This window comes from Ruegeria sp. BHSB196 (assembly GCF_059613135.1).
Genome location: NZ_JBXWRY010000004.1, coordinates 1 through 110,668 on the forward strand (window position 1 = coordinate 1; position 110,668 = coordinate 110,668).

A 110,668-nucleotide genomic window follows, 5' to 3' on the forward strand; every position below is an offset into this window, starting at 1 on the left:
TTCTGGGCGAGGTCGATGGCGGGTTCGAGGTGATGAACACCTGGCTCTACGCCACCCGCATCACCGTGGCGGCCATGTCGGTCGGCCGTGCGCGCCGCTGTTTCGACTATGCGCTCGATTATGCCGCGACACGCGAGCAGTTCGGCCAGAAGATCGGCAAGTTCCAGGGCGTGTCCTTCCAGATCGCCGACATGATCACGGAAATCGACGCCGCCGACCTGCTGACGCTTGCGGCCGCCGACCGGCTGGACCAGGGGCTGCCCGCCAACCGCGAAATCGCCTCGGCCAAGCTTTATGCTTCGGAAATGCTGGCGCGCGTAACCGATGCCACGATCCAGATCCACGGCGGCATGGGGCTGATGGACGACTATCCGATCGAACGGTTCTGGCGCGATGCGCGGGTCGAACGGATCTGGGACGGCACGTCCGAAATTCAGCGCCACATCATCAGCCGCGATCTGCTGCGGGCTTTGGGCGCATGACCGCGACCTTTGAGTTGCCGGGTTCCGTATGGGGCGAAACAGGCTCTGAACCGCCGAAAACCGCGCGATTGCAGCGCCTGCTGCGCTTCCGGTCGCTTGCGGTGATCGGAGGTGGCGCGTGGTGCGCCGAGGTCGTGCGGCAGGTCAGGAAGATAGGGTTCTCGGGTCCGGTCTGGCCCGTGCATCCCAAGGCACGGGAAGTCGGCGGCGAGGCCGCGTTTGCGCGGATCGAGGATTTGCCCGAAGCGCCGGATGCGGCGTTCATCGGCATCAACCGTCGCGCGACGATCGAGGCGGTGGCCGCCCTGTCACGCATAGGCGCGGGCGGCGCGGTCTGCTTCGCGTCGGGCTTCACCGAAGCGGTTGCCGAAGACCAAGGCGCCGCGGACCTGCAGACGCAGCTGGTCGCCGCCGCCAAGGACATGCCGATCCTCGGGCCCAACTGCTATGGGTTTGTCAATGCGCTGGACCGGGCGGCGATCTGGCCGGATCAGCACGGGATGTCGCCGGTCGAACGCGGCGTTGCCATCCTGACGCAAAGTTCGAACATCGCCATCAACATGACGATGCAGCGCCGCGCCCTGCCGCTGGCCTTCATGCTGACCTGTGGCAATCAGGCCCAGACCCACCAGGCAGAGATCGCGCGCGCCCTGCTGGACGACCCGCGCGTGACGGCCATCGGCGTTCACATCGAAGGGTTCGGCGATCTGCGGAAATGGGAGGCGCTGGCGGCCCGCGCGCGCGACAGGAACGTTCCCATCGTGGCGCTCAAGATGGGAAAATCGGCCCATGCGCAGGCAGCGACCGTCTCGCATACCGCGTCCCTGGCGGGCGAGGATGCCGGGGCGCAGGCATTTCTGGATCGCCTGGGCATTGCGCGGTTGCAGGACACTCCAAGCTTCCTGGAAACTCTCAAGCTGCTGCACGTTTCGGGGCGCCTGTCGGGCAACGGCATCAGCGCGATCAGCTGCTCGGGTGGCGAGGCCAGCCTGGTGGCGGATATGTCGGTGGACCGTGATCTGCGTTTTCCGTCTTTGACCGACGCGCAACGCTCGGAATTGCGGGCCGCGCTCGGGCCGATGGTGGCGCTGGCCAACCCGCTCGACTACCACACCTACATCTGGCGGGACACGCAGGCGATGACCCGCGCCTGGTCCGGCATGATGGGGCCGGATTCGGCTCTGACCATGGCGATTGTCGATTACCCGCATACCGATGCGACCGACTGGACCTGCGCGACGCAGGCCGCGCTCAACTGCGCGCGGGCGACCGGCATGCCTTTTGCGGTCGCGGCAACTTTGCCGGAACTGATGCCCGAGGACGTGGCCCGGACCCTGATGGCGGGCGGGGTCGTTCCTTTCGCCGGGCTCCACGAGGCGCTGGCCGCGATCGAGGCCGCCGCGCGTCCGGTGCCCGAGCCGGCGGACCCGGTCCTGAGGGTGCAGCCGCCCGCGGCGGTCAGCGTTCTCAGCGAGGCAGAGGCCAAGGCGGAACTGGCCGCGTTCGGGCTGTCGGTGCCGCGCGGCGTGGTGGCCAGCGTGGACATGGCTGCGGAAGCCGCGCGCCGATTGCGGCCACCCTTTGCCGTCAAGGGGCTTGGACTGGCCCACAAATCCGAGGCCGGCGCGGTTCTGCTCGGTGTCGGCGCCGAGGAAGTCGAAGCGGCCGCGCGACAGGTCGGAACAGCCGAACTGCTCGTCGAGGAAATGGCGACCGGCGGCAGCGCCGAACTGTTGGTCGGTATCACGCACGATCCGGCGCACGGATTCGTGCTGACCCTAGGTGCCGGCGGCGTCCTGACCGAGATCCTGAGGGACACCGTATCGCTGCTCGTGCCGTCCAGACGCCCGGCGATCCGCGATGCGCTGACCCGATTGGCCTGCGCACCGCTGCTCGCAGGGTATCGCGGCAAGCCGGCGGTCAGGATGGACGCAGTGCTGGACGCAATAGAAGCCCTGCAAGCCTACGTCATTGCCAACGCAGAAACTGTCAGCGAAGTTGAAATCAATCCACTCATCTGCTCCGCGACCGGTGCCGTCGCGGCGGATGCCCTGATCCGAAAGGCAAGCTCATGAACCCAGTCAAGACCGAGCGCGACGGCGCGATCCTGCAAGTCACTCTGGACCGCCCCAAAGCCAATGCGATCGACCTCAAGACCAGCCGGATCATGGGCGAAGTGTTCCGGGACTTTCGCGACGACCCGGATCTGCGGGTCGCCATTCTGACCGGCGGTGGAGAAAAGTTCTTTTGTCCCGGCTGGGATCTCAAGGCGGCCGCGGATGGGGATGCCGTGGATGGCGACTATGGCGTTGGCGGTTTCGGCGGGCTGCAGGAACTCAGGGACATGAACAAGCCCGTCATCGCCGCGGTCAACGGGATCGCCTGCGGCGGCGGGCTGGAACTGGCGCTGAGCGCGGACATGATCCTGTCCGCCGATCACGCGACCTTTGCGCTGCCCGAAATCCGCTCGGGCACCGTGGCCGATGCGGCCAGCGTGAAACTGCCCAAACGCATCCCCTATCACATCGCCATGGAACTCCTGCTCACCGGGCGCTGGTTCGATGCCGAGGAGGCGCATCGCTGGGGCCTGATCAACGAGATCGTGCCGGCGGATCGGCTGATGGACCGGGCCTGGGATCTTGCGCGTCTGCTGGCCAGCGGTCCGCCGCTTGTCTACGCGGCGATCAAGGAGATCGTGCGCGAGGCGGAGGATTCCAGGTTTCAGGACATCATGAACAGGATCACCAAGCGGCAGTTGCGAACGGTGGACGTCCTGTACGGTTCCGAGGACAATCTGGAAGGCGCGCGCGCCTTTGCCGAAAAGCGCGATCCGGTTTGGAAAGGGCGTTAGTCTGGGTCAACTCTTCTCGAAAAGAGCGATGTAGGCCGTATCATCCTTGTTGGGACCGGCGGCGAGGTCGCCATAGATGCGCACCTCGTGAAGCTTCAGATTCTCGATCCGGGACTTGGCGAGGTCAAGAAGGGTACCGGCGAACCCCATGGAGTCGTAGTGCTTGGCGTTGATCGACAAGGCGAACTGCGCGCCGTGGCGGGCGATGCGGAGCAAGGCGGGCAGCGCCTCGGGGCCAAGATGGCCATGCGTGAAGGTGCCCGAGGACACGATGCCGGAATAGCTGTCCCGCGGAACCGGGATGCCGACGTTCAGATCGGCCTCGATCGCGTCGCGATAGATGTCTTTGCGCATCGCTTCGGCCAGCATCTCGGGGCTGATATCGGTGGCGTCGATCGGCCCGACACCAAGCCCGGACAGAACCGCGCCACACAGGCCGGTGCCCGCGCCCACGTCCAGCACGGGCCCCTGTCCGCCGGCGGCGACAAAGGCGCGGGCGGTGTGGATGTGCAGCTGATAATCCTCGAGCGCCGCGAAGCCCTCGTCATAGTCCCCGGCCCATTCCGCATAGAGACGTTTGTGATCTTCCGGGCTTTGCAGCGCATAGGCCGCGTGCAGGTTCGGTGTCTTGTCGGTCATCCCACAATCAAACGCGCAACAAGGGATTCGAATCAAGTGCGTCCATCCGGCGCTTGCATCCCCGGGCGGGGCGTCCCATCAAGTGCGTATGACAGGCACCTTGCTTTCCTTCGGACACGGCTACTCTGCCCGCGCGTTGTCACGGCTCATCGCCCCGCAGGGGTGGCGGATCATCGGCACCACCCGAAACCCGGATCAGATCGGAGCCATTCGGGATTCCGGGGCCGAACCGGTGATCTGGCCCGGTTCCGAACCGTCTTTGGACGGCGTGACCCACTTGCTTGTTTCGACGGCCCCCGATGCCGACGGCGACCCGGTTCTGGCGGCGCTGGGCACTGAGATCGCCGGACGGGCGGGCCAGTTCGCATGGGTGGGGTATCTCTCGACCACCGCCGTCTACGGCGATCATGACGGTGGCTGGGTTGACGAGACCACGCCGCCCGCGCCCACTGCCGAGCGTGGCCGCTGGCGGGTCAGGGCCGAGGAACAATGGTCGGCCATACCGGATCTGCCGCTGCACATTTTTCGTCTGGCCGGCATCTACGGGCCGGGGCGGGGGCCGTTCTCGAAACTGCGCCGTGGCGGGCTGCGGAGAATTGTCAAGCCCGGTCAAGTATTTAGCCGAATTCACGTGGATGACATCGCGCAGGTTCTGGCGGCTTCGATGGCGCGGCCGGATCCGGGGGCGGTTTACAATGTCTGTGATGACGAGCCGGTGCCGCCGCAGGACGTGATCGCCTATGCGGCCGAATTGCAGGGCCTGCCCCTGCCGCCGGCCGTGCCGTTCGACGAGGCCGACATGACGCCGATGGCGCGCAGTTTCTACATGGAAAACAAGCGGGTACGGAATGACCGCATCAAGGAGGAACTCGGCGTCAAGTTGATCTATCCGAACTACCGGGTGGGTCTGGAGGCACTGGCGGGCCGGATCTGACCGCTTGAATCCGGGATGTCGAAGGGGAGCCGCCGGCCACTGATCCCCGGCGCATTGTCCGCTTTGTACAGGATGCCAGAGGGGGATGTGCTGTTTTGTACATGTCCCGGAGGGCCGAATTTCGGCCTTTCACGCCGACCTGCCCGCTCGCACGAAAGCAAGCTGGTGTCGGGCGGCAACACGGTCGGGCAAGCCTGCCGGATGATCACGAATTGGGCGGAACTCCCGAACCCGGACCTTTTCCTGCGCCTCGGCCTCAAGGTCACTGTTCAATCCAGGCTGGACTCCGACTACCATGCTTATCGATACGCAGACGTCTGACCGAAAAAATTTTGAAAGGAACCGCCATGCGAGCACGAAGCAAGATCGCCGCGAGCCTCCTCTTTTTCGCCTTCGCCACACCCAGCCTCGCGCAGGAGGCCACCCTTATCACCGGCGCCCGCATTTTCGATGGGGTCAACGCCGAGTTGATCGAGGGGCAGGACGTGCTGGTTCAGGACGGCATGATCGCGGCTGTGGGCGCCGATCTCGACGCGCCCGAAGGCGCCACGGTGATCGATGCCGATGGCCGTTTCCTGATGCCCGGCTTTGCGGACATGCACGCGCACCTGATGTTCCAGATGCCTTTCGGAATCGCCTTCACCGCCGACCGCGAATACTGGGCTTACGTGGCGTCGGTCACTGCCGAACAATACCTGATGCAGGGGTTCACGACCGTGCGCGATGTCGGCGGCAACTCGTTCTCGCTGAAACGCGCCATCGACGAGGGTATCCTTGTCGGGCCCCGCGTCTATCCGTCCGGCCCTATGATTTCGCAAAGTTCCGGCCATTCGGACCACCGCACCGATGCCGAAGCGCCCGGGTCGCTGGCATTCGAGCCCAGCACGCCGATGAAATACTTCCATGCCGCGGTGGCCGACGGGCGCGACGAGGTGTTGCGCACGGTGCGCGAGATCCTGCGCCGGCGGGCGTCGCAGATCAAGATATCGGTCGGCGGCGGCACCGGGTCGTACGCCGATCCGCTGGATACCATGCAATACACCGATGACGAGATCCGCGCGGCTGTCGAGGCGGCCGAGGACTGGAACACATATGTCACCGCCCATGTCTACAATTCGGACGGCATCATCCGTGCGATCGAGAACGGGGTCAGGTCGATCGAACATGGCAACCTGATGAGCGAGGAGGCCATGCGCCTGATGATGGAGAAGGACGCCTGGCTGTCGCCGCAGGTGATCGTCTACACCTTCCACCCGGCAGGCTACAACGACGAGCAGAAGGCCAGGCACGACGAAGCCTTTGACGGAATCGACCAGATGTTCACCATGGCCAAGGAACTGGGCTTCGAGAACATCGTCTTCGGCACCGACGTCATCACCTCGCCGGCGATGCTCGCGCGCGCGAACGAGGAATTCGTGCTGCGCACCAAGTGGTTCGACAATGCCGAGATCCTCCGGCAAGCCACTTCGAAATCGGCCGAACTGCTGGCGCTTTCCGGGCCGCGCAACCCCTATCCCGGCGCGCTGGGCGTGATCGCCGAAGGCGCCCATGCGGATATCCTGCTGATCGACGGCAATCCGCTGGAGGACATGTCGGTGATGACCGAATACGAAGAGCGGTTCGACCTGATCATGAAGGGTGGCGAGATCTACAAGAACGAGTTGTGACGGGTGGCCAATGATCCGGCCCCGCCCCTCTACGCCCGCTTCTCCCCGATCCGCGCCACGCCCAGAACGTCGAGCACCCTGGTTTCGATCTGTTCGGCGTTCATGCCGGCGACCGCGTACATGTCGGCGGGGCTGGCCTGGTCGATGAAGGTGTCGGGCAGGACCATCGCGCGGTATTTCAGGCCGGTGTCGAAAAAGCCCTCTTCGGCGAGGAACTGCGCCACGTGGCTGCCGAAGCCGCCGATGGCGCCCTCTTCGATGGTGATCAGGGCCTCGTGCCCGGTCGCCAGATCGCGGATCAGGTCGTGGTCGAGCGGCTTGGCGAAGCGCGCATCGGCGATCGTCGGCGTGATCCCTCTGGCGGCGAGCGACTCGGCGGCCTTTTGCACTTCGGCCAGGCGGGTGCCGAGCGACAGCAGGGCCACGCGGGCGCCCGGCTGGATGATCCGGCCCTTGCCGATCTCCAGAACCTCGCCGCGTTCGGGCAAATCGACGCCCACCCCTTCGCCGCGCGGATAGCGGAAGGCGATGGGGCCGTCGTCATGGGCGGCGGCGGTGGCGACCATGTGCACCAGCTCGGCCTCGTCCGCGGCGGCCATGACGACCATGCCGGGCAGGTTGGCAAGATAGGCGATGTCGAACGATCCGGCATGGGTCGCGCCGTCGGCCCCCACCAGGCCGGCCCGGTCGATGGCGAAGCGCACCGGCAGGCGCTGGATCGCCACGTCGTGCACGACCTGATCGTAGCCGCGCTGCAGGAAGGTCGAATAGATCGCGCAGAACGGCTTGAGCCCCCCGGCCGCGAGCGCCGCGGAAAACGTCACCCCGTGCTGTTCGGCGATGCCGACATCGAAACAGCGCGACGGGTAGCGTTCGGCAAACAGGTTCAGGCCGGTGCCGTCGGGCATGGCGGCGGTGACGGCGACGATCTTGTCGTCGCGCGCCGCCTCGGCCACCAGCGTCTTGCCGAAGACCGAGGTATAGGTCGGCGCGTTCGATGGCGCCTTGAACTGCTTGCCGGTCACGACGTCGAATTTCGCGGTCGCATGGCCGCGGTCGCGGGCGGCCTCGGCCGGGGCATAGCCCTTGCCCTTGCGGGTCAGGGCGTGGATCAGGATCGGTCCGGTCGCCCGCGCCTTGACGGTGCGCAGGATCGGCAGCAGCTGGTTGAGGTCATGCCCGTCGATCGGGCCGAGATAGCTGAAGCCCAGCTCTTCGAACAGGGTGCCGCCGATGGCCATGCCCTTGAGCATCTCCTTGGCGCGCTTGGCGCCTTCGCGGAACGGTTCGGGCAGCAGCGATACCGCGCCTTTCGCGGCGGCCTTGAGCTCCTGAAACGGTTCCTCGGCATAGAGGCGCGAGAGATAGTTCGACAGCGCGCCGACCGGCGGGGCGATGCTCATCTCGTTGTCGTTCAGGATCACGATCAGGCGCTTTTTCAGGTGGCCGGCGTTGTTCATCGCCTCGAACGCCATGCCGGCCGACATCGACCCGTCGCCGATCACGGCGATGGCATCGCCCAGACCCTCGGGCGTCACCCCGCCCAGGTCGCGGGCCACGGCAAAGCCCAGCGCGGCGCTGATCGAGGTCGAGCTGTGGGCCGCGCCGAACGGGTCATAGGGGCTTTCGCTGCGTTTGGTGAAGCCGCTCAGCCCGTCCTTTTGGCGCAGGGTGCGGATACGGTCGCGGCGCCCGGTCAGGATCTTGTGGGGATAGCTCTGATGGCCCACGTCCCAGATGATCTTGTCGCGCGGGGCGTCGAACACCGCGTGCAGGGCCACGGTGAGTTCGACGACGCCCAGCCCGGCCCCCAGATGCCCGCCGGTGACGGAGACCGCGGAAACCGTTTCCGCCCGCAGCTCGTCCGCCAACTGGACTAGTTGCGCGTCCGAAAACTGCTTGAGGTCCGCAGGGCGGTTCACGAGATCCAGCAGCGGTGTGTTCGGGCGGTCTGACATGGCGTCCTTTTCGGTTCAGCTGTCTCGGGCAATAACGAAGCGGGCGGCCTCCTTCAAGGTGTCGGCCCGCGGACCGTAGCCGTCCAGCGCCGCGCAGGCCGCATCCACCAGCTCGGCCGCGCGGGCCTTGGCCGCGTCGAGACCGAGCAGCGAGACGAATGTGGCCTTGCCCGCGCCGGCGTCCTTTTGCAGCCGCTTGCCGGCCTTTTCGGCATCGCCCTCGACATCCAAGATGTCGTCGGCGATCTGAAAAGCAAGGCCGAGCGCCCGGGCATATCGGCGCAGCGCCCCGGTCTCCTGCCGCGCCAGCCGCGCGCCCGCACAGGCCGACCATTCGATCAGGGCGCCGGTCTTGCCCGCCTGCAGCCGGGTGATCTGGTCGAGCGTCAGCGGTTCGGGCGCGGTTTCGGCCGCGATGTCCAGAGCCTGCCCCAGAACCATGCCGCGCGCGCCGCCGGCCTGTGCAAGGGTCAGCGCCAGGTCGGCCCTTGTTTCCGGATCGCCGCAGTCGGGATGCGCGCAGAGTTCGAAGGCCAGGCTCTGCAGGGCGTCCCCGGCCAGGACGGCGGTGCCTTCGTCCCATTCGACATGCACCGTCGGGCGGCCGCGCCGCAGGTCGTCGTCGTCCATGCAGGGCAGGTCGTCATGGACAAGGGAATAGGCGTGCAGGGCCTCGATCGCGGTGGCGGGCCAGATCGCCCGCGCCTCGGCCACGTCATGCAGCCGGGCGCTTTCCAGAACCAGAAACCCGCGCAGGCGCTTGCCGCCGCGGGTGGCGTAGGCCATCGCGCGGGTGACATCCAGATCGTCCAGCGCGCCAAGCACCAGATCGAACTGGCGCTGGATGCGCGCCGCGTCCTGCGCCAGCCGTTCGCGAAACATCAGAGATCGTCTGCTGGCGTCGTCCCGGTCGGCTGGCCGTTTGCGTCCAGCGTGATGGCCGCGACCTTTTCCTCGGCCCGCTTCAACTCATCCTCGCAGCGTTTCTTGAGCGCCGCGCCGCGTTCGTACAGGTCGATGGACTTGTCCAGCGCCACGTCCCCGCGCTCAAGCTGCGCCACCACGGCCTCAAGCTCTTTCATCGCCTGTTCAAAGGTCATCTCTTCAACGGGTGTCTCGGTCATCCTGCGGCCTTCATCAGTTCTTCCACATGGGCTTTGGTCGCCTCGCTCAGCGCGTTCAGATCATACCCGCCTTCGAGAGTCGAGACGATACGGCCCGCGCAGGTTTCGCCGGCGATCCCGCAGAGTTCCGAGGTCAGCCAGGCGAAATCCGCGGTGGACCAGTTCAGGTTGGCAAGCGGGTCGTCCCGATGCGCGTCAAAACCGGCCGAAATGATGATCAGCTCCGGCTCGAAGGCGCGCAGCCGCGGAAAGGCTTGCGTTTCGTAGGCCGCGCGCATCTCCGCGCCGCCGGTTCCCGGCGCCAGCGGCATGTTCAGGATCTGACCATGCGCGCCGTTTTCATCCGGGCGCCCGGTGCCGGGCCAGAGCGGCATCTGCTGGCTGGTGATGACCAGCGCGCGCGCCTCGTCCCACAGCAGATCCTGGGTGCCGTTGCCGTGGTGAACGTCGAAATCGACCACCGCCACGCGGCTCAGCCCGTGATGGTCCAACGCATGTTTGGCGGCCAGGGCGGCATTGCCGAACAGGCAGAACCCCATGGCCGTTTCACGTTCCGCATGATGCCCCGGAGGACGGACGGCGCAGAAGGCGTTCGGGGCGTCGCCGGACAGCACCATGTCCACGGCCCGCACCGCCGCCCCCGCCGCCCGGTAGGCCGCATCGACCGATCCGGGCGACATGAAGGTGTCGCCGTCGATCTGCGTGAAGCCGTCGGCGGGCCGGGCGTCGCGGATGTCGCGGATGTAGCTCTCGGGGTGGATCCGCAGCAGATCGTCATCCGCCGCCAGCGGCGCCGTCACCCGCTGCAGGTCCAGCGGCTCCAGCGCATGCAGGACATGCTCCAGTCGGGCCACCCGCTCGGGGTGCCCCTCGGGGGTGACATGACCCAGACAGTCGGCATGCGTCAAAACGGCGGTCTTCATGAAACTCCCCCACTTCATCTGGCCAAAAATATCCTCGCCGAAGGCAAGAAAACGCCGCGCAGCGGCAAAATCAATCCGGGGCCAGCATGTACCCCGCGCCCCGCACGGTCTGCAGGTATCGTGGCTGTTTCGGGTCGGCTTCGATCTTGCGCCGCAGGCGGGTGATCTGCACGTCCACGGCGCGTTCCTGCGCCTGACCCTTGTCGCGCCCCAGGTCTTCGACAAGCTTGGCGCGGCTGACCGGTTCGCCCGGCTGCGAAGAGAAGATCCGCATCAGCTGGCTTTCGGTGGCGGTCAGGCGGACGGGGGTTTCCCCCTGCCACATCTCGCCGCGCTCGATGTCGTAGCGGATCGCACCCAGATGCAGGATCTTGGGCGCGGCCTCTTGCTGGGATGTGTCGGGCATCCGGCGCAGGATGGCATTGATGCGCAGCAAAAGCTCCTTGGGTTCGAAGGGCTTGGCCAGATAGTCGTCCGCCCCCGCCTCGAGCCCCGCGATCCGGTGTTCGGTCTCGCCGCGCGCGGTCAGCAGCAGGATCGGGGTGGAATGGGTCTCGCGCAGCGCGCGGGTCAGGCTGACGCCATCCTCGCCCGGCATCATCACGTCGAGAACGACCAGGTCGAAATCCAGCCCCGACAGGACGCGGCGGGCATGGGCGGCATCGCGGGCGGCCGTGACCAGAAACCCGCTGCGCATCAGGAACTTCTTGAGCAGATCGCGAATGCGTTCGTCGTCATCCACGATCAGCAGATGGGCATCCATGTCGCTCATCAGGCCGTATCCCGCAGTTTCGTGTAGGCCCCACGCATATCAGCATCCATCATCGCTTCAAGTACCCTGCGGAACCCGGCCACGGCCTCGGGGCCGGCATCCTTGTAGGCCGCGCGCATCCGGGCGCGCTGGGCATCCGACAGCTTGGCCTCCAGCGCCCGGCCCGCATCGGTCAGGAACAGGTGCCGTTCGCGTTTGTCCGCGGTGCCCACGCGGCTTTCGACCAGGCCGTCGGCGATGAGAGTCCGCAGCACGCGGTTCAGCGACTGTTTGGTGACGCCCAGGATGGCCAGAAGGTTGTTCACGGTCGTGCCCGGCGCCCGGTTGATGAAGTGGATGGCGCGGTGGTGCGCCCGGCCATAGGCCATCTCGGCCAGGATCCGGTCGGGGTCGGCGGTGAACCCGCGATAGGCAAAGAACATCGCTTCGATCCCCTGCCGCAGCTGCTCGTCCGTGAGGAACAGAAGGTTCTCGCCGCCAAAGGCTTGAACGGGGCGGGTTTCGGACATGGCGTGCCTCTTTTGTTGCTCGGCCCGACATTACGTCAGTCTTGTTGACATTCCAAGAGCGAACAGGTATCGAATCGCAGCATTTGCGCAACAAAATGTCCGATCCGGACCAATTCAGCGCAACTTTTGGAAATTCGCTCGTTCAGGAGGTCTCGGCATGGCGGGTTACGACGATCGTGAGGGTGTCATCTGGTTGAATGGCGAACTGGTGCCCTGGCGCGACGCCAAGGTGCATGTTCTCACCCATGCGATGCACTATGCCTCGTCGGTGTTCGAGGGCGAACGGGCCTATGGCGGCAAGATCTTCAAGAGCCGGGAACATTCGGAACGCCTGATCGCCTCGGCCGAGGCGCTGGACATGCCGATGCCCTATTCGGTCGATCAGGTCGAGGCCGCCAAGGAAGAGACCCTGAAGGCCAGCGGGCTGCAGGACGCCTATGTGCGGGTCGTGGTCTGGCGCGGTTCGGGAGAGGACATGGGGGTTGCCTCGGCCAGGAATCCGGTGTGCATGGCCGTCGCGGTCTGGCCCTGGGGCGCGTATTACGGCGACGCCAAGATGCAGGGCGCCAAGCTCGACATCGCCGAGTGGAAACGCCCCAGCCCCGAGACCATTCCGGTCCACGCCAAAGCGGCGGGTCTGTACATGATCTGCACCATTTCCAAGCACAAGGCCGAATCCAAGGGATGCTCGGACGCCCTGTTCATGGACTATCGCGGCTATGTGGCCGAGGCGACCGGCGCGAATGTCTTTTTCGTCAAGAACGGCGAGGTGCATACGCCGCTGCCCGATTGCTTTCTGAACGGCATCACCCGTCAGACCGTGATCGGGATGCTCAAGGACAAGGGCATCGCCGTGCATGAGCGCCACATCCTGCCCGAGGAAATGGCCGGTTTCGAACAGTGCTGGCTGACCGGCACCGCGGCCGAGGTCACGCCGGTGGGCCAGATCGGGGAATACAAGTTCGAAGTGGGCGATCTGACGCGGGACATCGCCGAATCCTACGAAAGGCTGGTCCGCGCCTGAGCCGCCTTTCGCGGCCGGACACCCGGTTCGGTCGCGCGGGATAGTCCATGGGTCTTGTCCACGGACTTCATGGTATCATCGCGATATCTTCAAGAATCTGAGCCACGCGTTTTACAAACGCGCGGTTCGCTGAGGCTCGCCATCGCGCCGTTCGCGCGTTGACCACCAGACAGGAGAGCCAAGATGCCCAAGTTCCTTCGCCCGTCCCGCCGCAACTTTCTGGCCGGAAGCTCGGCCCTGGCCGCGACTCTGGCCATGCCGGCGATCAGCCGCGCCGCGTCTCGCCCGGTCTTTACCCATGGGGTGCAATCCGGCGATGTCGATACGGCCTCGGGCATGATCTGGACCCGGACCGACCGGCCGGCGCGGGTCATGATGGAGGTTTCCACGACCGAAAGCTTCGCCGAGGCCCGCAGGCTGCCGCCCATGGATGCGATCCCGTCCGGCGATTTCGCCGTCAAGCGCCTGGTCGAGGGTCTGCCGTCGGACCAGGACATCTTCTATCGTTTCGTGGCCGCCGATCTGAGCGACATCAACGCGGTGTCCGAACCCGTGACCGGGCAGTTCCGCACCGCTCCGAGCTCGCGCCGCAACCTGCGGTTCGCGTGGTCCGGCGACACGGCCGGCCAGGGCTGGGGCATCGACGACGAGGGCATGCGCACCTATGCCACCATGGCCCGGCACAGGCCGGACTTTTTCATCCATTCCGGCGACACCGTCTATGCCGACGGTCCGATGACGGACGAGGTCGAACGGGACGGACAGGTGATCTGGAAGAACACCACGCTGATCGACGAGAAACGCAAGGTGGCCGAGACGCTCGACGAATTCCGCGCACAGTGGAAATACAACATGATGGACGCGCATGTGCGCGCCATGAACGCGGTCTGCCCGACCTTCTTCCAGTGGGATGACCATGAGGTGGTCAACAACTGGTCGGACGCCAAGGATCTGATCTCGGACGACCGATATGCCGAGAAGTCCGTGCATGTGCTGAAGGCCCGCGCCGCCCGCGCGTTCCACGAGATGACACCGTTGCGGATCACCCCTGCCGAGCCGGGCCGCGTGTATCGCAAGATCTCGTATGGGCCGATGCTGGACGTGTTCTTTCTCGACCTGCGGTCCTATCGCGGCCCCAACGGCCCGTCGATGGAGACCGAGATCACCGACCAGTCGCGCATTCTGGGCGCCGAACAATTGGCCTGGCTCAAGCGCGAACTGGCGGCGTCAGACGCGACGTGGAAGGTGATCGCCTCGGACATGCCGATCGGGCTGATCGTCTGGGACAATTGGCGCGAAAAGGCGGGGGCCGAGGCGATTGCCAACGGCGACGGCGGCCCGGCCAGGGGGCGCGAGTTGGAAATCGCCGACCTGCTGCGGTTCATCAAGACCGCGAAGATCACCAATACCGTCTGGTTCACGGCGGATGTCCACTATACCGCGGCCCACTACTACAACCCCGACAAGGCGCAGTTCCAGGAATTCGATCCGTTCTGGGAGTTCGTGTCGGGGCCGCTGCATGCCGGCACCTTTGGCCCGAACGATCTGGACGGCACATTTGGTCCCGAAGTGAAGTTCGTGAAGGCACCCGCCGAAGGGCAGGGCGTCAATCTGCCGCCGAGCGAAGGGCTGCAATTCTTCGGGCTGGTGGACATCGACGGCGCGACCCAGCAGATGACCGTGCGCTTGATGGACCGCGCCGATACGGAACTGTGGTCGGTCACGCTCGACCCGGTTCTGACTGCGTTGTAAGCCGCAGAGGGGTGGCCCCGGACGGGGCCGCCCGTGTACTCAGAAATCCACGCCGCGCTGCGCCTTGATGCCGGCCTGGAACGGATGCTTTTCCTCGGTCATTTCAGTGACCAGATCGGCATAGTCGCGCAGCGCCTGCGGGGCGTCACGCCCGGTCAAAAACACGCTGGTCCGGTCCGAGCGCGCGTTCAGCCCGTCGATCACCGCATCCACCGACAGGTATTCATAGCGCAGGGCGATGTTGATTTCGTCCAGCACCACAAGGTCATAGTCGCCGCTGGCCATCAGGGCGCGCGCCTTGTCGAAGGCGGCGGTGGCGGCGGCGATGTCGCGGTCACGGTCCTGGGTGTCCCAGGTGAAGCCCTCGCCCATCGTGTGCCAGGTCACGAGGTCGCGTTCCTCGAAGAACCGCCGCTCGCCGGTCTTCCACTTGCCCTTGATGAACTGGACCACGGCGACCTTCTGGCCCCAGCCCAATGCGCGGATCACCACGCCGAACGCGGCCGAGGACTTGCCCTTGCCCTTGCCGGTGTTGATCAGCACGAGGCCGCGGCCGGGATCGACGGCCTCGGACACTTTCTTGCGGTGCCTGGCCTGCACCTCCTTCATCTTTTGCTTGTGATCCTGCGCGTCGCTCATCGGGAACCCTCTTTGATTGCCCGGCCCAACCTAGGCGAGTTTTGCGAAAGGTAAAGATCAGGCTTTCGGGTCGGTCACGGCCCGCGCCTTGCCGCGTTCGAGGCCCAGCTGGCGTTCGCGCCAGATCACCACGACATTGCCGGCGATGACCAGCGCGGCGCCGGCCAGCATCACCAGGGTGGGCAGTTCGTCGAACCAGACATAGCCGATGACGATGGCGAACAGCATGGTGGTGTAATCGTAGGGGGCCAGCATCGACGCCTGCCCGAACCGGTAGGAGGACGTGACGAGGATCTGCGCCACGCCGCCGATCAGGCCCATGCCGATGAGAATGGCGGCCTGCTCCCAGGTGGGCATGGTCCATCCGAAGAATGCCGTCAGGCCCGACAGGACCGTGGCGGTGGCGGAGAAATAGAAGACGATGGCGGCGGGGTGATCGACCTGCACCAGTTGGCGGATGTGGATCTGCACGAAGGCGCGGGCGATGGTGGCGCCCAGAACGCAGAGCGCGCCGATGGTCGCGGCGACCTCCATGCCGCCGCTGCCGAGGCGCGGCCACAGCATGATCAGCACCCCCAACAGCCCCACGGCGACCGCGCCGATCCGGATCATGCGGATGCGTTCGCCCAGCATGAGCGCCGCCAGAATGAGCGTGAAGATCGGGGTGGCGTAGCCGATGGCCGTGACCTCGGGCAGGGGCAGCAGGCTGAGCCCGGTGAAGGTCAGGCCCATGGCGGCGGTGCCCAGAACGCCGCGCCAGAAATGCCCCATCGGCTTCTTGACCACGAACCCCTGCGCCAGTTCCCCGCGCGAGATCAGCCAGGCGAGGATGACCGGAATGGCGAAGAGCGAGCGGAAGAACACCATCTCTCCGGGCGGAAAGTCATCGGACAGCGCCTTGACCAGCGCCGACATCGCGGTGAACAGGAACAGGGCGCTCAGCTTGAGCACCACGGCCAGGACCGGTCGATGCGATGTTAAGGATTCCGCCATGGCCGCGACCCTGCGCCTTTGCGCGGGAAAGATCAACGCCCAGTGACCGGCGGCTCAGTCCGCCGTCCAGTCCGGCGGCAAGGTGCAGCCGATCTCCTCGGCAAACGCATCGAGGAAACGCAGCATCCGCTGCACCCGCGCCTGCGCCATCGCCTTGCCGCCGTCGGTCAGCATGTCGGCCGGCAGGCCCAGCAGCTTGACCTTCCAGTGGTCGATGGAGAATTGCAGGTCATCCAGCGCACGGGACTCGGCAAACGGGTCCGACGGGTCGTAGAGCGCCCGGCCCAGCGAGCCGGCCACCGAGAAGTTGCGGGCAATGCCGATGGCGCCCAGCGCATCCAGCCGGTCGGCGTCGCGCAGGATGCGCGCCTCGGCCGTTTCGGGCGGAATCCGCGCGGAAAAGCTGTGGGCGGCGATGGCGTGCTGGGCCGCCCGGATCCCGGCCGGGTCATAGCCAAGCGCGGCAAGGATCGGCCCGGCCTGCTCGGCCGACCGGCGCGAGGCCAGATGGCGGTCGGGCGCGTTCTTGGGCAGGTTGACCAGATCGTGCAGATAGCAGGCCGCGATCAGAACGCGCAGGTCGGTGCGGTCGTCGGCGATGGCCTGCGCATTGACCCAGACCCGGTCCAGATGCGCCAGATCATGCGCCGGGTCCGGGGTCATGCGGGTGTCGGCGATGTCGCGCAGGCGGGCGTGCAGATCAGCCAATTCGGCCACGGTTTTCCCCGATCTGGCCGCGGTGCAGCAGCAGGTGGTCCAGGATCACGCAGGCCATCATCGCCTCGCCCACCGGCACCGCGCGGATGCCGACGCAGGGGTCGTGCCGGCCCTTGGTGACGATTTCGGTCGCCTCGCCGGATTTGGTGATGGTCTTGCGCGGCGTGAGGATCGACGAGGTGGGCTTGACCGCGAAGCGCACCACGATGTCCTGCCCGGTCGAGATGCCGCCCAGAATCCCGCCCGCGTGGTTCGAGCTGTATTGCGGGCCGTCCTGGCCCATGAAGATCTCGTCGGCATTGTCGCGGCCGGTCAGTTCCGCCGCCGCCATGCCCTCGCCGATCTCGACGCCCTTGACCGCGTTGATCGACATCATCGCCGCGGCCAGGTCGGTGTCCAGCTTGGCGTAGACCGGGGCACCCAGCCCGGCCGGAACGCCGCGCGCCACCACCTCCACCACGGCGCCGACCGAGTTGCCGGACTTGCGCAGGTCATCGAGGTAGTGCGCCCAGTCTTCGGCCGCCTGCGCATCCGGGGTCCAGAACGGGTTCCGTTCGATCTGGGACCAGTCGAACCGGTCCCGGTCGATGCGGTGCGGACCCATCTGCACCATGTAGCCGGTGATCGCGACGTTCGGCGCCAGCGCCTTGATCGCCTCGCGCGCCAGGCCGCCCGCCGCCACGCGCGCGGCGGTTTCCCGCGCCGAGCTGCGCCCGCCGCCGCGATAGTCGCGGATGCCGTATTTCTGCCAATAGGTGATGTCGGCATGGCCCGGACGGAACTTGTCCATGATGTCGGAATAGTCCTTGGACCGCTGATCGGTGTTTTCGATCATCAGCTGCACCGGCGTGCCGGTGGTCTGGCCCTCGAACACGCCGGACAGGATCTTGACCTCATCCGCCTCGCGCCGCTGGGTGGTGAACTTGCTTTGCCCCGGCTTGCGGCGGTCCAGCCAGTGCTGGATCATCGCCGCCTCGATCGGAACGCCCGGCGGGCAGCCATCGACGGTTGCGCCCAGCGCCGGTCCGTGGCTTTCGCCCCAGGTCGTGACGCGGAAGAGATGGCCAAAACTGTTCATCGACATGCGGCGTGCTCCTTTGACGGACGTGCTTAGCGAGGAGTGCCGAAGTCCTCAAGCGGATTTGCGGTTTCGTCGCCGGTGGCACGACCCTTGCCAACCGCCGATCCGGCCTGCAAGAGGGTGGGGTGGTTTCCGGAGGCTCATGATGCACCCAAATCCCGCCTTTCGTGCCGAGGACCGGACGCGCAACATCGGGTTCGCGCGTGACCGGGCGTTCGGCGTTCTGGCCGTGCCGGGCGACGGCGCCCCGTGGATGAGCCATGTGCCGTTCCTGCTGGACCGGGACGGAGAAACCGCCGAATTGCACCTGGTGCGGTCCAACCCGATCGTGCGGGCGCTGGCGCATCCACGGCAGGTGCGGATCGCCGTGAGCGGGCCGGACAGCTATGTCTCGCCGGACTGGTACGGCGTGGCGGACCAGGTGCCGACCTGGAACTATGTCGCGGTGCATCTGATCGGCGTTCTGGAATTGCGGCCGGTTTCCGAGTTGCCTGACCTTCTGGACCGGCAGTCGGCCTTTTCCGAGGACCGCCTGCTGCCCAAGCCGCCGTGGACCACCGGCAAGATGAACCCGGAAGCCCTGGGGCGGCTGATGCGGATGATCGTGCCCTGCCGGATGCGGATCACTGACATCCAGGGCACGTGGAAGCTGAACCAGAACAAGGAGGCCGCGGCCCGCCTTGAAGCCGCGGACGAGGTCGCGCGGGCGGCGTTCGGGAGCGAGACCGATGCGCTGGCGGCGCTGATGCGCCGGGTTTGAGCCGCGTCCTACGCGCCGCCGAAGGTGGCGAGGTAGGCGGCGATGTCGGCCGCCCCTGTCTTGAGCTTGACGCTCATGTTGGGACGCGCGGTGTCGTCCTTGAGAAACGCGCGGATGAAGCCGATCGGATCTTCGGAATAGGCGGCGATGTTCTCTTCGGTCCAGACCAGACCTTCTTGCCCGGCGCGGATCATGTCGTCGGTGAACATGCCGATGGGCAGACGCGCGCTGCCGTTCAGATAGTCGTTTTCCGTGCCGGCCACCCGGCCCACGACGCCGTAGAGATTGGGGCCGGTGATCCCGCCCTTCACCAGCACTTGGCCATCCTTGATGATGGCGTGGCAGGACGAACAGCGATTGTAGAGCAGTTTCCCCCTTTCGGGATCGCCCTCGGCCAGCGCCGGGAACGATTGGATCGCGAACACGAGCAGGGTCGCCAGGGTGCGGGTCTTCATGAGTGGTCTCCATCAGGCAGTCGCGCGGCGCAGCCAATAGGGGCATTCGTGCATAAGCTGCAAGGCAGGCGCCCAGATCTACCTGAAAAGGAAAACATCTTTGCGGGGTGCGTGTTTTCCGGACAACGCCCGACCGGTGGGCCGGTCGCGGCGATCCGGTGCCGGTCCGGTGCATGGCGATGACATGGGCGCGCTGGCGCGGGCCGGTTCCGGTACGTGGCGAATCAGTTTTCGCAGCCGGGCCGTCACCGCCGATTCGCCTTGGAATCGCCGGCAACTTTCGGTTTCGGCAGGCCCTCTTCGGGAATTTTCTGTGTGCCCGGCGACATGAAATGCCACATGCGGCGTAGTGCGCGCCTATGACCGCTGGACGAACCGTATTCTCCCGGCTAGATACCCGCGATGAGATGCCGCTTTGATGCGGTGCTGATGCATGTTTGCCCGAATGCCCGGGCTTTGGAATTCGGAGAAAACCTCGTGTCCCACGCAGAAGACCACGAAGGCACCCGCAGAGATTTCCTCTACTACGCCACGGCTGGCGCAGGTGTCGTAGCCACAGGAGCCGCTGTCTGGCCGCTGATCAACCAGATGAATCCTTCGGCGGACGTGCAGGCGCTGTCCTCGATCCGGGTTGACGTCGGCGGCGTCGAACTCGGCACGCAGATCACCGTCAAGTGGCTGGGCAAACCCGTCTTCATCCGCCGCCGTACGCCGGAAGACATCGAAATGGCCCGTGCGGTGGACATCTCGGAACTGCCGGACCCGATCGACCGGAACGCCAACAAGCCGGGCCTGCCGGCGACCGACGAGAACCGCACGCTGGACGAGGCCGGCGAGTGGCTGGTGATGATGGGGGTCTGCACCCATCTGGGCTGCGTGCCGCTGGGCGATGGCGCAGGCGAGTTCAACGGCTGGTTCTGCCCGTGCCACGGGTCGCACTATGATACCTCCGGGCGCATCCGCAAGGGCCCCGCGCCCGAGAACCTGCACATTCCGGTCGCCGAGTTCGTCGAACCGACCGTCATCAAGCTGGGATAAGGAAACGCGCTCATGTCCGGAATTCCGCACGATCATTACGAACCGAAGACTGGCGCGGAAAAGTGGCTGCACAGCCGCCTGCCCATCCTCGGTCTCTTGTACGACACGCTGATGATCCCCACCCCGAAGAACCTGAACTGGTGGTGGATCTGGGGCATCGTCCTGGCGTTCTGCCTGGTGCTACAGATCGTCACCGGCATCGTTCTGGTGATGCATTACACGCCGCAGGTCGACATGGCCTTTGCCAGCATCGAACACATCATGCGCAACGTGAACGGCGGTCACATGCTGCGCTATCTGCACATGAACGGCGCGTCGCTGTTCTTCGTCGCGGTCTACATCCACATGTTCCGGGGCCTGTACTATGGCTCGTACAAGTCGCCGCGCGAGGTGACATGGATCATCGGCATGCTGATCTACATCTGCATGATGGCCACCGCCTTCATGGGCTACGTGCTGCCCTGGGGGCAGATGTCGTTCTGGGGCGCGACCGTGATCACCGGCCTGTTCGGCGCGATCCCGTTCGTCGGCGAAGCGATCCAGACCTGGCTGCTGGGCGGACCGGCGGTGGACAACGCCACCCTGAACCGCTTCTTCTCGCTGCACTACCTGCTGCCCTTCGTCATCGCGGCGCTGGTGGTCGTGCATATCTGGGCCTTCCACACCACCGGCAACAACAACCCCACCGGGGTTGAGGTGCGCCGCGGCTCCAAGGCCGAGGCCGAGAAGGACACCCTGCCGTTCTGGCCCTATTTCGTGATCAAGGATCTGTTCGCGCTGGCCGTCGTTCTGGTCATCTTCTGGGCCATCGTCGGCTTCATGCCGAACTATCTGGGCCACCCGGACAACTACATCGAGGCCAACCCGCTGGTCACGCCGGCGCATATCGTGCCCGAATGGTACTTCCTGCCGTTCTACGCGATCCTGCGCGCCTTTACCGGCGACGTGTGGGTGGTGCAGTTCGCGAGCTTCATCACCGGCGGCATCATCGACGCCAAGTTCTTCGGGGTTCTGGCGATGTTCGGTGCGATCCTGGCCATGGCGCTGGCGCCCTGGCTGGACACGTCGAGCGTGCGGTCGGGCAAGTACCGTCCGATGTTCAAATGGTGGTTCTACCTGCTGATCATCGACTTCTTTGCCCTGATGTGGCTGGGCGCGATGCCCGCCGAGGAACCCTATGCGACCTTCTCGCTGATCGCCTCGGCCTACTGGTTCGCCTATTTCTTCGTGATCCTGCCGATCCTCGGCGTGATCGAGAAGCCCGAGGCGCAGCCGGAGACCATCGAAGAAGACTTCAACGCGCATTATGCCAAGGCTGACGCCGAAGCCGCGCCTGCCGAGTAAGAAGAGGGACGGGAAACCATGTTCAAGAAACTTGCAATCGGCGCCGCTGTTGCCCTGGCCCTTGCCCCTGCCGCATCCTTCGCGGCAGGCGGCGGCGATCAGCACATCGAAGACTTCCACTTCTCGTTCGAAGGTCCGTTCGGCCGGTACGACCAGAACCAGCTGCAACGCGGGCTGCAGATCTACACCGAGGTCTGCGCGGCCTGTCACGGCCTGCAATACGTTCCGCTGCGGACGCTGGCCGATCCCGGCGGCGTCGGCCTGAGCGAAGCGCAGGTGCGCGCCTATGCGGCGCAGAACTTCGAAGTGTTCGACCCCGAGCTGGACGATTTCCGCCCGGCCGTCCCGACCGACCACTTTCCGGCCAACGACGCCGCGGGCGCGCCGGACCTGAGCCTGATGGCCAAGGCCCGCGCCGGGTTCCACGGCCCCGCCGGGCTGGGCATCAACCAGTTGTTCAAGGGCATGGGCGGCGCGGAATACATCGCGTCGCTGCTGGACGGCTATACCGGCGAGGAAAAGGAAGAGGCCGGCACGATCCTGTACGAGAACACCGCCTTTCCGGGCGGCTGGATCTCGATGGGGCCGCCGCTGTTCGACGACCAGATCGAGTTTGCCGACGGCCATGAGAGCACGGTGGAATCCATGTCGCAGGATGTCGCCGCATTCCTGATGTGGAGCGCCGAACCCAAGATGATGGCGCGCAAGCAGGCGGGCTTTGTCGGGGTGATCTTCCTGACCATCCTTTCGGTTCTTCTGTATCTGACCAACAAGCGCCTGTGGGCGCCGGTCAAGGGCAAGAAGCACTGAGCCGCGTCTGACAGACCGTTCCTGACCCCCCCGCGCCGCACGGTTGCGGGGGGTTCTTCTTGGACGGGCGGCAGAGGGGCCAGCCCCTCTTGGCCTGCGGCCAATTCACCCCGGGATATTTGGGGCCAGATGAAGGGGCAGTCGGGCCTGCAAACGGGTTCGGGATGTCCCGGTGATTTCGGCCGTCACGATCTGCCCCTCGGGCTGGGGGGCGGCGAAGGTGACTTCGGTGAACTGCTCGGTCCGGCCCATAAGCGGGCTCTCCATCAGGACGCGATGGGTCTTGCCCAGCTGGGCCGCCAGGTGTCTGGCCACCTGGGCATCGCCGGCGGCGCGCAGGCGGGCGGCGCGCTCCTTGATGACGGCGCCGTTGACCTGCTGCGGGATGCGGGCGGCCGGGGTGCCCTTGCGTCTGGAATAGGGAAAGACATGCAGCCAGGTGAGGTCGCACTCGGCCACCAGTTTCAGCGAATTCTCGAAATGCGACTCGGTTTCGGTGGGAAAGCCCGCGATGATGTCGGCGCCGAAGGTCATGTCGGGGCGCAGCCTGCGGGCTTCTTCGGTGAAGCGGATCGCGTCGTCGCGCAGGTGGCGGCGCTTCATCCGTTTCAGGATCAGGTCATCGCCATGTTGCAGCGACAGGTGCAGATGCGGCATCAGGCGCGGCTCGGTGGCGATGGCCTGCATCAGGTTCTCGTCCGCCTCGATCGAATCGATCGAACTGATGCGCAGCCGCGGCAGGTCGGGGACCAGTTTCAGGATGCGCATGACCAGATCGCCCAGCCTGGGGCTTGCAGGCAGGTCGGCGCCCCAGGAAGTCAGATCGACCCCGGTCAGCACCACCTCGTTGTAGCCGCGGTCCACCAGCCGCTTGATCTGGTCCACCACCACGCCTGCGGGGACGCTGCGCGAGTTGCCGCGGCCATAGGGGATGATGCAGAAGGTGCAGCGGTGGTCGCAGCCGTTCTGGACCTGCACATAGGCGCGCGAGCGGGTGCCGAACCCGTCGATCAGGTGGCTTGCGGTTTCGGTGACCGACATGATGTCATCGACCTGAACCGCCTCGGTCTCGCCGATGAAATCGGCGGCCATGGTCTTCCAGGTTTCGGGCCGCATCTTTTCCGCGTTGCCGATCACGGCATCGACCTCGGCCATGCGCGCGAAGGTTTCGGGCTCGGTCTGGGCGGCGCAGCCGGTCACGATCAGCCGCGCGCCCGGGTTGCCCCGGCGCAGCCTGCGGATCTCCTGCCGGGCCTTGCGCACGGCCTCGGCGGTGACGGCGCAGGTGTTGACGATCACCGCATCCGTCAGTCCGGCCTGTTGCGACAACTCTTTCATCGCCTCGGTTTCATAGGCGTTGAGCCGGCAGCCGAGCGTCGTGAAGCGCGGCGCGCTCATCCGAACGACTCCAGGAATTCGCGGGTCAGCGTGCCCGAAAACACGTGGCAGGTCGGGCCGGTCATCCAGACCCCGTCCTCGCTCCAGTCGATCCACAGCGTTCCGCCATCGAGATCGATCCGCACGTTGCGCCCGGTCAATCCGCGCCGCGCGGCCGCCACGGCGGTGGCGCAGGAGGACGACCCCGAGGCCAGGGTGATGCCGACGCCGCGTTCCCAGACCCGTATCCGGACGTGGTCCGGTCCGACGATCTGCGCGACCTGGACATTGGTGCGCTGCGGATAGAGCGGATGGTGTTCGTACCGGGCGCCGAATTCGGACAGGGGAATCGCCTCGGCATCCTCGACGAAGAACGTGCAGTGCGGATTGCCCATTCCGGTGGCGGTCGGCCCGCCTTCGATCGGCAGTTCCAGCGTATCCACGTCTTCGGCCAGCGGAATGTCCTGCCAGTCGAGCTGCGGCCGCCCCATGTTGACCGCCGTCAGGCCGTCGCCGGCATCCCTGGCCGTCAGCGGGCCGCGCTCGGTCGTCAGGGTCAGCTCGGTCTTGCCGGTCTGCGCCATGAGGTGGCGCGCCACGCACCGGGTCGCATTCCCGCAGGTCGCCGACCCGGTCCCGTCGGAATTGAAGAAGTCGAGACGGGCGTCGGCCGTGCCGCTCCGGATGATGGCCAGCTGGTCGAACCCGACGCCGAAATGCCGGTCGGCGATGCCCCGGACCAGTTCGGGCGAGATCGCGACATCCCGCGCGCGCGCATCGACGATGACGAAGTCATTGCCGAGCCCGTGCATCTTCATGAAGGGCAGATCGATTGGCGCCGCGCGTTGCATGGCGGGCATATAACGCCGCTTGGATCGCGAATCCAGCCCGCGCCGGAGATTCGTCAAAAAAGGGGTTGACCCCTTGCCGCGGTCTCCCTAATTAGGCCGCCTATCGGGTCGCCGGACACACCGGAAACGAAAGCGACACGCGGCGCGAAATGGGCCTTGAACCCGGTCGGGGAAATGACCTAGAGAGCGTCACGGATCGGCACGATCCGAGAGAGAGTGGGCCGTTAGCTCAGTTGGTAGAGCAACTGACTTTTAATCAGTGGGTCGCAGGTTCGAATCCTGCACGGCTCACCACTTTTGCAAAGTCCAAGTGTCCCTGCATCGCGAAGCCTTCTCGCGGTTTCCCTTTTGTCGAGAGCCGTCTGGGTGAAATGCGTTGAGTATTGATGCCAACTTTGTGTGAGGCTGATGATCCATCAGTCATCTGTGTTTCCCACAAGGTTGCGACGATTCAATTCACGTGTTCTTTGGCTGCCGGCTGCATGCAGCGACTTCCATGTCTTTTTCTTCTGCGCATTTCGGTGCCACCTCCCAAGTGGTTCTTGCCCTTCGGCTTCCAGGACACTTCTGATGTTTCGGCGTTCAGTGTCCCTTTCGCGGCGTTTCCTTGGAATACTAGCGAAGCGGGGCGATTTGGATTCGGCCAAACCTTTGAAGAAGCTCCGAATTGAACCGACAAGCGAAGCGAACAGGATTACTCCAACCAAAAATGCAACCCAGAATGTTGCAGACATGTCTTCCTCTTGAGTCAGAACGAAACAGGTTTTGCTGGGTTCTATTTGGGTTGAAATTGGTTTTCACCACCAGTTTGAATTGCGATTACAAGCCAGTTTTGTGCGCAGAGGTGCCAAAACACGAAAAGTGTTACGCGGCAGGTAATTGGCCCAAGGCTTTTCTGCCTTCTTTGAAAATCCCGAATCCTGGGAGTGCGCAGGCTTACCAAATGTCGTGATGGAACGCCGTCCTGCTGGTTCAAAGGAGCGGCAGGAGGCGACCCAAGGGGTGTGATCTAGAAGCACCTGACGCGCCCGTTCAAGTCCAGTCCAGCACCACCTTGCCCGAGGCGCCGGATTTCATGGCGGCGAAGCCTTTGTGGAACTCGTCGGCCTTGAAGCGGTGGGTGATCACGCGGCTCACGTCCAGGCCGTTCTGAAGCATGGCGATCATCTTGTACCAGGTCTCGAACATCTCGCGGCCATAGACGCCCTTGAGGGTGATCGCCTTGAAGACGATGCGGCTCCAGTCCACGGGTGACTTGCCGGGCGGAATGCCCAGCAGCGCGATCTTGCCGCCCATGACCAATGCCTCGACCATCTGGTCCAGCGCCGCCTGCGAGCCTGACATTTCCAGCCCGACATCGAAGCCCTGGCTCATGCCCAGCTCGGCGATGATGTCCGGCAGGGTTTCCCGCGTCACGTCCACGGCGCGCACGGTCGGCACCACATGCGTGGCCAGTTTCAGGCGGTCTGGGTTGATGTCGGTGATGACCACGTGGCGCGCCCCGGCATGGCGGGCGACGGCGGCGGCCATGATGCCGATGGGGCCGGCGCCGGTGATGAGCACATCCTCGCCCAGCAGGTCGAAACTGAGTGCGGTGTGCACGGCGTTGCCCAGGGGATCCAGGATCGCGCCGATCTCATCGGGAATGTCGTCGGGCAGGGGCACGACGTTGAAGGCGGGGAGCTTGAGGTATTCCGCAAAGGCCCCCTGTTCGTTCACGCCGATCCCGCGCGTACCGGGATCGAGGTGGAACTTGCCCGCGCGGCTCTGCCGGCTTTCGGTGCCGATCAGGTGACCCTCGCCCGAGCAGCGCTGGCCGATCTTCAGGCCAGTCACGTTGCGGCCGATCTCGACGATCTCACCGGCAAATTCGTGGCCGGTGATCAACGGAACCGGCACCGTGTGCGAGGCCCAGTCGTCCCAGTTCCAGATGTGGATGTCGGTGCCGCAGATGCCGGTTTTCCTGACGTGGATCAGAACCTCGTCGGGGCCGATCTCGGGGACCGGGGCCTGCACCATCCAAAGCCCCTCTTCGGGCCGGGACTTTTCAAGCGCCTTCATGGTGTTCGCTCGCATCGGATCACTCCCACAAATCGGTCGAAAGATATTTGAGCCCGCTGTCGCACATGACGATGGCCAGGCATCCACCGCGTTCCGGCCCGCGCAGCAATTGGGCGGCGGCGGCAAGGTTGGCGCCCGACGAATACCCGGCAAAGATGCCTTCGGTACGGGCCAGCAAGCGGGCATGGTCGCGGGCCTGCTGTCCGGTCACGGCGACGTGGCCGGCGATCGGCGCATCGCGCAGGTGGGCAAGGTCGGGCATCGCATAGCCGCCTCCCTGGATCGGATGGTCCGGGCACCGCACCGCTTCCTGCGCCAAGGCCCGCGCGCCCTCGGGCTCGACCGCGTAGCAGCGCACGCCGTGACGGGCAAAGTATCGTGCGGCCCCGCCCAGCGTTCCGCCCGAACCCGCAAAATCGCAGAACGCGGTGACATCGCCGCCGGACTGGTCCCAGATCTCGGGGGCGGTGCCGGTCTCGTGCGCGTCCGGGTTGCCGGGATGGGCGAACTGATCGGCCCGAAAGGCGTCGCGTTCCTCGGTCAACCGGCGCGCGGCGTCCTCGACCAGCGCCAGGTCCGCGCCCGAGACTTCGCCCGGCCGGCTGCCCGGTGCCTGTTCGACAAGGACCACCTCGGCGCCGAGCGCGCGCATCATCCGGGCCCGTTCGACGGAATTCCCGGTGCTCATCACGGCGACGAAGGGATGACCCAGAATGCCGCAGACGATGGCCAGCCCGGTCCCCATGTTGCCCGAGGTCAGTTCGACCACGGTCTGTCCGGGCCGGAGCGAGCCGTCGGCACGGGCCGCCTCGATGATGGATCTGGCCGCACGGTCCTTTTTTGAGAAGCCCGGCAGCAGATAGTCCAGCTTGGCCAGAATGCGCCCCTCCAGTTCGAGCGCCGCGCAGGCCCGCGACAGTTCGACCAGGGGGGAACCGGCCATGGCGCCGATTGCCGAGGCGTGGATCATCCGAGCACTCCCAGCTCCTTGCCGACCTTGTCGAACGCGGCGAGCGCCCGGTCGAGTTCATCGCGCGTCAGCGCGGCGTTCATCTGGGTGCGGATCCGGGCCTGGCCGCGTGGAACCACCGGGAAGAAGAAGCCCGAGACATAAACGCCCTCGTCGAACAGCCGCGACGCCATCTCCTGCGCCAAGGTGGCCTCGCCCAGCATCACGGGGATGATCGGGTGTTCGCCCGGCAGCAGGTCAAAGCCCAGCTTCTCCAGACCCGCGCGCCAGTATTTGGCATTTCCGAACAGTTGGGCGCGCAGCATGTCGCCCTCTTCGACCAGGCGGATCGCCTCGAGTCCGGCGGCGACGATGGCGGGCGGCAGCGAATTCGAGAACAGATAGGGCCGCGCCCGCTGCCGCAGCAGGTCGATCACTGGCTGCGGCCCGGCTATGTAACCGCCGATAGCCCCCCCCAGTGCCTTGCCCAATGTCCCTGTCAGAATGTCCACGTCCACGCCGAAATGATCCGGCGTGCCCGCGCCGCGCGGCCCCATGAAGCCGGTGGCGTGACAGTCATCGACCATCACGATGGCGTCGTACCTGTCGGCAAGTTCCCGGATTGCGGGCAGGTTGGCCAGATAGCCGTCCATCGAAAACACGCCGTCGGTGGCGATCATGACATGCCGCGCCCCGTCGGCGCGCGCCTGTTTCAACCAGGCTTCGAGGTCGTTCATGTCGTTGTTCATGTAGCGGTACCGCTTGGCCTTGCACAGCCGCACGCCGTCGATGATCGAAGCGTGGTTCAGGCTGTCCGAGATGATCGCGTCCTCGGGGCCGAGCAGCGGTTCGAACAACCCGCCATTGGCATCGAAACAGGCGGCGAACAGGATCGAGTCGTCCTTGTTCAGAAATCCGGCCAGCCGCTGCTCCAACTCGCGGTGGATGTCCTGCGTGCCGCAGATGAACCGGACCGAGGCCATGCCGAAACCGCGGGGTTCCATCGCGTCCCTGGCCGCCTGGATCAGGGCCGGGTGATCCGCAAGGCCCAGATAGTTGTTGGCGCAGAGGTTGATGACCTGCCGGCCCCCCACCATGATTTCGCCGCCCTGGGGCGACGTGATCATGCGTTCCCGTTTGTACAGCCCTTCGGCCTCGATCTGCGCAAGCGTGTCGGTGACGTGGGACAGGAAATTTTCAGACATCGATTCCTCCTCGTTCACCGCGTATCTACCATAACGGAAGTGATTCCGAAATAAGAGAATTCGACATCGCGGAATCATTTCCTTGATAGCGGATATTCGTGGCGCGCCGGCACTGCGCCCGCCCACAGTCTAACCGGATTTCACGATCAGAAAGACCCGCGCCGGACCATCCACCGAATTGATGGCGTGCACCACGTCCGCAGCGTAACGCGCCGTGTCGCCGGCGGCGAGTTTTTCCGCGGCCTCTCCGGATTCGACGGTGACGATCCCGTCGAGGACGGTCAGCTGTTCGCGGGAGCCGCGTGCGTGGGGCTGGCTGCGCAGACTGCCGCCCTGTTCGAAGGAAATGTCGTACACCTCGTGCCCGCCGGCCTCTTCGGGCGGCGAGAGAATCCGGATGCGGCAGCCGTGCCCCATGTTGTCGATGCTGGGCACTTCGGAACTGCGCAGCACTTCGATCCGGTCGGCGGTGTCCGCGTCTTCCAGCAGGCCCGCGAAATCCACCTGCAGGGCGCGCGTCAGGTTCCACAGGGTCGCGATCGTCGGGCTGCTTTCGCCGCGCTCGATCTGGCTGACCATGGAGCGGGACACGCCGCTGAGATTGGCCACCGCCTCCAGCGACAGGCCCTGCGCGCGCCGCGCCGCTTTCAGGCGGGCGGGCAGGCGTGTCAGGATATCGTCCACGTTTTCCGTCATCACGGAATCTGTGCGCCCTGAGCGGGGATTTGTCAATTCCGCCTGTGACGGTACGTCCCATGAGACAGGTCAATGCTGCAAATGCATAATGGCGCGGATTCGTGAGGAGTGAGACATGACCGACATTGTGATACTGGACGGTGCGCGCACCGCCATCGGAACCTTTGGCGGGGCGCTGGCCTCGACCGCGCCCATCGACCTGGCGACCGTCGCCACCGAGGCTGCGCTTGAGAGGTCCGGGGTCGAGGGCGAACAAATCGGTCATGTCGTGTTCGGACATGTGATCAACACCGAACCGCGCGACATGTACCTGTCGCGCGTCGCCGCGATTCAGGCCGGCATCCCAAGCGGCACCCCGGCGATGAACGTGAACCGGCTGTGCGGATCGGGCGCTCAGGCCATCGTGTCGGCGGTGCAGTCGCTGATGCTGGGCGATGCCGAATTCGCGGTGGCGGGCGGCGCCGAAAGCATGTCGCGCAGCCCCTTCATCATGACCCAGGCGCGCTGGGGCGCCAAGATGGGCGACGTGAAGTCGCTCGACATGATGCTGGGCGCGCTGAACTGCCCGTTCGGAACCGGCCACATGGGCGTGACCGCCGAAAACGTGGCGGACGAGCACCAGATCACCCGCGAACAGATGGACGAGTTTGCGCTGACCAGCCAGACGCGGGCCGCCGCCGCGATCGAGGCAGGCTATTTCGACAGCCAGATCGCGCCGGTCCAGGTCAAGGTCAAGCGGGACATGGTGGATTTCAAGGTCGATGAGCATCCCAAGGCCACCACGGCCGAGGCGCTGGCCGGGTTGAGACCGGTCTTCAGGAAGGACGGTCGCGTGACGGCGGGCAATGCCTCGGGCATCAATGACGGCGCGGCGGCCATCGTTCTGGCGACGGCGGATGCGGCCGAAAAGGCCGGCCTCAAACCCAAGGCGCGCGTTCTGGGCTATGCCCATGCCGGCGTGCGGCCCGAGGTCATGGGAATCGGTCCGATCCCGGCGGTTCAGAACCTGATGGCCAGAACCGGATTGTCGGTGGACGATTTCGACGTGATCGAAAGCAACGAGGCGTTTGCCGCACAGGCGCTGGCCGTGAACAAGGAACTCGGGCTGAACACCGCCAGGGTCAATCCGAACGGCGGGGCCATTGCGCTGGGTCATCCCGTGGGCGCAACCGGGGCCATCATCACCGTCAAGGCGCTGTATGAACTGGAGCGTATCGGCGGGTCGAAAGGGCTGATCACCATGTGCATCGGCGGCGGTCAGGGGATCGCCATCGCCATCGAGCGCCTTTGATCCCCTTGGGGGCAGGGGGCGCCGCCCCCTGACGCACCACCTCAGATCAGGGCGTTCATCGCCATGACCGCGCCACCGCCGATCACCGCGCCGACCAGGGCGGGCCACAGCCTGGCCCAGAGGCGCGGCCGCTCTTCCTCTTCGGTGTGGGTCTGCGCGATCAGGGCGTCTTCGACCAGTCCCGGCAGGCGCGGTCCGAACCGGGCCAGCACCAGAGCGGTCTTGCCCAGATCGCGCAGCATCGCGCGCGGTCCGATCGACTGCTTGATATAGTCCTCGACCACGGGGCGCGCGACCTGCCAGATGTTGATATGCGGGTCGAGCGAGCGGGCCACGCCCTCGACCACGACCATGGTGCGCTGCAAAAGGATCAGTTCGGTGCGGGTTTCCATGCCGAACCGCTCCGTCACCTCGAACAGATAGTTCAGCAGCCGGCCCATCGAGATGTGCGATGCATCCATGCCGAAGATCGGCTCGCCCACCGCGCGCAGGGCGCGGGCGAATTCGTCCACGTCCTGATCGGCGGGCACGTATCCGGCCTCGAAATGCACTTCGGCAACCCGCTTGTAGTCGCGGCGGATGAAGCCATAGAGGATTTCCGCATAGACCCGGCGCGTGTACTCGTCGATATGGCCCATGATGCCGTAGTCATAGGCGATGATGTCGCCGTTCGCCGCGACCTTGAGGTTGCCCTGGTGCATGTCGGCATGAAAGTACCCGTCGCGCAAAGCGTGCAGCAGGAACATCCGCAGCACCCGCTCGGCCAGATCGCTCCGGTCGTGATTGGCCGCGTCCAGCGCGTCGTTGTCGCCCAACGGGATGCCGTCGGCCCAACTCAGCGTCATCACGCGGCGGGCGGAGAGCGGCCAGATGACCGGCGGCAGCCAGAACCCCTTGTCGTCCTTGGTGTTGGCCGCGTATTCGGATGCCGCCGAGCTTTCCAGACGCAGGTCCAGCTCGCCCCGAACCACGCCGTCGAAATGCTTGATCACGTCCAGCGGCCGCAGCCGCCGCGCGCCGGGCGCGAATACCTCGACGATGCCGGCGGCAAAATAGAAGGCGTCGATATCCTTGCGAAAGGCCCGTTCGATGCGGGGGCGCAGCACCTTGACGGCGACCTCCTCGCCCGTATCGGCCAGCCTGGCCTTGTGGACCTGGGCGATCGAGGCGGCGGCGATGGGTTCGCTGAACTCGGAAAACATCGTGTCGATCGGGCGGCCCAGCTCCTTTTCGACTTCCTTCATCGCCACGGCGCGCGGAAAGGGCGGCAGCTTGTCCTGCAGGACGCGCAACTGTTCGGCAAGCTCGTCGCCCACGACATCGGGGCGCGTGGATAGAACCTGGCCGAACTTGATATAGGCCGGTCCCAGCGCCGTCAGCGCCCGAGTCGCCGGCGGCATCGCGGGGTCGCCCTTGTACCCAAGCCACTGGAACGGTTTGCCCAGGGTGTGCGCCAGGATCCGCACCGGCCGCGGCGCCTCGAACGCGTCCAGCACCACGTTCATGGCGCCGGTGCGTTCGAGCGTGGCGCCCGTCCGGATCAGGCGTATGATGTTGTGGGGTCCGCGCATGCGTCAGATCTTCCAGCCGGAGTGCAGCGCGGCGACGCCCATGCTCAGATTGCGGTATTTGGCGTTCTCGAACCCGGCCGCGCGGATCATGCCCAGGAAGGTCTCCTGATCCGGAAACTTTCGGATCGATTCCACCAGATACTGATAGCTGTCGCGGTCGCGCGCGATCAGCTGACCCATGCGCGGGATCACGTTGAAGCTGTAGAGGTCATAGAGTTTCTGCAACCCGTCATTGGGCAACTGGCTGAATTCCAGAACCATCAGCCGACCGCCGGGTTTGAGCACGCGGAAAGCCTCGGCCAGCGCGTCCTGCGGGCGGGTCACGTTCCGGATGCCGAACGAGATCGTGTAGACGTCAAAGCTGTTGTCGCCGAACGGCAGCGCCATCGCATCGCCCACTACCCAGTCCAGACTGCCGTCCATCTGCGCCGCCTCGGCGCGTTTGCGGCCCTCGACCAGCATCGGCTCGGTCAGGTCCAGAACCGTGGCGTGCCCGTGGCCCGCGCGCCTGAGAAACCGAAAGGCGATGTCGCCGGTGCCGCCCGCAACATCCAGCAGGCGCTGGCCGGGCCGCGGGGCCAGCCAGTCCATCATGGCATCTTTCCACAGCCGGTGAATGCCCATCGACATCACGTCGTTCATCACGTCGTATTTGGACGCCACCGAGTTGAACACGCCCTGCACCCGGCTCGCCTTGTCGGCCTCGCGGACGGTTTCGAACCCGAAATGGGTGGTTCTATCGCTGGTCTCGGACATAGGTCTTGCCGTTTCTCGTTTTTCGCCCCTGTTATAGGGCGCTGGAACCGGGGCACAATGCGGCCCGTTGGAATAGGAGCGTCCTAATGCCTGAATTGCCCGAGGTCGAGACAGTAAGACGCGGCCTGACACCGGCGATGGAGGGCGTCGTTATCGAACGGGCCGAGGTGAACCGCCCCGATCTGCGCTGGCCGTTCCCCGTGGGCATGGCCGACCGCCTGACCGGGCAGAGGGTGGACCGGCTGCGGCGACGGTCGAAATACATCCTCGCCGATCTGAGCGGCGGCGAGACGTTGCTGATCCATCTCGGCATGTCGGGTCGGATGACGGTCTCGGGCGATCCGCTGGGGCAGTTCCTGCACCACCACCCGGCGCCCGAGAAGCACGACCACGTGGTGTTTCACATGGCCAACGGCGCGCGCGTCACCTTCAACGATCCGCGCCGGTTCGGGGTCATGGACCTTATGCCCACGGCGCGGGCGGATGAACACCGGCTGCTTGCAAAGCTCGGCCCGGAACCGCTGGGCAACGATTTTCACGAACGGCACCTGATCGAGTCGTTCCGCGGCCGGAACACGCCGGTCAAATCGGCGCTTCTGGATCAGGGAATCGTCGCGGGTCTGGGCAATATCTATGTCTGCGAGGCATTGTTTCGCGCCCGGGTGTCGCCACGTCGCAAGGCGGGGCAGATTTCGGAAAGACGTGTCGCGTCGCTGGTGCCGATCATCCGGCAGGTCTTGCAGGATGCCATCGCGGCGGGCGGTTCGTCGCTGCGCGATTTTCGCCAAGCCGATGGCGAGCTTGGATATTTCCAGCACCGGTTCGATGTCTACGGGCGCGAAGGCGCGCCCTGCCGGACGCCGGACTGCACGGGCCTGGTCCGGAGAATCACCCAGTCCGGCCGCTCGACCTTTTACTGCGCGCAATGCCAAAGATAGCTTGAACCATCTTTCTCGCGTGGTAAGGAATCGTCCCTGAACGGAACAACCGAAAGCAGACGCCCGATGGCTTTTGAGACGATCATCGTCGAAATTGATGAGCACGTCGCTCTGATCAAACTGAACCGTCCCGACGCCCTGAATGCACTCAACACCCAGCTTCTGGGCGAGCTGTGCACGGCCCTCGAAGAAGCGGACGGGAACGACAAGGTGCGCTGCATCGTCATCACCGGCTCGGACAAGGCCTTCGCGGCCGGGGCGGACATCAAGGAAATGTCCGAGATGAGTTTCGTGGACGTGTACACCACGAATCTGTTTGCCGATGCGAACGACCGGATCACCGCGATCCGCAAGCCGATCATCGCGGCGGTGGCGGGCTATGCGCTGGGCGGCGGCTGCGAGCTGGCGATGATGTGCGATTTCATCATTGCCGCCGACACCGCCAAGTTCGGCCAGCCGGAAATCAACCTGGGCGTCATCGCCGGCATGGGCGGCAGCCAGCGCCTGACCCGGTTCGTGGGCAAGTCCAAGTCGATGGACATGAACCTCACGGGGCGTTTCATGGATGCCGAAGAGGCCGAGCGTGCGGGGCTGGTCAGCCGCGTCGTGCCGGCCAAGAAGCTGATCGAAGAGGCGGTGGGCGCGGCGCAGAAGATCGCCGAGAAATCGCTGCTGACCGCGATGGCGGCCAAGGAGGCGGTGAACCGCAGCTACGAGGTGCCGCTGAGCGAGGGGATGCTGTTCGAACGCCGGGTGTTCCACTCGATGTTCGCGACCGAGGACCAGAAAGAGGGCATGGCGGCCTTCCTCGAAAAACGCGCCGCGCAGTTCCGCGACAAATAGGCGATCCCGCTTGCGCCGATCGAGGCTGGCCCGGCCCCGGCGGTCGGGTTCAAGATTCGGCTTGGCAAACCCGGCAAACTTGGATAAGCAGCGCCGCTATACATGCGCGTGCGGCCCGCTCTGGCCAGAATCACACCCGTGATCCCTGACTCGGTGCGGAGATGTCCGTAGCGCGCACCCAAGACAACCGAACCGAACAAAGGTCAGAGACACACATGGCAAATTCGCCCCAAGCCAAGAAGCGCGCGCGTCAGAACGAAAAGCGCTTCGCCATCAACAAGGCGCGTCGTTCGCGCATCCGCACCTTCCTGCGTAAGGTCGAAGAAGCAATCGCCTCGGGCGACAAGGACGCGGCCGCTGCCGCCCTGCGCGCGGCCCAGCCGGAACTGATGCGCGGCGTCACCAAGGGCGTCTTTCACAAGAACACCGCGGCCCGGAAGATGTCGCGCCTGTCGGCCCGGGTGAAGGCGCTGGGTTGACCTCGCGTCAACCGAGCATTTCAAAACCAAAACCAGGCGCCGCGTCCCGCGGCGCCTTTTTTCGTGCTGTTGCCGGAATGCCGCGCCTTCACGGAACCGAGAGATTCTTTCCCCCAAAACGCCGAGTCAATATCAGAGTTTCGTTGCCGCTTCGCACCCGCTCTTGCTACCACTGATTCAGCGATTCACTCGCTTGGGGGGACAGGCTGTTTTCGGGCGAACCTGACGGGCATCAGGCAAGCACGGGAGCGAATGTCGGCAAGCGGCCCTTGTGCCGGTTCGTCGGTCTGCTTCGGGCATCGGGTTTTCCGGTGCTCAAGCCCTGTCTAAGAAACTGGAATGTGGCACGTGGCCTGGCATCAGGGCGCTCGTCTTGCGGGCGATGCGGTGTGGTTTGGGTTTTCTGCTGCACATACCCGACGGGTATCCTCGCCGAATGCAATTTCGGCGACGTGGTGTCCTGCGCTTGTGAATCCGTCCCGGTCACTCGGGGAAAAGACATGAATAAGGCAAGAAGCCAACAACGGGATGCGTGAGGCGCTGGATGACACAAGAGAAATGGGGACAACTTCGCAACAAGTTGCTGAAGACGGTCGGCAAGAACAATTACACGACCTGGATCGAGCCGCTGGAATTCGAAGAGCTGCAGGATGGCGTCGCGGTGTTTTCGGTGCCGACCAACTTCATGGGCAACTATGTCAGCCAGAACTTCGCGGACCTCATTCTCTATGAGCTGAACACCTCGGGCGAGTCGGTGCAGCGCCTGGCATTCCGCGTCGCCGCGAACTCGCCCGCGCGTCCGGTCAATCACACCGAATTGCCGAACGGTCCCACCCGCCAGCAGCCGGATGTCGAGCCGATCGAAGTGGCCAATACGGCCATGGAATCGCTGCAGGCCGCGCCCCTGGACACGCGGTTCACCTTCGAGACATTCGTGGTCGGCAAGCCGAACGAACTGGCCCATGCGGCCGCGCGCCGTGTGTCCGAAGGCGGACCGGTGACGTTCAATCCGCTGGTTCTCTATGGCGGCGTCGGGCTCGGCAAGACGCACCTGATGCACGCCATCGCCTGGGAGCTGAAATCGAAGCGCCCCGATCTGAACGTGCTCTACCTGTCGGCGGAGCAGTTCATGTACCGCTTCGTCCAGGCCCTGCGCGAGCGTCGGATGATGGACTTCAAGCACCTGTTCCGCTCGGTCGATGTGCTGATGGTGGATGACGTGCAGTTCATCGCCGGCAAGGACTCCACGCAGGAAGAGTTCTTTCACACCTTCAACGCGCTGGTGGACCAGAACAAGCAGATCATCATCTCGGCCGACCGCGCGCCTGGCGAGATCAAGGATCTGGAAGACCGGGTGAAGTCGCGCCTGCAATGCGGGCTGGTGGTCGATCTGCATCCGACCGACTACGAACTGCGCCTCGGCATCCTGCAGACCAAGGTGCAGCAGCATCGGGCCACCTATCCCGATCTGCAGATCGCCGACGGGGTGCTGGAATTCCTGGCCCATCGCATCTCGACCAACGTGCGGGTGCTGGAAGGGGCGCTGACCCGGCTGTTCGCCTTTGCCTCGCTGGTCGGGCGCGAGATCGACATGGAGCTGACCCAGGACTGTCTGGCCGACGTGCTGCGCGCCTCGGAGCGCAAGATCACGGTCGAGGAAATCCAGCGCAAGGTCTCGGAATACTACAACATCCGCATGAGCGACATCATAGGTCCCAAGCGCCTGCGCTCCTACGCGCGGCCGCGCCAGGTGGCGATGTATCTGTGCAAGCAGCTGACCAGCCGCTCGCTGCCGGAAATCGGCCGCCGCTTTGGCGGGCGCGACCACACCACCGTCATGCACGGGGTGAAACGGATCGAGGAACTGAAGCTTACCGACGGGCAGATCGCCGAGGATGTGGAAATCCTGCGCCGGGCGCTGGAAGCCTGAGCCCGCCGCCGTCAACGCGGTTTCCGCCCCGGATGGTTCATCCGGGGCGTTCGCTTGTGCGCGCGGGCGCACGAACTGTGGTCAACCGGTCACGCGCCCCTTGACGACCCGGGCTTTCCATTCGAGAAATCCATAAAAAACCTTGTGCCGCAGGGGCAAACCGCTAGTTTGCCAGTCCCGGCCTAAGTCAGAGGAATTGAGGGTATGAAGATCAGCATCGAACGCGGCGCGTTGCTCAAGGCCGTGGCGCAGGCTCAGTCGGTCGTGGAACGGCGCAACACGATCCCGATCCTTGCAAATGTTCTGATCGAGGCCGAGGGCGACCAGGTGCAGTTCCGCGCGACCGATCTGGATATCGAGGTCGTGGACAAGGCCCCCGCCCAGGTGGAGCGCGCCGGCGCCACCACGGTGGCGGCGACGACCCTGCATGAAATCGTGCGCAAGCTGCCCGACGGCGCGCTGGTGACGCTGACCGCCGATGCCGCGGCCGGCCGCCTGACGGTCGATGCCGGGCGTTCGAACTTTTCGCTGGCGACGCTGCCCAAGGAGGATTTTCCGGTCATGGCGTCGTCGGAATACCAGTCCAATTTCTCGGCCCCGGCGGCGTTGCTGCGGCGGCTGTTCGACAAGTCGAAATTCGCCATTTCCACCGAGGAAACGCGGTATTACCTCAACGGCGTGTACATGCATGTGGCCGATGGCGCCGACGGCGGCAAGGTGCTGCGCTGCGTGGCGACGGATGGGCACCGGCTGGCGCGGATCGATGCCGACCTGCCCGCCGGCGCCGAGGACATGCCCGGCGTGATCGTGCCGCGCAAGACCGTGGGCGAGCTGCGCAAGCTGCTGGAGGACGACGAGATGGACATCGCGGTGTCGGTCAGCGAGACCAAGGTGCGCTTCGCGACGCCCGACATCACGCTGACCTCGAAGGTGATCGACGGCACCTTCCCCGACTACACCCGCGTGATTCCGCAGGCCAACAACCGGAAGCTGGAAGTCGATGCCGCCGAATTCGCGCAGGCGGTGGATCGCGTGGCCACGGTGTCGTCGGAACGGTCGCGCGCGGTCAAGCTGCAACTGGAGAACGACAGGCTGATCCTGTCGGTCAATGCCCCCGACAGCGGCGCGGCCGAAGAGGAGCTGGCCGTGGCCTATGGCGACGAGCGCCTGGAGATCGGGTTCAACGCGAAATACCTGCTGGAAATCGCGTCCCAGGTGGACCGCGAAAATGCCGTGTTCCTGTTCAACTCGGCCGGCGATCCGACGCTGATGCGCGAGGGCGGCGACCAGAGCGCGGTCTATGTCGTCATGCCGATGCGCGTCTGATCGCGCTGACGCGCGACGCCTCCGGCGGGAGTATTTTGGGCAAGATGAAGGGAGGGGTCATGGGATTGGCCCTGACCGAGCTTACGGTCTCGCATTTCCGGTCGCACAAGCTGGCGCGGCTGTCCCTGGACGGGCGTCCCGTCGCGATCCATGGGCCGAACGGCGCGGGCAAGACCAACATTCTGGAGGCCGTGTCGCTGTTTTCGCCGGGCCGCGGGCTGCGCCGGGCGAGCGCGGCGGAGATGGCCAGGCGGCCCGAGGCCCTCGGCTGGAAACTGTCCGGTGTTCTGGAGCGGAACGGGCAGCGCCATGAGATCGAGACCTGGTCCGAAGACGGCGCCCCGCGTCAGGTGCGGATCGACGGCAAGCCGGCCAGCCAGGTCGATCTGGGCCGCCTGGCGCGCATCGTCTGGCTGATCCCGTCGATGGACCGGCTGTGGATCGAAGGCGCCGAAGGGCGGCGGCGGTTTCTGGACCGGTTGACGCTGAGTTTCGATCCGGGCCATGCCGAGGCGGTGCTGGCCTATGACAAGGCCATGCGCGAGCGCAATCGGCTGCTCAAGGACAATGTGCGGGACGCGCATTGGTACGGCGCATTGGAGGCGCAGATGGCCGAAGCGGGCCACCGCATCCATCAGGCGCGGGTTGCGGCGCTCGACCACATCCGCGCGGCGCAGGAGCGGGCCGAAACCGCGTTTCCCTCGGCGGAGCTGGAGCTGGTGCAGACCGAAGGCGCGATGCCGGCGACGGCCGCGGATCTGCGCGGGGCGCTGGAAGAAAGCCGGTTTCGCGATCTTGCCGCCGGCCGCACGCTGGTCGGGCCGCATCGGACCGACCTCCACGGCGTCTTTGCGGCCAAGGGCGTTGCGGCAAGGGAGTGTTCGACCGGCGAGCAGAAGGCGTTGCTGGTCTCGCTGATCCTGTCCAATGCCCGCGCCCTGTCCGGGCTGGTCGGGGCGCCGCCCATCGTGCTTCTGGACGAGATCGCGGCGCATCTCGATGCGGCCCGCCGGGCGGCGCTGTTCGACGAGATCTGCGCGCTGGGCGCGCAGGCGTGGATGACCGGCACCGGACCCGAGCTGTTCGCCGAGCTTGGCGACCGGGCGCAGGTGCTGGACGTGACCGAACGCGACGGTGCATCGGCGGTGACGGGCCCGTGACCCTGTCGCCTGCCGATCTGCTGCTGTATGCGGGTGCGGTTTTCGTGCTGTTCCTGACGCCCGGCCCGGTCTGGCTGGCCCTGACGGCGCGCACCCTGTCGGGCGGGTTTCAGGCCGCCTGGCCGCTGACGCTGGGTGTGGTGGTCGGCGACATGCTGTGGCCGGTTCTGGCCATTCTGGGGGTTGGCTGGGTCACGTCGGCCTCGGTGCAGCTTGCCCTGGTGCTCAAGGGGGTGGCGGTGCTGGTCTTCGTCTGGCTTGGCGTCACGACCATCCGCAGGGCGGATCGGGCGGTGCATCTGGACAGCCGCCTGACGCGGCCCGGTAAATGGGCGGGGTTTCTGGCGGGGCTCGTGGTAATCCTCGGGAACCCGAAGGCGGTGCTGTTTTACATGGGCATCCTGCCGGGTTTCTTCGATCTGTCGGCGGTGACGCTGCCGGATGTGGCGGCCATCGTCGCGGTTTCGCAGATCGTGCCGCTGATCGGCAACCTGGCCCTGGCGGCCTTTGTCGATCGGGTGCGCCGGATCCTCGGTTCGCCCACCGCCTTGCGGCGCATGAATCTGGTCGCCGGAACCCTGCTGATCGCGGTCGGCGCGATCCTTCCCTTCACCTAGGATCCGCCCCCGAAACGGCGGCGGCGGAAAACGGTGCAAGCCCACAAAATCTGGTGGGATCGCGTGACATTCCCCACCAGAAAACGTATAAAGTAGCAAAATAAAATAGGTACAGACGGAATGTCCGACGACACACAGGCGCAAACGGAATACGGCGCGGATTCCATCAAGGTTCTCAAAGGGTTGGAGGCGGTTCGCAAGCGCCCGGGGATGTATATCGGGGATACCGATGACGGCTCGGGTCTGCATCACATGGTCTATGAGGTCGTGGACAACGGGATCGACGAGGCGCTGGCCGGTCATGCCGACCATGTGACCGTCAAGATCCATGCCGATTCCAGCGTTTCCGTGACCGACAACGGGCGCGGGATTCCGGTCGATATCCACCCCGAGGAAGGCGTGAGCGCCGCCGAGGTCATCATGACCCAGCTTCATGCGGGCGGCAAGTTCGACAGCAACTCCTACAAGGTGTCGGGCGGTCTTCACGGCGTCGGCGTTTCGGTGGTGAACGCGCTGTCGGACTGGCTGGAACTGCGCATCTGGCGCAACGGGAAAGAGCATTTCGCCCGCTTCGAGGGCGGCGAGACCACCGAACACCTGAAGGTCGTGGGCGATTGCGGCGACCGCACCGGGACCGAGGTGCGGTTTCTCGCCTCGACCGACACGTTCTCGAATCTCGACTACGTGTTCGAGACCCTGGAAAAACGCCTGCGGGAACTGGCCTTTCTGAACTCGGGCGTCCGCATCATCCTGATCGACGAGCGACCGGCCGAGCGGCTGGAGACCGAGCTGTTCTACGAAGGCGGGGTCAAGGAATTCGTCAAATACCTCGACCGCCACAAGACGCCGATGATGCCGGCGCCGATCTACATCAAGGGCGAGCGCGACGAGATCGGCGTCGAGATCGCGATGTGGTGGAACGACAGCTATCACGAGACGGTGCTGCCCTTTACCAACAACATCCCGCAGCGCGACGGAGGCACCCATGTGGCGGGCTTCCGCGGCGCGCTGACCCGCACGATCAACAACTATGCCCAGACGAGCGGCATCGCGAAGAAGGAAAAGGTGAGTTTCACCGGCGATGACGCGCGCGAGGGGCTGACCTGCGTCCTGTCGGTCAAGGTGCCGGACCCGAAATTCTCGTCCCAGACCAAGGACAAGCTGGTGTCGTCCGAAGTGCGCCCGGCGGTCGAGGGGCTGGTGAACGAGAAGCTGGCCGAATGGTTCGAGGAGAACCCGAACGAGGCCAAGCTGGTCGTGGGCAAGATCATCGAGGCGGCGCTGGCGCGCGAGGCGGCGCGCAAGGCCCGCGAACTGACCCGGCGCAAGACGGCGATGGACGTGAACTATCTGGCCGGCAAGCTGAAGGACTGTTCCGAAAAAGACCCGGCCAAGACCGAGGTTTTCCTGGTCGAGGGGGATTCGGCCGGTGGCTCGGCCCAGACCGGCCGCGACCGGCGCACGCAGGCGGTGCTGCCCCTGCGCGGCAAGATCCTGAACGTGGAACGCGCCCGGTTCGACCGGATGCTGTCCAGTCAGGAAATCGGCAATCTGGTGATGGCGCTGGGCACCGGCATCGGGCGGGACGAATTCGACATCTCCAAGCTGCGCTACCACAAGATCGTCATCATGACGGATGCCGACGTGGACGGCGCGCATATCCGCACGCTGCTGCTGACCTTCTTCTACCGGCAGATGCCGGAGCTGATCGAAGGCGGATACCTGTATATCGCGCAGCCGCCGCTCTACAAGGTGGCGCGCGGCAAGTCCGAGGTCTACCTGAAGGATCAGGCGGCGCTGGATGATTACCTGATCAACCAGGGCGTCGAAGGCGCGGTGCTGAAGCTGGGAACGGGCGAAGAGATCGTCGGGCAGGATCTGGCCCGTGTCGTGGACGAGGCGCGGCAGCTCAAGCGAGTGCTGGACGCCTTCCCGACCCACTATCCCCGCCACATCCTGGAACAGGCGGCGGTGGCCGGGGCCTTCGTGCCCGGCGCGGTGGATGCCGACCTGCAGGGCGTGGCCGACAAGGTGGCGGCGCGTCTGGACCTGATCGCGCTGGAATACGAGCGCGGCTGGCAGGGCCGGATCACGCAGGATCACGGCATCCGCCTGTCGCGCATCCTGCGTGGCGTCGAGGAAATCCGCACTCTCGACGGCCCGATGCTGCGTTCCGGCGAGGCTCGCAAGACCGGCAGCTTCACCAAAAGCCTGCAAGAGGTCTACAACACGCCCGCGACCCTTGTGCGTCGCGACCGCATGCAGGCGATCCACGGCCCCCTGTCGCTGCTCAAGGCGATCCTCGAAGAGGGTGAAAAGGGCCTGACGCTGCAACGCTACAAGGGGTTGGGCGAGATGAACCCGGATCAGCTGTGGGAAACCACGCTCGACCCGGATGCGCGCACGCTGTTGCAGGTGCGGGTGGATGACATGGTCGAAGCCGACGATCTGTTCACCAAGCTGATGGGCGACGTGGTCGAACCGCGCCGCGAGTTCATCCAGCAAAACGCGCTGAGCGTCGAGAACCTGGATTTCTAGGTCCGCCGGACCGCTGAGCCGCCGCCGTATGCAGCATGACCTTGCCTTTTTCGAACGGATCGCCCGCGAAACCGTCGCCACCTTGCCCGAGGCGTTCCGCCCCGCCGCGCAGGCCGTCATCCTGCGCATCGCGGAATGGCCCGCGCAGGACATGCTGGACGAGCTTGGGATCACCGATCCGTACGAGCTGACCGGGCTCTACGAAGGCATTCCCATGACCCAGAAGTCGGTTGACGACATGGCCCCGCCGCCGGATGTCGTGTGGCTTTTCCGGCAACCGATCCTGGCCGAGTGGCGCGACCGGGGCGATGTGGCGCTGCGCGACCTGATCGCCCATGTGGTCGTTCACGAATTCGCCCACCACTTCGGCTGGAGCGACGATGACATCGCCACGATCGATCAGTGGTGGACCTGAGCGGCGGCGCGATCCGGGCGTGTTCGGGAAACAGCCGTCAGGCGGCGGCGGATGACCGCCGCTGCCGTCCCGGTCATCCCAGGATGCCGGGCAGGCGCAGCCCGTGTTCGCGGGCGCAGTCCCGTGCGATCTCGTAGCCCGCATCCGCGTGCCGCCAAACGCCCGAAGCCGGGTCGTTCCACAGAACCCGCTCCAGCCGCCGCGCGGCATCCTCGGTGCCGTCGGCGCAGATCACCACGCCCGCGTGCTGGCTGAACCCCATGCCGACCCCGCCGCCATGATGGATCGACACCCAGGTGGCGCCGCTGGCGGTGTTGATCAGCGCGTTCAGAAGCGGCCAGTCCGACACCGCGTCGGACCCGTCCAGCATCGCCTCGGTCTCGCGGTTCGGCGAGGCGACCGAACCCGAATCCAGATGGTCGCGGCCAATGACGACCGGCGCCTTCAACTCGCCCCTGGCGACCATCTCGTTGAAGGCCAGACCGGCGCGGTGCCGGTCGCCCAGCCCGATCCAGCAGATCCGCGCGGGCAGGCCCTGGAACGCGATCCGCTCGCGCGCCATGTCCAGCCAGCGGTGCAGATGCTCATTCTCGGGGAACAGCTCTTTCATCTTGGCGTCGGTCTTGTAGATGTCCTCGGGATCGCCCGACAGGGCGCACCAGCGGAACGGGCCGATGCCGCGGCAGAACAGCGGGCGGATATAGGCGGGCACGAAGCCGGGGAAGGCAAAGGCGTTCTCCAGCCCCTCGTCCAGCGCCACCTGCCGGATGTTGTTGCCATAGTCCAGCGTCGGTACCCCGGCGTTCCAGAAATCCACCATCGCCGCAACGTGCTGCTTCATCGAGGCGCAGGCGGCCTTTTCCACCGCCTTAGGGTCTGATTCCCGCATTTCACGCCACTGCGCCATGGTCCAGCCCAGCGGCAGATACCCGTTGATCGGGTCGTGCGCGCTGGTCTGGTCGGTCACGATGTCGGGGCGCATCCCGCCTGCGGCCATGCGGCGGTAGATCTCGGGGAAGATCTCGGCGGCGTTGCCCAGCAGGCCCACGGATTTCGCCTCGCCCGCCTTGGTCCAGCGGTCGATCATCGCCAGCGCCTCGTCCAGAGTCTCGGCCTTTTCGTCCAGGTATTTGGTGCGCAGGCGGAAATCGATCCGGTCCGGGTCGCATTCCACCGCCAGGCAGCAGGCCCCGGCGAACACCGCCGCAAGAGGTTGCGCGCCGCCCATCCCGCCAAGGCCCCCGGTCAGGATCCACCGGCCGGTCAGGTCGCCGTCATAGTGCTGGCGCCCGGCCTCGGCAAAGGTCTCGTACGTGCCCTGCACGATCCCCTGCGTGCCGATGTAGATCCACGATCCGGCCGTCATCTGGCCGTACATCATCAGACCCTTCCGATCGAGCGCGTTGAAATGGTCCCAGGTCGCCCAATGCGGCACCAGGTTGGAATTGGCGATCAGAACGCGGGGCGCATCCTTGTGGGTGCGGATGATCGCCACCGGCTTGCCGGATTGCACGATCAGGGTTTCATCCTCGTCCAGATCCTTCAGGCTGGCGACGATGGTATCGAAATCGTTCCAGGTGCGCGCCGCGCGCCCGATGCCGCCATAGACCACCAGTTCGTGCGGATTTTCGGCCACGTCGGGGTGCAGGTTGTTCATCAGCATCCGCAAGGGCGCTTCGGTCAGCCAGCTTTTGGCGTTCAACTCGGGGCCGGTGGGCGGATAGACGTCACGGGTGTTCTTGCGCGGATCAGTCATGAAGTAAGCTCCAATGCAGTGTCTTGGATGGCGTCCAGCGTGTCCCGCAGCCTGCGGCGCAGCCGGTCGGCCTTTTCGGTGTCATAGCGCCAGGGCGGGGCTTCGGTTGTCAGATAGGTGGACTGAGCCAGTTCCATCTGGATGGCGTGCAGGCCCTCGGCCGGGCGGCCGTAATGGCGTGTGGTCCATCCGCCCCGGAACCGCCCGTTGAGCACGGTGCTGTAGGGGGACGAGGCGGAAAACTCATGCGCAACGGCCTCGATCTCGGGCGCGCAGGTCGCCCCGCCGTCGGTACCGATATTCATGTCCGGAAGCGTTCCATCGAACAGGAACGGGATGCGGCTGCGGATCGAGTGGCAGTCGAACAGAACCGCAAACCCGTATCTCGCCTTGACGCGCTGCAATTCCTGCTCGAGCGCGGCGTGGTAGGGGGCGTGGTATTTCAGCCGCCGCTCCTCGATCTCGTCCGCCGACGGCTCCTGACCCTCGGTCCAGATCGGCCTTCCGTCGAAATCGGTCAGCGGCACCAGCGTTGTGGTGTTCTGGCCGGGATAGAGCGACGCGCCGGTAGGATCGCGGTTAGCGTCGATGACGTAGCGGTGGACATGCGACTGCACCACCGTCGCATCGGCCAAAAGCCCTTGATAGAGCCTGTTTATGTGCCAATCCGTGTCCGCCAGCCCGCGCCCGATCTCGTTCAGCCGCGCGGCGATGGCGTCCGGCACGAAGGTGCCGCCATGCGGCTGACCCAGAACCACCGGCCCGTCGCCGCGATGCACGTCACAGACCTGCATCAGTCCAGCTCCGGCATCGCGACACCGACCGCCCGCAGGATCGCGCCCTGGGCGACGAGGCGTTTCGCGGTTTCCAGTTCCGGCGCCAGAAACCGGTCTTCGGCCAGCGGTGGGATTTCGTCGCGCAACCGGGCGATGACCCGCTGCAGCGGCGCGCTGGTGGCGAGCGGCGCGCGGAACTCGACGCCCTGCGCGGCGCAGATCAGCTCGATCCCGAGGATGTGGTTGAGGTTCTCCACCATCCGGCCCAGGCGCCGCGCCCCATGCGCGGCCATCGAGACGTGATCCTCCTGATTGGCCGAGGTCGGCGTGCTGTCGGTGACGCAGGGATTGGCCAGATGCTTGTTCTCGCTCATCAGCGCCGCGGTCGTCACTTCGGCGATCATCAGGCCCGAGTTCAGCCCCGGTTCGGGGGTCAGGAACGGCGGCAGGTCGAAACTCAGCGTCGGGTCCACCATGAGCGCGATGCGGCGCTGGGCGATGGCGCCGATCTCGGACACGGCCAGCGCGATCATGTCGGCGGCGAAACCCACCGGTTCGGCGTGGAAATTGCCGCCCGACACGATGGCGTCGGGATCGGTCATCACCAGCGGATTGTCGGTGGCGGCATTGGCCTCGATGGTCAGTGTCGTCGAGGCCTGACGCAGCACGTCCATGGCCGCACCGGTCACCTGAGGCTGGCAGCGGATGCAATAGGGATCCTGCACCCGCGTGTCGCCTTCGCGGTGGCTTTCCCGAATTTCCGATCCTTCCAGCGCCATGCGCATCGCCTGCGCCGCCTCGATCTGGCCGCGATGGCCGCGCAGGGTGTGGATTTCCGGCTGCAAGGGCGCGGTCGAACCCATGATCGCGTCGGTGGACGCGGCCGCGATCACCAGTGCGTTCTGCGCCGCGCGCCAGGCCTCGAACAGGCCCGCCAGGGCGAAAGCGGTGGAAAACTGGGTGCCGTTGATATAGGCCAGCCCCTCCTTGGGACCAAGCTGAATCGGCTCTAACCCGACGGTTCTCAGCGCTTCGGCGCCGGGCAGAACGGTCCCGTTCACTTCGGCCTCGCCGGCTCCGATCACCACGGCCGTCATATGCGCCAGCGGCGCCAGATCGCCCGACGCGCCGACCGAGCCCTGGGCCGGGATCACCGGCGTCACGCCGCGCGCCAGCATCTGCTGCAGCAGATCGACCAGTTCCCAGCGCACGCCGGAGGCGCCGCGCCCGAAGGACAGCAGCTTGAGCGACATCATCAGCCGCGCCATCCGGCGCGGCACCGCCTCGCCCACGCCGCAGCAATGGCTGAGGATCAGGTTGCGCTGCAGCGCCGAGGTGTCCTTGGCCGCGATCTTGTGGCTGGCCAGCTTGCCGAAGCCGGTGTTGACGCCATAGACCGCCGCGTCCCCTGCCGCCGCCTCGGCGATCCGCGCGGCTGCGGCCTGCACGCGGGGCTTGCAGCCGTCGTCCAGCACCACCGGCGTTTCGTTCCAATAGATGTCCGCCAATTCGGACAGCGACACGCTGCCCGGAGCAAGCGTGAGCACGCTCATTCACCGCCTCCGAAAATTCGCCTGTGCAGGGGGTTGAAGCCGATGCGATAGGACAGCTCGGCCGGATGTTCGACATTCCACACGGCCAGATCCGCCCGCTGGCCCGCGGCGACGGTCCCGGTATCGGTCAGGCCCAGCGCGCGCGCCGCCTCGCGCGTGACGCCTGCCAGCGCCTCTTCCGGGGTCAGCCGGAACAGGGTGCAGGCCATGTTGAGGGTCAGCAGCAGCGAGGTCAGCGGCGACGACCCCGGATTGCAGTCGGTCGCCAGGGCCATCGGCACCTGGTATCGGCGCAACAGGTCGATGGGCGGCACCTGCGTTTCCCGCAGGGTATAGAACGCGCCGGGCAGCAGGACCGCGACGGTGCCCGCCTCGGCCATCGCCCTGACGCCTGCCTCGTCCAGATATTCGATGTGATCCGCGGACAGCGCGCCATAGGATGCGGCCAGCTTCGCGCCGCCGAGGTTCGAAAGCTGCTCGGCATGCAGCTTGACGGGCAGGCCAAGGTCGCGGGCGGCGTCGAAAACCCGCGCGATCTGACCGGGGTCAAAGGCGATGCCCTCGCAGAACCCGTCCACCGCGTCGGCCAGACCTTCGGCATGGGCCGCCTGCAGGGTGGGAATGCAGACCTCGTCGATATAGGTGTCGGCCCGATCCTTGTACTCCGGCGGCACCGCATGCGCGCCCAGAAAGCTGGTCACGACCCGAACCGGGCGTTCCAGGGCGATCCGCCTGGCGGCGCGCAACATGCGCAGCTCGGTTTCGTGGTCCAGGCCATAGCCGGACTTGACCTCGATGCAACTCACGCCCTCGGCGATCAGCGCATCGACGCGGGGCAGCGCATCGGCCAGCAACTCATCTTCGGACGCCGCCCGCGTTCCATTCACCGTGGACAGAATGCCGCCGCCCGCGCGGGCGATTTCTTCATAGCTTGCGCCTTTCAGGCGCATCTCGAATTCGACGGCGCGGTTGCCGCCAAAGACAACATGGGTATGCGCGTCGATGAGCGCCGGGGTGATCAGGCGTCCGCCGAAGTCTTCGCGCGGCCAGTCGGCAAACCCCTCGGGCAGGGCGTTCCGGGCGCCGACCCAGGCAATCCGGCCATCCGCGATCGCCACGGCGCCCTCCGGGATCATCCCGTAGGGCGTCCCGGGGTCATCGAATGTGGCGATCCGGGCACCGTGCAGGACTGTTTTTTCGGTCATGGCGGATCTTTTTTGTTCCCCTCTTGATGGATTTTTACGTATACGGGTATAAAATTAAAGTCTACACAAAATGAGTGCGCCATGGGACTCCACGCCAAAACGGCCTTGTTAGGCTCTGATTGGGCCTCCGACGTACGGATCGAGATTGCCGATGGCCGGATCGACTCCATCGAGGCGGGCGTTGCGCCCACCCCCGGTGACACGCGGGTGGACACGCTTCTGCCGGCGCTGGCCAATCTGCACAGCCACGCATTCCAGCGCGCCATGGCCGGCATGACCGAACAGCGCATGGCGGGAAAGGAAAGCTTCTGGACCTGGCGGACGCTGATGTACCGGTTTCTGGACCGTCTGACGCCTGAACAGGTCGAGGCCATCGCCGCCCTGGTCTTCATGGAGATGCAGGAGGCCGGTTACGCCTCGGTGGGCGAGTTTCACTACGTCCACCATCAGCCGGGCGGTCAGACCTATGAAACGCTGTCGGAACTCAGCCAGCGGATCTTTGCGGCGGCGGCGCAGACCGGCATCGGGCTTACGCATTTGCCGGTGCTGTACACCTATGGCGGCGTCCGGCAGGAACCGCTGTCGGGCGGTCAACTGCGGTTCGGCAATGGCGTGGAGCGGTTCCTGCGCCTGGTCGCGGACTGCCGCGCGGTGCCGGGGCTGAATGCCGACACCCGGATCGGCATCGCGCCGCATTCCCTGCGTGCGACCTCTCCGTCGGATCTGGCCACGGTGCTGGCGCAGACGCCGGACGGCCCGGTTCACATCCACATCTCGGAACAGCTCAGGGAAGTGGCGGATGTCGAAACCGTGCTGGGGCAGCGGCCGGTCGCTTGGCTTTTGGACAATGCGGATGTCGATGCCCGCTGGTGCCTGATCCATGCCACTCACATGACCGATGCCGAAACCGTCGGGCTGGCGCAAAGCGGTGCCGTCGCCGGGCTGTGCCCGATCACCGAGGCCAATCTGGGCGACGGCATCTTCAACGGCGCGGTCTATGTCGAAAGCGGCGGGGCCTTTGGCGTCGGGTCGGATTCGAATGTCCGGATCTCGCTGACCGAGGAACTGCGGACGCTGGAATACTCGCAACGCCTGCGCGACATGGCGCGCACGGTTCTGGTGCCGGGCGAAGGCTCGGTGGGCCACACCCTCTATACCGGGGCGGCGCGCGGCGGGGCGCAGGCCCTTGGGCGCGATGCGGGCGAGATCGCGACCGGCCGGCTGGCCGATCTGATGGCGATCGACCGGACCCATCCCGCGCTCTGCGCGCTGCGGGACGACCAGCTGCTCGACGGGCTCTGCTTTGCAGCGCCTGATACGGTCGTCACCGACCTGTGGTCGGCCGGGCGCCACATGGTCCGCGGCGGCCGCCACGTCGAACGCGATGCCATCATCGCGCGGTACCGCAGCGCGATGGCGCGGCTTCTGGCCGACGCCTGAACAGAAAACACTTGATCGGAGTCCGCAACAGACCACAGAACCAGCCGATGACCCAACCCACCGAAAACACCAGCTATCGCGACATCAAGCGCATCGTCCTGGAGCGCATCCGCTCCGGCGAGTGGCGGCCCGAGTCGCTCTTGCCGAACGAACAGGAACTGGCGGTCGAGTTTTCGTGCACCCGCACCACCGTGAACCGCGCCCTGCGGGAACTGGCCGAGGAAGGGTTCCTGGAACGGCGCCGCAAGGCCGGAACCCGGGTTCTCAGCTCGCCGCAACGGCAGGCCCGCTTCACCATCCCGCTGGTCCGGGATGAGATCGAGGCCGCCGGCGGCACCTACAGATACGCGTTGGTGTCGGCCGAGGTGCAGACCGCGCCGGAATGGCTCAGCGCGCGGCTGCGGTTGCAGGCGGGACAAGAGGTGATGCATGTGCGCTGCATGCATTACGCCAACAACACGCCGTTCCAGTACGAGGACCGCTGGATCGTGGTGCAAAGCGTGCCCGAGGTCGAACAGGCGGATTTCTCGACCATCGGACCCAATGACTGGCTGGTGCAGACGGTGCCCTTCACCAATGTCGAACTGACCTTTCTGGCCAGCCGGGCCGACACGACGCTGGCCGGATTTCTGGACGTGCCCGAGGGCGAGCCCATATTCACCGCCGAGCGGATCACCTGGCTTCAGGGCAGCCCCGTCACCTTCGCCAAGCTGTATTTCGCCGCCGGGTACCGGATGACCACGCAGATCTGACCGGCGCGGGCGGCAAACATGCAGGCGCGGATGTCACCGGACGGTCGCGCCCGGATTGCGGGCCAGTGGAACCCGGCCTTTCTCGGTCAATTGCCAGCACGCCCCGTCCTCGAATACGGCGGTTGCCAGCGGGCGGCCATATCCCGCACCGGCGTCCAGATTGACGCGGTTGCCGAAATGCTCGGCGCGTCGGCCCGGCGTGTGGCCGTGGACGACCAGCCAGGGATGTGGGCGTGGATCGTTCAGAAACTCGTGCCGGATCCAGAGCAGATCGTCCTCGGCCTGCTGCGCCAGCGGCAGGCCGGGGCGGATGCCGGCATGCACGAACAGCAGGTCGCCTTCCTGGTGATAGTTCACCAACCCCTCCAGGAACGCCACATGCTCTTGCGGCACGGCCGCGCGGGCGCGTTCGTGAACCTCGAATATGCGATCGCCCTCGCGCACATGCACGTCATACGAGGCCAGGGTTTCGACCCCGCCCAGACGTTCATGCAACCAGTTGTAGCCGATCAGCAGACGGTCGTCGTTGGCGGGATAGTCCTGCATGAACAGCGCGAACATGCGGTCGTGATTGCCCCTCAGCGTGATCCAGTCGCGCCCGGCGCGCTGGCCCGAGATCAGCATGTCCAGCACGCCCCGGCTGTCAGGGCCGCGGTCGGTGTAGTCGCCCAGGAACACGACCCGCGCCTGCGGCCCGCCATCCGCCTCGATCCGGGCCAGGGCCGCCTGCAACATGCCCCTTTGGCCATGCACGTCACCGATGGCGTAGATTGGGCGTGTCATGGGCTTCCTCCGCGCAGGTGCGGTGTTTCTGGACCACTTGATGCCGGGATGGAAGGGCCGGATCCAAATCCGCCATCAGCAGCGAAATCTGATCCCGCAACCACCGGTGCGCGGGCGTGTTGGTGGCGCGTTTGTGCCAGATCATCATCAGGTCCACCGGTCCGACATCGAACGGCGCCGCGTAGATGTCCAGCCCGACGCGCGGCGCGACCTTTTCCGCCAGCTGGTTCGGAATCAGCGCGATCAGGTCGCTTTGCGAAACCGCGTTGTAGACGCCCGAAAACACCGGCATCGTCATGGCGACCCGGCGCGTGCGTCCCAGCCTGTCCAGTGCCGCATCGCCAAGCCCTTTCAGCTTGCCCTCGGGCGAAAACAGCACGTGCTGCAGCGCGCAGAACAGGTCCAGCGGCAGCGTGTCACCGGGTTTCAGACCGTGCCGGGCGATCTCGGGGTGGTCGCGCCGCGCGATGACCACGAATTGCGAACGATGCAGCAGCCGGCTGTCGATCCAGTCGGGAAACCCGGTTCGCGGCAGGATCGCGATATCGACGCCGAACTGATCCAGCGAGCTGACATAGTTGTCGGGCACCAGATCCACCAGTTGAACCCGCATGCCCGGCGCCCGTTGCGACAGGTGATCCGCCAGGCGCGGCAACAGCAGCTCGGCGTAGAAGTCGCTCCCCGACAGCTTGAAACTGGCCTTGGACGTGGCCGGATCGAACCCGCCCGGCCCGGCCAGCAGGATTTCGGCATTCTCCAGCAGCTCGCGCAGCGGCGCCTTCAGGCTCTGCGCATAGTCGGTTGGAACCAGGCGCCGTCCTTTCCGGACGAAGATCGGATCGCCCAGCGAATGCCGTAGCCGGCCCAGGGCGGCGGAAATCGCGGGCTGCGACAGGCCGATCCGCTTGCCGGCCAGGGTGGTCGAGCCGGTTTCCAGCAAGGCGTCCAGCACCCGCAGCAGGTTCAGGTCGAAGTTTCTGAAATTCATCTGGTTAATTTCTGTAATGCCAAAAATAGATTTTTCATATCGAAAAAATCGCGGCAGCATCCTCCGAAACTGTTTGCATGACAATGGAGGGGGTCATGAGAGGACTTGCATTCTGGTTTTTCGCGATTGCGGTGGCGTCCGCGCTGTGCGGGATGATCTGGGGCATCCAGATGGCCGCCAGTCAGGATCATACCCTGTCACCCGCGCACGGGCACCTGAACCTGCTGGGCTGGGTCAGCTGCGCGATTTTCGCCTTCTACTACCATCTGGTTCCCGAAGCCGGCGAAGGCTGGCTGCCGCGGCTTCACTTCGTCCTGGCGGTCGTGTCGCTGGCGATCCTGACGCCGGGCATCGCGCTGGCCCTCGAAGGCAGGGGCGATGCGCTGGCCAAATTCGGATCGCTCTTGGCGCTGGGCTCCATGGGCGTGTTCGGGCTGGTGGTGATGCGGGCCGCCCGAGGTATGCAGGCGGCCCGGGTCTGAACTCCGGAATGCCTTGTCTCCGTGCCAGCGGATCAGGCCGGATCGCCGCCCCGCGGGGCGGCGGTCCGGTTCGGCAAATCACGCCACGTCGAATTCCAGCGGCTTGATCTGGGTGAACAGCCCGGTTTCCGCCAGCTTGGCGCGCGCTTCCGCCGGCACCGGCTCGTCCACGTAGAGCAGCGCGATGGCCTCGCCGCCGGCCGCGGACCGGCCCAGGGTGAAGTTGGCGATGTTCACCCCGTGGCTGCCCATGGTCTGGCCCAGCGCACCGATGATGCCGGGCACATCCTCGTTGGTGGTATACAGCATATGCGCGCCGATCTCGGCGTCGATGTTGATGCCCTTGATCTGGATGAAGCGCGGCTTGCCGTCCGAAAACACGGTTCCCGCGATCGAGCGCTCGCGCTTTTCGGTCACGACCGTCACCTTGATGTAGCCTTCGAACGCGCCGGATTTGTCCTGGTTCGTGGTGGAAATCTTGATCCCGCGATCCTTGGCCACGACCGGGGCCGAGACCATGTTCACCTCGGGGTTGAAACGCTTCATGATCCCCGCCACCAGCGCGCAGTTGAGCGCGGGCAGGTTCATGGTCGAGGCAACGCCGTCATAGAGAATGTTGATGGCCTTGAGCGGCTCGTCGGTCATCTGGCCGACGAAACTGCCGAGATGCCCGGCCAGCCGGATCCACGGCCCCATGATCTTGGCCTCTTCGGCGGTGACGCTGGGCATGTTCAGCGCGTTCTCGACCGCGCCGGTCAGCAGATAGTTCGAGATCTGCTCGGCCACCTGCAGCGCCACGTTCTCCTGCGCCTCGGTCGTCGCCGCGCCCAGATGCGGGGTGCAGACCACGTTGGGCAGGCCGAACAGCGGGTTTTCCCGCGCCGGTTCCTCGCTGAACACGTCAAAGGCCGCGCCCGCCACATGGCCGGATTTCAGAAGCTCGGCCAAGGCTTCCTCATCGACCAGACCGCCCCGCGCGCAGTTGATGATGCGCACGCCCTTTTTGGTCTTGGCAAGGTTCTCGCGGCTCAGGATGTTGCGGGTCTGATCGGTTAGCGGCACGTGCAGGGTGATGAAATCGGCGCGCTTGAGAAGCTCGTCAAGCTCGACCTTTTCGACCCCGATCTTGTCGGCCTTCCCTTCGCTCAGATACGGGTCATAGGCGATGACCTTCATCTTGAGGCCCTGCGCCCGGTCGCAGACGATGCCGCCGATATTGCCCGCGCCGATCACGCCCAGCGTCTTGTTGGTCAGCTCGATCCCCATGAACTTGGACTTTTCCCATTTGCCCGCGTGGGTGCTGGCACTGGCCTCGGGGATCTGCCGCGCCACGGCGAACATCATCGCGATGGCATGTTCGGCGGTGGTGATCATGTTGCCGAACGGCGTGTTCATCACGATCACGCCCTTTTTCGACGCGGCTTCCTTGTCGATATTGTCGGTGCCGATGCCGGCGCGGCCGATCACCTTCAGCCTGTCGGCCTTTTCCAGGATCTTTTCCGTCACTTTCGTGGCCGAGCGGATTGCCAGACCGTCATAGTCGCCAATGATCTCGGCCAGCTTTTCCTTGTCCTTGCCCACGTCGGGCATGAAATCCACATCGATGCCGCGGTCGCGGAAGATCTGGACGGCGGTTTCGCTCAGCTTGTCGGATACCAGTACTTTGGGGGCCATGTGCGTGGTCCTTGAATGGGTCAGAAAGGCCGGGCCGGTGGCGGCCCGGATCGTGTCAGGGGAAAGGGGTCAGGCGGCTTCGGCCTGGGCCGCGATCTCGGCCTCGAACGCCCATTTCAGCCAGGGCAGCATCGCCTGGATGTCGGACGTCTCGACCGTGCCGCCGCACCAGATGCGCAGCCCGGCCGGCGCGTCGCGATACGCGCCGATGTCGAGCGCCACGTTCTCGGCCTCCAGCCGCTTGGCCACGGCCTTGGCAAAGCTGGCGCCGTCCCGAATGCGCGGGTCGGTGAATTTCAGACAGACGCTGGTGTTCGACCGCGTGGCCGGGTCCTCGGCCAGATTGTCGATCCAGTCGTTCTGGTCGCAGAACTCAAAGATGGCCTGCGCGTTGGCATCGGCGCGGGTGATCAGGCCCTGCAGCCCGCCGACCGAGCGCGCCCAGTCCAGCGCGAACAGGTAATCCTCGACCGCCAGCATCGACGGCGTGTTGATCGTGGCGCCGGAAAAGATGCCCTCGATCAGCTTGCCGCCCTTGGTCAGGCGGAAGATCTTCGGCAGCGGCCATGCGGGGGTATGGCTTTCCAGCCGCTCGACCGCGCGGGGGCTGAGAATCAGCATGCCATGCGCGGCCTCGCCGCCCAGAACCTTCTGCCAGCTGAAGGTGGTGACATCCAGCTTGTCCCAGGGCAGGTCCATAGCAAAGGCGGCGCTGGTGGCATCGCAGATGGTCAGGCCGGCGCGGTCATCGGCGATCCAGTCGCCGTTCGGAACCCGCACGCCCGAGGTGGTGCCGTTCCACGTGAACACCACATCATTGTTGAAATCGACCGAGGCCAGATCGACGATCTGTCCATAGTCGGCGGTTTTCACCTCTGCGTCGATCTTCAATTGCTTGACCACATCCGTGACCCAGCCCGCGCCAAAGCTTTCCCAGGCCAGCATCTCGACCTTGCGTTCGCCCAGCAGCGACCACAGCGCCATTTCCACCGCGCCCGTATCCGAGGCCGGAACGATGCCGATGCGATAGTCGGCCGGAATGCCCAGCACCTCGCGCGTGCCTTCGATGGCGGCCTTCAGCTTGTCCTTGCCGATGGCGGCGCGGTGCGACCGGCCCAGCGCGGCACCGGCCAGCTTGTTCAGCGCGAATGTGGGGGGTTTGGCGCAGGGGCCCGAGGAAAAACGCGGATTGGCCGGCCGCGTTGCCGGTCGTTTGATGGTCATTGGTGTTACCCTTCCAGATATACGCCCCTCGTTGGGGAGGGGTGTCCCACCGACAGAGCTATTCCGCTGCGTTGCGGCACGCAAGCGCGAAATCGCCAAAACCCGCCGCTTCGGCGTTCAAATGCGACGCCGGCGTCCACGATCGGAAACTCGCCCGTCCGGGCGGCGGGGGCGAAACGGCTGGACTCTCCTGTCGCGCCCGGGCGAGGCGCCGTCCGGATTCACCGGCTGGCGGATTTGCTGCGCCTGCGGTATGCGCAGGAAACCAAACCGGAGTTGCCCATGTTTGTCGCCACCTTGCTGACCGATCCCGCCGCGCCATCGCTGGACCCGGCCCTGGTCGATTCGCTGCGCAATGCCTGGGGCGGCGGCGAGGCGGTCTGGCTGAGCGTGGACGAGGCGGCGGAATTCACGCTGAGCGAAATCCCCGAAAACCGCTGGACGGTCTGGGCCGACCTTCAGGCTCTGGGCGTCGATCTGGTGGTGCAGCCGGCCTCGGGACGCCGCAAGAAGATGCTGCTGGCCGACATGGACAGCACCATGATCCGGCAGGAATGCATCGACGAACTCGCGGACGAGGCCGGGGTGGGCGCCTATGTCAGGGACATCACCGCGCGGGCCATGAACGGCGAGCTGGATTTCGAGGGCGCGCTGATCGAACGGGTCGGGCTGCTGAAGGGTCTGGATGTCGCGATGATCGGCAAGGTGCTCGACGAACGCATCACGCTGATGCCGGGCGGGCGCGAACTGGTGGCGACCATGCGCGCGGCGGGCGCTTATGCGGCGCTGGTCTCGGGCGGGTTCACGGCCTTTACCGCGCGGGTGGCCGAAACCCTTGGCTTCGACGAAAACCGGGCCAATACGCTGCTGGCCGAAAACGGCGTGCTTGTCGGCGATGTTCAGCGCCCGATCCTCGGCAAGCAGGCCAAGGTCGAGGCGCTGGAACAGATCACGGCCAGGCTGGGCATCGCCGAGGCCGACGTGATCGCCGTGGGCGACGGCGCGAACGATCTGGGCATGTTGGCGCGGGCGGGCACCGGCGTGGCGCTGCACGCGAAACCTTCGGTCGCGGCGCAATGCGACGTGCGGATCAATCACGGGGATCTGACCGCGCTTTTGTACGTGCAGGGCTATTCCCGCGACGACTTCGCCGAATCCTGACCCGACCGGCGCCGTCGGAGAAGTTTCTGTTTCCATAATTTAACATCTGTGTTAAATATTGGCCATGACGAATCTTCTGGCCACCTTTTCGGCGCTTTCCGATCCGACGCGATTTTCCATCGTCGAACAGTTGATGGAGGATGGCGAACTGCCGGCCGGCGATCTGGTCGAGGGCAAGGGCATGTCGGGCGCCGCGATCTCGCGCCATCTGAAAGTGCTGCGCGAGGCCGGGCTGATCCGGCAGCGGGCCAGCGGGACGCAGCGGCTCTATTCCATCCGCCCCGAAGGTCTGCGCGCGATTGCCGAATGGACGATCTCCAAGCGGCAATTCTGGGAAACCAGCCTCGACCGTCTGGGCGAGCTTCTGGAGAAAGAGAACACATGGCCGACCTGAGACTGGAGCGTGATTTTCCCGTCCCCACCGACACCCTGTTCAGCTGGATCAGCGACGGGTCCAAGCTGTTGCAGTGGTGGGGCCCCGAGGGCGTGCATGTGCCCGAACATGACCTCGACTTCACGCGCACCGGTCCCTGGTTCTCGGTGATGGTCAACGGCGAGGGGCAACGCTTCAAGGTCTCGGGCCACGTGACCCATGTGGACCCTCCGAACTCGGTCGGGTTCACCTGGGCCTGGCACGACGACGATGACCGGCGCGGCGACGAAAGCCATGTGACCCTGACCGTCCGGGCGACCCAGACCGGCGCGCGGCTGGTGGTCGATCACCGCGACCTGGGCGACGACGAAATCAGCGCCCGCCACGAAGAGGGCTGGACATCCTGCCTGCGCAAACTCGAAGCGCAACTGACCTGAGTTTTCAGCAACGGAGGTAAGACAATGCCGGAATTCATCTTTGCCTATCACGGGGGCAAGGCCCCCGAAAGCCCGGAAGAGGGGCAAAAGGTCATGGCCGCGTGGCAGGCCTGGTTTGCCGACATGGGCGATGCGGTGGTCATCCCCGGCGCGCCGGTCGGCGCCTCCAAGACGGTCAGCGCCGGCGGCATCGCCGATGACGGCGGCGCCAACCCGATTTCCGGCTATTCCGTGGTCAAGGCCGCCGATATCGGCGCGGCCACCGAAATGGCCAAGGGCTGCCCCATGGTCGTTTCCGGCAACGGCTCGGTCGAGGTGGCCGAGGTCATGGAAATGTAGAGGCGCACCCGGCCGTCAGGGAAACCCGGCGGCCGGCTTGATCACGCCGCATTCGAACCCCCGCCGGCTGTACTGCGTCGCGTTCATGAACTTGCGCGCCGCAGGATGCTCCGGGTCCAGCACGCCGAGGCGCGCCAGAATCGCGGCCACCGCGCATTCGCTGGCGCGTGTGGTGCCGTCCGCGATCTTCAACGCCACGCCCATCCGCTTTTCCGGCAGGATCGCCACAAAGACGGCCTCGGCCCCGGTCTTGATGGCGGCCCGTCCCCCCATCGCGCGCATGAGTTCAGTGCAGGCCCGGCCTTCGCCCGCCACCAGTTCCGGGTGCTTCATCATCGCCGCGGTCAAGTCCGCCGCGGCCCGGCTCTGCCGGTCGGCGCGGTCCGCGGCCGAGGCGAACCAGGCCATCGCGCGCGCCAGACCATGCACGGTGGTCGCGAAATTCGGGGCCGAACAGCCGTCGATCCCGTAACCGGGGCTGGTCTCGTCCGTGACCTCCTCGAAGGCGGCCAGGCAGGCTTGCTGCACCGGGTGGTCGATCTCCAGATATTCCGGTCCGGCCCCCATGTGCTGGGCCACCGACAGGAACCCGGAATGCTTGCCCGAACAGTTGTTGTGCAACTGGCAGGGCGTGTCATCCGCCAGGATCAGCCCGTCGCGCGCCGCCATGTCCGAAGGTTCCTGCGGGCCGCAGCGCAGGTCTTCCTCGCCCAGACCCAGATGGTCCAGCCAGGCCGACACCCGCTCGGTATGGATCGCCGCGCCGCTGTGCGAGGCGCAGGCCAGCGCCAGATGTTCCGACCCCAGCCCGTATTTCGCCGCCGCGCCGGTGGTGATCAGCGGCAGCGCCTGGATCATCTTGGCCGAGCTTCGCGGATAGATCGTCGCGGACGGATTCCCCCAGCTCTGCACGATCTGGCCGGTGTCGTCGCAAATGACGGCATGACCCAGATGCAGGCTCTCCAGAAAGGGGCCGCGCCAAACTTCGGTCATCGGTACGGGCTGCGTCATGACGTCCTCTCTCTGACTGCGCAAATTTCTGCCAATCGCCCTTTCACCCATGGTGAAACCTGCGTTAGTGTGTGTATGTCGGCAAACGAAGGGACGCGCAACACGAGACAGGTCGCCAAGACCGGAACGCGCACCCGGGAAACTTGAGGTAGAAGTCGGGCTAGGAGGCTGGACAAATGGGATCAAAGCTCGTCCGCAATGTCGTCGCGGGCCTGTGCATGGCCGGAATGGCCACCACCGCAATCGCTCAGCAGGCGCAAAGCACCAACCGGGTCGCGGCCAAGACCGATTGGAGCGTCTTCGTCGAAGACGATCCGACCGAATGCTGGAGCGTTTCGGCGCCGAAGGAAACCGTCAACACCCGCGGCGGCCGCGTGGTGTCGGTGCGCCGCAGCGACATCCTGCTGTTCGTGTTCTTCCGGCCCAAGGCCGATGTACAAGGCCAGGTGACGTTCACCGGCGGCTATCCCTTCGCGCCCGGCTCGACCGTGAATCTGGCGGTGGATGGCAGCGAGTTCGAGCTTTTTACCGAAGGCGAATGGGCCTGGCCCGCGACCGAGGCGGATGACGCCAAGATCATCACCGCCCTGAAACGCGGCACCGAGGCGGTGCTGACCGCCCGTTCGGCGCGCGGCACCCAGACCAAGGACACATTCTCGCTGCTGGGCTTCACGGCCGCGTACGAGGACGCCGAAAAGCGCTGCGCCAACTGAGGCCCGGCCACGCGCGCGTGAATGGCCCCGCCGTTGCGGTCGGGGCCTTCTTTCTGCCATTTCTTCCGACCGGTCTTCGAAAGGACACCCCATGCGCAGCAGCAAGACCATCCACGTGATCTCGGCCCATGCCGAGGGGGAGGTCGGCGATGTGATCGTCGGCGGCGTGGCCCCGCCACCGGGTGAAACCCTGTGGGATCAGCGCAGCTTCATCGCGCGGGACCAGACATTGCGCAACTTCGTCCTGAACGAGCCGCGCGGCGGCGTCTTCCGGCATGTGAACCTGCTTGTGCCGCCGAAACATCCCGAGGCCGATGCCGCTTTCATCGTCATGGAACCCGAAGACACGCCGCCGATGTCCGGCTCGAACTCGATCTGCGTTTCCACCGTGCTGCTCGACAGCGGCATCCTCCCGATGACCGAACCTGAAACTCGTCTGACGTTGCAGGCGCCGGGCGGGCTCGTGCACGTCCGTGCCGAGTGCCGCGGCGGCAAGGCCGAGCGGATCTTCGTGCGCAACGTCGCAAGCTTTGCCGACAAGCTCGACGCGCGGATCGAAGTCGAAGGCATCGGCACTCTGCGCGTCGATACCGCGTTCGGTGGCGACAGTTTCGTGATCGTCGATGCGCAGGATCTGGGGTTTGACCTGGTTCCGGACGAGGCCGCCGACCTGGCCCGCACCGGCGCACGCATCACCGAGGCCGCCAATGCCCAATTGGGATTTCGCCACCCGGACGCCGACTGGAACCACATATCCTTCTGCCAGATCGCCGGTCCGCTGACGCGGCAAGGCGATGTCCTGACCGGCCGCAACACGGTGGCGATCAAACCCGGAAAGCTTGACCGCTCTCCCTGCGGCACGGGCGCCTCGGCGCGGATGGCCGTGCTGCTGGCCAAAGGTATCATGCAGGCGCAGGACACCTATCGCGCCCGCTCGGTCATCGACAGCGAATTCCTGTGCCGCATCGTCGAGCAGACCGAAGTGAACGGCCGGCCCGCCATCCTGCCCGAAATCGGTGGGCGGGCCTGGATCACCGGAACGCACCAGCACATGCTCGACCCCGCCGACCCCTGGCCCGGCGGCTATCGGCTCAGCGACACCTGGGGGGCGTGAGCGCCCATCAGGCGGAGCGCGGCCGCACCCGTGACACGCAGTGTTCCCGTGATAGGTTTCGACGTGCTCACCGGTTGAAACGAAGGGATATCGACAATGCGCCTGCTTTTTCCACTCCTCATGCTTCCGCTCGCCGCACAGGCCGATCCTTCGCTGGAATGCAGCGAATTCGGATCGCAGGTCGAAATCGGCGCCTGCGTCGGCGAGATGGAAGCCCGCGTCGATGCCGCCCTGGGGATCGCCGTCGAGATCGCGACCAGCGCCGCGCAGGAATTGGACGAGGTGACGGGACGGCCCGCCGCGCTGCCTGCGCTCGAAACCGCGCAGACCGCCTGGCTCGCCTATCGCGACGCGCAATGCGACGCGGTGGGGGCGAGTTATGGCGGCGGGTCCGGCACCGGCATCGCGATCACCTCGTGCCGGATCGAACTGGGCCGCGCCCGCGTCGAAGACTTGTTGCGCATGGCGCAATAGGGCGGGGCCGTCCTGCGAAATCTTTTGATCTTTGCGCGCATTCCTATATAGAGGCGCATTCGATAGCCGCAGCCCGAGTGCCCGACCATGTCCGCCAAAGCGCCGATCACCCAGGATGTCCTGACCCTCCCCCGCAATCTTCCGGCAGGGGGAAAGATCAATCTCGTGGGCCTGACCCGCGACCGCCTGCGCGACGTGCTGGTCGAACATGGCACACCCGAGAAACAGGCCCGGATGCGGGTGAACCAGATCTGGCAGTGGATCTATCAGTGGGGGGTCCGGGATTTCTCGGAGATGACCAACCTCGCCAAATCCTACCGCGCCCAGCTGGCCGAGCATTTCACCATCGAGATCCCCGAAGTCGTGACGCGCCAGGTCTCGTCCGATGGCACCCGGAAATACCTCGTCCGCATCGCCGGCGGGCACGAGGTCGAAGTGGTCTACATCCCCGAAGAAGATCGCGGCACGCTCTGCATTTCGTCTCAGGTCGGGTGCACCCTGACATGTACGTTTTGTCATACCGGTACCCAGAAACTTGTACGAAACCTCACAACCGCGGAGATCGTGGGCCAGATCATGATGGCGCGCGACGATCTGGGCGAGTGGCCGAAACCCGGCGAGCCCAAGAACGAAACCCGGCTTCTGTCCAACATCGTCCTGATGGGCATGGGCGAACCGCTCTACAATTTCGACAATGTCCGCGACGCAATGAAGATCGCGATGGATCCCGAAGGCATCTCTCTGTCACGCCGCCGCATCACCCTCAGCACCTCGGGCGTGGTCCCCGAAATCGCGCGCACGGCCGAAGAAATAGGGTGCATGCTGGCGATTTCCTTTCACGCCACGACCGATGAAACCCGCGACGTTCTGGTGCCGATCAACAAACGCTGGAACATCGAAACCCTACTTGAGGCGCTGGCGCGGTATCCCAAGGCGTCGAATTCCGAGCGGATCACCTTTGAATACGTGATGCTGGACGGGATCAACGATTCCGACGACGACGCCCACCGTCTGATCGACCATATCAAGCGGCACAAGATTCCCGCCAAGATCAACCTGATCCCGTTCAACGAATGGCCCGGCGCGCCCTACAGGCGCAGCTCGAACAACCGCATCCGCGCCTTCGCCAACATCATCTATCAGGCCGGCTATGCCTCGCCGATCCGTACGCCGCGGGGCGAGGACATCATGGCGGCCTGCGGGCAGTTGAAATCAGCGACGGAACGCGGCCGCAAGTCCAGCAAACAGATCGCCGCCGAGGTTTCGGGCGGATCCGGCGCGGCCTAGCAATGCTCCGGGTCAAGCCCGAGGCGCGACCGGAACGCGGTCACAGGCGGCTCGTGACCGCGATGCTGATGGCCGCCCTGTTGAGTTGGCCCTTCGGTGCGGATGCCTGCTCGATCGACCGGACGACCCGGACCATCGAAACCGAGGTCATCCAACTGACGAATGCCGAACGCCGCAACGCCGGGTTGGCTCCGGTCACAGCGGACCCGCGTCTGACGCAGGCGGCGCAGGCGCATTCCTGTTGGATGGCAAGGAAGGGAAAGCTGTCGCATCGGGGCGCGCGCGGGTCCGGTATCGGCGCGCGGGCAAGCCGGGCGGGGTATGAGTGGCGCAGCGTCGGCGAAAACATCGCGGCCTATCAGAGAACCGCCCGGGACGTGGTGCGCGACTGGATGAAATCACCGGGGCATCGCAAGAACATGCTCAACCCCGGATACGTGCATATCGGGATCGGCGTTGCACAGGGCAATGGCCGCAACTTCTGGACGATGGTCCTGGCGCAGCCCGGATGATCGCACGCTTTGCGCGGCCGACGAAAATAGTTCGTGAAATCGGACGGTTCCGTGGGTAGCATCCGGAACGGATGATATTGCAACACAGGGTCATTTCCCATGTCTCGACGAATTCTCCAGGCCGTTGCGCTGCTGATCGGCAATGCGATCGGCCTGCTTCTGGCCGCCGCACTGCTTCAGGGGTTTTCCATTGCTCCGCTTTCGCTGATCATCGTGGTGATCGTCTTCACCCTGGTTCAGGTCATTGCAGAACCCTTGATCACGCGGGTCAGCGAAAAGAACATCCCGGCCCTCAAGGGCGGTGTCGCGCTGATCGTGACCTTTCTGGGGCTTCTGATCACGGATTTCGTGACGACCGGTCTGACCGTCGGCGGCATCTCGAATCTGCTGGCCGCCACCTTGCTTGTCTGGCTCGGCGCGCTGATCGCGGGGATCATCCTGCCGATCTACGTGTTCAAGGAACTGCGCGAACAGAAAAAGTAGCGCCCGCGCTAGGCCAGACGGTCGAGCGTCGTCTCGATCGCATGCCAAAGCTCCTCGGCAGGTTCGCACCCCACCGACAGCCGGACAAAGGCCGGATCCACCGCATCGCCCCAGCGGATGCGCCTTTCCGCCGAACTGTGCACGCCGCCGAAGGACGTTGCGGGCCGGATCAGGGGGCATTCGTCGATGAACCGTTCCGCGTTTTCCGCGGTGTCCAATGTGAGGGACAGCAGAAACCCGAACCGCCGAGTCTGCAACCTGGCCAGTTCATGCGCCGGGTCTTGCGTCAGGCCGGAATACCGGATCCGGCGGATTGCCGGATGCGCGGCCAACCGCTCGGCCAACAGCCCAGCGGTTGCGCACATCCGTTCGAATCGAACCTCCAGCGTTTCCAGCCCGCGGTGCAGCAGCCACGCCTCGTGCGGGCCGGGGATCGCGCCCGCGGCTTTGCGCCACTCCGCGACCGAATTCATGATATCGGCATCGCGGCTGGCGACGTGGCCCATCAGCAGGTCGGAATGCCCGCCCATCGCCTTGGTGTCCGAGGCCACGACAATGTCGATGCCCAGATCCAGCGGGCGCTGCCCGAGCGGCGTCAATGTGGTGTTGTCGGCGATGGTGAGGCCACCGGCGGCGCGGACCGCATCGGCCACTGCGGCGATGTCGATCATGTCCAGCCCCGGATTGGACGGGCTTTCGACAAACACGATGTCGTACCCGTCAAAGCCGCCGTCGGCAAAACCGACCGTGGGGCGCTGTTCGACCGTCACCCCCAGCCTAGCAAGGAACCGGTCCGCCAAGAGCCGCGTGACATAGTATCCGTCCGAGGGAATCAGCACCCGATGCCCGGCCCGGACCGTGGCAAAGAGCGCGGCCGAGATTGCGGCCATGCCGGAAGGGAAAACAAGACAGGGGGCGTCCTCGATATGGGACAGCACGTGTTCCAGATGTTCCCAGGTCGGGTTGCCGACGCGGCCATAGCTGGGAAACCCCTCGGGGTCGCCCGGCAGATGGTACATGCTGCTTTGAATCAGGGGCGGCGCGACGGGATCGCCCTTGGTCAGCCCGTTGCCGCGCAGGTGGAGCATCCTGCCCATGTTCGGTTCATCCGCCCTCGGCCTTTTCATCCAGATCCGCCCTCTGCCCGTCCAGTCATCCGTTTTGCCTTAGCATCCAAATTGTGGCCGGGAAAGCGCGGCAATTGCCAAAGAGTTACCTAAAACCCGGTGCATTTCCGCCCCGTTCAACAGTTAGTTTCCAAACCAGGGTCAGCGCCACGGAGGGGAAAATGGCAAAGTTTGGCAGCGAAGGCACGGGGGTGGATGCAGGTGTTCTGGACCTGCTGAAACGGGAACGCGCAAAGTCGTTGAGTCCGCGGGAATGGAAGTTCCGGCTGGCGGGATTTGGTTATGCCATCAAGGATGTGGCGGGTACGCAGGTCGTCACCAAACTCCCCGAGGGGCGGGAGCTTGGCGTTCTGCCCGCATACCTGAACTAGGGGCTCAGATCCGTCCGATCTCAGACCGAGACCAGGGCTGGCCCGTTCACGGCTTGGGTCAATGCGCCGCCTTCGCGCACAACCGTGTCCTTGCGCATGTGTTCGACCGTTTCACGCACGCGGTTCCAGGCGCCCTCGTCCGGATAGACCATGACGATCAGGCCCTCGGTCGGGCCGACACGGACAAGATGTCCGCTGCTTGCCCCCATCGCCTTGAGCTGGCTGAGGTTTTCCTTTGCGGACGAGATCAGCGCCGCCTCGTCCAGGGTGTCGTCATAGCTCCAGCTGGAAACCGTTACATAGGCCATGAGCCCCTCCCTTGGAAATCGATGGGGCCAGTCTAGCACGAATCGTTCTACCTGCCGGGAATGGATTCGCGCGGCGGGGCGGGTTCCCAGTTCTCGATCAGGTCCACCGCCTGCTGCGCGGTATCGACAAAGCGGAACAGGTCGAGATCCTCGTCCGAAATCGTTCCGGCCTCGGCCAGCGCCTGCCAGTTGATGACCCGTTCCCAGAACGACCGCCCGAACAGCAGGAACGGCACCCGCTCCATGCGGCCGGTCTGGATCAGGGTCAGCGACTCGAACATTTCGTCCATGGTGCCGAAGCCGCCCGGAAAAATGGTGATGGCGCGGGCGCGCATCAGAAAATGCATCTTGCGGATCGCGAAGTAATGGAAGTTGAAGCTGAGTTCCGGGGTCACGAACAGGTTCGGGGCCTGCTCATGCGGCAGCACGATGTTGAGCCCGATCGAGCACCCGCCCGCCTCATGCGCGCCACGATTGCCGGCCTCCATCACCCCGGGGCCGCCGCCGGTGACGATCACGTTTTCGCGGCAGCCGCTTTCCTTGGATTTCTCGGTCATCAACCGCGCGAACTCGCGGGCTTCGTCATAGTATTGGGACAGCCCGGCCAGGGTCTCGGTCCGTGCCGTGTGCTTTTGCGACGGTTCGGGGATTCGCGCGCCGCCGAACATGACGATGGTCGAGGTGATCTCGCGTTCGGCCATCAGCATCTCGGGCTTGAGCAGCTCCAGTTGCAAGCGCACCGGGCGCAGCTCGTCCCGGCACATGAAGTCGTCATCGGCAAAGGCCAGCTTGTAGGCGGATGAGCGCGTCTGCGGCGTGTCGGGCACGTGGCTCGCCGTTGAGCGGTCGGTATGCGCGTCGCGGAACGGGCTCTGGCGATGGTCTTCTTTCATGGGTGGGGGTTCCTGCTTGCGTGTTTTCCCAACAGCTATAGGGTTCGCGGGCAGAGCGCCAGTAGCGGAGCCGTGCGATGGAAGCAAGAATGGACTGGAAACCCGAGATCGCCGCGGCGGCCAAACGCATCGAAGGATACGTTCAGGTGACGCCGGCGCTTTCGACCCGTGGGTTCGGTTTGGACTTCCCTGTCGAGATGAAGCTGGAACACATGCAACACACGGGCAGCTTCAAGGCGCGCGGCGCGTTCAACACCCTGCTCAGCCGGACGGTGCCCGAGGCGGGCCTCGTCGCCGCTTCGGGCGGCAACCATGGGGCGGCGGTGGCCTATGCGGCCAGGACTTTGGGCCATCCGGCGCGCATTTACGTGCCGCAGCTGGCGGGGCCGTCCAAGATCGCGTTGATCGAAAGGATCGGAGCGGATCTGTGCGTGGTGCCGGGCGAGTATGCCAACGCCCTGACCATGGCGCGCGCATACGAGGCCGAAGCCGGCGCGATGCAGATCCATGCCTATGACGCGCCGGCGACCGTGGCCGGTCAGGGCACCTGTTTCGCCGAGTGGGAGGGGCAGGGATTGCAGGCCGACACGGTTCTGGTGGCGGTCGGCGGCGGCGGGCTGATCGCAGGGGCGCTGGCGTGGTTCCAGAGCGCGCGCAAGGTCGTTGCGGTCGAGCCCGAGACCTCCTGCGCCTTGAACGCGGCGCTGAAGGCCGGCGCGCCGGTGGATGTGGAGGTGTCGGGGATCGCCGCGAATGCGCTGGGGGCGCGGAGGATCGGGGAGATCTGTTTCGGGCTTGCGGGCGGGCTCGCCTCGGTCCTGGTGTCCGACGACGCGATCGCCGCGGCGCAAAAGGCGTTGTGGCACGAACGCCGGATACTGGTCGAACCGGCGGGGGCGACCGCCCTTGCGGCCTTGATGTCCGGCGCATATGTGCCCGCCGGCGGCGAACGGGTCGCGGTGCTGGTCTGTGGCGCCAACATCGCCCCCGATCCGTTTCCGGAGTCGCCGCAGGCGTCGGCCGCCCCCGCGTGACGCAAACGGGGCGGCGCGCGTCGCATTGCGCCTCGGCCACCACTTTCGTATAGGCCACAGGAACATCACGAGACTCTGCAGGGAGAAGCCCCATGTCCAACGCGCAACTGGAAGCCGCCATCGAAGCCGCCTGGGAAGCCCGGGATACGATCACGCCGGCAACGACGGGCGAGCAGCGTGACGCGATCGAAGACACGCTGAACGCGCTGGACAGCGGTTCGCTGCGCGTAGCCGAAAAGCTGGACGATGGCAGCTGGCATGTGAACCAATGGGCCAAGAAGGCGGTGCTGCTGGGCTTTCGCATCAAGGACATGGAAATCCAGTCTGGCGGGCCGCAGGGCGGCGGCTGGTGGGACAAGGTGGACAGCAAGTTCACCGGATGGAGCGCCGACCAGTGGAAGGCCGCCGGGTTCCGCGCGGTGCCCAACTGCGTGGTGCGCAAGTCGGCCTTCATCGCGCCGGGCGTGGTGTTGATGCCTTCGTTCGTGAACCTCGGCGCCTATGTGGACGAGGGCACCATGGTCGATACCTGGGCGACGGTCGGATCCTGCGCCCAGATCGGCAAGAACGTGCACCTGTCCGGCGGGGTCGGGATCGGTGGGGTACTGGAACCCATGCAGGCGGGTCCGACCATCATCGAGGACAACTGCTTTATCGGGGCGCGCTCCGAGGTCGTCGAGGGCTGCATCATCCGCGAGGGTTCGGTTCTGGGCATGGGCGTCTATATCGGCAAATCCACCAAGATCGTGGACCGCGAAACCGGCGAGGTCATGTATGGCGAGGTGCCGCCCTATTCGGTGGTGGTCTCGGGATCGATGCCTTCGAAGAACGGCATCAGCCTGTATTGCGCGGTGATCGTGAAGCGGGTGGACGAAAAGACCCGCTCGAAAACCGGGATCAACGAACTGCTGCGCGACTGACGCAGGCCGCGATGGCAGCTTCAGGCCGTGCCACGCCCGGATCTGGCCGCGGCACGGCCCGGGACCGCTTCTATCCCCGGATCATCGCCATCGCCTCGTATCCGCGCAGGGCCGGGCGCGCGGTGGGACCGTAGCCGAATCCGGGCGCGTCCAGTTCGGGCATCAGCGCGAGAACTTCGGCGCGGGTGTGCGGGTCGAACGCCTCCAGCGTCCGGTCGCCGGGGTGATAGCTTTCCGATTCCAGCCCGTTGCCGCGGATCACTTCGTGCCGGTCAAACAGGACATGCACATAGGTGATCGGCTGCCCGTCGGCACAACGGCGGATGTTGCGGTCATTGACCAGGTGCTTGGCCTGGACAAGGACTTCGGGTGCGCCGAACATAAGCTCGGCCAGGGACGAGCTGACCAGGACGCGGTGATTCGGCGACAGCGCGACGGCGTCGTGCCGGCCGAGCGCGTTGCGGGCGAACACGATCGGCGCGTGTGGGCCTTCTGCGATCCGCTCGGTCCTGCCGACCCAGCGCACCGGCTGCAAACCGTTGTCCCGCGTCCACACCAGATCCCCGACTTCGAGGCATTCGACCGGAACCGGCCCGGCGGCCGTGTCGATCCGGGTGCCCGCCACAAAGCAGGGTGTGGTGTGAACGGTCACGAAACCGGTATCGGTGTTTCCCGCCTGATCCTGAACCTGGTACGAGAAGACGTTCGACCCCGCCACGTCGGACTCCGAGTCGATCGTCAGCGTTCCGTCGGCATTGACGGTGATTTCCTCGCCGGTGCCGAGCGTCACGACATCACCGGCACTGACCGGAACGCCGTTGATCATCGTGATGGTCAAGGTACCACCGACCGTACTGCTGTCGTTGGCCAGGACGTCCAGAACTTCTTCGTCTCCACCCGAGATCGTGACGGCGTCATCTCCGGCGATCAACGCGGTCTGGACCGAGTTGCCGGCGATCAGCAGGTTGGAGTCGTATCGCCCGTCCCCGGCATCCGCGATGGCGATCTTGATCGTGTTCGCCTCACCGGGCGTGACCGGGGCCTTGAGGGTCAAGGTGACGGTGAAGCCGTCCATCTCGGTATTGGCCACCTCGGCATTCGCGGGGTTGTCGATGTAGAGATTCGCGTTCGACGTGTCGTTGATGTTGTTGATGGTGATGTCGCCATCGCCGACGGTGAGTTGCGCGGGTTGGCCGTTGACCCAGATTCCGACGGCGTCGTTGAAGCCCGAGCCGACATATTCAAGATACTCCTCGGACGAGAACACGACCTGCATCGTCAGGGTCGAGCCCTGAGGGACGAATTCGGCCTCGAATATCGCGGCGTCGTAGGTCTTTGATCCCGCCATTTCCGTCAGGTCGTCATCGCCCGGCTTGAAGTGGCGGGTACTGGTGCCGGAACTGTCGTTGGCGTCACCCTTGCTGTTGGTGATGTCGCTTGCGCGGCCCGTGGAGAGGATCACGCCGCTGTCCGCCGGCGTAATTTCGGGAGCAATGGTGTCGCCGTCGGAATAGATGCCCGACGCCGACGTGGCGCCGGAATAGCTGGCCGAGACGATTTCGATTCCGGTGCCGAACATGGCGTTGGCCATGTCTTCGGCGGTGGCCTGGGTATCGACCGGGAGCTTGCTGGCTTGGGGCATGGGGCCTCGTGTCACTGAAGGGTCAGCCCACTGGCTAGCTGCAGAAGGTTACTCATTGGTTTCCGGACCTCGAAAACTTGGCGCGCGCTTCGGCCCCGGACGGGTTCCCGTTTGGATTGACCGGACCGGAGCGCGAAGGTATGGCGGGCGCATGAGCCAGAACAGGACATCCTCGCGCCAGAAGGTCTATACGCTTCTGGTCCAGATCGGCCGGAAAGAGGGCGACGGTCTGCCCGAGAAATCGACGGGCGCGGCCTTGATGTGCTTTGCGAGCGGCGTGGACGAGGCCGAAGCGGTGCGCGAAACGGTCGCGATCCTGAAACAGGCGGACACCGCGCCTCTGGATGTCACCGGTTATGGAACGCTGGAAGAGCGGGAGGCCGAAGGCCACGAGATCGGCGCCGAAGAACGGGCGCTCATGCAGCGCGCGCTTGAGGAAAATGCCGTCATCGTCGCGCAGATGACACCGTTCTTCGACGATGCCGGCACGGACTGAACCTCAGTTCCTTGCGCCGAACCACTTGCGGTAGATCTGGTCATAGGTTCCGTCTTCGCGCAGGGCCAGCAGAACCTGATTCACGTCCTCGACAAGCGGCGACCCCGACGGAAAGGCGATGCCGTAATTCTCTCGCAGAAACACACCGCCGGTCATCGCCGCGGTTCTGCGGCCTTCATGCGTGGCGTAGTAGGACAGGATGGGCGCGTCGAACACGACCGCATCCAGATCGCCCGACTCGAATGCCGTGATGAGCGGATCCAGGCCGTCGTATCCGGCATAGTCCAGTTCGCGCCGCTCCAGAAAGCTTGCGGCGGTCGAGCCGTTGATCGTGCCGACCCGCTTGCCGTACAGGTCGTTTACCGAACTCACCGTTCCGCTGATCGCATCGACCGTCATGACCGAGGTGATCCGGGCCGTGAATACCGACACGATGAACAGCGACGAGATCACCAGGACCACGCCGAACAGGCGGCCAAAGGCGGTGCGGGGAACACGTTCCTCGAAACCGCCATTCACCACCAGGTTCAGCGCCCACCAGAAGGACGGAAACCACGCCTCGTTCAGCTTGCGGTCGAAATAGGGCTGCGAGCGCCGTTCGAAGTACCACATCAGCATGCCGCCGCCCAGCAGGATGGCAAAGGCCAGGCCGATGGCGATGAACAGGTCGCGCGACAGCAGCGCATTCAGCAGCGACGGACGCCGCGCCGCATCGGAGGGCACCATGATCTGCAATCCGGCCTCGAAAATCGGCTGGCTGAAGTCCATGCGCGTTTCGCGCGATGCGGTGATCGAGATGTTCGCAATGGCCATGTCGGCGCGATTGTCCTCGACCGCACCGAGCATGTCCGCGAAGCTGTCCACCCTTTCGATGGAGTAGCCGATGTTGAGCGATTGCGCGATCGCGTTCAGAAGCTCCATCGAGAAGCCGACATCGGCACCGTCCTCGACATAGGAGAACGGAGGGCGGCTCACCGTAGTGACGGTCAGCGTTTGTGCCTGAACGTGTTGAGACAGTGCCACGAAAGCCAGGCACAGGATGACGAGGATCGCGCGCATGCGGCCATTTCACCTGTTTCGCGGCCCTCTAGCGCAGATTGACCTCGTGAAGCAAGCATGGCGCCGGGTCGGGATGGGATGTGTTCCCCGATCGACCCGCTTCCTGGATTGCCCCGATCGGGAAAAAACCCGGCCGGGTCTTGGCAATCCGCCCGATTCATAGAATGTCTGTCGTTGCCCCGAATGAATGAACGAGATGGCCAGATGACCCCGATCGACCCTGTCCAGTTGACCGCCGACCTGATCCGCTGCCCTTCGGTCACGCCTGAAGAAGGCGGCGCGCTGGTTCTGCTGGACCGGCTGCTTGCCGAGGCCGGGTTCGACTGTGTCCGCGTCGATCGCGCAGGGGTCGCCAACCTGTTTGCCCGTTGGGGGCGCAAAGGTCATCCGCGCAGCTTCGGGTTCAACGGGCACACGGATGTGGTGCCGGTCGGCGACGAAGCGGCCTGGACCATGCCCCCGTTCGGCGGCGAGATCCGCGACGGCGTGCTTTTCGGGCGCGGCGCGACCGACATGAAATCCGGCGTCGCGGCCTTTGTCGCGGCCGCGGCGGACTTCGTCCATCAGTCGCCGCCCGACGGCGCGATCATCCTGACCGTCACCGGTGACGAGGAAGGCGATGCCCTGCACGGCACCACCGCCCTGCTCGACTATATGGAGCAGGCCGGTGAGCGCATGTCGGTGTGTCTGGTCGGTGAGCCGACCTGCCCCGAGCGCATGGGCGAGATGATCAAGATCGGCCGGCGCGGTTCGATGACCGCCCGGTTCACCGTGACGGGGGTCCAGGGTCACTCGGCCTACCCGCACCGCGCCCGCAATCCCCTGCCTGCCTTGGCGCGCCTGATGGATCGTCTGGCCAGCCACGATCTGGACAAGGGAACCGAGCATTTCGACCCGTCCACGCTGGCAGTCGTGGGCATGGATACCGGGAACCCGGCCACCAATGTCATTCCGGCGCAATGCACCGGTGCGGTGAACATCCGGTTCAACGATCTGCATTCGGGGGCCAGCCTGACGGACTGGTTGCGCGCTCAGGCGGACTGCATCGCCAGGGAATTCGGAGTCGAAATCGACATGGACGTGAAGGTGTCCGGCGAAAGTTTTCTGACTCCGCCCGGACCGCTTTCGGATCTGGTTGCGGCGGCGGTCGAGGCGGAAACGGGTGTGGTGCCCGAACTGTCCACCACCGGTGGAACCTCGGATGCCCGGTTCATCAAAAGCCACTGCCCGGTGGTTGAATTCGGTCTGGTCGGCCGAACCATGCATCAGGTGGACGAATGCGTCGAGGTGGATCAGATCCGTCAGTTGAAGGCGATCTATGCGCGGATACTCGGCGCATATTTCGCCTGACATGCGCCGCACCCTGATCATCATGGTCAAGGAACCGCGACCTGGGCGTGTCAAGACCCGGCTGGGGCGCGAAACCGGGATGGTGGACGCGGCATGGTGGTTCCGGCATCAGGCGCGGTCGCTGATCCGCCGACTGCGCGATCCGCGCTGGCTGATCGTGCTGGCTGTGTCGCCGGATCGCGAGGGGCTTGCCAGCCGTGTCTGGCCCTTCGATTTACGGCGATCCGGGCAGGGGCGGGGCGATCTGGGTCGTCGCATGGTTCGGCAATTGCGCTCGGCGCCGAAGGGGTCTGTCTGTCTGATCGGCGCAGATATTCCGGGCGTCGCCAAACACCACATTGCGCGGGCGTTCAAGGCGCTCGGCGGCGCTGAGCTGGTCTTTGGTCCGGCGATGGACGGCGGGTTCTGGCTGATCGGTGTGAAACGCCCCGGTATCCTGTCCGAGACCGTGTTCGACACGGTGCGATGGTCCTCGGAACACGCCCTGGCCGACACGCTGGACGCGGTTGCGGGCCGTCGCGTGGCGCTTCTGGATTCGCTGCGCGACGTGGACACACTGGCGGATCTGGTACGGGTCGGATACCGCGGCCGGCCGCGGTCGGTTTTGCGATGACGGGCGATGCCCGGCGTGCTACGGCGGGGACATGACTCGCATTCCCTCCAAGCAGGAAATCCTCGACTGGATTTCCGCGCATCCGACCCTGACTTCCAAGCGCGACATCGCCAAGGCTTTCGGGCTCAAGGGCGCGGACCGGATCGACCTCAAGCGCATTCTCAAGGAGCTTGAGGCCGAAGGTCATCTGGAAAAACGGCGGCGCAGCTATCGAGACCCGGACCGCCTGCCGCCGGTCAGCGTGTTGCAGGTCAAGGCGCCCAATGCGGACGGCGATCTGTTCGCCCGCCCGCTGGAATGGCACGGCGAAGGGGTCGAGCCGATCGTTCTGGTTCTGCCGCGCGCCAGCGATCCCGCGCTGGGCGAAGGCGACCGGATTCTGGCCCGGCTGACGCTGGTGCACGAGGACGACCACAATTACGAAGCCCGCCTGATCCGGCGTATCGGCTCCAGTCCGCGCCGCATCGTCGGCATCTACCGCAAAGGAGCCGAAGGCGGGCGCATCGTACCGATCGACAAGGCCGGGCAGACCGAATGGCTGGTGCCCGACGCGGCGGCGATGGGCGCCAAGGATGGCGAACTGGTCGAAGCCGAACAGTCCGGCCCCAAGAACCGCCTGGGCCTGCCGCGGGCGCGCATCGTCGAGCGGCTGGGCGACCCGTCGGCGCCCAAGGCGGTCTCGTTGATCGCGGTGCACCAGCACGGTATCCCCGACGACTTCCCCAATGCCGTGATCGAAGAGGCGGACCGGTGCAAGCCGGTCGGGCTGCAGGGCCGCGAGGATCTGCGCGACCTGCCGCTGCTGACCATCGACCCGTCGGACGCGCGCGATCATGACGACGCCTGCTATGCCCATCCCGACGATGATCCGAAGAACCCGGGCGGGCATGTGATCTGGGTCGCCATTGCCGATGTCGCGGCCTATGTCCGCCCCGGAACGGCCCTGGATCGCGAAGCCCGCAAGCGCGGAAACTCGACCTATTTTCCTGACCGTGTTGTGCCGATGCTGCCCGACCGGCTGTCCGGCGATCTGTGCTCCCTGCACGAAGGAGTTCCGCGGGTCTGCATCGCGGTGCGGATGCAGATCGATGCGGAGGGCAACAAGATCGGCCACCGGTTCCTTCGCGGTTTGATGCGGTCGGCTGCATCGCTGAACTATGCCGAAGTGCAGGCGGCCATCGACGGCGCGCCCAACGATCGCACCGGGCCTTTGGTGGACGGGGTGCTCAACCCGCTCTACGCGGCCTACCGCGCGCTCAAGACGGCGCGCGAGGCGCGGCAACCGCTCGATCTGGACCTGCCCGAGCGCAAGATCGTGCTGAGCGATGACGGCCATGTGGAAAGCGTGGCGTTTCGCGAAAGACTCGACGCGCACCGTCTGATCGAAGAATTCATGATTCTCGCCAATGTCTCGGCCGCCGAAACGCTGATCGCCAAACGCAGCCCGCTGATCTTCCGTGTGCACGAGGAGCCGGCCCCGGAGAAGCTCGAGGCGCTGCGCGAAACGGCGCAGGCCGCCGGGCTGACGCTGGCCAAGGGGCAGGTTCTGCAAACCCGCCACCTCAACGCCCTGCTGAATGCCGCGGCCGGGACCGAGGACGCCGAACTGATCAATCTCAGCACGCTCAGGTCGATGGCGCAGGCTTATTACAGCCCCGAGAACTTCGGTCATTTCGGTTTGGCACTGAGGAACTATGCGCATTTCACCTCACCCATCCGGCGCTACGCCGATCTGATCGTGCATCGTGCGCTGATCTCGGCGCATGGTTGGGGCAAGGATGGGCTGACGCAGGACGAAATCGAGCGGCTGGAGGAAACCGCAAACCACATCTCGGATACCGAACGTCGTTCGATGATGGCGGAACGGGATACGAACGACCGGTATCTGGCCGCATATCTGAGCGAGCGGGTGGGCAATGAATTCTCCGGCCGGATCAGCGGCATCGCCCGGTTCGGCGCTTTCGTGAAGCTGGACGAGACCGGTGCGGACGGGCTGGTGCCGGTGCGCTCGTTGGGGCGGGAGTTCTTCCATTTCGACCGCGAGGCGGGAACGCTGATGGGGTCGGATACCGGTCTGCTGATCGCCATAGGCCAGCGCGTGACCGTCCGGTTGACCGAGGCGGTTCCTGTCACCGGCGGGCTGGAACTGGAATTGCTGTCCATCGACGATCAGGCCCTGCCGCGCGGGCGCGCGCCAGCCGGTCGCGGCGTGCGGCGCAAGGTGGCCGGCACTAAGCGCAAGAAGGACAAGATCCGGCGCAAGATCGAACGCAAGCGCCGTCAGAGGTGATAGGTCAGCGCCCGCGCGATCAGCCAGCCGTGGCGGGTGCCGTCGATCTGGTCCGATGTGTCGAACAGGATGGCGCGCGTGCCGTCGATCCGGTCGTCGCCGGGAAAGGCGGACGAGAAATCGCCCATCAACCGGCTTTGACAATGCACGAACAGGGCAAAGTTTGCCGATTTGTGCGACCCAAGGCGGATGGTCGTGCCGCGCGGCGCGAGATAGGCCGGTTGGCCCCAGCGCAGCGCCTCCTCCAATGGCTGCGCCTGAGGGATGCCGTCGGCGGTCTCGAAAATCAGGTCGCGCAGCGCCAGCACGCCCTGGCGCGTGTGCGCCGGAAAGGCATCGAAGGCGGCAGCCACCGCAGGATCCGCAAATGGTCTCATGGCAGGGTTATAGCGCGATCCATGCGTTCGTTGTAGGCGCCCAGTAACGCGTCCCCCCGGATCCGCCGCGTCAGGCGGGTTTCGACCGGCGTCGCCCGCATCGCCGCAAGCATCGGGGCCACGCCGAGATCGGCGGATGTCGGTTTGGCACCCATCAGGAACGGGGATTGCCACAGGAAGGCGGTTATCGCCTGAAGGTCGCGTTCCACCCACTCAAGCCGCTCCGGTCCGGGCGGGCGGCGAAAGATCGCGGGGCAGAGTCGTAATCCCTTTGTCGGAGGCGGGATTCGCGGTATCCTCGGGGCAGAGCAGACAATCGGGAAAATCCGGAATGCGAACATGCGTGAGTGGCGTCGTCCTCGCCGCAATATGGGCTACAGGCGTGTCAGCGGACACATCGACAAGTTTTGCGCGGCCAAAGGAAAGACGGGCCGAAGGCAACCTGCAACTGGCTTCTGCCGACCTGACAGCGTCCTTGCGCCCGGCGCTGCGCCCGGCCAACGGAGGTGAACCGGTGGCGGCAAACGCCTCGAACGCGCGGTTTCAGGCGTGGATCGGCGCGTTCAAGCTGCGCGCCCAGCAACATGGGATCTCGCCAACGACGCTGGACCGGGCGTTTCGCGGCGTGACCTATGACAGGGATGTGGTCCGGCTGGATCGCAACCAGTCGGAATTCACCAAGACCATCTGGGACTATCTCGACACCGCGGTGTCCGAGGCGCGGGTTCAGAACGGCAAGGCCGCTTTGGACAGGCACGGGGCGACACTGGAGCGGATCGAGGCCAGATACGGCGTCGAAAAGGAAGTCGTGACCGCCATCTGGGGGCTGGAGAGCGCCTATGGCACGTTCCGGGGCGGCAACAACACCATCCGTTCGCTGGCCACGCTGGCCTTCGACGCGCGGCGCGCGCAGTTCTTTGAGACGCAGTTGATCGCGGCCCTCCAGATCCTCGAAGCGGGCGATGTTGCACCTGCGCAGATGAATGGAAGCTGGGCCGGGGCGATGGGGCATACGCAGTTCATGCCGACCTCCTACCTTGAGCACGCGGTCGATTTCACCGGTGACGGCAAGCGGGATATTTGGTCGGACGATCCCACGGACGCGCTTGCTTCGACCGCGTCCTACCTGGCCAGGTTCGGCTGGACCAAGGGACAGCCCTGGGGCGTCGAGGTTCGGCTGCCCAAGGGTTTCGATTATGCCACGGCGCGGCGCGACCTCACGCGGTCGCCTTCGGACTGGGCCGCATTGGGGGTTGTCGGCATCGACGGTCGGCAAGTGCCCGATCATGGGCCGGCCTCGATCCTGCTGCCGGCGGGCGGCCATGGCGCGGCTTTCATGATCTTCGACAATTTCGAGGTGCTGGAACGCTACAATACCGCGGATGCCTATGTGATTGCCGTGGGCCATCTGGCCGACCGCATCGGCGGCGGGGCGGCGATCCAGGCGGATTGGCCGCGCGGCGACCGGGCCTTGACCTTTGCCGAACGCAAGGAACTGCAGCAACGCCTGACCGCGGCCGGGTTCGACACGCAGAAGATCGACGGGCGGATCGGACCGCTCACCATCAACGCGGTACGATCGTATCAACTGGCACAGGGTCTCTTGCCGGATGGATATCCGTCGCTGCAGTTGCTCGAAAGTCTGAGATGACCGAAGGGGGCCATCCGGCCCCCTTGTTCTAGCTGGGCGTCATGCCCCTGAGCCGTTCCGACCTGCGGCGCAACAACTCGACCGTGGTCAGAAGCGCAATCGAGATCACGACGAGGAGCGTCGCCACCGCAAGGATCGTCGGCGAGATCTGTTCCCGCAAGCCCGTGAACATCTGCCAGGGCAGGGTCTTTTGTCCGGCGGAGCCGACGAACAGAACCACGACCACTTCGTCGAACGAGGTGATGAAGGCGAACAGCCCGCCCGAGATCACGCCGGGCAGAATGAGCGGCATCTGCACGCGGAAGAAGGTGGTGACGGGACCGGCCCCCATGTTCGCGGCGGCCCGCGTCAGCGACTGGTCAAAGCCCACCAGCGTCGCCGTCACCGTGATGATCACGAACGGAATGCCCAATGCGGCATGCGCCAGGACGACGCCGAAATACGTGCCTTGCAAGCCGATGCGGCTGTAGAAGAAATACATGCCGGCGGCCGAGATGATCAGGGGCACGATCATCGGCGAAATCAGGATGGCCATGATGGCGCGCCGGAACGGCACGTAGGGCTGGCTGAGGCCGATGGCGGCCAGGGTGCCGAAGCCGACCGAAAGCAGGGTCGCCATCGGCGCGATCTTGAGCGAATTCCAGAGCGCCTGCTGCCAGTCGGGGTTGTTGAAGAAGTCCTCGTAGTGCTTCATCGAATAGCCAGCAGGGTCAAAGCGCAGCATCTCGGGCGTGAAGGTAAAGAAGTCCTGCGCGTTGAAACTGAGCGGCATGACCACCAGGATCGGAGTGATCAGAAAGACGAAGATCGCGCCGCAGATGACCCGGAAGGTATAGTGCCACAGCACCTGCCCCGCCGTCAGATAGGGCGGCAGAGTCGTACGGTAGCGGGACGTGGCCAGCCAGAAGATGAACCACCCGGCGAACCAGCCGAACAAGGCGCCCACCAGCGCGGCCGAGATGCCGCCGAGCACGAAGCCTGCCACCAGAAACACCGCGAACAGGATCCAGCGAATGGTCTTTTCCTTGTCCCGCATCCCTGCAAGCAGAAAGCCCAGTGCGGCCAGCAGCGCCGCTCCGACAACGACACCGAGAAGGCCGGAGCCTTGGGCCGTGCCGACGAAGAGGCCGAACAGTCCTCCGGCGCAGGCGGCCACGGTTGCGACAAATCCGGGGGTTTGAGGTTGGACGATCGTAAGGGCCATTGTCTCTTATCCCAGCTTCACGTTGTCGATGCCGACGATCTTGTCATAGGTCCAGTAGAGCAGCAGAACCACCGCGAGCAGGATTGTGCCCAGCGCCGCGGCCAGCCCCCAGTTGAGAGAGGTCGAGATGTGGAACGCGATCCGGTTCGAGATGAACACGCCCTTGGTGCCGCCCACCAGTTCGGGGGTGATGTAGTAGCCGATGGCGAGGATGAAGACGAGGATGCTGCCCGCGCCGATACCGGGAACCGACTGCGGGAAGTAGACCCGCCAAAAGGCCGTCCAGTTGGTTGCGCCGAGCGACTTCGCCGCGCGCAGGTAGGAGGGGTTGATCGTCTGCATGACGGAATACATCGGCAGGATCATGAACGGCAGCAGAATGTGTGTCATCGCCACGATGGTGCCGAACTGGTTGTTGATCATCACCAGGCGTGCATCGTCCGATACCAGTCCCAGCCAGACCAGTGTCTCGTTGATCACGCCCTGTTGTTGGAGCATCACCTTCCAGGCCGAGGTTCGCACCAGAAGCGAGGTCCAGAACGGCAGCAGCACAAGTATCATCAGCATATTGGCGGTGCGCGACGGAAGGTTGGCCAGCAGCCAGGCCACGGGATAGCCCAGCACGATACAGGCGCAGGTGATCACCAGCGACATGATGAACGTTCGGATGAAGAGCTTGATGTAGATCCGTTCGTTTTCCGGCCTGATCTCGACGCCGTCCGGACCTTTTTTCAGATCCACGGAGTTCAGGAAGTATCCGTCGGTCAGTTTGGGTGAATAGGTCTGAATGGTCTGCCAGATCGCGATGTCGCCCCAGTCCTCGTCCATGTCCAGGAACTTGTCCTTGAACGGCGCATCCGATTCATCCCACTTGCTGACCCGCCGGCCGGCTTTGCGGAACAGCGAGGAAACACCGGGGTTTTCATAGTTCAGGCGCGTGCCGACGCGGGTGTGTGTCTTTTCTTCGGCCGCAACCTTGAGGTCGGCGGCCAGTGCTGTGAACACCGCTTCGTCCGGCGCTTCGCCCGAGTCCGGATCCCAGTCCTGCAGGGCGACCACGGTATTGGGGAGCGTATCCGCCACGATGTTGTTTTCGACCGACCGGAACAGCATGTCCGCGATCGGAAGCAGGAAGGTGATCAGAACAAAGAACAGCAGCGGAGCGACCAGCAGCAAGGCCCGCAGCTTCTGCATGCGCAAGGCGCGCGCCAAGCTGCGTTTCAGCGGTGTTCCGTCAGCGGCAAGAACCGGACCGGAATGAGTCGTGTCGGCCATCGTTTTCCCCGTTCATCAGCTGCTTGATGCAGCTTTTTCGGCGCTCAGGTGTCGCCGGTTCGTGTTGGTCGCAAGGGGGCGCCCGGCCCCCTTGCAACAGAATTGTGCGGTTATCTGGCCAGCCAGGCCTGGAATTTGGCGTCCAGATCATCGCGGTTGTCGGCCCACCACTCATAGTCATAGATGTGGACGTTGGTTGCGTTGGCCGGATCGGTCGGCATGTGCGGACCCATTTCGATGCCCAGTTCGGCGTGCTTTCCGACCAGCGGCGCCGAGGAGGCGCGTGCCGGGCCATACGAAATGTACTTGGCCTGATCCGCCAGACGCTGCGTGTCGGTTGCGAACTTGAGGAAGTCCATTACGCGGGCCTTGCGGTCTTCGGGCAGGCCGGCAGGAACCACCCAGCCGTCAAGGTCGAACGACTGCATGTCCCAGAGCATCGCGATCGGCTGGTTCTGCTCGGCGATGGCCGAGAACAGGCGACCGTTGAAGGTTGAGCCCATGATCACTTCGCCATCGGCCAGCAACTGCGGAGTTTCCGCGCCGGCTGTCCACCAGACGACCTGGTCCTTGATGGTGTCGAGCTTGGCCAGGGCGCGGTCCACGCCTTCGGGCGTGCTCAGAACGTCATAGATCTCGTCCTTGGCAACGCCATCGCAGTAGAGCGCCCATTCCATGTTGTCGATCGGGCGTTTCTGCAGGGCGCGCTTGCCCGGATAGGTCTCGAGATCGAAGATCGCGCAGACGCTGTCCGGCGGGGTGTCGCCGACCAGGTCGGTGCGATAGCCGAAGGTGGTCGAGTACACGATCTGCGGCACGAAGCAGTCGCTGACGATCAGATCGCCAAAGTCCTCCGAGGCCGGAGTTCCGTCAGGCGCCGGAGCGAGGTCTTCGTCGTGGTTGATCTCTTCGATCAGGCCCTCGTCGCACATCCGCATGGCGTCCGACGCCACGGCGTCCACCAGATCCCAGGTGATGTTGCCCGCTTCGGTCATGGCGCGCATCTTGGCGGTGGCCTCGGCCGAGCTTTCGTCCCAGACAACCTTGAGATCGGGATGCATTTCCAGATAGGGCTCGACATAAGCCTTGATCTGGCTGTTCTGATATGCGCCGCCCCAGGACACGAGAGTCATCTCGTTGGCCATTTCTTGCGCGAAGGCTGCCGGCGCACAAAGCGCCGTGGTGGCAACCAGAGCAGACAATTTCGATAGCTTCATTTTGGTCTCTCTCCTTGTTGAATTCTCGTTCCGACAGGTATCTGCCCCCGGTTCTTGGCGCCGGGTGCACAGACTGTGCCGCATCAGGCGTCCAGAGCCCGACAGTCTTCCGGCAGCCAGCCAATTTCGATATGCTCACCGGGTTGCAGGCGAACCTGGTCCGGCGCGTTCCGGGTCTTGATGATGAACTCATCGTTGCCGGCGACGCGAAGTCGGGTGCGAAAGATGTCACCCATGTAGATGAACTCCAGAACCTCAGCCTTGAGCGTGTGCGCACCGGCCTTCAGCCGGTCCTTGTTGTACTCCACCCGTTCCGGACGGATCGAAACGCGGGTCCGTTCCCCCGGCTTTCCGACATTGACCGGTTTGCAGTCGATCAACTCGCCATCGTCCAGCTTCACCACTGCGATGCCGTCGCGGATTTCCTTGACCTCGCCTTCCAGCGTGTTGTTCTCGCCGATGAACTGGGCGACGAAACTATTGGCCGGTTCCTCGTAGAGCACGTCAGGCGGTGCGAGCTGCTGAATGACGCCGTCGTTGAACACCGCCACCCGGTCCGACATGGTCAGGGCCTCGGTCTGATCGTGGGTGACATAGACGACGGTGATGCCAAGCCGGTGCGCCAGGTGGGTGATTTCGAACTGCATCTTCTCGCGCAGCTGCTTGTCCAGTGCACCCAGAGGTTCGTCCATCAGAACCAGTTCCGGTTCGAACACCAGCGCGCGGGCCAGCGCGATCCGCTGCTGCTGCCCGCCGGACAGCTGCGCGGGACGCCGGCCGCCAAAGGCGCCCATCTCGACCATGTCGAGTGCCCGCTTGACCTTTTCTTCGCGCTCGGACCTGCCCATCTTCCGCACTTCCAGCGGAAACGACAGGTTCTCGGCGATGGTCATGTGGGGAAACAGCGCATAGTTCTGGAACACCATGCCGATGCCGCGTTTGTGGGGCGGGATGTTGTTGATCGAAACGCCGCCCAGGCGAATGTCGCCATGTGTCGCGGTCTCGAACCCGGCCAGCATCATCAGACAGGTGGTCTTGCCCGAGCCTGACGGCCCCAGCATCGTCAGGAATTCGCCTTTGGGCATCGTGAGGTTGAGGTCTTTGACGACCAGCGTCTCGCCGTCATAGCTTTTTTGCACACGTTCAAATTCAACGAACGCGTCATTGGTCGAAGCGTCAGCCAAGTTGGGCTCCCCATTTCATTCCGGCAGATTTGCCCTGCACTTTTTGTCCATCCAGACATGCCAAGCATAGACACAGCTTGGCACGAATTAAACACCATTTCGGAAATACCGAAAACAATCCCGAGCGTTCCGGCGCGTCGGGTCTCCGAAACAGGTTTGCGAGATTTGAATGCAGGAACGCGTCGCATCCGTGACTTTTTGCGACGCATCATTGGCGTTTTGCGGCATCGAGTCGGCTGGAAGGCATCGGGCGGCTCACGATCAGACTGCGCGGGCAGCCACGTGCCTTTTCCTGATCGGACGTGAAAGGAAACCGGCCGGCCACGCGGGTGGCCGGCCAGCGCAACGCAACGACGGCGCGCGACTCAGGCCGCGGCCTTCATCAAGCCCTGTTCGATGATCTCGGCCTGCGCCTCGTCCAGAGACCTGCGGATCCGAACGAACATCTCGTCGATATCCGCCGGTGTCAGGATCAGAGGCGGCGAGATGATCATCCGGTCGCCGACGTGGCGCATAATCAGATTGTTGGCGAAGCACCGGTCACGGCAGATGTAGCCGATGGTGCCGGGGTCCGCGGCGAACTTGGCGCGGGTGTCCTTGTCGGGGGTCAGCGCAATCGAAGCCATCATGCCGACGATCTTGGCTTCGCCGACCAGCGGGTGGTCGATTAGTGCCTCCCATTTTTCCTTGAGGTAAGGCGCGGCGACATTCCGGACATGTCCGATGATGTCCTCTTCTTCGAGGATGCGCAGGTTTTCCAATGCCACCGCGGCGGCAACGGGATGCCCCGAATAGGTGTAGCCGTGATAGAATTCCGACCCGGCGATCACCTCGGCCACCTCGTCGCATACGATCGATCCGCCGATGGGCGCATAGCCCGAGCTGAGGCCCTTGGCGATCGTCATGATATGCGGCCGGATACCGACGGTCTGGGCACCGAACCAGTTTCCGGTGCGCCCAAAGCCACAGATGACCTCGTCGGAGATCAGGAGGATTTCGTACTTGTCGCAGATCCGCTGGATTTCCGGCCAGTAGCTGTCGGGCGCAACGATGACGCCGCCGGCGCCCTGCACCGGCTCGGCAATGAAGGCCGCGACCCGATCCTCGCCAAGCTCAAGGATGGCTTCTTCGAGTTCACGGGCACGGGCGAGACCGAATTCCTCGGGGTCCATGTTGCCGCCCTCGGCCCACCAGTTGGGCTGGTTGATGTGGTGGATGCCGGGAATCGGCATTCCGCCCTGCGCATGCATGTGCACCATGCCCCCCAGGCTGCCGGCGCCCACGGTGGAGCCGTGATAGGCGTTCTTCCGGCTGATGATGACGTTCTTTTCCGGTTTGCCCTTGTTGGCCCAGTAGGTGCGGACCATCCGGATGTTGGTGTCGTTGGCTTCGGAGCCGCCGGCAGCAAAAAAGACATGGTTGAGATCGCCGGGCGCGAGGCTGGCGAGTTTTTCGGCCAGCGCGATGGCAGGAACGTGTGTCGTTTGGAAAAACGTGTTGTAGTAGGGCAGTTCGCGCATCTGGCGGGCTGCGATGTCCGCAAGCTCGTTCCGGCCATAGCCGATGTTCACGCACCACAGCCCCGCCATCGCGTCCAGAATCTCCTCGCCGTCACTGTCGGTCAGATAGACGCCCTTGGCGCGGGTTATCACCCGGACGCCCTTTTTCGCCAATTCGCCGTTCGCGGAGAACGGGTGCATGTGATGCGCGGCGTCCAGCGCCTGCAACTCGGCGGTCGGCATGTGGTTGGTGATCATGGACATTGCGGACTCTCCTGCGGAAACGGTTTGGGCCAGAATATGATCAAATTAATAGGAGTCAATCGAATCGCGCTTCAAGAGCTATTTCGAGAGGACTTCCGCCATCAGTTCCATGCCCTGCTCGACATCGTTCTGCATGGCGACCGCCACCCGGTCGGGGTCTCCGGCCCGCAGACCGGCGATGATGTCCTTGTGGCGGTCCGGCAGGCTCTGGGTGCCGAAACGGCCGCAGACGATTCGGAGCGACGGGCCGAACCGGAGCCAGAGCCGCTCGGCCAGATCGCTGAGCACCGGGGCGGCTGCGTGGGAATACAGTGCCGCGTGAAACGCATGATTGTGACGCAGATAGCCGCCGACATCCCCGGCCTCGATGCAGTCGTCCAACTGCGCGTCAATTGCCGCAAGCTCGTCGATGCCGGACGCATTCATGACGCCGGCCGCGCGTCGGGAAAGCTCTGATTCAATTGCCTTTCTGGCGAATATGAGCTGCTCGATATCGGCCTTGGAAAGAACCGGAACGCTCACCCGCCGATTGCCCTGAAACATCAGGGCACCGTCAGAGATCAGCCTGCGGATGGCCTCGCGGACAGGGGTCATGCCAACGCCCAGCGAATCAGTCAGCCCCTGGATCGTCACCGACTGCCCCGGCACCATCTCGCCGAACAGGATTTGATCCCGCAGCGTGCGATACACTTGGTCATGCGCTGGGCGCTTGCCCTGGCCCGATTCCTGTCCGGACGCCTTATTTTTGATCATATTCAATGAGTTTGCTCTGGTCTCGTTGGTCATAACTTGCAAGGGTCTGTGCCCCGTGAAAGCATAAACCGGAATGCTGCAGAAAGCAAAAACTTGATCAAATCCAAAAAAGCGGGAAAATAGCCGCACAAATGCAGGGAGAAGAAGATGACTTTCAAATCAATGACACTCACGGCCGTGATTGCGCTGGGCACGACGGCCGCGTTTGCCGAAGAGGTGCGTGTCTACAACTGGTCGGACTATATCGACGAGGATCTGCTGTCCAAATTCGAGGAAGAGACGGGTCTGACGCTGATCTACGACGTGTTCGACAGCAATGAGGTGCTGGAAACCAAGATGCTTGCGGGCGGATCGGGGTACGATGTGGTGGTTCCGTCCGGCACCTTCCTGCAGCGCCAGATCCAGGCAGGCGCTTTTCAGGAACTCGACATGTCCAAGCTGCCGAACGCCGGCAACCTTTGGGATGTCATCCAAGAGCGGACCGCCGGTTACGACCCGGACAATGCCTATTCCATCAACTACATGTGGGGCACCACCGGGCTCGGCGTGAATGTGGACAAGGTCAGGGAAGTGCTTGGCGACGACGTGCCGCTGAACAGCATGGACCTCGTCCTGAAGCCCGAGAACATGGAGAAACTGGCCGCCTGCGGTGTGCATTTTCTGGATGCCCCGACCGAAATCATTCCGATGACGCTCAAGTATATCGGCGAGGATCCCGACAGCCACGACCCCGACGTGATCGAAAAGACCGAACCGGTTCTGATGGCGGTCCGGCCCTACGTGCAGAAATTCCACAGCTCCGAATACATCAACGCGCTCGCCAATGGCGACATCTGCGTAGCCGTGGGTTGGTCGGGTGACATCCTGCAGGCACGAGACAGGGCCGCCGAGGCCGACAATGGCGTCGTGATCGAATACCACCCCTTTGCCGAAGGCTCGCTGATGTGGTTCGACCAGATGGCGATTCCGGTTGATGCGCCGAACCCGGAAGGGGCGCACACGTTCCTGAATTTCATTCTGGATGCGGAAAACATGGCGGCGGCGTCGAACTATGTCTACTACGCCAACGGCAACAAGGCGTCGCAGGAGTTTCTTGAAGAGGACGTGATCGGCGATCCCGCGATCTATCCCGACGAAGAAACCATGAAGAACCTCTACATCACCACGCCCTATCCCGCAAAAACCCAGCGTGCGGTGACGCGCCTGTGGACCAAGATCAAGTCGGGCACCTGAACCGGCGCGGCGGAGCGGATTCGAGACCGCTCCGCCCAATCCATTTCCGACCGGTGAAATCAGCGCAACGGGGGCCGTTTTGAACTCAACCACCTTCGCGCCGTGGGATGACCCGCAGGCGAAACCCCTGATCCAGTTCCAGAACGTCACCAAGCGGTTTGGTGAATTCACGGCGATCGACGACCTGTCCCTGGACATCTACGAACGGGAGTTCTTTGCCCTTCTGGGACCGTCCGGTTGCGGCAAGACCACCATGATGCGGATGCTGGCAGGCTTCGAGAAGCCGACCGAGGGTCACATCATGCTCGGTGGGCAGGACATCGACCCGATTCCGCCGAACAAACGCGCGGTCAACATGATGTTCCAGTCCTATGCGTTGTTTCCGCACCTTACCGTCTGGGACAATATCGCTTTCGGCCTGCGCCGCGACAACATGCCGAAACGCGACCTCGAGGCCCGGGTGGACGAGATGCTGCGCCTGACCCGGCTGGAACAGTTCGCCCGCCGCAAGCCGCACCAGATCTCGGGCGGCCAGCGGCAGCGGGTGGCGCTGGCGCGGTCGCTCGCCAAGGCGCCGAAACTGCTGCTGTTGGACGAGCCGCTGGGTGCGCTGGACAAGAAACTGCGGCAGGACACCCAGTTCGAGCTGATGGACATTCAGGAAAAAACCGGAACCACTTTCGTGATCGTGACCCACGATCAGGAAGAAGCCATGACGGTTGCCAGCCGCGTGGCCGTCATGGATCAGGGCAGGCTCATGCAGGTGGCGACGCCCGACAGGATCTATGAAAGCCCGAACTCGGTCTATGTGGCGGATTTCATCGGCGACGTGAACATCATCCAGGGCCGCGCGCTTCCCGATGGCGGGGAGTCCTATCTCATCGACTGGGCCGAAGGGCAGGAGCCGCTGAAGGCAACCTCAAGCCGGTCCCTCGACAAGGGCCAAGCCTGTCACCTGGCCATTCGCCCCGAAAAGGTCGCGATCTCGGCGGATCGGCCGACGGATGCCGCCAATGCCGTGCAGGGCAAGGTGCATGACATCGCCTATCTGGGCAATCTGTCCACCTATCACGTCGAACTGGTCAACGGCACGATCATCAAGGCGCAAACCGCGAACACCCGCCGGATCTCGCGCCGCTCCTTTACCTGGGAAGACCCTGTCTGGCTGTCCTGGACAGCCACGGCGGGTGTTCTGCTGGCGGATTGATGCGGCGCTTCGTCCTCATAGCTATTCCCTATGTGTGGCTTCTGGCGCTGTTTCTGGTGCCGTTCGTCATCGTTCTGAAAATCTCGCTGTCGGACGCGGCGATCGCAAGGCCGCCCTATGTGCCGCAATTCGACTGGGCCGAAGGCATCTGGGCCTTTGTCAGCCAACTGGATTTCGAGAATTTCGTCTTTCTGACCGAGGACGATCTCTATTGGAAGGCTTACCTTTCCAGCCTCAGAATCGCGGTCGTTTCCACCTTTCTGACCCTGCTGGTCGGGTATCCCATCGCCTATGGAATGGCGCGCGCGCCCGAGGAGTGGCGCCCGACGCTGATGATGCTGGTGATTCTGCCGTTCTGGACCTCGTTCCTGATCCGCGTCTATGCGTGGATGGGCATCCTGAGCAACGAGGGCTACCTCAACCAGCTCCTGCTGTGGACCGGGATCATTTCCACGCCGTTGACCATCCTCAACACGCAAACCGCCGTCTATGTCGGTATCGTTTATACCTACCTGCCCTTCATGATCCTGCCGATCTACGCGGCGCTCGACCGGCTGGACGGTTCGCTGATCGAAGCCGCCGAAGATCTGGGATGCTCACGCGCACAAGCCTTCTGGCTGGTGACAGTGCCCCTGTCGCGGCCGGGCATCATCGCAGGCTGCTTTCTGGTCATGATCCCGGTGATCGGCGAATTCGTCATTCCGTCGCTGCTGGGCGGATCGGGAACACTGATGATCGGCAAAGTCCTGTGGGAGGAGTTCTTCTCGAACCGTGACTGGCCGGTGGCCTCGGCCGTGGCCGTGGTTCTGCTGCTGATCCTTGTGATTCCGATCGTGCTGTTCCAGCGCAACCAGCAAAAGCAGTCGGAGGCGGATCAATGAGCAGGCTCAGCTGGTTCAACGTCGTTTCGCTGACCTTCGGTTTTGCGTTTCTGTATATCCCGATGGTCATCCTGATCGTCTACAGCTTCAATGAAAGCAAGCTTGTGACGGTCTGGGCCGGCTTTTCGACCAAGTGGTACGGAGAACTGGTCCGAAACGAGGCGTTTCTGGACGCGGCATGGGTCACGCTGCGGGTTGCGGTATTCTCATCGACCCTGGCAACGATCCTGGGCACGATGGCGGCCTATGTCCTTGTGCGCGGCGGGCGGTTCCTGGGCCGAACGCTGTTCTCGGGCATGATCTATGCGCCCTTGGTGATGCCCGAGGTGATCACCGGTCTTTCGCTGCTCCTGCTGTTCATCGGCGTTGAACCCTACGTGAACCAGATTGTGGGACCGATTGCCAATACTTGGAATCCGTTTCTGGAGCGATTGGATTTTGCTTTTGGGTTTAATCTAGCAGGATATCTGGCCGTAGACGGTACGTTTCAGAGAGGTGTCCTTACCGTCGTGCTTGCTCATACGACCTTCTCGATGTGCTATGTTTCAGTGGTGGTGTCGTCGCGACTGGTGACGTTCGACCGGTCGCTGGAAGAGGCCGCGCTGGATCTCGGCTGTTCTCCATCGCAAGCCTTCCGGTTTGTGACGCTGCCGATCATCGCCCCTGCGGTGATCTCGGGGTGGTTGTTGGCGTTCACCCTGTCGCTTGACGATCTGGTCATCGCCTCCTTCACCACCGGCCCGTCGGCCACCACGCTTCCGATCAAGATCTTTTCGGCCGTCCGGCTTGGCGTCAGCCCCGAGATCAATGCGCTTTCCACCATCATGATCGGTATCGTGACCATAGGCGTGATCACCGCATCTCTGGTGACCAAACGCGCGATGATGCGGCAGAGACAGGACGAACAGGCCGCGGCGCGCGTGCAATGAAACGAATCTTTCCGGACTACACGTATGGCCCCGGCCCCCGGACCGGCTGCTGGTGGGATGAGACCATTGCCGCCCCGGACTGGCCGGTTCTTTCCGGGGGCCTGCGCGTGGACGTGGCCATCGTCGGCGGCGGTTTCACCGGGATTTCCGCCGCCCTGCATCTTGCCCGGTCCGGCGCCGAAGTCGCCGTTCTGGAAGCCGAGTCTCCGGGCTGGGGCGCCTCGGGGCGCAACGGCGGGTTTTGTTGTCTGGGCGGCTCGAAACTCGGCCAGACCGCGATGGCGCGGCGTTTTGGTCAGGCGGCAACGGATGCGTACCAGCGGGCCGAGCGCGATGCCGTCGCACTGGTCTCGGACCTGCTCGAAGAACACCGGATCGATGCCGACCGGCACTCGCACGGCGAAACGCAACTGGCGCATTCGTCGCGCGCGATGGCCACGCTGCGGCGCGAAGCCGGTGAGGATGACATTGTTCACGAGCCGGACGAACTGCCTGCGCTCGGGCTTGGAGGACGGTTCTTCGGCGGCCTCACGAACCCGGTCGGATTTGGGCTCAATCCGCGCAAGTACCTCTTCGGGCTCGCCGGTGTGGCCCAAGAAACCGGGGCCTTGCTGTTCCAGAAATCGCCGGTGCTGTCCATCGAAAGCGCGCGCTCGGGCCATTCCGTGACCACATCAAATGGCCGGGTCGAATGCGACACGGTTCTGATCTGCACCAACGGGTATTCCAGCGAGGATGTTCCGGACTGGCTGGCCGGCCGGTACATGCCTGCGCAATCGACGGTCATGGTCACGCGCCCGCTGACCGAGGCCGAACTGCAGGCGCAAGGCTGGACATCGGATCAGATCGCTTATGACACCCGAAACCTGCTGCACTATTTTCGGCTCATGCCGGACCGGCGGTTTCTGTTTGGAATGCGCGGGGGGCTGTGCGCGTCTCCTCGGGCCGAGGCATCGATCCGCGCCAGGGTCAGGCGGGACTTCGAGTCGATGTTTCCGGCATGGTCCCATGTCGAGGCGCGGCATTTGTGGTCGGGCATGGTGTGCCTGTCGCGGGGCTTGACCCCCTATGTCGGGCCGGTACCCGGACGAAACGGGATGTTCGCCGGCTTTGCCTATCACGGCAATGGCGTCGCGATGGGAACCTATGGCGGGCGGGCGCTTGCAAGGCTTGCCTGCGGCGAGACAGCAGGGCTTCCCGCCCCCATGACCCGGCGGCCCGACAAGTTTCCCTTCGGGCGCTTCCGGCGAGTCCTTATGCCGCCGGCCTATGCCGCGATGGGGATTGCGGATCTCTGACGCCTAACCTGCGGCCAGCGCGTCCAGTTCCAGGCCGTAGCCGATTTCATAGTCCGGCGCTCCGTTCCGGCTGCGCCACAGGCAATATGCCGCCATCCGCCACCCGTACCAGGGCCGCAGTGCCCGATAGCGCGCGACGATGTCCTGGGCGCCATAGGCGGCCAGGAACATCCGGATCTCTTCCGACCCGAGCGGACGGCCGCGATAGAGCTGTTGCATTGCCGGAGACAGGAACAGCGCCAGATCCTCGCTGGGATCGCCCAGCGCGGGGCATTGCCAGTCGATGAGGGTGATGTGACCCTGCGCATCCAGCACGTTCCCCGCAACAGGGTCTCCGTGGATCAGGCAGGTCTCGGCAAGGGGCGGCACGTGGCCACCGGGGCGGAGCGCCTCGAGTCTGCTGCGATCCTGCGGGCTGCATAGCTGCAGGATTTCCACCGTTTGGCGCGCGATGTCGTCGCTGCCGTTGCACCCTTCCGGCACGACGATGTTGCCTTGGAACTCGTGGAGGTTTCGGAGCGTTCGGGCAACGGGCGCCGGATCGTTCTGCCAATTCGTACCCGGCGCGTGATCGTACAGAACCCAGGTTTCCTCGCCGCACTTTCCCGTGGCGCGAAGATGAGGAACAAAGCCCGTGTCGCGCAGCGCCCGCAGGCATTCGGCCTCGAGCCGTGCATCGTTGCGAAAAAGCGGGTTTTTGAAATCGGAGCGGTACAGCTTGAGCACCTTGTCCCGGCTGCGGTCCAGCAGCTTCCAAACTCTGTTGGTCCGTCCGCCAAACAGGGACTCGAACCGTACGGTGCCGGCAATCAGCGTCCGCCGGTGCAGTTCTTCGATCAGTTTGCGCGGGGGCAGGTTGGTCACGGGCGGGGCCGACTCCCTTGATGCAGCCGTTTCGCCCGGTTTGGCCCGTCCAGACAGCCAGATCAACCGTCCGCGCGCACTCCGACGACATCCGAGGCCGAAATCTTCTGTCCGCGCCCGAGAGTCAGAACGGTGCCGCCGTCCTGCAGCCGGGCTTCGGCGATCCGTTCCCGTATCGCGGCGGGGGATTCGTCAACCAGTTTCCGGGCCTTGAAGCTTTCTACCGAGAAGGAATAGAAACCAAAAGGATATATGGCGCCCGACGCGTCCCGCCCGTCCCAGACAACCGAGTCCGCCGCAGCGGGGATTTCGAACCGTTCAACCACATTGCCCGCGGCGTCAGTAACCTTGAGATACGCCGTGTCGGTGTCCGGAACGGGCGCGCGCAGGACTGTGACCGGCTCTCCCGAAAAATGTGCGGGGGCGCGGGCCGTCACTTCCAGACCGACCCATTGCGCCAGTTCGGCGAGCCCGGGCGCGCTCAATCGCGCCACGAGTTGTGACAGGGACTCGTTTGTCTTGACCTGTTGCTCGACCATGGAGAACTGGGCGAGTTGCGCGGCATAATCTGACGAGCTGAGCGGTTCGAGCGGATCCTGGTTCCGCGCCTGTGCGGTCAGCATTCGCAGAAAGGTCTCAAAGTCCGAGGTCAGCGCCGAGGATCGAGGGGCGGCGGCGGCAGGTGTCTGGCTGGGATTGCCTGGCGTGATCGCTCCAACCGAGGTGCTCATCGATCAAATCCTCATGTCCAGCCCGCGCCCGGCAATGCGAGGAGGCGCGGGAAGTGCTGCTGGCGTTTCAGGCTGACGGGCCGAGCCGTCGGGTGCTTCATTCGGATCGTCACGGTCGCGCGCTTCATTGCCGCCGCCGGTGCTTGCGAAGTCGAAGGAGATCGAATTGTAGCCCAGCTCGCGCAGCTCCGCGGACAGGTCCGAGATGTTTCTTCGCATCAGGTCCAGCGTTTCAGGGCGTTCCGTGGAAATCGACAGAACCAGCACGTCGTCCCGGGAGTTCAGGGACATGGAAACACGCCCCAGTTCTTCGGGGCTGAGCATCACGTCGATCCGGTCCGCTGCGGGCCGCGCGACGATTGCGGCCGACAGTTGCGCGGCGATGGCCGGTGCCGGGTTGGGCCGGATCTGTGGCGGTTGCCCGGGCGTTTCGACAGCCCTCGTGTGCGTCCCACCGCCAGACGCCTCATTCGTTTCCGCGATGTTGACCGTTTCGACGCCCGGACTGTTTCCGAAGTCCGAACGCGCCGCAACCGACAATGGCTCGAAGGCCGGGATGCTGCCGCCCAGAAGCAGGAACGATTCTTTCCCGGACCTTGACGGTGGAATGGCACCCGTCCCTGTCGGATTCGGCGCGTCGGCAGGGTGGTGGAGCGGCAGATTACCCCGATCGCCGTTTGGCTGCCGGGCGTTGTGGACAAGGTGTTGTCCCGGCGGGCTCAAGTCGCGGAGCGTTGGATTCAGACGCGCAACTTCGCCACTGTCCCGGACACTTTGAGCCACCGCCTCCTGCTCTGATTTCCGAGGCATGTCCGGCGATGCAATGGGCGAAACATCGGCCAAGTCCGAGTTTGGGGAAATCAATGACTCGGATTGCGCTTGGCGGTCCGACCCGCTGGCCATGGCGGCGCCCGAAGGGGCTGTTTCCGCGGCGGACGGCGTGTCGTCGGCGTTCAAGGTTTTGCCGGGATCTGCTTCGCTGATTTCACGTCCGTTGCTCCTGTCGCGTGCCGCTGCCCTTGGTGCGAATTCCGGAGTGCCGGACGACAAACCGGCGCTGACCTTTTCGGGGCCGCTTAGGTCGAACCGGTCTGCTTGGTCCGACATGTCGTCGTGTTCTGCAGCCGCTTCCGTTGGCGTTTCTTCGGTTTCGGACGACGGATCGGCCGTGTTGGCACCGTCCGAAACGTGGTCTGCAAACGAATCTCCCTTCCGCGAGTCTCGCGGCCGGTCCGCAGTTTGACCTCCGTCTTGCCGAACCGGGCCGTTTTCCATCGGGATCGGGGAGAGCGTGTTTGTCGGTTGCATCGAATCGCATCGCCTTGTTGACGACTGCAGCTTCGACTGAATGAGGTTTCATTTTTTTTAACCGCTCTCGACTTTGATCCCGAGAGGTCACGGCAACTCTTGAGGTTTCGAATGCAGATATCCGATACACGGCCGCCAACAGGCGTCTGGCCGACACCCGACCGGAGAGCGGACGCCGCCTGGAAGGCGGCGCAGGATCTGGAATCCGCCTTTCTGGCTGAAATGCTCAAATCCGCCGGCCTCGGCAAGCCGAGCGAGTCCTTCGGTGGTGGCGCGGGCGAGGCGCAGTTTGCCTCCTTGCTCGTGCGCCAACAGGCGGAGCAGTTGACCAGGGCGGGCGGCATAGGGCTGTCGGAATTGCTCTTCAGAACACTCGCAGGTGCCGAGAATGAAACCACGCGGCGGGAATGACCCGATCTCGGCGCTCGAAAGCCTGCTCGAGCGGGAGCGGACGGTATTGATCGACGGCCGGCTGGATGAACTCGCGGACATGACTCTGGAAAAGGAAGCCCTGATCGAAGCCCTTGGCGCGCAATCCGGGGAGTCTCCGGCGCGGTTTCAGCGGCTGCAGGATCAGATCAGGCGCAACCAGGTCTTGCTGAACGAAGCGATGGACGGCATCCGGGATGTGGCCCGGCGTATCGCCGAAATGAAACGGATCGCACAAGGGTTCGAAACCTATGGCCGCAACGGGCAAAAAGACCGGTTTGCCGTTCGCGGCGCGCGCAAGCTGGAAAGGCGGCTTTGAAAAATCCGTTGAGTCAAATTGATGGAATAAGGCGCGGTCCCTTTAGCACTCCATTAGGACATCGGCGCACAAGGTAGCGCCGCACCTGATGCAAAGGTGGCGCGATGCCCCTTCGGCAAATCGCAAAGGTCAGAAAGACAGGCAAGCCGCGCCGGGGCGCGGAATGGAACCGGGCGTCGAAGCGCCCAACACAGAAGGAAACGAAATGTCCAGTATTCTGACGAACAACGGCGCCATGGTCGCGCTGCAGACCCTGAAATCGGTCAACAAGAACCTTGCCATGACCCAGAACGAGATCTCGACGGGCAAGTCGGTCGCATCGGCCAAGGACAATGCCGCGGTTTGGGCGATCTCCAAGGTCATGGAATCCGACGTCAAGGGCTTCAAGGGGATTTCCGACAGCTTGTCACTGGGCGAATCTACGGTGGCGGTTGCCCAGAACGGTTCGGAAACGGTTGCCGACCTGTTGACCCAGATCAAAGGCAAGATCGTGGCCGCGCAGGAGGAGAACGTCGATCGCGCCAAGATCCAGACCGACATCGGAGCCTTGCGCGACCAGATAAACTCGGTCGTCGGCGCGGCGCAGTTCAACGGCCTCAATCTCCTGTCGAACCGCGATTCCACCGCCGGATCGGGCACCGTGCAGGTGCTCAGCTCGCTTGACCGGAACCCGGACGGGACCGTGAACGCAAGCCACATCAACGTGCGGAAGTTCGATCTTGGCACCCAGGCCACGGATTGGGCCGCCGGTACCGCCGCCGCAGCGGGGTCGGGCGCGACCATCAGCGGGGCTCTCGATGCAGCCGCCGCCGTGGCGCTGACCGGTGCCGCGACACCGCCCACCACCACATTGGTGATCGACAGCGTGACCGCCGGCACAGGCGTTCAGATCAACATCACCGGCGCAGCCGGTACGGTCGGAACCGCTTTCGAAGACAGCGCGCGGGATGTGTCCTATGTGGCGCGCGACGGCGATACGCAGGCGGATGTGGCCAACGCGCTGGCCGACGCGTTCAACACCCGCGTCGCGGCCGCCATCGAGGATGGAACCCTTGCTCAGGGTTCGACCTTGGGGGCTGCGGTGACGGTCGCCGCCGACGGAGTTGCGACGATCACCTTTACCGGCGAAACCGGTGCGGGCAACAACGTCTCGCTGCAGGCGATCGAGACTTCGGGCGTCGGCATCGGCGGTGGTCTGGAGGCGCTTGCGAACATCGACGTGACCACGACGGCGGGCGCGCAGAGTGCCTTGACGGAAATCGAAGGGCTGATCCAGACCTCGATCGACGCGGCCGCAGCCTTCGGTTCCGTCCGTGGACGTATCGAAACCCAGTCGGACTTCGTGTCCAAGCTCAGCGATTCGCTGCGCTCGGGCATCGGCGCGATGGTGGACGCCGACATGGAGGAGGCGTCGGCCCGACTGCAGGCGCTTCAGACCCAGCAGCAATTGGCGGTTCAATCCCTGTCCATCGCCAACCAGGCGCCGCAAACCATCCTGTCGCTGTTCCGCTGACGGCAACTCGACCGGAGCGCGAACGCCGCGCTCCGGTTCTTCCTGAAACAGTGAACCACAACCGGAAGGACACCAGGTGACACCGCATTCTCTTGCCCACCGTGCATACAGTGAGCGCCAGGCACCGACCCGCACGCCGCGGGATATCGAATACGACGCGATTTCGCGGGTCACGCGGCAACTCAAGTCTGCTGCGGCGGACAGCCGGAAGGATTTTGGAGCCCTGGCGCAGGCGGTCTACGACAATCGGCGGCTTTGGACGCTTTTTGCGACCGGAGTTGCGGATGCCGAGAATGCGCTGCCCCGCGACTTGAGAGCCCGGATCTTCTATCTTGCCGAATTCACCCACCGCCACAGCAGCCTTGTTCTGTCGGGAAAGGCCGCGGTGGAGCCGTTGATCGAGATCAACATGTCGATGATGCGCGGCCTGAGTCAGGCGGGGCAAGCCGCATGAGTGGTCTGGTCCTCAAGCTGGCACCGAAGGAACGGGTGCTGATCAATGGCGTGGTGATCGAAAACGGCGACCGGCGCAGCCGCTTCGCGATCATGACCCCCGAGGCGAATGTCCTGAGGCTGCGCGACGCGATCCATCCGGAGGATGCGAACACGCCGGTGCGGCGCGTCTGCTACGCCACGCAGCTTGTCCTGTCCGGCGATATGAGCGCGGAAGACGCGAAACTGTCGCTGTTGCGCCGCGTGGAAGAATTGAGCCAGGTGTTCACCGACGCGGATAGCCGCAAGATCCTGTCCGATGCGACCGATGCACTGATTTCGGGGCAGTTCTACCGCTGTCTCAAGTCGCTTCGATCCCTTCTGCCTCGCGAAGACAGGCTTCTGGCGTTTCGGCAATGAGCTTCCAGCCCGTCATCCTTGCCGGTGGCCTGGTCGGCTGGCGGTTCCTGCAGAGAACCTATGACGCTCAGTTGAAGGCGTTTACATCCACGGCGGAGAACGAGCGCGAGACGCAGTATTTCCTGGCAAAGATCCGCAACGTCAGAACGGCGGAAGAGCTGGTGTCCGACCGCCGCCTGTTGCGGGTTGCTCTGGGCGCATTCGGACTCGAGAACGACATCAACAACACCTACTTCGTAAGAAAGATACTCGAGGACGGCACGCAAGCCAGCGATGCCCTGTCCAACAAGCTCGCGGACAAACGCTATCGCGACTTCTCAGCCGCCTTCGGGTTCGGCCCCGGCGAGGCGCGAAAAACCGAGGCGAGCTCCGAAATGTCAAAGATCGCAAAGAGAAATGAGGTGGCACGGTTCGAACAGGCGGTCGGAGAATCGGACGACACGATGCGGATCGCGCTCTACGCGCAACATGCGTTGGCGGATCTGGCGCGGCAGAACGGGAGCGCGGACACCAAATGGTTCAAGCTCATGAGCCTGCCACCTCTGCGCAGCATGATGGAAACCGCGCTGGGTCTGCCAAAGGCGTTTGCCCAGCTGGATATCGACAGGCAGCTCGAAGTGTTCAAGAACAAGCTGTCCGGATTGACCGGATCCCCGGAACTTTCGCAATTCGCCCGGCCGGACGCGATCGAACGGCTCACCAACGCGTATCTTGCGCGGGCCCAGGTCGCCTTGCACGGTGAACGGTATTCCCCGGCCCGCACCGCCTTGGCCCTGCTTCAACCGCTTGCCTAATTCCTGCTTACCGGTCAGGTGCGCTCTGGGGTTTGTGCACGGGCCCTCCCGAAACGCGCGGTATCCGGGTCATGAGGAAGGTCATGTTTCTTGGGTACGCATGGTTTCGTAGTGACGAACACGGTCTCGCTCGACCGGCTCGACCAATCAGAGCACCTGAGAGGAACCGGCCTGTTCATTCTTGGATTCGGCGATCCTGGGGTCGATGTCCGCCCGCGATTTGAGTGCGAAGGAAACCACGGGGCTGGAAACGTTGTGAAGCCGAACCTCGCCCAGCGGGATCGCGTCGCGGCAGGCCGGCTCGATATCCTGCGAGACCACGATTCGATGCCCGGACATCTTTCCGTAGTCGCCCAGCCGGGCTGCGACATTCGCCGCCTGCCCGATCACCGTAAAGTCCAGCCGTTCGCGCGACCCGACATTGCCGTATGTGACGCGGCCAAAGGCCAGGCCGATCGCGCAGTCGCACTCCGCGTCTGTCCCCGAGGCGCGCAGATCCGCCAGACGCTCGACGATCTCGATGGCCGAACGCTGGGCATGATCGCGCGCCGCGTCCGGGTCGTCGCCGGCCGGAAACACGGCCAGAACCGCGTCACCGATGAATTTCAGCACTTCGCCGCCATGGTCGTGCACGATCCCGGATACCGTGTCGAAAAACTCGTTCAACAAGGCGATGTAGGCGGTGCGGCCGAGTTTCTGCTCCAACACCGTGGACCCTCGCAGGTCACAGAACATGATCGCCGCGTCGATCTCGTCACCGTCGCCGCGGCGGATCTCGCCGCCCAGAACGCGCGCGCCGGTGCGCTTGCCCACATAGGTCTCGAGCAGCGATTGCGCGTTTTCCCGCTGCACGAACACCTCGTAGTAGCGGCTGATCGCTGCCGAGCACTCAAAGATTAGCCCCAGATTTTCGGTCGTGAACCCCTCCGGATGATCGCAGGTCAGTGTCAGAACGTTCGTGCGCCCGTCCGAAAACGGCAGTGGCATGGCCACGTAATCCGTGGCGCCCTTGGCCCTCAGATCCTCCATGATGGGAAAACTGTTCTCGGGATGATCCGCGTCGAGACGCTGCCGCACACCACCCAGGCCGTTCGACACATGCCGCAGCGGGCTGTTGGTGAAAGACGGGTGATCGTGGATTTCATAGGTCGGGGCAAAGGTCGAAATCTCGTCCTCCCCCTTTTCCCAGATATAGTGCTTGCCGGCGATCAGGGGGTGCAGGGACCAGACCATGATGCCCAGCCGCTGAAGGGCGATCCCGTGCTCCAGCATCTTCCCGGCCAGCGCGCGGGTGAAATCCTCAGGCGTTCCGATCGTGGAAGCCCCGCGCATGAGCCAGTCGATGAGCGGGCCGCTGATGTTTCCGTCATCCGCATCGCGCAACGTGTTCGCGCCGAGATCTATCGACGTGAAAGACCCGGGCATGAACCCGACATGACCCTGTATGCCCACGCTTTCGGGCAGCGCGTCCTCGTATGCCCAGACGGAATTGGCGAGCCGTGTCTCGCCCAGAACGATGTCCCGATAGGTTGCGGTTCCCTTGAACGGGCAGAAGGTCTGCAATTCGGTCGGATCGCCAAGTTGGGTCTTCACGTCGTCGCGTGGAAAATAGACGGTCGGCGGCAGGCGGGTTTCGTACATCACCTTGGCGCGTGAGCTTTCGGCCAGAAGGACATCATCCCGATAGACGGCGACGCGTCCCTTGAGCGGTTCGATCGATATGCGGTAGCCTTTGGTCGTCGGGGTGGTATGGACGTTCATGCGAAACTCCTTTCCCCTGGTCCCTAATAGGATGGGACCGGCAACCAGACTTGCCAAGGCCACGCGCGAGGTTTTTAACGAATGAGAGGGGCAGAAAGAGTCACCGGCACTGCCCGCCTTGCGATCGGCTGTCTGCTTGCCGGCGTTTTTGCAGAGGCGGCGCTGGCTGATACGCGAAAGCCACCCAGCCGTGACGCGTGCATCTGTCTTGCAGTCTGTCTGACGCGGGCCAGTCCGAACCGGCTGATCACGCAGCCGGGGCAGGGGTGCCCGCCCATCCACGACGAGTTGATCTATGACAACATGGCCCGTTGCTCTTGCCCGGACACCAAGGATGCACCGGAAGGCGCCGTCACCCAGGGACGCGAGTCACCCAATCACTGAGCGTCAGATCATTTGGATGACGTCCTTTTCGATCGCCAGCATATAGCCCTTGCGCGCGATGTTCTTGACCAGCAATTCGCTGACCATCTGATTGCCCAGCGTGTCGCGCAGGCGCTTGATGCGTGTGGCGCCCGCCGCCTCGTCGCAATCGGCGGCGTCCTTGCCGGAAATCATCGCCTCGATCTCGGCACCGGACAGCACCTCGTCATCGAGTCGCGACTCGGCCAGCACCGACAGGGTTTCCATGGCCGCCGGTGTGAGTTTGAAGTCCATGTTGTTGAGGTAGACCGTGTTTTCCTCTCGGCTGATCAAAAGCGATGTCACCTGAATGCCGGTCCGTTCGATTTGAGCCATGCGGCGGTTCAGCGTCACCAACATGACCAGAAAGACCAGCGCGGCGATCATCATGGCGCTGGCAAAGACCAGCAGCACGAAAATGACCATGCGATAGCTTGCCAGCGTGTCGGCAAAGGCGGTGCCGGATTGCGCCAGGATCTCCAGCAACCGGATTTCGGCCTGCGAGGTCAGATCGGTTTCGACGAACAGCCGTTCGACCCGGGCATTGAAGGCGTTGGCATCCGGCAGGGTCCAGAACAGGACTGCGGCAGCCGAAATCAGTATCAGCACGATGGCGGCAATACCCCAACCGACCAGACGCGTGCCAGAGCGCCGGGCTTCAGAAACGGAGATAGTACTGTCCGGCATTCGCCTTCCTTTTGTCGAGGCCCTCGGGGCCAAACACCGAGATCACGTTCAAAAGGGTCCAGCCCGCGGCGTTCAGGCGGCCCGCCACTTCCCGGGCCGCGTCCCCCTTGGAGCAGCTGGACACCTGCATGACTCCATAATGCAGCCGCAGCGGCGCGTCCTGTTTGGCCTTGTAGTCGGCGTAACACTCGGCGGCTTCGGCCGCAGTCGTCAGGGATAGCAGGCCGGTGAGGCTCAGCAAAGCGAGGATCTGTTTCATGGGCCACATCCTGCGCAAGCGAGGCGCGACATTCAATAACAACAAGGCATTGTCGGGGACGATATCGGATATCACCCAGCCGATATTGCCTGTCCGGCGCGGCAACGGACAGGCTCGATGCATCCCATAGCGATCCCGCGTCGGATCGACGGCATCACCGGAAGGACCAGAACCATGCACCACAAATTCATCGCCTTGATTGTCGCTACAGCAGTCGCCATCACCGGATTTTCCGTCTCCCGCGCCAAGGCGGCGGATGCTCATGACATTCTGGGCGGTCTCGCCGCCATCGCGATCATCGGAGCGGTGGTGAACGAGTACAGCAAAAGCAGACGATATGACCGCAGCGTTCCGATCACCCGAGACTATGACAGAAAGCAATTCAACCCCATCCGAACACCGCGCCAACTGCGTCCTCTGCCGGATCGCGTCGCGCGCTACGACCTGCCCCAGCGCTGCTTGCGCACGTTCCAGGGATATGGCAACGCGCGCCCGCTTTTGGGAGAGCGCTGTCTGAATCGGCACTACAGGCATTCCGGCAAGTTGCCGAAGTCCTGCAAAGTCGGTTTCTGGAACGGCGAGCGGGTGCAACATGCCTATGAACCGCGCTGCCTGCGCCAAAAGGGTTATCGCGTGGTTCTCAACGACTGAGTTTCGAGCAGAGCGGCGCCAAAGAAGCGCCGCGACCGGAGGGCGGAGGGCACGATGACCTTCGCTCTCCACTTTTTTTCTTGCGCTGCGCCGAATTTCGCGATTTGCCGGGATCATGAAGTTGCCGAACGATGATCTCGAACGGGCGCTGCGGGAACGCGGGTATGTGCGCGTTGCCGGGGTGGATGAGGTGGGGCGCGGACCATTGGCCGGACCGGTGGTGGCGGCGGCGGTGATTCTCGATCCTGCGGAGATTCCCGAGGGGTTGAACGATTCCAAGAAACTCACCGCAAATCGACGTGCCGCCCTGGATCGGCTGGTGCGCGAGAGCGCCGAGGTTTCGGTGGCCGAGGCAAGCGTGGACGAGATCGACCGCCTCAACATCCTGCGCGCCGCGCATCTGGCGATGGAACGGGCGGTGGCGGCGCTGGACCCGGCCCCCGATTTCCTGCTGATCGACGGTACGATGATTCCACGTGGTCTGGGTTTGCCGAGTCAGGCCGTGGTGCGCGGTGATGCGCGGTCGGTGTCAATCGCCGCCGCTTCGATCGTGGCCAAAATCTGGCGTGATCGGCTGATGGTGGATTTGGCGCAACAGCATCCCGGCTATGGCTGGGAGATGAATGCCGGCTATCCGTCCAGACAGCACCGCGAGGCGCTTCGAAATCTTGGGGTTACCCCACACCATAGGCGTTCGTTCAAGCCCGTCCACAATATCTTGTATCAAGAGTAAATCGTAAGCTGCTGATTCAAAAAAGAAATTGACCAGGAATCCGGTTTGAATCATCCTTGTCTCAACCAAATGAGCGCACAAGCGCCGTGGAACTTGAGGCAGAGAAATAATGACGACGACCAAGATCAAGGGCGCTGCGGCGCTCCCGTTGAACGCGATTCTTGCTGGCGACTGCATCGAAGTGATGAACGGTCTGCCCGAGGCATCGGTGGACCTGATCTTTGCGGACCCCCCCTACAACCTGCAACTCAAGGGTCAGCTCCATCGGCCCGACAATTCCCAGGTGGATGCGGTTGACGATCACTGGGATCAGTTTTCCAGTTTTGCCGCTTACGACCAGTTCACCCGCGCCTGGCTGACGGCGGCCCGGCGTGTGCTCAAGCCAAACGGCGCGATCTGGGTCATCGGTTCCTACCACAATATCTACCGGGTGGGATCGGCGTTGCAGGATGCCGGCTATTGGATCCTGAACGATGTAGTCTGGCGCAAGTCGAACCCGATGCCGAATTTCCGTGGCAAACGGTTCACCAACGCGCACGAAACGATGATCTGGGCCTCCAGGGCCGAAGGCGCGAAATACACCTTCAACTACGAGGCGCTGAAGGCCCTGAACGAAGGCATCCAGATGCGCAGCGACTGGGTTCTGCCGATCTGCACCGGCCACGAACGGCTCAAGGACGAAAACGGCGACAAGGCACATCCGACGCAAAAGCCCGAAGCGTTGTTGCACCGTATCCTGATCGGGTCCACCAACCCCGGCGATGTCGTGCTCGACCCCTTCTTCGGTACTGGCACCACAGGCGCGGTGGCCAAGATGCTGGGGCGGGAATTCATCGGCATCGAACGCGAGGACAGCTATCGCCAGGTGGCGGAAAAACGCATTGCCAAGATACGCAAGTTCGACCGCGAGGCGCTGGAAGTCAGCGCCAGCAAGCGTGCCGAACCGCGCGTTCCCTTTGGCCAGTTGGTCGAACGCGGCCTTCTGCGTCCCGGTGAAGAGCTCTATTCCATGAACCAGCGCCACAAGGCCAAGGTACGCGCCGACGGCACGCTGATCGGCGGGAACGTCAAAGGCTCGATCCACCAGGTGGGCGCCCATCTTGAGAACGCGCCTTCGTGCAACGGCTGGACCTATTGGTGCTTCAAGCGGGACGGCAAGACGGTTCCGATCGACGTGCTGCGCCAGCAGATCCGGGCGGAGATGCATAGCTGAATACGTGAAATCCACTCAACGATAATCCACTCATACCGCCGGTGCCTGTGGCCTGACACATGGCACTCTCACTCGCCCCGCCGCAACCGGCGGGGCCTTTTTCTTTGCCGCACGGGGTGTTGGGATAGGTTCAGGGCCATTATCTTTTGGCGGTGAATGAAGGAGCCGGTGGCATGACCGACACGAGCGTGGCAGAATCGCGGTGGGATCGCGTTTTCATCACCCAGCCCGACAGTTTCGACCTCGACAACAAATACACCGAAGCCGCGCTGGAGCGGCACAAGCGCGAGGGCCTGGAACTTGCGGTGCGCGCGCGCTGGATCTCGATGGCGCTGATCGCGGTCTTGCTGGTCTTCATCAACCCGCATTGGGAGGTGCTGTATTACCATTTCATTCTGGCGGTCATCGCGCTCAACGGTTGGTTCATCCGGCGCGCGGGCCGGGTGGGGCAGTCGCGGCTGGAACTGTTTCTGATCTTTCTGGATCTGCTCATCATGACGCTGGGAATGGTCGTGCCGAACCCGTTCAGCGACGATGTGCGCCCGGTGGCGATGCAGTACCGGTTCGACAATTTCCAGTACTTCTTCTTCATTCTCGCGGCCGGCACGTTGGCCTATTCCTGGCGGACGGTCATCGCCATCGGAACCTGGACCGCCGGAATGTGGACGGTGGGCTGGATCGCGGCCTGGTGGTTCTCGACGCCGATTCCGCAATTGTCGGAACGGGCGGCGCTGGCCTTCGCTGGGTTTCCGGATGTCGCCGAGATGATGGACCCCAACAGTTTCATGGCGCCGATGCGGATTCAGGAGGTTGTGGTCTTCGTTCTGGTGGCCGTCACTCTGGGCGTCTCGGTCCGGCGCTTCAACCGGCTCTTGATGACCAATGCCGGGCTTGAACGGGAACGCGCCAATCTGTCCCGCTATTTCTCGCCGAACGTGGTGGATGAGCTCAGCCAGAATGACGAGCCCCTCAAGCAGGTGCGCAAGGCGAACATCGCCGTGCTCTTCATCGACATCGTGGGGTTCACGAAATTCGCTGCCGGGCGGGATCCCTATGAGGTGATCGAAGTGCTGCGCAGCTTTCACGCCCGCATGGAAAGCGAGGTGTTCCGCCACGACGGTACGCTGGACAAGTATCTGGGCGACGGGTTGATGGCCACGTTCGGAACCCCACTGGCCGGCGAACGCGACGCCAGCAACGCCCTGTCCTGCGCCCTGTCGATGATCAAGGTCATCGACCGTTGGAACCTGGAGCGGCGCCGTGCGGGTGAGCCTGAGATTCGTGTGGGGATCGGTATTCACTTCGGATCGGTCGTGCTGGGCGATATCGGTGCGAACCGGCTGGAATTCGCGGTGATCGGAAACGCCGTGAACGTGGCGGCCAAGCTTGAGACCCTCACGCGCGACTTCGGCACCCGGATCGTGATGAGCGACGAATTGCGGACCCGCGCAGTGTCCGAGGAAGGCGCGGATCCGGATCTGATATCGGGTTTCCAACGCCGCAAGGATCAGGACATTCGCGGGATCGAGGGCCGGATGGATGTCTGGACCTTGTAATCCTTGCTCACGCCCGCGCGGGACGCGCGCCGTGTGTCAACGGGGTAGAGGGGTCTCAGCCTTGTTGTAGGGTCGCCAGTCGGTGATCTCGGGATAATATTGTCGCCGCCATGCGCGCACCCGCGGGTTCATCACGCGCCTCCACAGCGGGGGGATCATCGCCGCCACGGTCATGACGGGATAGCCGTAGGGCAATTGCGGCGCGGCGTCGGCCGAGTGGTTCTGGAGCAGCGGAAAGCGGCGGTCTGGCTTGTAATGGTGATCCGAGTGACGCTGCAGATTGATCAGCAACCAGTTTGACGCCTTTTGCGCAGCGTTCCAGGAATGGCACGGCCGGACGTGTTCATACTTCCCGTCGCCCAGGTGCTTGCGGGTCAGCCCGTAGTGTTCGACATAATTGACCAGTTCCAGTTGCCAGATCGCGGTGCACGCTTGTACCAGGAACAGACCCAGTCCGTTCCAGCCCCCCAGCAGATAGGCCAGCAGCAGCATGCCGGCCTGCAAGGTCCAGTATCGCCAGAACGGGTTCGTCGGATGGGTCCATGCAAGGCCCTTGCGCGCCAGTTTCTCGCGTTCGGCGCGGAAGGCCGAGCGCAGGCTTTGCCGCAGGACTCGGGGATAGAACCGGTGAAATCCCTCGTTGTATCGCGCCGTCACCGGATCGCGCGGTGTGCCGACATAGCGGTGATGGACCAGCAGGTGCTCGGACCGGAAATGCGAGTAGAGCGTCATGGCCAGAAGAATGTCGCCCAACCAGCGCTCCGCCCGGCTTTTCTGGTGCATCAGCTCGTGACTGTAATTGATGCCGATCGTGCCGGACAGTACGCCCATTCCGAAGAACAAGGCGATTTTTTCCACCGTGCCCAGATGGCCGCTGTGCGTGGCGTACAAGATCAATCCGAACAAGGTCAGGAATTGCACCGGCACCCAAGCCTGCGTCAGCAGGATGTACCACCGCAGATCCTCGTCGCGGGTGTCAGGATCGGCGTTTTCGAGGTTCAGGCCGGTCAACTGGTCGAGTAGGGCAAAGACCCACCAGGTCGAAAGCGGTACCAGGATCAGCCACCAACCGCCCATGAAGGCCGTGAACCAGATGAGCGGGATGAGCAGAAACGAGATCCAGAAGGGCAGGGCCGTCTGCCAGCGTGAGAGGGTTTCGGGTGAGATCATGTCATCTTCCGTTGCTCTTGTTTGGACCCTAAGCCCTTTGCTTCCCCCTGCCCATCTGTCTATTGGCCGCGCCACAGATCATACGCCTTGCGCATGACGGTCGGTAGATCCGAGGGGCGAAACGCGTGCTTTGGTATGGCAAGCAGTTCCGGGGGCTTGCCCTCGTCCGGCAGGACGGCGGTGCGGATTTTGAGGATCAGGTGAAAATGAGTGAAGGTGTGGCGGACTTCCCCGGTGAGCGTCCGCCAGTCCGCGGAGAATGGCGGCGTTTCGTCCGGTGCATCCGACCAGTCCGATCCGGGCCAGCCGAGCATTCCGCCCAACAGTCCCTTTTCCGGGCGCCGTTCCAACAGCCACCCGCCATTGCTCGTTCGGGCGATGTATACATAGCCATGGCGTATGGGCTTGGGTTTCTTCGGGCTCTTCCTGGGGAGTTCCGCAGCGGTTCCGGCCGCCTGCGCGCGACAGGCGGGGCGCAGGGGGCAGGCGCCGCATGCCGGCGATTTCGGGGTGCAGATCGTGGCCCCCAGATCCATCACCGCCTGTGCGTAGTCTCCGGGCCGGTGGTCGGGCGTCAATTCCGCGGCGCGGGATTTCAACAGCGGTTTGCAGCCCGGCAGCGGATCATGGATGTCAAACAGCCGCGCCATGACCCGTTCCACATTCCCGTCCAGAACGGTTTCCGGACGCTCGAAGGCGATTGCGGCGATGGCCGCCGCCGTATAGGGGCCGATGCCCGGCAGCTTCCGCAGATCGTCGTATTCGGCCGGAAAGGCGCCGCCATGATCCTTGGCAACGACCCTCGCGCATTTCAGAAGGTTGCGCGCGCGGGCGTAATAACCCAGGCCGGCCCATGCGCCCATCACCTGATCATCCGGCGCGGCGGCCAAGGCTTCTATCGTCGGCCATCGGGTGACAAAGCGCAGGAAATAGTCGCGCACCGCTGCCACGGTCGTCTGCTGCAGCATGACCTCGGACAGCCACACGTGGTAGGGGTTTGGATCGACACCCGATTTCCGATCGGCCGGACTGACGCGCCAGGGCAGGACACGAGCGTGGCGGTCGTACCACTCCAGCAATGCGCCGCTCACATCGAAGTCCGGGCCGTCACGCAAGTTTTATCCTTTGCTCTGTCGGGTTTCGCTGGCACCCGTGTCCTCGCCCATTACAATAGCGATGCAGGAGTCGGAATCCAGATGTCGCCACGTTCTTCCACAACCCGAGGGTTCAAGCGCACCGCCACGTTGCTCAACGATCGGATTCGGCGTGCGGCAGAAAGCCGGGGTTTTGCGGTGTCGCGCCTTCTGACCCATTGGGCAGAAATCGCAGGGCAGGATGTCGCCGCCATCGCGCAACCCGTCAGCATCGGATACGGCAAGGGCGGATTCGGCGCCACGCTGACGGTTTTGACGACCGGCCCGCAGGCCCCGATGCTGGAAATGCAGAAAGAACAGTTGCGCGAACGGGTCAACGCCGTTTACGGCTACAACGCGATCAGCCGGGTTCGCATCACCCAGACTGCACCGACCGGGTTCGCCGAAGGGCAGGCAAGCTTTGAGCACAAGCCGAAACCGGCGAAAGCGGAGATCCCCGCCGAAGTGGCCACCGCAGCGCATGAGGCCGCGCATGACGTTCAGGACGATGACCTTCGCGCCGCCCTTGAACGTCTGGGCCGCAACGTACTATCCAAGCACAAAACCTGAGAAAGGCCGGAGATGACCCGAATTGCAACCGTGATCTGTGCGGCAGTCGCCGTCGCCGCAGGGGCCTATTGGCTGGCCACCTCGCCGGCCAGCACGCCCGCCAACCCCCTGGTCGGCGAAGCCACCGCGCAGGAGGCCGATATCGACACGTCAACCATTGTCGAGATGGTTCAGGGCGATGAAAACGCGCCGGTGGAGGTCATCGAATATGCCTCTTATACCTGCCCGCACTGTGCCGCCTTCCACGAAGGGCCGTACAAACAGCTCAAGAAGGACTTCATCGACACCGGCAAGGTGAAATTCGTCTACCGCGAAGTGTATTTCGACCGCTACGGCTTGTGGGCGTCGATGATCGCGCGCTGCACCGGACCCGACAAGTTCTTCGGTATCACCGACCTGATCTTTCAGGGGCAGTCGGAATGGACCCGCGCCGGCGGGCCGACCGAGATCGTCGATGAGCTGCGCAAGATCGGCCGCCTGGCGGGGATCGAGAACGAACAGCTGGAAGCCTGCCTGCAGGATTCCACCAAGGCCCAGACCCTTGTGGCCTGGTATCAGGAAAATGCCGAGCGCGACGGGATCAACTCGACACCGACATTCGTCGTGAACGGCAAGAAGGTCGAGAACCAGTCCTATGACGACTTCAAGGCGCTGATCGAAGCCGAGTTGGGGAACTGATGACGGCACCGCTGGCCGGTCTGAAAGTCGTCGAACTGGCGCGCATTCTGGCCGGCCCTTGGGCGGGTCAGACCTTTGCCGATCTGGGGGCCGAGGTCATCAAGATCGAATCCCCGGCTGGCGACGACACCCGAGCCTGGGGGCCGCCATTCGTCACGCGCGGCGATGACGTTTCCGCTGCCTATTTTCACTCGGCCAATCGCGGCAAAGCCTCGGTCACGTTGGATTTTTCGACCCCGGAAGGACAAGCGCGCGTGCGCGACCTCGTAGCGGATGCCGACGTTCTGATCGAGAATTTCAAGGTCGGCGGACTGAGGAAATACGGGCTCGACTACGACAGCCTGAAAAAGGTCAATCCTCGCCTGATCTACTGTTCGATCACCGGTTTCGGCCAGACCGGGCCGTATGCACATCGCGCAGGCTATGACTTCATCATCCAGGGCATGTCCGGCTTGATGTCGATCACGGGCGAACCCGATGGGCAGCCGCAAAAGGCGGGCGTCGCGATCACCGACGTCTTCACCGGGATCTACGCGGTCGCCGGCGTGCTGGCGGCGCTTTACCAACGAGAGCGGACGGGGCGCGGTCAGCAGGTGGACATGGCGCTGCTGGATGTCGCGGTCGCCGTGACCGCAAATCAGGCACTGAACTATCTGACCACCGGAAAAGCTCCGGAACGGATGGGCAATGCCCATGTCAACCTGGCGCCCTATCAGGTCTTCGACTGTGCCGATGGCCACATCATCATCGCCACCGGCAACGACCGGCAGTATCAACGTCTGTGCCGCGTCTTGGGTCTTGACGACATGGCCGAGGCACCGGAGTTTCTGCGCAACAAGGATCGGCTGGCGAACCGGCGCGTCATGATCGCACGGTTGAACGGGGCGACAGCGCAACGCGCCAAGGCCGACCTTCTGGCCGCTTGCGAGGAACAGGGAATTCCCGCAGGGCCGATCAACACGCTTGACGAGGTGATGAACGATCCGCAGGTGGTGGCGCGGGGCATGCAGATCGACCTTGACGGCGTGCCGGGCGTTCGCTCGCCCTTTGTGTTCTCGGATGCCGAACTGTCCCTGACACGGCCTGCGCCCAAATTGGGCGAGGACGACTGATCAGGGCGCGGGCGCTTTCGCAAGAAGCAGGTCGCGGACCATATCCGCCTGTTGCACCTCAAGCCGGACCGGCAAGGTGATGACCTTGCTCCGAAATGCGGCCGGCAGGCGGACTGCGTCTTTTTCGGTCGTGACCAGCTGGGCGCCCAGCAGTTTTGCCTCGTTCTCGAGCCGGTTCATCAACGCCGGCGTCAGAGGTTGGTGATCGTCCAGGGGCTCGGCCCGGCGCAAGTCCGCGCCCAAGCCTCGCAGGGTGCGAAAGAACTTTTCCGGATGGCCGATCCCAGCAAAGGCGAGAACCGGGGTGCTGGTCCAGTCCATTCCGGTTTGCAACGGCTGGACTTCTCCGGTCGCGTGGGCAACGTTCACTCGTTCGCCCCAGGTCTCCAGAAATGTGCGCTGCGCTTCGGGATTGCCAATGGACAGGACCAGATCCGCCCGGCGCAACCCGACATCGACAGGTTCCCGAAGCGGACCGGCGGGCAGGCACAGGCCGTTGCCAAAACCTTGTTCCGCATCCACGACAACCAGCGAAAAGTCCTTTGTGACCGATGGGTTCTGAAATCCGTCGTCCAACACGATGACCGTTGCGCCGGCCTCGGCGGCGGCCTGCGCGCCCGCGGCGCGGTCCTTGGCTACCCAGACCTCGGCGAAGGCGGCCAACAGCAATGGTTCGTCCCCGACCTGGGCGGCGCTGTGGCGTGACGGGTCGACCCGAACCGGACCTTCCAGCGAACCGCCATGGCCGCGCGTCACGACGTGCGGCGTGTGCCAGACATTCCGCAGCTGCCCGGCAATCCAGATGACCGTCGGAGTCTTGCCGGTGCCGCCGGCATTCAGGTTGCC

At 64.3% G+C, this 110,668-nt stretch carries 112 protein-coding genes and 1 tRNA gene (1 of these 113 cut by a window edge); 61 read left to right on the forward strand and 52 right to left on the reverse strand.

The genetic code is table 11. The features are described from left to right. From AC2FNJ_RS04010 to AC2FNJ_RS04020, 3 genes are all read left to right on the forward strand, one after another. Positions 1-482 (forward strand): acyl-CoA dehydrogenase family protein (locus AC2FNJ_RS04010; RefSeq protein ID WP_496762618.1); only part of this gene is annotated, 482 nt, incomplete at its 5' end. Then, on the forward strand, positions 479-2,557 hold the full coding sequence (locus tag AC2FNJ_RS04015) for an acetate--CoA ligase family protein (RefSeq protein ID WP_496762620.1): 2,079 nt from the start codon (positions 479-481) through the stop codon (positions 2,555-2,557). The genes AC2FNJ_RS04010 and AC2FNJ_RS04015, both read left to right, overlap by 4 nt. Next, positions 2,554-3,333 (forward strand): carnitinyl-CoA dehydratase, encoded by a 780-nt coding sequence (locus AC2FNJ_RS04020; RefSeq protein WP_496762622.1) that lies wholly within the window; start codon positions 2,554-2,556, stop codon positions 3,331-3,333. The genes AC2FNJ_RS04015 and AC2FNJ_RS04020 overlap by 4 nt, the downstream gene beginning before the upstream one ends. A gap of 6 nt (positions 3,334-3,339) precedes the next feature. Here AC2FNJ_RS04020 and AC2FNJ_RS04025 read toward each other — a convergent pair whose 3' ends face one another. Then, on the reverse strand, positions 3,340-3,972 hold the full coding sequence (locus tag AC2FNJ_RS04025; RefSeq protein ID WP_496762623.1) for a class I SAM-dependent DNA methyltransferase: 633 nt from the start codon (positions 3,970-3,972) through the stop codon (positions 3,340-3,342). 88 nt (positions 3,973-4,060) lie between these two features. Between AC2FNJ_RS04025 and AC2FNJ_RS04030 the strand changes: the two genes are divergently transcribed. Both AC2FNJ_RS04030 and AC2FNJ_RS04035 read left to right on the forward strand, forming a co-directional pair. Continuing rightward, positions 4,061-4,906, forward strand: coding sequence for an SDR family oxidoreductase (locus AC2FNJ_RS04030; protein WP_496762624.1), 846 nt, complete (start codon positions 4,061-4,063; stop codon positions 4,904-4,906). A gap of 347 nt (positions 4,907-5,253) precedes the next feature. Next, entirely contained in the window at positions 5,254-6,573 is a 1,320-nt protein-coding gene (locus tag AC2FNJ_RS04035) for a metal-dependent hydrolase family protein (RefSeq protein ID WP_496762625.1), read from the forward strand. Between the two features lie 29 nt (positions 6,574-6,602). Here AC2FNJ_RS04035 and dxs read toward each other — a convergent pair whose 3' ends face one another. The 6 genes from dxs to AC2FNJ_RS04065 form a co-directional block, all read right to left on the reverse strand. After that, positions 6,603-8,531 carry a 1-deoxy-D-xylulose-5-phosphate synthase gene (gene dxs, locus AC2FNJ_RS04040; RefSeq protein WP_496762627.1) on the reverse strand — a complete coding sequence of 643 codons (1,929 nt, stop codon included), beginning with the start codon at positions 8,529-8,531 and terminating at the stop codon, positions 6,603-6,605. 15 nt (positions 8,532-8,546) lie between these two features. Then, complete coding sequence (locus AC2FNJ_RS04045; RefSeq protein ID WP_496762628.1) at positions 8,547-9,413, reverse strand: polyprenyl synthetase family protein; 867 nt, start codon at positions 9,411-9,413, stop codon at positions 8,547-8,549. After that, positions 9,413-9,655, reverse strand: coding sequence for an exodeoxyribonuclease VII small subunit (locus tag AC2FNJ_RS04050; RefSeq protein ID WP_496762629.1), 243 nt, complete (start codon positions 9,653-9,655; stop codon positions 9,413-9,415). Before AC2FNJ_RS04050 ends, AC2FNJ_RS04045 begins: the two co-directional genes overlap by 1 nt. Next, positions 9,652-10,578 carry a histone deacetylase family protein gene (locus tag AC2FNJ_RS04055; RefSeq protein WP_496762630.1) on the reverse strand — a complete coding sequence of 309 codons (927 nt, stop codon included), beginning with the start codon at positions 10,576-10,578 and terminating at the stop codon, positions 9,652-9,654. The genes AC2FNJ_RS04050 and AC2FNJ_RS04055 overlap by 4 nt, the downstream gene beginning before the upstream one ends. A gap of 70 nt (positions 10,579-10,648) precedes the next feature. Then, the gene (locus AC2FNJ_RS04060; protein ID WP_496762632.1) at positions 10,649-11,350 is read right to left on the reverse strand and encodes a response regulator; all 702 of its coding nucleotides are present in this window, start codon (positions 11,348-11,350) and stop codon (positions 10,649-10,651) included. After that, complete coding sequence (locus tag AC2FNJ_RS04065) at positions 11,350-11,859, reverse strand: MarR family winged helix-turn-helix transcriptional regulator (protein ID WP_496762633.1); 510 nt, start codon at positions 11,857-11,859, stop codon at positions 11,350-11,352. The genes AC2FNJ_RS04060 and AC2FNJ_RS04065 overlap by 1 nt, the downstream gene beginning before the upstream one ends. A gap of 157 nt (positions 11,860-12,016) precedes the next feature. Here AC2FNJ_RS04065 and AC2FNJ_RS04070 point away from each other — a divergent pair, with 157 nt between their 5' ends. Together AC2FNJ_RS04070 and AC2FNJ_RS04075 are read left to right on the forward strand one after the other, a co-directional pair. Beyond that, entirely contained in the window at positions 12,017-12,883 is an 867-nt protein-coding gene (locus AC2FNJ_RS04070) for a branched-chain amino acid aminotransferase (protein ID WP_496762634.1), read from the forward strand. 183 nt (positions 12,884-13,066) lie between these two features. Beyond that, positions 13,067-14,635 (forward strand): alkaline phosphatase D family protein, encoded by a 1,569-nt coding sequence (locus AC2FNJ_RS04075; protein WP_496762636.1) that lies wholly within the window; start codon positions 13,067-13,069, stop codon positions 14,633-14,635. Between the two features lie 39 nt (positions 14,636-14,674). Here AC2FNJ_RS04075 and cobO read toward each other — a convergent pair whose 3' ends face one another. The 4 genes from cobO to aroC are packed head-to-tail and all read right to left on the reverse strand — an operon-like array spanning position 14,675 to position 18,068. Beyond that, positions 14,675-15,274 carry a cob(I)yrinic acid a,c-diamide adenosyltransferase gene (cobO, locus tag AC2FNJ_RS04080; RefSeq protein WP_496762637.1) on the reverse strand — a complete coding sequence of 200 codons (600 nt, stop codon included), beginning with the start codon at positions 15,272-15,274 and terminating at the stop codon, positions 14,675-14,677. Between the two features lie 57 nt (positions 15,275-15,331). Further along, positions 15,332-16,267, reverse strand: coding sequence for a DMT family transporter (locus AC2FNJ_RS04085; RefSeq protein WP_496762638.1), 936 nt, complete (start codon positions 16,265-16,267; stop codon positions 15,332-15,334). Positions 16,268-16,321: 54 nt separating this feature from the next. Beyond that, a complete protein-coding gene (locus AC2FNJ_RS04090) occupies positions 16,322-16,984 on the reverse strand; it encodes an HD domain-containing protein (RefSeq protein ID WP_496762639.1) in 663 nt (220 codons plus the stop codon). After that, positions 16,968-18,068: a chorismate synthase gene (gene aroC, locus AC2FNJ_RS04095; protein WP_496762641.1), complete on the reverse strand. Its 1,101-nt coding sequence runs from the start codon at positions 18,066-18,068 to the stop codon at positions 16,968-16,970. Before aroC ends, AC2FNJ_RS04090 begins: the two co-directional genes overlap by 17 nt. Before the next feature lie 142 nt (positions 18,069-18,210). Here aroC and AC2FNJ_RS04100 point away from each other — a divergent pair, with 142 nt between their 5' ends. Continuing rightward, positions 18,211-18,825, forward strand: a complete 615-nt coding sequence (locus AC2FNJ_RS04100) for an FMN-binding negative transcriptional regulator (RefSeq protein ID WP_496762643.1) — start codon at positions 18,211-18,213, stop codon at positions 18,823-18,825. Between the two features lie 8 nt (positions 18,826-18,833). Here the strand turns inward: AC2FNJ_RS04100 and AC2FNJ_RS04105 are convergent, their stop codons facing one another. Continuing rightward, entirely contained in the window at positions 18,834-19,280 is a 447-nt protein-coding gene (locus AC2FNJ_RS04105) for a c-type cytochrome (RefSeq protein WP_496762644.1), read from the reverse strand. Positions 19,281-19,757: 477 nt separating this feature from the next. On the opposite strand from AC2FNJ_RS04105, the gene petA reads away from it, so the two are divergent. From petA to AC2FNJ_RS04120, 3 genes are read left to right on the forward strand one after another with little or no spacing between them, the layout of a single operon-like run. After that, positions 19,758-20,318 carry a ubiquinol-cytochrome c reductase iron-sulfur subunit gene (petA, locus tag AC2FNJ_RS04110; protein ID WP_496762646.1) on the forward strand — a complete coding sequence of 187 codons (561 nt, stop codon included), beginning with the start codon at positions 19,758-19,760 and terminating at the stop codon, positions 20,316-20,318. Between the two features lie 12 nt (positions 20,319-20,330). After that, positions 20,331-21,662, forward strand: coding sequence for a cytochrome b (gene petB / locus AC2FNJ_RS04115; protein ID WP_496762647.1), 1,332 nt, complete (start codon positions 20,331-20,333; stop codon positions 21,660-21,662). Positions 21,663-21,680: 18 nt separating this feature from the next. Then, the gene (locus AC2FNJ_RS04120) at positions 21,681-22,472 is read left to right on the forward strand and encodes a cytochrome c1 (RefSeq protein ID WP_496762648.1); all 792 of its coding nucleotides are present in this window, start codon (positions 21,681-21,683) and stop codon (positions 22,470-22,472) included. A 105-nt stretch (positions 22,473-22,577) separates the two neighbouring features. Here the strand turns inward: AC2FNJ_RS04120 and mtaB are convergent, their stop codons facing one another. Together mtaB and dapF are read right to left on the reverse strand one after the other, a co-directional pair. Further along, positions 22,578-23,870 (reverse strand): tRNA (N(6)-L-threonylcarbamoyladenosine(37)-C(2))-methylthiotransferase MtaB, encoded by a 1,293-nt coding sequence (gene mtaB, locus AC2FNJ_RS04125; protein WP_496762650.1) that lies wholly within the window; start codon positions 23,868-23,870, stop codon positions 22,578-22,580. Beyond that, positions 23,867-24,709, reverse strand: a complete 843-nt coding sequence (gene dapF, locus AC2FNJ_RS04130) for a diaminopimelate epimerase (protein WP_496762652.1) — start codon at positions 24,707-24,709, stop codon at positions 23,867-23,869. The genes mtaB and dapF overlap by 4 nt, the downstream gene beginning before the upstream one ends. Positions 24,710-24,918: 209 nt before the next feature. On the opposite strand from dapF, the gene AC2FNJ_RS04135 reads away from it, so the two are divergent. After that, positions 24,919-24,994, forward strand: a tRNA-Lys gene (locus AC2FNJ_RS04135). Positions 24,995-25,116: 122 nt separating this feature from the next. Here the strand turns inward: AC2FNJ_RS04135 and AC2FNJ_RS04140 are convergent. The 5 genes from AC2FNJ_RS04140 to AC2FNJ_RS04160 form a co-directional block, all read right to left on the reverse strand. Continuing rightward, entirely contained in the window at positions 25,117-25,434 is a 318-nt protein-coding gene (locus AC2FNJ_RS04140) for a hypothetical protein (protein ID WP_496762654.1), read from the reverse strand. Positions 25,435-25,732: 298 nt separating this feature from the next. After that, on the reverse strand, positions 25,733-26,761 hold the full coding sequence (tdh, locus tag AC2FNJ_RS04145) for an L-threonine 3-dehydrogenase (protein WP_496762868.1): 1,029 nt from the start codon (positions 26,759-26,761) through the stop codon (positions 25,733-25,735). Positions 26,762-26,780: 19 nt separating this feature from the next. Continuing rightward, on the reverse strand, positions 26,781-27,731 hold the full coding sequence (locus tag AC2FNJ_RS04150) for a PLP-dependent cysteine synthase family protein (RefSeq protein WP_496762655.1): 951 nt from the start codon (positions 27,729-27,731) through the stop codon (positions 26,781-26,783). Beyond that, a complete protein-coding gene (locus AC2FNJ_RS04155; RefSeq protein ID WP_496762657.1) occupies positions 27,728-28,915 on the reverse strand; it encodes a glycine C-acetyltransferase in 1,188 nt (395 codons plus the stop codon). Before AC2FNJ_RS04155 ends, AC2FNJ_RS04150 begins: the two co-directional genes overlap by 4 nt. A gap of 129 nt (positions 28,916-29,044) precedes the next feature. Then, positions 29,045-29,611 (reverse strand): helix-turn-helix domain-containing protein, encoded by a 567-nt coding sequence (locus AC2FNJ_RS04160; protein WP_496762658.1) that lies wholly within the window; start codon positions 29,609-29,611, stop codon positions 29,045-29,047. 115 nt (positions 29,612-29,726) lie between these two features. Between AC2FNJ_RS04160 and AC2FNJ_RS04165 the strand changes: the two genes are divergently transcribed. Further along, a complete protein-coding gene (locus AC2FNJ_RS04165) occupies positions 29,727-30,902 on the forward strand; it encodes an acetyl-CoA C-acyltransferase family protein (protein ID WP_496762660.1) in 1,176 nt (391 codons plus the stop codon). A gap of 41 nt (positions 30,903-30,943) precedes the next feature. Here AC2FNJ_RS04165 and ubiB read toward each other — a convergent pair whose 3' ends face one another. Together ubiB and ubiE are read right to left on the reverse strand one after the other, a co-directional pair. Continuing rightward, positions 30,944-32,473 (reverse strand): 2-polyprenylphenol 6-hydroxylase, encoded by a 1,530-nt coding sequence (gene ubiB, locus AC2FNJ_RS04170; protein ID WP_496762662.1) that lies wholly within the window; start codon positions 32,471-32,473, stop codon positions 30,944-30,946. A 3-nt stretch (positions 32,474-32,476) separates the two neighbouring features. Continuing rightward, positions 32,477-33,229: a bifunctional demethylmenaquinone methyltransferase/2-methoxy-6-polyprenyl-1,4-benzoquinol methylase UbiE gene (ubiE, locus tag AC2FNJ_RS04175; RefSeq protein ID WP_496762663.1), complete on the reverse strand. Its 753-nt coding sequence runs from the start codon at positions 33,227-33,229 to the stop codon at positions 32,477-32,479. An 86-nt stretch (positions 33,230-33,315) separates the two neighbouring features. Here ubiE and mutM point away from each other — a divergent pair, with 86 nt between their 5' ends. The 9 genes from mutM to AC2FNJ_RS04220 all read left to right on the forward strand — a co-directional run bounded on the left by mutM (position 33,316) and on the right by AC2FNJ_RS04220 (position 43,475). After that, positions 33,316-34,167: a bifunctional DNA-formamidopyrimidine glycosylase/DNA-(apurinic or apyrimidinic site) lyase gene (gene mutM / locus AC2FNJ_RS04180; protein WP_496762665.1), complete on the forward strand. Its 852-nt coding sequence runs from the start codon at positions 33,316-33,318 to the stop codon at positions 34,165-34,167. A 66-nt stretch (positions 34,168-34,233) separates the two neighbouring features. Beyond that, on the forward strand, positions 34,234-35,010 hold the full coding sequence (acuK, locus tag AC2FNJ_RS04185) for an acryloyl-CoA hydratase (protein ID WP_496762666.1): 777 nt from the start codon (positions 34,234-34,236) through the stop codon (positions 35,008-35,010). A 215-nt stretch (positions 35,011-35,225) separates the two neighbouring features. Then, the gene (gene rpsT, locus AC2FNJ_RS04190; protein ID WP_496762667.1) at positions 35,226-35,489 is read left to right on the forward strand and encodes a 30S ribosomal protein S20; all 264 of its coding nucleotides are present in this window, start codon (positions 35,226-35,228) and stop codon (positions 35,487-35,489) included. Positions 35,490-36,033: 544 nt separating this feature from the next. After that, a complete protein-coding gene (gene dnaA / locus AC2FNJ_RS04195; RefSeq protein WP_496762669.1) occupies positions 36,034-37,419 on the forward strand; it encodes a chromosomal replication initiator protein DnaA in 1,386 nt (461 codons plus the stop codon). Positions 37,420-37,623: 204 nt separating this feature from the next. Beyond that, a complete protein-coding gene (gene dnaN / locus AC2FNJ_RS04200; RefSeq protein WP_496762670.1) occupies positions 37,624-38,745 on the forward strand; it encodes a DNA polymerase III subunit beta in 1,122 nt (373 codons plus the stop codon). A 59-nt stretch (positions 38,746-38,804) separates the two neighbouring features. Next, positions 38,805-39,905, forward strand: a complete 1,101-nt coding sequence (gene recF, locus AC2FNJ_RS04205) for a DNA replication/repair protein RecF (protein ID WP_496762671.1) — start codon at positions 38,805-38,807, stop codon at positions 39,903-39,905. Continuing rightward, positions 39,902-40,522 (forward strand): LysE family translocator, encoded by a 621-nt coding sequence (locus AC2FNJ_RS04210; protein WP_496762673.1) that lies wholly within the window; start codon positions 39,902-39,904, stop codon positions 40,520-40,522. Before recF ends, AC2FNJ_RS04210 begins: the two co-directional genes overlap by 4 nt. Positions 40,523-40,642: 120 nt before the next feature. Continuing rightward, positions 40,643-43,060 (forward strand): DNA topoisomerase (ATP-hydrolyzing) subunit B, encoded by a 2,418-nt coding sequence (gene gyrB, locus AC2FNJ_RS04215; protein WP_496762675.1) that lies wholly within the window; start codon positions 40,643-40,645, stop codon positions 43,058-43,060. A 28-nt stretch (positions 43,061-43,088) separates the two neighbouring features. Beyond that, complete coding sequence (locus AC2FNJ_RS04220) at positions 43,089-43,475, forward strand: metallopeptidase family protein (protein ID WP_496762676.1); 387 nt, start codon at positions 43,089-43,091, stop codon at positions 43,473-43,475. 73 nt (positions 43,476-43,548) lie between these two features. Here AC2FNJ_RS04220 and hutU read toward each other — a convergent pair whose 3' ends face one another. From hutU to hutI, 4 genes are read right to left on the reverse strand one after another with little or no spacing between them, the layout of a single operon-like run. Continuing rightward, positions 43,549-45,231, reverse strand: a complete 1,683-nt coding sequence (gene hutU / locus AC2FNJ_RS04225) for a urocanate hydratase (protein ID WP_496762677.1) — start codon at positions 45,229-45,231, stop codon at positions 43,549-43,551. Then, the gene (gene hutG / locus AC2FNJ_RS04230) at positions 45,228-46,025 is read right to left on the reverse strand and encodes an N-formylglutamate deformylase (RefSeq protein ID WP_496762678.1); all 798 of its coding nucleotides are present in this window, start codon (positions 46,023-46,025) and stop codon (positions 45,228-45,230) included. The genes hutU and hutG overlap by 4 nt, the downstream gene beginning before the upstream one ends. Then, a complete protein-coding gene (gene hutH / locus AC2FNJ_RS04235; protein WP_496762679.1) occupies positions 46,025-47,560 on the reverse strand; it encodes a histidine ammonia-lyase in 1,536 nt (511 codons plus the stop codon). The genes hutG and hutH overlap by 1 nt, the downstream gene beginning before the upstream one ends. Continuing rightward, entirely contained in the window at positions 47,557-48,765 is a 1,209-nt protein-coding gene (gene hutI / locus AC2FNJ_RS04240) for an imidazolonepropionase (RefSeq protein ID WP_496762681.1), read from the reverse strand. The genes hutH and hutI overlap by 4 nt, the downstream gene beginning before the upstream one ends. Positions 48,766-48,846: 81 nt before the next feature. Between hutI and AC2FNJ_RS04245 the strand changes: the two genes are divergently transcribed. Beyond that, positions 48,847-50,205 (forward strand): formimidoylglutamate deiminase, encoded by a 1,359-nt coding sequence (locus tag AC2FNJ_RS04245; RefSeq protein WP_496762682.1) that lies wholly within the window; start codon positions 48,847-48,849, stop codon positions 50,203-50,205. Positions 50,206-50,252: 47 nt separating this feature from the next. Then, positions 50,253-50,957, forward strand: coding sequence for a histidine utilization transcriptional repressor HutC (gene hutC / locus AC2FNJ_RS04250; protein WP_496762684.1), 705 nt, complete (start codon positions 50,253-50,255; stop codon positions 50,955-50,957). Between the two features lie 33 nt (positions 50,958-50,990). Here the strand turns inward: hutC and AC2FNJ_RS04255 are convergent, their stop codons facing one another. After that, the gene (locus tag AC2FNJ_RS04255; RefSeq protein WP_496762685.1) at positions 50,991-51,740 is read right to left on the reverse strand and encodes a metallophosphoesterase family protein; all 750 of its coding nucleotides are present in this window, start codon (positions 51,738-51,740) and stop codon (positions 50,991-50,993) included. Next, positions 51,712-52,728 carry a LysR family transcriptional regulator gene (locus AC2FNJ_RS04260; RefSeq protein WP_496762687.1) on the reverse strand — a complete coding sequence of 339 codons (1,017 nt, stop codon included), beginning with the start codon at positions 52,726-52,728 and terminating at the stop codon, positions 51,712-51,714. The genes AC2FNJ_RS04255 and AC2FNJ_RS04260 overlap by 29 nt, the downstream gene beginning before the upstream one ends. A 95-nt stretch (positions 52,729-52,823) precedes the next feature. Here AC2FNJ_RS04260 and AC2FNJ_RS04265 point away from each other — a divergent pair, with 95 nt between their 5' ends. Continuing rightward, positions 52,824-53,210: a hypothetical protein gene (locus AC2FNJ_RS04265; protein WP_496762689.1), complete on the forward strand. Its 387-nt coding sequence runs from the start codon at positions 52,824-52,826 to the stop codon at positions 53,208-53,210. A gap of 78 nt (positions 53,211-53,288) precedes the next feature. Here the strand turns inward: AC2FNJ_RS04265 and serA are convergent, their stop codons facing one another. Together serA and AC2FNJ_RS04275 are read right to left on the reverse strand one after the other, a co-directional pair. Next, positions 53,289-54,884, reverse strand: a complete 1,596-nt coding sequence (gene serA, locus AC2FNJ_RS04270; protein WP_496762690.1) for a phosphoglycerate dehydrogenase — start codon at positions 54,882-54,884, stop codon at positions 53,289-53,291. 69 nt (positions 54,885-54,953) lie between these two features. Continuing rightward, on the reverse strand, positions 54,954-56,108 hold the full coding sequence (locus AC2FNJ_RS04275) for a phosphoserine transaminase (protein ID WP_496762691.1): 1,155 nt from the start codon (positions 56,106-56,108) through the stop codon (positions 54,954-54,956). 282 nt (positions 56,109-56,390) lie between these two features. Here AC2FNJ_RS04275 and serB point away from each other — a divergent pair, with 282 nt between their 5' ends. The 4 genes from serB to AC2FNJ_RS04295 all read left to right on the forward strand — a co-directional run bounded on the left by serB (position 56,391) and on the right by AC2FNJ_RS04295 (position 58,418). Continuing rightward, positions 56,391-57,269 (forward strand): phosphoserine phosphatase SerB, encoded by an 879-nt coding sequence (gene serB, locus AC2FNJ_RS04280; RefSeq protein ID WP_496762692.1) that lies wholly within the window; start codon positions 56,391-56,393, stop codon positions 57,267-57,269. A gap of 64 nt (positions 57,270-57,333) precedes the next feature. Further along, positions 57,334-57,663, forward strand: coding sequence for an ArsR/SmtB family transcription factor (locus AC2FNJ_RS04285; RefSeq protein ID WP_496762694.1), 330 nt, complete (start codon positions 57,334-57,336; stop codon positions 57,661-57,663). Continuing rightward, entirely contained in the window at positions 57,651-58,079 is a 429-nt protein-coding gene (locus tag AC2FNJ_RS04290) for an SRPBCC family protein (RefSeq protein WP_496762696.1), read from the forward strand. The genes AC2FNJ_RS04285 and AC2FNJ_RS04290 overlap by 13 nt, the downstream gene beginning before the upstream one ends. A 24-nt stretch (positions 58,080-58,103) precedes the next feature. Then, on the forward strand, positions 58,104-58,418 hold the full coding sequence (locus AC2FNJ_RS04295) for a YciI family protein (protein ID WP_496762698.1): 315 nt from the start codon (positions 58,104-58,106) through the stop codon (positions 58,416-58,418). 15 nt (positions 58,419-58,433) lie between these two features. Here the strand turns inward: AC2FNJ_RS04295 and AC2FNJ_RS04300 are convergent, their stop codons facing one another. Continuing rightward, positions 58,434-59,429: an asparaginase gene (locus AC2FNJ_RS04300; protein ID WP_496762700.1), complete on the reverse strand. Its 996-nt coding sequence runs from the start codon at positions 59,427-59,429 to the stop codon at positions 58,434-58,436. A gap of 176 nt (positions 59,430-59,605) precedes the next feature. On the opposite strand from AC2FNJ_RS04300, the gene AC2FNJ_RS04305 reads away from it, so the two are divergent. The 6 genes from AC2FNJ_RS04305 to AC2FNJ_RS04330 all read left to right on the forward strand — a co-directional run bounded on the left by AC2FNJ_RS04305 (position 59,606) and on the right by AC2FNJ_RS04330 (position 64,012). After that, positions 59,606-60,142, forward strand: coding sequence for an invasion associated locus B family protein (locus AC2FNJ_RS04305; protein WP_496762701.1), 537 nt, complete (start codon positions 59,606-59,608; stop codon positions 60,140-60,142). A 91-nt stretch (positions 60,143-60,233) separates the two neighbouring features. Next, positions 60,234-61,256: a trans-3-hydroxy-L-proline dehydratase gene (locus tag AC2FNJ_RS04310; RefSeq protein ID WP_496762703.1), complete on the forward strand. Its 1,023-nt coding sequence runs from the start codon at positions 60,234-60,236 to the stop codon at positions 61,254-61,256. Positions 61,257-61,352: 96 nt separating this feature from the next. Further along, complete coding sequence (locus AC2FNJ_RS04315; protein ID WP_496762704.1) at positions 61,353-61,730, forward strand: lysozyme inhibitor LprI family protein; 378 nt, start codon at positions 61,353-61,355, stop codon at positions 61,728-61,730. An 87-nt stretch (positions 61,731-61,817) separates the two neighbouring features. Next, on the forward strand, positions 61,818-63,017 hold the full coding sequence (gene rlmN, locus AC2FNJ_RS04320; protein ID WP_496762706.1) for a dual-specificity RNA methyltransferase RlmN: 1,200 nt from the start codon (positions 61,818-61,820) through the stop codon (positions 63,015-63,017). 2 nt (positions 63,018-63,019) lie between these two features. Then, positions 63,020-63,529 carry a CAP domain-containing protein gene (locus AC2FNJ_RS04325; protein ID WP_496762708.1) on the forward strand — a complete coding sequence of 170 codons (510 nt, stop codon included), beginning with the start codon at positions 63,020-63,022 and terminating at the stop codon, positions 63,527-63,529. Positions 63,530-63,628: 99 nt separating this feature from the next. Next, the gene (locus tag AC2FNJ_RS04330; RefSeq protein WP_496762710.1) at positions 63,629-64,012 is read left to right on the forward strand and encodes a hypothetical protein; all 384 of its coding nucleotides are present in this window, start codon (positions 63,629-63,631) and stop codon (positions 64,010-64,012) included. An 8-nt stretch (positions 64,013-64,020) separates the two neighbouring features. On the opposite strand, the gene AC2FNJ_RS04335 is transcribed toward AC2FNJ_RS04330, so the two are convergent. Further along, positions 64,021-65,109 (reverse strand): cystathionine gamma-lyase, encoded by a 1,089-nt coding sequence (locus AC2FNJ_RS04335; RefSeq protein ID WP_496762711.1) that lies wholly within the window; start codon positions 65,107-65,109, stop codon positions 64,021-64,023. 191 nt (positions 65,110-65,300) lie between these two features. On the opposite strand from AC2FNJ_RS04335, the gene AC2FNJ_RS04340 reads away from it, so the two are divergent. Then, positions 65,301-65,510 (forward strand): hypothetical protein, encoded by a 210-nt coding sequence (locus AC2FNJ_RS04340; RefSeq protein ID WP_496762712.1) that lies wholly within the window; start codon positions 65,301-65,303, stop codon positions 65,508-65,510. A 20-nt stretch (positions 65,511-65,530) separates the two neighbouring features. Here AC2FNJ_RS04340 and AC2FNJ_RS04345 read toward each other — a convergent pair whose 3' ends face one another. After that, positions 65,531-65,818: a hypothetical protein gene (locus AC2FNJ_RS04345; protein ID WP_496762713.1), complete on the reverse strand. Its 288-nt coding sequence runs from the start codon at positions 65,816-65,818 to the stop codon at positions 65,531-65,533. 47 nt (positions 65,819-65,865) lie between these two features. Next, positions 65,866-66,711 (reverse strand): LOG family protein, encoded by an 846-nt coding sequence (locus AC2FNJ_RS04350; protein ID WP_496762714.1) that lies wholly within the window; start codon positions 66,709-66,711, stop codon positions 65,866-65,868. Positions 66,712-66,800: 89 nt separating this feature from the next. Between AC2FNJ_RS04350 and AC2FNJ_RS04355 the strand changes: the two genes are divergently transcribed. Next, positions 66,801-67,745, forward strand: coding sequence for a threonine/serine dehydratase (locus AC2FNJ_RS04355; RefSeq protein WP_496762715.1), 945 nt, complete (start codon positions 66,801-66,803; stop codon positions 67,743-67,745). A 92-nt stretch (positions 67,746-67,837) separates the two neighbouring features. After that, on the forward strand, positions 67,838-68,665 hold the full coding sequence (gene dapD, locus AC2FNJ_RS04360) for a 2,3,4,5-tetrahydropyridine-2,6-dicarboxylate N-succinyltransferase (protein ID WP_496762716.1): 828 nt from the start codon (positions 67,838-67,840) through the stop codon (positions 68,663-68,665). Positions 68,666-68,735: 70 nt separating this feature from the next. On the opposite strand, the gene AC2FNJ_RS04365 is transcribed toward dapD, so the two are convergent. After that, the gene (locus AC2FNJ_RS04365; RefSeq protein WP_496762717.1) at positions 68,736-70,307 is read right to left on the reverse strand and encodes a choice-of-anchor L domain-containing protein; all 1,572 of its coding nucleotides are present in this window, start codon (positions 70,305-70,307) and stop codon (positions 68,736-68,738) included. Between the two features lie 151 nt (positions 70,308-70,458). Between AC2FNJ_RS04365 and AC2FNJ_RS04370 the strand changes: the two genes are divergently transcribed. Beyond that, positions 70,459-70,803: a DUF8846 family protein gene (locus AC2FNJ_RS04370; RefSeq protein ID WP_496762719.1), complete on the forward strand. Its 345-nt coding sequence runs from the start codon at positions 70,459-70,461 to the stop codon at positions 70,801-70,803. 3 nt (positions 70,804-70,806) lie between these two features. On the opposite strand, the gene AC2FNJ_RS04375 is transcribed toward AC2FNJ_RS04370, so the two are convergent. Beyond that, complete coding sequence (locus tag AC2FNJ_RS04375; RefSeq protein WP_496762720.1) at positions 70,807-71,862, reverse strand: transporter substrate-binding domain-containing protein; 1,056 nt, start codon at positions 71,860-71,862, stop codon at positions 70,807-70,809. Between the two features lie 204 nt (positions 71,863-72,066). Between AC2FNJ_RS04375 and dapE the strand changes: the two genes are divergently transcribed. From dapE to rnr, 3 genes are read left to right on the forward strand one after another with little or no spacing between them, the layout of a single operon-like run. Beyond that, complete coding sequence (dapE, locus tag AC2FNJ_RS04380; RefSeq protein WP_496762722.1) at positions 72,067-73,212, forward strand: succinyl-diaminopimelate desuccinylase; 1,146 nt, start codon at positions 72,067-72,069, stop codon at positions 73,210-73,212. A gap of 1 nt (position 73,213) precedes the next feature. Beyond that, positions 73,214-73,825 (forward strand): TIGR04282 family arsenosugar biosynthesis glycosyltransferase, encoded by a 612-nt coding sequence (locus AC2FNJ_RS04385; protein WP_496762870.1) that lies wholly within the window; start codon positions 73,214-73,216, stop codon positions 73,823-73,825. Positions 73,826-73,856: 31 nt separating this feature from the next. Continuing rightward, positions 73,857-76,115: a ribonuclease R gene (rnr, locus tag AC2FNJ_RS04390; RefSeq protein ID WP_496762724.1), complete on the forward strand. Its 2,259-nt coding sequence runs from the start codon at positions 73,857-73,859 to the stop codon at positions 76,113-76,115. Here rnr and AC2FNJ_RS04395 read toward each other — a convergent pair. Both AC2FNJ_RS04395 and AC2FNJ_RS04400 read right to left on the reverse strand, forming a co-directional pair. Next, a complete protein-coding gene (locus AC2FNJ_RS04395) occupies positions 76,106-76,492 on the reverse strand; it encodes a DUF1801 domain-containing protein (protein ID WP_496762726.1) in 387 nt (128 codons plus the stop codon). The genes rnr and AC2FNJ_RS04395 overlap by 10 nt on opposite strands. Beyond that, on the reverse strand, positions 76,489-76,701 hold the full coding sequence (locus tag AC2FNJ_RS04400) for a glutathione S-transferase C-terminal domain-containing protein (RefSeq protein WP_496762728.1): 213 nt from the start codon (positions 76,699-76,701) through the stop codon (positions 76,489-76,491). The genes AC2FNJ_RS04395 and AC2FNJ_RS04400 overlap by 4 nt, the downstream gene beginning before the upstream one ends. 122 nt (positions 76,702-76,823) lie before the next feature. Between AC2FNJ_RS04400 and AC2FNJ_RS04405 the strand changes: the two genes are divergently transcribed. After that, positions 76,824-78,143 (forward strand): lytic murein transglycosylase, encoded by a 1,320-nt coding sequence (locus tag AC2FNJ_RS04405; RefSeq protein ID WP_496762729.1) that lies wholly within the window; start codon positions 76,824-76,826, stop codon positions 78,141-78,143. A gap of 28 nt (positions 78,144-78,171) precedes the next feature. On the opposite strand, the gene AC2FNJ_RS04410 is transcribed toward AC2FNJ_RS04405, so the two are convergent. The 6 genes from AC2FNJ_RS04410 to AC2FNJ_RS04435 all read right to left on the reverse strand — a co-directional run bounded on the left by AC2FNJ_RS04410 (position 78,172) and on the right by AC2FNJ_RS04435 (position 85,539). After that, complete coding sequence (locus AC2FNJ_RS04410; protein ID WP_496762731.1) at positions 78,172-79,347, reverse strand: ABC transporter permease; 1,176 nt, start codon at positions 79,345-79,347, stop codon at positions 78,172-78,174. Positions 79,348-79,353: 6 nt separating this feature from the next. Next, a complete protein-coding gene (locus AC2FNJ_RS04415) occupies positions 79,354-80,622 on the reverse strand; it encodes an ABC transporter permease (protein WP_496762732.1) in 1,269 nt (422 codons plus the stop codon). Between the two features lie 110 nt (positions 80,623-80,732). After that, complete coding sequence (locus tag AC2FNJ_RS04420; protein ID WP_496762733.1) at positions 80,733-81,839, reverse strand: extracellular solute-binding protein; 1,107 nt, start codon at positions 81,837-81,839, stop codon at positions 80,733-80,735. A gap of 83 nt (positions 81,840-81,922) precedes the next feature. After that, positions 81,923-83,023: an ABC transporter ATP-binding protein gene (locus AC2FNJ_RS04425; protein ID WP_496762735.1), complete on the reverse strand. Its 1,101-nt coding sequence runs from the start codon at positions 83,021-83,023 to the stop codon at positions 81,923-81,925. A gap of 365 nt (positions 83,024-83,388) precedes the next feature. Continuing rightward, positions 83,389-84,786 (reverse strand): aspartate aminotransferase family protein, encoded by a 1,398-nt coding sequence (locus AC2FNJ_RS04430; protein WP_496762736.1) that lies wholly within the window; start codon positions 84,784-84,786, stop codon positions 83,389-83,391. Positions 84,787-84,864: 78 nt separating this feature from the next. Then, on the reverse strand, positions 84,865-85,539 hold the full coding sequence (locus AC2FNJ_RS04435) for a GntR family transcriptional regulator (RefSeq protein ID WP_496762737.1): 675 nt from the start codon (positions 85,537-85,539) through the stop codon (positions 84,865-84,867). A gap of 147 nt (positions 85,540-85,686) precedes the next feature. Between AC2FNJ_RS04435 and AC2FNJ_RS04440 the strand changes: the two genes are divergently transcribed. The 5 genes from AC2FNJ_RS04440 (at position 85,687) to AC2FNJ_RS04460 (ending at position 91,087) form a co-directional block, all read left to right on the forward strand. Beyond that, the gene (locus tag AC2FNJ_RS04440; protein WP_496762738.1) at positions 85,687-86,772 is read left to right on the forward strand and encodes a polyamine ABC transporter substrate-binding protein; all 1,086 of its coding nucleotides are present in this window, start codon (positions 85,687-85,689) and stop codon (positions 86,770-86,772) included. A gap of 79 nt (positions 86,773-86,851) precedes the next feature. After that, the gene (locus AC2FNJ_RS04445) at positions 86,852-87,979 is read left to right on the forward strand and encodes an ABC transporter ATP-binding protein (protein ID WP_496762740.1); all 1,128 of its coding nucleotides are present in this window, start codon (positions 86,852-86,854) and stop codon (positions 87,977-87,979) included. Then, positions 87,979-88,860, forward strand: coding sequence for an ABC transporter permease subunit (locus AC2FNJ_RS04450; protein WP_496762742.1), 882 nt, complete (start codon positions 87,979-87,981; stop codon positions 88,858-88,860). The genes AC2FNJ_RS04445 and AC2FNJ_RS04450 overlap by 1 nt, the downstream gene beginning before the upstream one ends. After that, positions 88,857-89,789: an ABC transporter permease subunit gene (locus AC2FNJ_RS04455; RefSeq protein ID WP_496762744.1), complete on the forward strand. Its 933-nt coding sequence runs from the start codon at positions 88,857-88,859 to the stop codon at positions 89,787-89,789. The genes AC2FNJ_RS04450 and AC2FNJ_RS04455 overlap by 4 nt, the downstream gene beginning before the upstream one ends. Further along, on the forward strand, positions 89,786-91,087 hold the full coding sequence (locus AC2FNJ_RS04460; protein ID WP_496762745.1) for an NAD(P)/FAD-dependent oxidoreductase: 1,302 nt from the start codon (positions 89,786-89,788) through the stop codon (positions 91,085-91,087). The genes AC2FNJ_RS04455 and AC2FNJ_RS04460 overlap by 4 nt, the downstream gene beginning before the upstream one ends. Before the next feature lie 3 nt (positions 91,088-91,090). Here AC2FNJ_RS04460 and AC2FNJ_RS04465 read toward each other — a convergent pair whose 3' ends face one another. The 3 genes from AC2FNJ_RS04465 to AC2FNJ_RS04475 all read right to left on the reverse strand — a co-directional run bounded on the left by AC2FNJ_RS04465 (position 91,091) and on the right by AC2FNJ_RS04475 (position 93,990). Further along, positions 91,091-91,951 (reverse strand): phosphotransferase family protein, encoded by an 861-nt coding sequence (locus AC2FNJ_RS04465; RefSeq protein WP_496762747.1) that lies wholly within the window; start codon positions 91,949-91,951, stop codon positions 91,091-91,093. Between the two features lie 62 nt (positions 91,952-92,013). Beyond that, a complete protein-coding gene (locus AC2FNJ_RS04470) occupies positions 92,014-92,682 on the reverse strand; it encodes a flagellar hook capping FlgD N-terminal domain-containing protein (protein ID WP_496762749.1) in 669 nt (222 codons plus the stop codon). 3 nt (positions 92,683-92,685) lie between these two features. After that, positions 92,686-93,990: a flagellar hook-length control protein FliK gene (locus tag AC2FNJ_RS04475; RefSeq protein ID WP_496762750.1), complete on the reverse strand. Its 1,305-nt coding sequence runs from the start codon at positions 93,988-93,990 to the stop codon at positions 92,686-92,688. A 111-nt stretch (positions 93,991-94,101) separates the two neighbouring features. On the opposite strand from AC2FNJ_RS04475, the gene AC2FNJ_RS04480 reads away from it, so the two are divergent. From AC2FNJ_RS04480 to AC2FNJ_RS04505, 6 genes are all read left to right on the forward strand, one after another. Next, the gene (locus AC2FNJ_RS04480; RefSeq protein WP_496762751.1) at positions 94,102-94,401 is read left to right on the forward strand and encodes a rod-binding protein; all 300 of its coding nucleotides are present in this window, start codon (positions 94,102-94,104) and stop codon (positions 94,399-94,401) included. Beyond that, positions 94,379-94,738 (forward strand): flagellar biosynthesis protein FlgN, encoded by a 360-nt coding sequence (locus tag AC2FNJ_RS04485; protein WP_496762752.1) that lies wholly within the window; start codon positions 94,379-94,381, stop codon positions 94,736-94,738. The genes AC2FNJ_RS04480 and AC2FNJ_RS04485 overlap by 23 nt, the downstream gene beginning before the upstream one ends. 205 nt (positions 94,739-94,943) lie before the next feature. Next, on the forward strand, positions 94,944-96,251 hold the full coding sequence (locus tag AC2FNJ_RS04490) for a flagellin N-terminal helical domain-containing protein (protein ID WP_496762754.1): 1,308 nt from the start codon (positions 94,944-94,946) through the stop codon (positions 96,249-96,251). Positions 96,252-96,327: 76 nt separating this feature from the next. Next, the gene (gene flaF / locus AC2FNJ_RS04495) at positions 96,328-96,705 is read left to right on the forward strand and encodes a flagellar biosynthesis regulator FlaF (RefSeq protein ID WP_496762755.1); all 378 of its coding nucleotides are present in this window, start codon (positions 96,328-96,330) and stop codon (positions 96,703-96,705) included. Further along, positions 96,702-97,103 (forward strand): flagellar biosynthesis repressor FlbT, encoded by a 402-nt coding sequence (gene flbT / locus AC2FNJ_RS04500; RefSeq protein ID WP_496762756.1) that lies wholly within the window; start codon positions 96,702-96,704, stop codon positions 97,101-97,103. Before flaF ends, flbT begins: the two co-directional genes overlap by 4 nt. Then, positions 97,100-97,897, forward strand: coding sequence for a DUF1217 domain-containing protein (locus AC2FNJ_RS04505; RefSeq protein WP_496762757.1), 798 nt, complete (start codon positions 97,100-97,102; stop codon positions 97,895-97,897). The genes flbT and AC2FNJ_RS04505 overlap by 4 nt, the downstream gene beginning before the upstream one ends. A 147-nt stretch (positions 97,898-98,044) precedes the next feature. On the opposite strand, the gene AC2FNJ_RS04510 is transcribed toward AC2FNJ_RS04505, so the two are convergent. From AC2FNJ_RS04510 to AC2FNJ_RS04520, 3 genes are all read right to left on the reverse strand, one after another. Further along, positions 98,045-99,658: a DUF427 domain-containing protein gene (locus AC2FNJ_RS04510; protein ID WP_496762759.1), complete on the reverse strand. Its 1,614-nt coding sequence runs from the start codon at positions 99,656-99,658 to the stop codon at positions 98,045-98,047. A gap of 387 nt (positions 99,659-100,045) precedes the next feature. Beyond that, on the reverse strand, positions 100,046-100,747 hold the full coding sequence (locus AC2FNJ_RS04515) for a winged helix-turn-helix domain-containing protein (protein WP_496762761.1): 702 nt from the start codon (positions 100,745-100,747) through the stop codon (positions 100,046-100,048). Continuing rightward, a complete protein-coding gene (locus tag AC2FNJ_RS04520; protein WP_496762762.1) occupies positions 100,719-101,006 on the reverse strand; it encodes a hypothetical protein in 288 nt (95 codons plus the stop codon). Before AC2FNJ_RS04520 ends, AC2FNJ_RS04515 begins: the two co-directional genes overlap by 29 nt. Positions 101,007-101,180: 174 nt before the next feature. On the opposite strand from AC2FNJ_RS04520, the gene AC2FNJ_RS04525 reads away from it, so the two are divergent. The 4 genes from AC2FNJ_RS04525 to AC2FNJ_RS04540 all read left to right on the forward strand — a co-directional run bounded on the left by AC2FNJ_RS04525 (position 101,181) and on the right by AC2FNJ_RS04540 (position 105,159). Beyond that, complete coding sequence (locus AC2FNJ_RS04525; RefSeq protein ID WP_496762764.1) at positions 101,181-101,657, forward strand: hypothetical protein; 477 nt, start codon at positions 101,181-101,183, stop codon at positions 101,655-101,657. Between the two features lie 115 nt (positions 101,658-101,772). Next, positions 101,773-102,390, forward strand: coding sequence for a ribonuclease HII (gene rnhB / locus AC2FNJ_RS04530; RefSeq protein ID WP_496762765.1), 618 nt, complete (start codon positions 101,773-101,775; stop codon positions 102,388-102,390). A gap of 109 nt (positions 102,391-102,499) precedes the next feature. Continuing rightward, complete coding sequence (locus AC2FNJ_RS04535; protein WP_496762767.1) at positions 102,500-103,603, forward strand: site-specific DNA-methyltransferase; 1,104 nt, start codon at positions 102,500-102,502, stop codon at positions 103,601-103,603. A gap of 173 nt (positions 103,604-103,776) precedes the next feature. Beyond that, positions 103,777-105,159 carry an adenylate/guanylate cyclase domain-containing protein gene (locus tag AC2FNJ_RS04540; protein ID WP_496762769.1) on the forward strand — a complete coding sequence of 461 codons (1,383 nt, stop codon included), beginning with the start codon at positions 103,777-103,779 and terminating at the stop codon, positions 105,157-105,159. Between the two features lie 36 nt (positions 105,160-105,195). Here the strand turns inward: AC2FNJ_RS04540 and AC2FNJ_RS04545 are convergent, their stop codons facing one another. Beyond that, positions 105,196-106,329, reverse strand: coding sequence for an alkane 1-monooxygenase (locus tag AC2FNJ_RS04545; protein ID WP_496762771.1), 1,134 nt, complete (start codon positions 106,327-106,329; stop codon positions 105,196-105,198). Between the two features lie 59 nt (positions 106,330-106,388). Beyond that, positions 106,389-107,444 carry an A/G-specific adenine glycosylase gene (gene mutY, locus AC2FNJ_RS04550; protein ID WP_496762773.1) on the reverse strand — a complete coding sequence of 352 codons (1,056 nt, stop codon included), beginning with the start codon at positions 107,442-107,444 and terminating at the stop codon, positions 106,389-106,391. Positions 107,445-107,525: 81 nt separating this feature from the next. Here mutY and AC2FNJ_RS04555 point away from each other — a divergent pair, with 81 nt between their 5' ends. From AC2FNJ_RS04555 to AC2FNJ_RS04565, 3 genes are read left to right on the forward strand one after another with little or no spacing between them, the layout of a single operon-like run. Then, on the forward strand, positions 107,526-108,032 hold the full coding sequence (locus AC2FNJ_RS04555; protein WP_496762774.1) for a DUF721 domain-containing protein: 507 nt from the start codon (positions 107,526-107,528) through the stop codon (positions 108,030-108,032). A 12-nt stretch (positions 108,033-108,044) separates the two neighbouring features. Continuing rightward, the gene (locus tag AC2FNJ_RS04560; protein WP_496762776.1) at positions 108,045-108,710 is read left to right on the forward strand and encodes a DsbA family protein; all 666 of its coding nucleotides are present in this window, start codon (positions 108,045-108,047) and stop codon (positions 108,708-108,710) included. Then, positions 108,710-109,822 (forward strand): CaiB/BaiF CoA transferase family protein, encoded by a 1,113-nt coding sequence (locus AC2FNJ_RS04565; protein ID WP_496762778.1) that lies wholly within the window; start codon positions 108,710-108,712, stop codon positions 109,820-109,822. Before AC2FNJ_RS04560 ends, AC2FNJ_RS04565 begins: the two co-directional genes overlap by 1 nt. Here AC2FNJ_RS04565 and lpxK read toward each other — a convergent pair whose 3' ends face one another. Beyond that, positions 109,823-110,668, reverse strand: partial view of a tetraacyldisaccharide 4'-kinase gene (lpxK, locus tag AC2FNJ_RS04570; protein WP_496762780.1) — the 3' portion only. It continues 153 nt past the right edge of the window; only the last 846 of its 999 coding nucleotides appear in the window; the start codon falls outside the window, past its right edge; the stop codon is at positions 109,823-109,825.

Bases quoted from the DNA above. Each gene is read 5' to 3' on its own strand.
- tdh (WP_496762868.1), bottom strand. From the start codon at position 26,761: ATGAAGGCGCTTGAAAAGTCCCGGCCCGAAGAGGGGCTTTGGATGGTG.
- dapD (WP_496762716.1), top strand. From the start codon at position 67,838: ATGTCCAACGCGCAACTGGAAGCCGCCATCGAAGCCGCCTGGGAAGCC.
- AC2FNJ_RS04525 (WP_496762764.1), top strand. From the start codon at position 101,181: ATGCACCACAAATTCATCGCCTTGATTGTCGCTACAGCAGTCGCCATC.
- AC2FNJ_RS04375 (WP_496762720.1), bottom strand. From the start codon at position 71,862: ATGCGCGCGATCCTCGTCATCCTGTGCCTGGCTTTCGTGGCACTGTCT.
- AC2FNJ_RS04120 (WP_496762648.1), top strand. From the start codon at position 21,681: ATGTTCAAGAAACTTGCAATCGGCGCCGCTGTTGCCCTGGCCCTTGCC.
- AC2FNJ_RS04395 (WP_496762726.1), bottom strand. From the start codon at position 76,492: ATGAGACCATTTGCGGATCCTGCGGTGGCTGCCGCCTTCGATGCCTTT.
- AC2FNJ_RS04015 (WP_496762620.1), top strand. From the start codon at position 479: ATGACCGCGACCTTTGAGTTGCCGGGTTCCGTATGGGGCGAAACAGGC.
- ubiE (WP_496762663.1), bottom strand. From the start codon at position 33,229: ATGTCCGAGACCAGCGATAGAACCACCCATTTCGGGTTCGAAACCGTC.
- AC2FNJ_RS04260 (WP_496762687.1), bottom strand. From the start codon at position 52,728: ATGAATTTCAGAAACTTCGACCTGAACCTGCTGCGGGTGCTGGACGCC.
- AC2FNJ_RS04440 (WP_496762738.1), top strand. From the start codon at position 85,687: ATGACTTTCAAATCAATGACACTCACGGCCGTGATTGCGCTGGGCACG.
- AC2FNJ_RS04035 (WP_496762625.1), top strand. From the start codon at position 5,254: ATGCGAGCACGAAGCAAGATCGCCGCGAGCCTCCTCTTTTTCGCCTTC.
- AC2FNJ_RS04520 (WP_496762762.1), bottom strand. From the start codon at position 101,006: ATGAAACAGATCCTCGCTTTGCTGAGCCTCACCGGCCTGCTATCCCTG.
- AC2FNJ_RS04560 (WP_496762776.1), top strand. From the start codon at position 108,045: ATGACCCGAATTGCAACCGTGATCTGTGCGGCAGTCGCCGTCGCCGCA.
- AC2FNJ_RS04345 (WP_496762713.1), bottom strand. From the start codon at position 65,818: ATGGCCTATGTAACGGTTTCCAGCTGGAGCTATGACGACACCCTGGAC.
- AC2FNJ_RS04405 (WP_496762729.1), top strand. From the start codon at position 76,824: ATGCGAACATGCGTGAGTGGCGTCGTCCTCGCCGCAATATGGGCTACA.
- acuK (WP_496762666.1), top strand. From the start codon at position 34,234: ATGGCTTTTGAGACGATCATCGTCGAAATTGATGAGCACGTCGCTCTG.
- dnaN (WP_496762670.1), top strand. From the start codon at position 37,624: ATGAAGATCAGCATCGAACGCGGCGCGTTGCTCAAGGCCGTGGCGCAG.
- AC2FNJ_RS04140 (WP_496762654.1), bottom strand. From the start codon at position 25,434: ATGTCTGCAACATTCTGGGTTGCATTTTTGGTTGGAGTAATCCTGTTC.
- hutC (WP_496762684.1), top strand. From the start codon at position 50,253: ATGACCCAACCCACCGAAAACACCAGCTATCGCGACATCAAGCGCATC.
- AC2FNJ_RS04335 (WP_496762711.1), bottom strand. From the start codon at position 65,109: ATGGGCAGGATGCTCCACCTGCGCGGCAACGGGCTGACCAAGGGCGAT.
- AC2FNJ_RS04485 (WP_496762752.1), top strand. From the start codon at position 94,379: ATGAAACCACGCGGCGGGAATGACCCGATCTCGGCGCTCGAAAGCCTG.
- AC2FNJ_RS04245 (WP_496762682.1), top strand. From the start codon at position 48,847: ATGGGACTCCACGCCAAAACGGCCTTGTTAGGCTCTGATTGGGCCTCC.
- AC2FNJ_RS04295 (WP_496762698.1), top strand. From the start codon at position 58,104: ATGCCGGAATTCATCTTTGCCTATCACGGGGGCAAGGCCCCCGAAAGC.
- AC2FNJ_RS04100 (WP_496762643.1), top strand. From the start codon at position 18,211: ATGCACCCAAATCCCGCCTTTCGTGCCGAGGACCGGACGCGCAACATC.
- AC2FNJ_RS04460 (WP_496762745.1), top strand. From the start codon at position 89,786: ATGAAACGAATCTTTCCGGACTACACGTATGGCCCCGGCCCCCGGACC.
- mtaB (WP_496762650.1), bottom strand. From the start codon at position 23,870: ATGAGCGCGCCGCGCTTCACGACGCTCGGCTGCCGGCTCAACGCCTAT.
- AC2FNJ_RS04540 (WP_496762769.1), top strand. From the start codon at position 103,777: ATGACCGACACGAGCGTGGCAGAATCGCGGTGGGATCGCGTTTTCATC.
- AC2FNJ_RS04305 (WP_496762701.1), top strand. From the start codon at position 59,606: ATGGGATCAAAGCTCGTCCGCAATGTCGTCGCGGGCCTGTGCATGGCC.
- AC2FNJ_RS04025 (WP_496762623.1), bottom strand. From the start codon at position 3,972: ATGACCGACAAGACACCGAACCTGCACGCGGCCTATGCGCTGCAAAGC.
- AC2FNJ_RS04220 (WP_496762676.1), top strand. From the start codon at position 43,089: ATGCAGCATGACCTTGCCTTTTTCGAACGGATCGCCCGCGAAACCGTC.
- aroC (WP_496762641.1), bottom strand. From the start codon at position 18,068: ATGTCGATGAACAGTTTTGGCCATCTCTTCCGCGTCACGACCTGGGGC.
- AC2FNJ_RS04075 (WP_496762636.1), top strand. From the start codon at position 13,067: ATGCCCAAGTTCCTTCGCCCGTCCCGCCGCAACTTTCTGGCCGGAAGC.
- AC2FNJ_RS04430 (WP_496762736.1), bottom strand. From the start codon at position 84,786: ATGTCCATGATCACCAACCACATGCCGACCGCCGAGTTGCAGGCGCTG.
- AC2FNJ_RS04275 (WP_496762691.1), bottom strand. From the start codon at position 56,108: ATGACCATCAAACGACCGGCAACGCGGCCGGCCAATCCGCGTTTTTCC.
- petB (WP_496762647.1), top strand. From the start codon at position 20,331: ATGTCCGGAATTCCGCACGATCATTACGAACCGAAGACTGGCGCGGAA.
- AC2FNJ_RS04020 (WP_496762622.1), top strand. From the start codon at position 2,554: ATGAACCCAGTCAAGACCGAGCGCGACGGCGCGATCCTGCAAGTCACT.
- AC2FNJ_RS04325 (WP_496762708.1), top strand. From the start codon at position 63,020: ATGCTCCGGGTCAAGCCCGAGGCGCGACCGGAACGCGGTCACAGGCGG.
- ubiB (WP_496762662.1), bottom strand. From the start codon at position 32,473: ATGCGCGGACCCCACAACATCATACGCCTGATCCGGACGGGCGCCACG.
- AC2FNJ_RS04535 (WP_496762767.1), top strand. From the start codon at position 102,500: ATGACGACGACCAAGATCAAGGGCGCTGCGGCGCTCCCGTTGAACGCG.
- rnr (WP_496762724.1), top strand. From the start codon at position 73,857: ATGACTCGCATTCCCTCCAAGCAGGAAATCCTCGACTGGATTTCCGCG.
- dapE (WP_496762722.1), top strand. From the start codon at position 72,067: ATGACCCCGATCGACCCTGTCCAGTTGACCGCCGACCTGATCCGCTGC.
- AC2FNJ_RS04435 (WP_496762737.1), bottom strand. From the start codon at position 85,539: ATGATCAAAAATAAGGCGTCCGGACAGGAATCGGGCCAGGGCAAGCGC.
- AC2FNJ_RS04060 (WP_496762632.1), bottom strand. From the start codon at position 11,350: ATGAGCGACATGGATGCCCATCTGCTGATCGTGGATGACGACGAACGC.
- AC2FNJ_RS04475 (WP_496762750.1), bottom strand. From the start codon at position 93,990: ATGCAACCGACAAACACGCTCTCCCCGATCCCGATGGAAAACGGCCCG.
- AC2FNJ_RS04365 (WP_496762717.1), bottom strand. From the start codon at position 70,307: ATGCCCCAAGCCAGCAAGCTCCCGGTCGATACCCAGGCCACCGCCGAA.
- AC2FNJ_RS04490 (WP_496762754.1), top strand. From the start codon at position 94,944: ATGTCCAGTATTCTGACGAACAACGGCGCCATGGTCGCGCTGCAGACC.
- hutH (WP_496762679.1), bottom strand. From the start codon at position 47,560: ATGAGCGTGCTCACGCTTGCTCCGGGCAGCGTGTCGCTGTCCGAATTG.
- AC2FNJ_RS04545 (WP_496762771.1), bottom strand. From the start codon at position 106,329: ATGATCTCACCCGAAACCCTCTCACGCTGGCAGACGGCCCTGCCCTTC.
- AC2FNJ_RS04030 (WP_496762624.1), top strand. From the start codon at position 4,061: ATGACAGGCACCTTGCTTTCCTTCGGACACGGCTACTCTGCCCGCGCG.
- dapF (WP_496762652.1), bottom strand. From the start codon at position 24,709: ATGCCCGCCATGCAACGCGCGGCGCCAATCGATCTGCCCTTCATGAAG.
- AC2FNJ_RS04065 (WP_496762633.1), bottom strand. From the start codon at position 11,859: ATGTCCGAAACCCGCCCCGTTCAAGCCTTTGGCGGCGAGAACCTTCTG.
- gyrB (WP_496762675.1), top strand. From the start codon at position 40,643: ATGTCCGACGACACACAGGCGCAAACGGAATACGGCGCGGATTCCATC.
- AC2FNJ_RS04565 (WP_496762778.1), top strand. From the start codon at position 108,710: ATGACGGCACCGCTGGCCGGTCTGAAAGTCGTCGAACTGGCGCGCATT.
- AC2FNJ_RS04340 (WP_496762712.1), top strand. From the start codon at position 65,301: ATGGCAAAGTTTGGCAGCGAAGGCACGGGGGTGGATGCAGGTGTTCTG.
- rnhB (WP_496762765.1), top strand. From the start codon at position 101,773: ATGAAGTTGCCGAACGATGATCTCGAACGGGCGCTGCGGGAACGCGGG.
- AC2FNJ_RS04050 (WP_496762629.1), bottom strand. From the start codon at position 9,655: ATGACCGAGACACCCGTTGAAGAGATGACCTTTGAACAGGCGATGAAA.
- AC2FNJ_RS04355 (WP_496762715.1), top strand. From the start codon at position 66,801: ATGGACTGGAAACCCGAGATCGCCGCGGCGGCCAAACGCATCGAAGGA.
- AC2FNJ_RS04055 (WP_496762630.1), bottom strand. From the start codon at position 10,578: ATGAAGACCGCCGTTTTGACGCATGCCGACTGTCTGGGTCATGTCACC.
- AC2FNJ_RS04150 (WP_496762655.1), bottom strand. From the start codon at position 27,731: ATGATCCACGCCTCGGCAATCGGCGCCATGGCCGGTTCCCCCCTGGTC.
- AC2FNJ_RS04505 (WP_496762757.1), top strand. From the start codon at position 97,100: ATGAGCTTCCAGCCCGTCATCCTTGCCGGTGGCCTGGTCGGCTGGCGG.
- AC2FNJ_RS04480 (WP_496762751.1), top strand. From the start codon at position 94,102: ATGCAGATATCCGATACACGGCCGCCAACAGGCGTCTGGCCGACACCC.
- AC2FNJ_RS04420 (WP_496762733.1), bottom strand. From the start codon at position 81,839: ATGAAGCTATCGAAATTGTCTGCTCTGGTTGCCACCACGGCGCTTTGT.
- AC2FNJ_RS04370 (WP_496762719.1), top strand. From the start codon at position 70,459: ATGAGCCAGAACAGGACATCCTCGCGCCAGAAGGTCTATACGCTTCTG.
- AC2FNJ_RS04350 (WP_496762714.1), bottom strand. From the start codon at position 66,711: ATGAAAGAAGACCATCGCCAGAGCCCGTTCCGCGACGCGCATACCGAC.
- dxs (WP_496762627.1), bottom strand. From the start codon at position 8,531: ATGTCAGACCGCCCGAACACACCGCTGCTGGATCTCGTGAACCGCCCT.
- AC2FNJ_RS04415 (WP_496762732.1), bottom strand. From the start codon at position 80,622: ATGGCCGACACGACTCATTCCGGTCCGGTTCTTGCCGCTGACGGAACA.
- AC2FNJ_RS04330 (WP_496762710.1), top strand. From the start codon at position 63,629: ATGTCTCGACGAATTCTCCAGGCCGTTGCGCTGCTGATCGGCAATGCG.
- recF (WP_496762671.1), top strand. From the start codon at position 38,805: ATGGGATTGGCCCTGACCGAGCTTACGGTCTCGCATTTCCGGTCGCAC.
- AC2FNJ_RS04085 (WP_496762638.1), bottom strand. From the start codon at position 16,267: ATGGCGGAATCCTTAACATCGCATCGACCGGTCCTGGCCGTGGTGCTC.
- AC2FNJ_RS04555 (WP_496762774.1), top strand. From the start codon at position 107,526: ATGTCGCCACGTTCTTCCACAACCCGAGGGTTCAAGCGCACCGCCACG.
- rlmN (WP_496762706.1), top strand. From the start codon at position 61,818: ATGTCCGCCAAAGCGCCGATCACCCAGGATGTCCTGACCCTCCCCCGC.
- serB (WP_496762692.1), top strand. From the start codon at position 56,391: ATGTTTGTCGCCACCTTGCTGACCGATCCCGCCGCGCCATCGCTGGAC.
- hutG (WP_496762678.1), bottom strand. From the start codon at position 46,025: ATGCAGGTCTGTGACGTGCATCGCGGCGACGGGCCGGTGGTTCTGGGT.
- hutI (WP_496762681.1), bottom strand. From the start codon at position 48,765: ATGACCGAAAAAACAGTCCTGCACGGTGCCCGGATCGCCACATTCGAT.
- AC2FNJ_RS04310 (WP_496762703.1), top strand. From the start codon at position 60,234: ATGCGCAGCAGCAAGACCATCCACGTGATCTCGGCCCATGCCGAGGGG.
- AC2FNJ_RS04410 (WP_496762731.1), bottom strand. From the start codon at position 79,347: ATGGCCCTTACGATCGTCCAACCTCAAACCCCCGGATTTGTCGCAACC.
- AC2FNJ_RS04455 (WP_496762744.1), top strand. From the start codon at position 88,857: ATGAGCAGGCTCAGCTGGTTCAACGTCGTTTCGCTGACCTTCGGTTTT.
- AC2FNJ_RS04510 (WP_496762759.1), bottom strand. From the start codon at position 99,658: ATGAACGTCCATACCACCCCGACGACCAAAGGCTACCGCATATCGATC.
- serA (WP_496762690.1), bottom strand. From the start codon at position 54,884: ATGGCCCCCAAAGTACTGGTATCCGACAAGCTGAGCGAAACCGCCGTC.
- AC2FNJ_RS04255 (WP_496762685.1), bottom strand. From the start codon at position 51,740: ATGACACGCCCAATCTACGCCATCGGTGACGTGCATGGCCAAAGGGGC.
- cobO (WP_496762637.1), bottom strand. From the start codon at position 15,274: ATGAGCGACGCGCAGGATCACAAGCAAAAGATGAAGGAGGTGCAGGCC.
- AC2FNJ_RS04300 (WP_496762700.1), bottom strand. From the start codon at position 59,429: ATGACGCAGCCCGTACCGATGACCGAAGTTTGGCGCGGCCCCTTTCTG.
- AC2FNJ_RS04070 (WP_496762634.1), top strand. From the start codon at position 12,017: ATGGCGGGTTACGACGATCGTGAGGGTGTCATCTGGTTGAATGGCGAA.
- AC2FNJ_RS04290 (WP_496762696.1), top strand. From the start codon at position 57,651: ATGGCCGACCTGAGACTGGAGCGTGATTTTCCCGTCCCCACCGACACC.
- hutU (WP_496762677.1), bottom strand. From the start codon at position 45,231: ATGACTGATCCGCGCAAGAACACCCGTGACGTCTATCCGCCCACCGGC.
- mutM (WP_496762665.1), top strand. From the start codon at position 33,316: ATGCCTGAATTGCCCGAGGTCGAGACAGTAAGACGCGGCCTGACACCG.
- flbT (WP_496762756.1), top strand. From the start codon at position 96,702: ATGAGTGGTCTGGTCCTCAAGCTGGCACCGAAGGAACGGGTGCTGATC.
- rpsT (WP_496762667.1), top strand. From the start codon at position 35,226: ATGGCAAATTCGCCCCAAGCCAAGAAGCGCGCGCGTCAGAACGAAAAG.
- AC2FNJ_RS04160 (WP_496762658.1), bottom strand. From the start codon at position 29,611: ATGACGGAAAACGTGGACGATATCCTGACACGCCTGCCCGCCCGCCTG.
- AC2FNJ_RS04450 (WP_496762742.1), top strand. From the start codon at position 87,979: ATGCGGCGCTTCGTCCTCATAGCTATTCCCTATGTGTGGCTTCTGGCG.
- AC2FNJ_RS04470 (WP_496762749.1), bottom strand. From the start codon at position 92,682: ATGAGCACCTCGGTTGGAGCGATCACGCCAGGCAATCCCAGCCAGACA.
- AC2FNJ_RS04045 (WP_496762628.1), bottom strand. From the start codon at position 9,413: ATGTTTCGCGAACGGCTGGCGCAGGACGCGGCGCGCATCCAGCGCCAG.
- AC2FNJ_RS04265 (WP_496762689.1), top strand. From the start codon at position 52,824: ATGAGAGGACTTGCATTCTGGTTTTTCGCGATTGCGGTGGCGTCCGCG.
- dnaA (WP_496762669.1), top strand. From the start codon at position 36,034: ATGACACAAGAGAAATGGGGACAACTTCGCAACAAGTTGCTGAAGACG.
- AC2FNJ_RS04315 (WP_496762704.1), top strand. From the start codon at position 61,353: ATGCGCCTGCTTTTTCCACTCCTCATGCTTCCGCTCGCCGCACAGGCC.
- AC2FNJ_RS04105 (WP_496762644.1), bottom strand. From the start codon at position 19,280: ATGAAGACCCGCACCCTGGCGACCCTGCTCGTGTTCGCGATCCAATCG.
- AC2FNJ_RS04515 (WP_496762761.1), bottom strand. From the start codon at position 100,747: ATGCCGGACAGTACTATCTCCGTTTCTGAAGCCCGGCGCTCTGGCACG.
- AC2FNJ_RS04385 (WP_496762870.1), top strand. From the start codon at position 73,214: ATGCGCCGCACCCTGATCATCATGGTCAAGGAACCGCGACCTGGGCGT.
- AC2FNJ_RS04285 (WP_496762694.1), top strand. From the start codon at position 57,334: ATGACGAATCTTCTGGCCACCTTTTCGGCGCTTTCCGATCCGACGCGA.
- AC2FNJ_RS04165 (WP_496762660.1), top strand. From the start codon at position 29,727: ATGACCGACATTGTGATACTGGACGGTGCGCGCACCGCCATCGGAACC.
- AC2FNJ_RS04155 (WP_496762657.1), bottom strand. From the start codon at position 28,915: ATGTCTGAAAATTTCCTGTCCCACGTCACCGACACGCTTGCGCAGATC.